The sequence below is a fragment of the Kribbella sp. NPDC051586 genome, assembly GCF_044453965.1.
Taxonomy (GTDB): domain Bacteria; phylum Actinomycetota; class Actinomycetes; order Propionibacteriales; family Kribbellaceae; genus Kribbella.
This window is the reverse complement of the sequence record NZ_JBITDF010000001.1, coordinates 924,574-1,039,916: the sequence shown is the minus strand read 5'-3', so window position 1 is coordinate 1,039,916 and position 115,343 is coordinate 924,574. Positions and strand designations below refer to the sequence as shown.

At 68.6% G+C, this 115,343-nt stretch carries 102 protein-coding genes and 1 tRNA gene (2 of these 103 only partly in view); 57 read left to right on the top strand and 46 right to left on the bottom strand.

All coding sequences use genetic code 11. The features are described 5' to 3' along the window. On the top strand, positions 1-944 hold the 3' portion of the coding sequence (locus ACIA58_RS05090; RefSeq protein WP_396402291.1) for an MFS transporter. 250 nt of this gene lie to the left of the window's left edge; 944 of the gene's 1,194 nt are visible here — the last part of the coding sequence; the start codon falls outside the window, past its left edge; its stop codon occupies positions 942-944. Here the strand turns inward: ACIA58_RS05090 and ACIA58_RS05085 are convergent. After that, entirely contained in the window at positions 911-1,354 is a 444-nt protein-coding gene (locus tag ACIA58_RS05085; RefSeq protein ID WP_396402290.1) for a GNAT family N-acetyltransferase, read from the bottom strand. The genes ACIA58_RS05090 and ACIA58_RS05085 overlap by 34 nt on opposite strands. A gap of 147 nt (positions 1,355-1,501) precedes the next feature. Here ACIA58_RS05085 and ACIA58_RS05080 point away from each other — a divergent pair, with 147 nt between their 5' ends. Together ACIA58_RS05080 and ACIA58_RS05075 are read left to right on the top strand one after the other, a co-directional pair. After that, on the top strand, positions 1,502-2,086 hold the full coding sequence (locus ACIA58_RS05080) for a DJ-1/PfpI family protein (protein WP_396402289.1): 585 nt from the start codon (positions 1,502-1,504) through the stop codon (positions 2,084-2,086). Between the two features lie 90 nt (positions 2,087-2,176). Further along, positions 2,177-2,593, top strand: coding sequence for a MarR family winged helix-turn-helix transcriptional regulator (locus ACIA58_RS05075; protein ID WP_396402288.1), 417 nt, complete (start codon positions 2,177-2,179; stop codon positions 2,591-2,593). Here the strand turns inward: ACIA58_RS05075 and ACIA58_RS05070 are convergent. The 3 genes from ACIA58_RS05070 to ACIA58_RS05060 all read right to left on the bottom strand — a co-directional run bounded on the left by ACIA58_RS05070 (position 2,571) and on the right by ACIA58_RS05060 (position 8,181). Beyond that, complete coding sequence (locus tag ACIA58_RS05070) at positions 2,571-5,072, bottom strand: polysaccharide lyase family 8 super-sandwich domain-containing protein (RefSeq protein WP_396402287.1); 2,502 nt, start codon at positions 5,070-5,072, stop codon at positions 2,571-2,573. The genes ACIA58_RS05075 and ACIA58_RS05070 overlap by 23 nt on opposite strands. Positions 5,073-5,157: 85 nt before the next feature. Then, complete coding sequence (locus ACIA58_RS05065; protein ID WP_396402286.1) at positions 5,158-7,188, bottom strand: hypothetical protein; 2,031 nt, start codon at positions 7,186-7,188, stop codon at positions 5,158-5,160. A 198-nt stretch (positions 7,189-7,386) separates the two neighbouring features. Then, positions 7,387-8,181 (bottom strand): SDR family NAD(P)-dependent oxidoreductase, encoded by a 795-nt coding sequence (locus tag ACIA58_RS05060; RefSeq protein WP_396402285.1) that lies wholly within the window; start codon positions 8,179-8,181, stop codon positions 7,387-7,389. A 123-nt stretch (positions 8,182-8,304) separates the two neighbouring features. Here ACIA58_RS05060 and ACIA58_RS05055 point away from each other — a divergent pair, with 123 nt between their 5' ends. The 4 genes from ACIA58_RS05055 to ACIA58_RS05040 all read left to right on the top strand — a co-directional run bounded on the left by ACIA58_RS05055 (position 8,305) and on the right by ACIA58_RS05040 (position 12,026). Then, a complete protein-coding gene (locus tag ACIA58_RS05055) occupies positions 8,305-9,066 on the top strand; it encodes a hypothetical protein (protein ID WP_396402284.1) in 762 nt (253 codons plus the stop codon). Continuing rightward, complete coding sequence (locus ACIA58_RS05050) at positions 9,063-9,899, top strand: DUF4097 family beta strand repeat-containing protein (protein ID WP_396402283.1); 837 nt, start codon at positions 9,063-9,065, stop codon at positions 9,897-9,899. The genes ACIA58_RS05055 and ACIA58_RS05050 overlap by 4 nt, the downstream gene beginning before the upstream one ends. Before the next feature lie 149 nt (positions 9,900-10,048). Beyond that, positions 10,049-10,288, top strand: a complete 240-nt coding sequence (locus tag ACIA58_RS05045; RefSeq protein ID WP_396402282.1) for a hypothetical protein — start codon at positions 10,049-10,051, stop codon at positions 10,286-10,288. 208 nt (positions 10,289-10,496) lie between these two features. Beyond that, on the top strand, positions 10,497-12,026 hold the full coding sequence (locus ACIA58_RS05040; protein WP_396402281.1) for a hypothetical protein: 1,530 nt from the start codon (positions 10,497-10,499) through the stop codon (positions 12,024-12,026). Positions 12,027-12,076: 50 nt separating this feature from the next. Here ACIA58_RS05040 and dcd read toward each other — a convergent pair whose 3' ends face one another. After that, positions 12,077-12,652, bottom strand: coding sequence for a dCTP deaminase (gene dcd, locus ACIA58_RS05035; RefSeq protein ID WP_396402280.1), 576 nt, complete (start codon positions 12,650-12,652; stop codon positions 12,077-12,079). A 141-nt stretch (positions 12,653-12,793) separates the two neighbouring features. Beyond that, positions 12,794-13,234: a MarR family winged helix-turn-helix transcriptional regulator gene (locus ACIA58_RS05030; protein WP_396402279.1), complete on the bottom strand. Its 441-nt coding sequence runs from the start codon at positions 13,232-13,234 to the stop codon at positions 12,794-12,796. 324 nt (positions 13,235-13,558) lie between these two features. On the opposite strand from ACIA58_RS05030, the gene ACIA58_RS05025 reads away from it, so the two are divergent. Then, positions 13,559-13,632: transfer RNA gene (locus ACIA58_RS05025), tRNA-Gly, on the top strand. 247 nt (positions 13,633-13,879) lie between these two features. Here ACIA58_RS05025 and ACIA58_RS05020 read toward each other — a convergent pair. Then, on the bottom strand, positions 13,880-14,419 hold the full coding sequence (locus ACIA58_RS05020; RefSeq protein ID WP_396402278.1) for an AAA family ATPase: 540 nt from the start codon (positions 14,417-14,419) through the stop codon (positions 13,880-13,882). Between the two features lie 182 nt (positions 14,420-14,601). Between ACIA58_RS05020 and ACIA58_RS05015 the strand changes: the two genes are divergently transcribed. Next, positions 14,602-15,048, top strand: a complete 447-nt coding sequence (locus tag ACIA58_RS05015) for a hypothetical protein (protein WP_396402277.1) — start codon at positions 14,602-14,604, stop codon at positions 15,046-15,048. Positions 15,049-15,061: 13 nt separating this feature from the next. Here ACIA58_RS05015 and ACIA58_RS05010 read toward each other — a convergent pair whose 3' ends face one another. The 7 genes from ACIA58_RS05010 to ACIA58_RS04980 all read right to left on the bottom strand — a co-directional run bounded on the left by ACIA58_RS05010 (position 15,062) and on the right by ACIA58_RS04980 (position 23,124). After that, on the bottom strand, positions 15,062-15,916 hold the full coding sequence (locus ACIA58_RS05010; protein WP_396402276.1) for a hypothetical protein: 855 nt from the start codon (positions 15,914-15,916) through the stop codon (positions 15,062-15,064). Continuing rightward, positions 15,913-17,484: an alkaline phosphatase D family protein gene (locus tag ACIA58_RS05005; protein ID WP_396403311.1), complete on the bottom strand. Its 1,572-nt coding sequence runs from the start codon at positions 17,482-17,484 to the stop codon at positions 15,913-15,915. The genes ACIA58_RS05010 and ACIA58_RS05005 overlap by 4 nt, the downstream gene beginning before the upstream one ends. A 99-nt stretch (positions 17,485-17,583) precedes the next feature. Continuing rightward, complete coding sequence (locus tag ACIA58_RS05000) at positions 17,584-18,363, bottom strand: hypothetical protein (RefSeq protein ID WP_396402275.1); 780 nt, start codon at positions 18,361-18,363, stop codon at positions 17,584-17,586. An 88-nt stretch (positions 18,364-18,451) separates the two neighbouring features. Continuing rightward, entirely contained in the window at positions 18,452-20,617 is a 2,166-nt protein-coding gene (locus ACIA58_RS04995; protein ID WP_396402274.1) for a (Fe-S)-binding protein, read from the bottom strand. Between the two features lie 70 nt (positions 20,618-20,687). Next, positions 20,688-21,056: a DUF6204 family protein gene (locus tag ACIA58_RS04990; protein ID WP_396402273.1), complete on the bottom strand. Its 369-nt coding sequence runs from the start codon at positions 21,054-21,056 to the stop codon at positions 20,688-20,690. Between the two features lie 19 nt (positions 21,057-21,075). After that, positions 21,076-21,657, bottom strand: coding sequence for a TetR/AcrR family transcriptional regulator (locus ACIA58_RS04985; RefSeq protein ID WP_396402272.1), 582 nt, complete (start codon positions 21,655-21,657; stop codon positions 21,076-21,078). 9 nt (positions 21,658-21,666) lie between these two features. Further along, positions 21,667-23,124 (bottom strand): GAF domain-containing protein, encoded by a 1,458-nt coding sequence (locus tag ACIA58_RS04980; protein ID WP_396402271.1) that lies wholly within the window; start codon positions 23,122-23,124, stop codon positions 21,667-21,669. Between the two features lie 82 nt (positions 23,125-23,206). Between ACIA58_RS04980 and adh the strand changes: the two genes are divergently transcribed. The 3 genes from adh (at position 23,207) to ACIA58_RS04965 (ending at position 28,749) form a co-directional block, all read left to right on the top strand. Then, positions 23,207-24,730 (top strand): aldehyde dehydrogenase, encoded by a 1,524-nt coding sequence (adh, locus tag ACIA58_RS04975; RefSeq protein ID WP_396402270.1) that lies wholly within the window; start codon positions 23,207-23,209, stop codon positions 24,728-24,730. Positions 24,731-24,732: 2 nt separating this feature from the next. Beyond that, a complete protein-coding gene (locus ACIA58_RS04970) occupies positions 24,733-25,110 on the top strand; it encodes a DUF779 domain-containing protein (protein WP_396402269.1) in 378 nt (125 codons plus the stop codon). A 150-nt stretch (positions 25,111-25,260) separates the two neighbouring features. Then, on the top strand, positions 25,261-28,749 hold the full coding sequence (locus ACIA58_RS04965) for an alpha-N-acetylglucosaminidase TIM-barrel domain-containing protein (protein ID WP_396402268.1): 3,489 nt from the start codon (positions 25,261-25,263) through the stop codon (positions 28,747-28,749). On the opposite strand, the gene ACIA58_RS04960 is transcribed toward ACIA58_RS04965, so the two are convergent. From ACIA58_RS04960 to ACIA58_RS04940, 5 genes are all read right to left on the bottom strand, one after another. Continuing rightward, positions 28,730-31,207 (bottom strand): GH116 family glycosyl-hydrolase, encoded by a 2,478-nt coding sequence (locus tag ACIA58_RS04960; protein ID WP_396402267.1) that lies wholly within the window; start codon positions 31,205-31,207, stop codon positions 28,730-28,732. The genes ACIA58_RS04965 and ACIA58_RS04960 overlap by 20 nt on opposite strands. Beyond that, the gene (locus ACIA58_RS04955) at positions 31,191-31,820 is read right to left on the bottom strand and encodes a hypothetical protein (protein WP_396402266.1); all 630 of its coding nucleotides are present in this window, start codon (positions 31,818-31,820) and stop codon (positions 31,191-31,193) included. The genes ACIA58_RS04960 and ACIA58_RS04955 overlap by 17 nt, the downstream gene beginning before the upstream one ends. Then, the gene (locus tag ACIA58_RS04950; protein WP_396402265.1) at positions 31,817-32,629 is read right to left on the bottom strand and encodes a carbohydrate ABC transporter permease; all 813 of its coding nucleotides are present in this window, start codon (positions 32,627-32,629) and stop codon (positions 31,817-31,819) included. Before ACIA58_RS04950 ends, ACIA58_RS04955 begins: the two co-directional genes overlap by 4 nt. Further along, positions 32,626-33,318: a carbohydrate ABC transporter permease gene (locus ACIA58_RS04945; RefSeq protein ID WP_396402264.1), complete on the bottom strand. Its 693-nt coding sequence runs from the start codon at positions 33,316-33,318 to the stop codon at positions 32,626-32,628. Before ACIA58_RS04945 ends, ACIA58_RS04950 begins: the two co-directional genes overlap by 4 nt. 170 nt (positions 33,319-33,488) lie before the next feature. Continuing rightward, entirely contained in the window at positions 33,489-34,787 is a 1,299-nt protein-coding gene (locus ACIA58_RS04940) for an ABC transporter substrate-binding protein (protein WP_396402263.1), read from the bottom strand. A 329-nt stretch (positions 34,788-35,116) separates the two neighbouring features. Between ACIA58_RS04940 and ACIA58_RS04935 the strand changes: the two genes are divergently transcribed. Next, on the top strand, positions 35,117-36,325 hold the full coding sequence (locus ACIA58_RS04935) for a hypothetical protein (RefSeq protein ID WP_396402262.1): 1,209 nt from the start codon (positions 35,117-35,119) through the stop codon (positions 36,323-36,325). Between the two features lie 219 nt (positions 36,326-36,544). Continuing rightward, entirely contained in the window at positions 36,545-39,469 is a 2,925-nt protein-coding gene (locus ACIA58_RS04930) for a M36 family metallopeptidase (protein ID WP_396402261.1), read from the top strand. A gap of 55 nt (positions 39,470-39,524) precedes the next feature. On the opposite strand, the gene ACIA58_RS04925 is transcribed toward ACIA58_RS04930, so the two are convergent. Beyond that, positions 39,525-40,247, bottom strand: coding sequence for a TetR/AcrR family transcriptional regulator (locus ACIA58_RS04925; RefSeq protein ID WP_396402260.1), 723 nt, complete (start codon positions 40,245-40,247; stop codon positions 39,525-39,527). Between the two features lie 93 nt (positions 40,248-40,340). Between ACIA58_RS04925 and ACIA58_RS04920 the strand changes: the two genes are divergently transcribed. Then, positions 40,341-41,309: a hypothetical protein gene (locus tag ACIA58_RS04920; protein WP_396402259.1), complete on the top strand. Its 969-nt coding sequence runs from the start codon at positions 40,341-40,343 to the stop codon at positions 41,307-41,309. A 39-nt stretch (positions 41,310-41,348) separates the two neighbouring features. Then, positions 41,349-45,278, top strand: a complete 3,930-nt coding sequence (locus ACIA58_RS04915; RefSeq protein ID WP_396402258.1) for a S8 family serine peptidase — start codon at positions 41,349-41,351, stop codon at positions 45,276-45,278. 39 nt (positions 45,279-45,317) lie between these two features. On the opposite strand, the gene ACIA58_RS04910 is transcribed toward ACIA58_RS04915, so the two are convergent. Beyond that, a complete protein-coding gene (locus tag ACIA58_RS04910; protein ID WP_396402257.1) occupies positions 45,318-45,848 on the bottom strand; it encodes a helix-turn-helix transcriptional regulator in 531 nt (176 codons plus the stop codon). 107 nt (positions 45,849-45,955) lie between these two features. Between ACIA58_RS04910 and ACIA58_RS04905 the strand changes: the two genes are divergently transcribed. After that, entirely contained in the window at positions 45,956-46,786 is an 831-nt protein-coding gene (locus ACIA58_RS04905) for an SDR family NAD(P)-dependent oxidoreductase (protein WP_396402256.1), read from the top strand. Positions 46,787-46,911: 125 nt separating this feature from the next. Here ACIA58_RS04905 and ACIA58_RS04900 read toward each other — a convergent pair whose 3' ends face one another. Then, a complete protein-coding gene (locus ACIA58_RS04900) occupies positions 46,912-47,922 on the bottom strand; it encodes a LacI family DNA-binding transcriptional regulator (RefSeq protein ID WP_396402255.1) in 1,011 nt (336 codons plus the stop codon). A gap of 115 nt (positions 47,923-48,037) precedes the next feature. Between ACIA58_RS04900 and ACIA58_RS04895 the strand changes: the two genes are divergently transcribed. From ACIA58_RS04895 to ACIA58_RS04880, 4 genes are all read left to right on the top strand, one after another. After that, on the top strand, positions 48,038-48,943 hold the full coding sequence (locus ACIA58_RS04895; protein WP_396402254.1) for an amidohydrolase family protein: 906 nt from the start codon (positions 48,038-48,040) through the stop codon (positions 48,941-48,943). Continuing rightward, complete coding sequence (locus ACIA58_RS04890) at positions 48,940-49,500, top strand: cysteine dioxygenase (RefSeq protein ID WP_396402253.1); 561 nt, start codon at positions 48,940-48,942, stop codon at positions 49,498-49,500. Before ACIA58_RS04895 ends, ACIA58_RS04890 begins: the two co-directional genes overlap by 4 nt. Positions 49,501-50,443: 943 nt before the next feature. Then, positions 50,444-51,262, top strand: a complete 819-nt coding sequence (locus tag ACIA58_RS04885) for a class I SAM-dependent methyltransferase (protein ID WP_396402252.1) — start codon at positions 50,444-50,446, stop codon at positions 51,260-51,262. A 13-nt stretch (positions 51,263-51,275) separates the two neighbouring features. Beyond that, positions 51,276-52,148 carry a GNAT family N-acetyltransferase gene (locus tag ACIA58_RS04880; RefSeq protein ID WP_396402251.1) on the top strand — a complete coding sequence of 291 codons (873 nt, stop codon included), beginning with the start codon at positions 51,276-51,278 and terminating at the stop codon, positions 52,146-52,148. Position 52,149: 1 nt separating this feature from the next. On the opposite strand, the gene ACIA58_RS04875 is transcribed toward ACIA58_RS04880, so the two are convergent. Next, positions 52,150-53,244, bottom strand: coding sequence for a TIGR03118 family protein (locus tag ACIA58_RS04875; RefSeq protein WP_396402250.1), 1,095 nt, complete (start codon positions 53,242-53,244; stop codon positions 52,150-52,152). A 136-nt stretch (positions 53,245-53,380) separates the two neighbouring features. Between ACIA58_RS04875 and ACIA58_RS04870 the strand changes: the two genes are divergently transcribed. Both ACIA58_RS04870 and ACIA58_RS04865 read left to right on the top strand, forming a co-directional pair. Beyond that, a complete protein-coding gene (locus ACIA58_RS04870; protein ID WP_396402249.1) occupies positions 53,381-53,773 on the top strand; it encodes a RidA family protein in 393 nt (130 codons plus the stop codon). Between the two features lie 62 nt (positions 53,774-53,835). Then, positions 53,836-54,642 carry a PhzF family phenazine biosynthesis protein gene (locus tag ACIA58_RS04865; protein WP_396402248.1) on the top strand — a complete coding sequence of 269 codons (807 nt, stop codon included), beginning with the start codon at positions 53,836-53,838 and terminating at the stop codon, positions 54,640-54,642. Here ACIA58_RS04865 and ACIA58_RS04860 read toward each other — a convergent pair. Next, positions 54,639-55,262 carry a hypothetical protein gene (locus tag ACIA58_RS04860; protein ID WP_396402247.1) on the bottom strand — a complete coding sequence of 208 codons (624 nt, stop codon included), beginning with the start codon at positions 55,260-55,262 and terminating at the stop codon, positions 54,639-54,641. The genes ACIA58_RS04865 and ACIA58_RS04860 overlap by 4 nt on opposite strands. Positions 55,263-55,510: 248 nt before the next feature. Between ACIA58_RS04860 and kdpF the strand changes: the two genes are divergently transcribed. The 7 genes from kdpF (at position 55,511) to ACIA58_RS04825 (ending at position 64,120) form a co-directional block, all read left to right on the top strand. Further along, on the top strand, positions 55,511-55,600 hold the full coding sequence (gene kdpF / locus ACIA58_RS04855; RefSeq protein ID WP_137256202.1) for a K(+)-transporting ATPase subunit F: 90 nt from the start codon (positions 55,511-55,513) through the stop codon (positions 55,598-55,600). Next, positions 55,600-57,261 (top strand): potassium-transporting ATPase subunit KdpA, encoded by a 1,662-nt coding sequence (kdpA, locus tag ACIA58_RS04850; protein ID WP_396402246.1) that lies wholly within the window; start codon positions 55,600-55,602, stop codon positions 57,259-57,261. The genes kdpF and kdpA overlap by 1 nt, the downstream gene beginning before the upstream one ends. A gap of 71 nt (positions 57,262-57,332) precedes the next feature. Continuing rightward, positions 57,333-59,345 (top strand): potassium-transporting ATPase subunit KdpB, encoded by a 2,013-nt coding sequence (kdpB, locus tag ACIA58_RS04845; protein ID WP_396403310.1) that lies wholly within the window; start codon positions 57,333-57,335, stop codon positions 59,343-59,345. 7 nt (positions 59,346-59,352) lie between these two features. Beyond that, entirely contained in the window at positions 59,353-59,976 is a 624-nt protein-coding gene (kdpC, locus tag ACIA58_RS04840; protein WP_396402245.1) for a K(+)-transporting ATPase subunit C, read from the top strand. Positions 59,977-59,988: 12 nt separating this feature from the next. Then, a complete protein-coding gene (locus tag ACIA58_RS04835) occupies positions 59,989-62,550 on the top strand; it encodes a DUF4118 domain-containing protein (protein ID WP_396402244.1) in 2,562 nt (853 codons plus the stop codon). Next, on the top strand, positions 62,547-63,224 hold the full coding sequence (locus ACIA58_RS04830) for a response regulator (protein WP_329004249.1): 678 nt from the start codon (positions 62,547-62,549) through the stop codon (positions 63,222-63,224). Before ACIA58_RS04835 ends, ACIA58_RS04830 begins: the two co-directional genes overlap by 4 nt. A 53-nt stretch (positions 63,225-63,277) precedes the next feature. Continuing rightward, a complete protein-coding gene (locus ACIA58_RS04825) occupies positions 63,278-64,120 on the top strand; it encodes a hypothetical protein (protein WP_396402243.1) in 843 nt (280 codons plus the stop codon). Between the two features lie 90 nt (positions 64,121-64,210). Here ACIA58_RS04825 and ACIA58_RS04820 read toward each other — a convergent pair whose 3' ends face one another. The 4 genes from ACIA58_RS04820 to ACIA58_RS04805 form a co-directional block, all read right to left on the bottom strand. Next, a complete protein-coding gene (locus ACIA58_RS04820) occupies positions 64,211-65,635 on the bottom strand; it encodes an aromatic amino acid lyase (protein ID WP_396402242.1) in 1,425 nt (474 codons plus the stop codon). Between the two features lie 181 nt (positions 65,636-65,816). Then, positions 65,817-66,065, bottom strand: coding sequence for a hypothetical protein (locus ACIA58_RS04815; protein ID WP_396402241.1), 249 nt, complete (start codon positions 66,063-66,065; stop codon positions 65,817-65,819). Between the two features lie 275 nt (positions 66,066-66,340). Further along, a complete protein-coding gene (locus ACIA58_RS04810) occupies positions 66,341-66,586 on the bottom strand; it encodes a type B 50S ribosomal protein L31 (RefSeq protein WP_396402240.1) in 246 nt (81 codons plus the stop codon). After that, positions 66,583-67,665 (bottom strand): CobW family GTP-binding protein, encoded by a 1,083-nt coding sequence (locus tag ACIA58_RS04805; protein ID WP_396402239.1) that lies wholly within the window; start codon positions 67,663-67,665, stop codon positions 66,583-66,585. The genes ACIA58_RS04810 and ACIA58_RS04805 overlap by 4 nt, the downstream gene beginning before the upstream one ends. A gap of 125 nt (positions 67,666-67,790) precedes the next feature. On the opposite strand from ACIA58_RS04805, the gene rpmG reads away from it, so the two are divergent. Then, a complete protein-coding gene (rpmG, locus tag ACIA58_RS04800) occupies positions 67,791-67,958 on the top strand; it encodes a 50S ribosomal protein L33 (protein WP_130442702.1) in 168 nt (55 codons plus the stop codon). Between the two features lie 125 nt (positions 67,959-68,083). Here rpmG and ACIA58_RS04795 read toward each other — a convergent pair whose 3' ends face one another. Genes ACIA58_RS04795 through ACIA58_RS04785 form a run of 3 tightly spaced genes read right to left on the bottom strand, consistent with a single transcriptional unit; the run spans position 68,084 to position 69,951 of the window. After that, on the bottom strand, positions 68,084-68,842 hold the full coding sequence (locus ACIA58_RS04795; RefSeq protein WP_396402238.1) for an IclR family transcriptional regulator: 759 nt from the start codon (positions 68,840-68,842) through the stop codon (positions 68,084-68,086). Positions 68,843-68,866: 24 nt separating this feature from the next. Continuing rightward, a complete protein-coding gene (locus tag ACIA58_RS04790) occupies positions 68,867-69,058 on the bottom strand; it encodes a hypothetical protein (protein ID WP_396402237.1) in 192 nt (63 codons plus the stop codon). Continuing rightward, positions 69,055-69,951, bottom strand: coding sequence for a GNAT family N-acetyltransferase (locus ACIA58_RS04785; protein ID WP_396402236.1), 897 nt, complete (start codon positions 69,949-69,951; stop codon positions 69,055-69,057). Before ACIA58_RS04785 ends, ACIA58_RS04790 begins: the two co-directional genes overlap by 4 nt. Positions 69,952-70,013: 62 nt before the next feature. Between ACIA58_RS04785 and hutH the strand changes: the two genes are divergently transcribed. From hutH to hutI, 9 genes are all read left to right on the top strand, one after another. Further along, a complete protein-coding gene (hutH, locus tag ACIA58_RS04780) occupies positions 70,014-71,600 on the top strand; it encodes a histidine ammonia-lyase (protein ID WP_396402235.1) in 1,587 nt (528 codons plus the stop codon). Positions 71,601-71,738: 138 nt separating this feature from the next. Beyond that, positions 71,739-73,394 (top strand): urocanate hydratase, encoded by a 1,656-nt coding sequence (gene hutU / locus ACIA58_RS04775; RefSeq protein WP_396402234.1) that lies wholly within the window; start codon positions 71,739-71,741, stop codon positions 73,392-73,394. Positions 73,395-73,529: 135 nt separating this feature from the next. Next, positions 73,530-74,528 (top strand): ABC transporter ATP-binding protein, encoded by a 999-nt coding sequence (locus ACIA58_RS04770; RefSeq protein WP_396402233.1) that lies wholly within the window; start codon positions 73,530-73,532, stop codon positions 74,526-74,528. After that, positions 74,525-75,181 (top strand): ABC transporter permease, encoded by a 657-nt coding sequence (locus ACIA58_RS04765; protein WP_396402232.1) that lies wholly within the window; start codon positions 74,525-74,527, stop codon positions 75,179-75,181. The genes ACIA58_RS04770 and ACIA58_RS04765 overlap by 4 nt, the downstream gene beginning before the upstream one ends. A gap of 1 nt (position 75,182) precedes the next feature. Next, positions 75,183-75,833, top strand: a complete 651-nt coding sequence (locus ACIA58_RS04760) for an ABC transporter permease (protein WP_396402231.1) — start codon at positions 75,183-75,185, stop codon at positions 75,831-75,833. Between the two features lie 79 nt (positions 75,834-75,912). Next, positions 75,913-76,836: an ABC transporter substrate-binding protein gene (locus ACIA58_RS04755; protein WP_396402230.1), complete on the top strand. Its 924-nt coding sequence runs from the start codon at positions 75,913-75,915 to the stop codon at positions 76,834-76,836. Continuing rightward, positions 76,833-78,044, top strand: coding sequence for an allantoate amidohydrolase (locus ACIA58_RS04750; protein WP_396402229.1), 1,212 nt, complete (start codon positions 76,833-76,835; stop codon positions 78,042-78,044). Before ACIA58_RS04755 ends, ACIA58_RS04750 begins: the two co-directional genes overlap by 4 nt. Next, positions 78,041-79,351: a formimidoylglutamate deiminase gene (locus tag ACIA58_RS04745; RefSeq protein ID WP_396402228.1), complete on the top strand. Its 1,311-nt coding sequence runs from the start codon at positions 78,041-78,043 to the stop codon at positions 79,349-79,351. Before ACIA58_RS04750 ends, ACIA58_RS04745 begins: the two co-directional genes overlap by 4 nt. Beyond that, positions 79,348-80,511, top strand: a complete 1,164-nt coding sequence (gene hutI / locus ACIA58_RS04740; protein WP_396402227.1) for an imidazolonepropionase — start codon at positions 79,348-79,350, stop codon at positions 80,509-80,511. The genes ACIA58_RS04745 and hutI overlap by 4 nt, the downstream gene beginning before the upstream one ends. A 16-nt stretch (positions 80,512-80,527) precedes the next feature. Here the strand turns inward: hutI and ACIA58_RS04735 are convergent, their stop codons facing one another. Then, on the bottom strand, positions 80,528-81,442 hold the full coding sequence (locus ACIA58_RS04735) for a type IV toxin-antitoxin system AbiEi family antitoxin domain-containing protein (RefSeq protein WP_396402226.1): 915 nt from the start codon (positions 81,440-81,442) through the stop codon (positions 80,528-80,530). Positions 81,443-81,617: 175 nt separating this feature from the next. After that, positions 81,618-82,088, bottom strand: coding sequence for a GNAT family N-acetyltransferase (locus ACIA58_RS04730; protein WP_396402225.1), 471 nt, complete (start codon positions 82,086-82,088; stop codon positions 81,618-81,620). 230 nt (positions 82,089-82,318) lie between these two features. On the opposite strand from ACIA58_RS04730, the gene dnaK reads away from it, so the two are divergent. From dnaK to ACIA58_RS04705, 5 genes are all read left to right on the top strand, one after another. Next, positions 82,319-84,181 carry a molecular chaperone DnaK gene (dnaK, locus tag ACIA58_RS04725; RefSeq protein WP_396402224.1) on the top strand — a complete coding sequence of 621 codons (1,863 nt, stop codon included), beginning with the start codon at positions 82,319-82,321 and terminating at the stop codon, positions 84,179-84,181. Next, positions 84,178-84,885 carry a nucleotide exchange factor GrpE gene (gene grpE, locus ACIA58_RS04720; protein ID WP_396402223.1) on the top strand — a complete coding sequence of 236 codons (708 nt, stop codon included), beginning with the start codon at positions 84,178-84,180 and terminating at the stop codon, positions 84,883-84,885. The genes dnaK and grpE overlap by 4 nt, the downstream gene beginning before the upstream one ends. Before the next feature lie 27 nt (positions 84,886-84,912). Next, entirely contained in the window at positions 84,913-86,085 is a 1,173-nt protein-coding gene (gene dnaJ / locus ACIA58_RS04715; RefSeq protein ID WP_396402222.1) for a molecular chaperone DnaJ, read from the top strand. Continuing rightward, the gene (locus tag ACIA58_RS04710; RefSeq protein ID WP_396402221.1) at positions 86,085-86,540 is read left to right on the top strand and encodes a heat shock protein transcriptional repressor HspR; all 456 of its coding nucleotides are present in this window, start codon (positions 86,085-86,087) and stop codon (positions 86,538-86,540) included. The genes dnaJ and ACIA58_RS04710 overlap by 1 nt, the downstream gene beginning before the upstream one ends. Before the next feature lie 284 nt (positions 86,541-86,824). Then, positions 86,825-87,361, top strand: a complete 537-nt coding sequence (locus ACIA58_RS04705; protein WP_396402219.1) for a GNAT family N-acetyltransferase — start codon at positions 86,825-86,827, stop codon at positions 87,359-87,361. Here ACIA58_RS04705 and ACIA58_RS04700 read toward each other — a convergent pair. Then, positions 87,328-88,422, bottom strand: coding sequence for a glycosyltransferase 87 family protein (locus ACIA58_RS04700; RefSeq protein ID WP_396402218.1), 1,095 nt, complete (start codon positions 88,420-88,422; stop codon positions 87,328-87,330). The two genes, ACIA58_RS04705 and ACIA58_RS04700, sit on opposite strands and share 34 nt — an antisense overlap. Positions 88,423-88,633: 211 nt before the next feature. Between ACIA58_RS04700 and ACIA58_RS04695 the strand changes: the two genes are divergently transcribed. The 3 genes from ACIA58_RS04695 (at position 88,634) to clpB (ending at position 93,900) form a co-directional block, all read left to right on the top strand. After that, entirely contained in the window at positions 88,634-90,487 is a 1,854-nt protein-coding gene (locus ACIA58_RS04695) for a sensor histidine kinase (protein ID WP_396402217.1), read from the top strand. Between the two features lie 8 nt (positions 90,488-90,495). Beyond that, positions 90,496-91,134, top strand: a complete 639-nt coding sequence (locus ACIA58_RS04690; protein WP_396403309.1) for a response regulator — start codon at positions 90,496-90,498, stop codon at positions 91,132-91,134. A 189-nt stretch (positions 91,135-91,323) separates the two neighbouring features. Then, positions 91,324-93,900 carry an ATP-dependent chaperone ClpB gene (gene clpB, locus ACIA58_RS04685; protein ID WP_396402216.1) on the top strand — a complete coding sequence of 859 codons (2,577 nt, stop codon included), beginning with the start codon at positions 91,324-91,326 and terminating at the stop codon, positions 93,898-93,900. A 40-nt stretch (positions 93,901-93,940) separates the two neighbouring features. On the opposite strand, the gene ACIA58_RS04680 is transcribed toward clpB, so the two are convergent. Continuing rightward, on the bottom strand, positions 93,941-94,498 hold the full coding sequence (locus tag ACIA58_RS04680; RefSeq protein ID WP_396402215.1) for a dihydrofolate reductase family protein: 558 nt from the start codon (positions 94,496-94,498) through the stop codon (positions 93,941-93,943). Between the two features lie 72 nt (positions 94,499-94,570). On the opposite strand from ACIA58_RS04680, the gene ACIA58_RS04675 reads away from it, so the two are divergent. From ACIA58_RS04675 to ACIA58_RS04660, 4 genes are all read left to right on the top strand, one after another. Beyond that, on the top strand, positions 94,571-95,164 hold the full coding sequence (locus tag ACIA58_RS04675; RefSeq protein WP_396402214.1) for a hypothetical protein: 594 nt from the start codon (positions 94,571-94,573) through the stop codon (positions 95,162-95,164). A gap of 46 nt (positions 95,165-95,210) precedes the next feature. Next, positions 95,211-95,672, top strand: coding sequence for a hypothetical protein (locus ACIA58_RS04670; protein WP_396402213.1), 462 nt, complete (start codon positions 95,211-95,213; stop codon positions 95,670-95,672). 17 nt (positions 95,673-95,689) lie between these two features. After that, on the top strand, positions 95,690-96,040 hold the full coding sequence (locus ACIA58_RS04665) for an ArsC/Spx/MgsR family protein (RefSeq protein ID WP_396402212.1): 351 nt from the start codon (positions 95,690-95,692) through the stop codon (positions 96,038-96,040). A gap of 178 nt (positions 96,041-96,218) precedes the next feature. Then, entirely contained in the window at positions 96,219-96,725 is a 507-nt protein-coding gene (locus ACIA58_RS04660; protein WP_396402211.1) for a hypothetical protein, read from the top strand. 132 nt (positions 96,726-96,857) lie between these two features. Here ACIA58_RS04660 and ACIA58_RS04655 read toward each other — a convergent pair whose 3' ends face one another. Both ACIA58_RS04655 and ACIA58_RS04650 read right to left on the bottom strand, forming a co-directional pair. After that, the gene (locus tag ACIA58_RS04655; RefSeq protein ID WP_396402210.1) at positions 96,858-98,009 is read right to left on the bottom strand and encodes a pyridoxal phosphate-dependent aminotransferase; all 1,152 of its coding nucleotides are present in this window, start codon (positions 98,007-98,009) and stop codon (positions 96,858-96,860) included. Between the two features lie 3 nt (positions 98,010-98,012). Beyond that, on the bottom strand, positions 98,013-98,444 hold the full coding sequence (locus tag ACIA58_RS04650) for a MarR family winged helix-turn-helix transcriptional regulator (RefSeq protein ID WP_396402209.1): 432 nt from the start codon (positions 98,442-98,444) through the stop codon (positions 98,013-98,015). A gap of 112 nt (positions 98,445-98,556) precedes the next feature. Here ACIA58_RS04650 and ACIA58_RS04645 point away from each other — a divergent pair, with 112 nt between their 5' ends. Next, a complete protein-coding gene (locus ACIA58_RS04645; RefSeq protein WP_396402208.1) occupies positions 98,557-100,113 on the top strand; it encodes an MFS transporter in 1,557 nt (518 codons plus the stop codon). A gap of 14 nt (positions 100,114-100,127) precedes the next feature. On the opposite strand, the gene ACIA58_RS04640 is transcribed toward ACIA58_RS04645, so the two are convergent. The 4 genes from ACIA58_RS04640 to ACIA58_RS04625 form a co-directional block, all read right to left on the bottom strand. After that, positions 100,128-102,080 (bottom strand): glycosyl hydrolase family 28-related protein, encoded by a 1,953-nt coding sequence (locus ACIA58_RS04640; RefSeq protein WP_396402207.1) that lies wholly within the window; start codon positions 102,078-102,080, stop codon positions 100,128-100,130. A gap of 73 nt (positions 102,081-102,153) precedes the next feature. After that, positions 102,154-102,582 (bottom strand): GNAT family N-acetyltransferase, encoded by a 429-nt coding sequence (locus ACIA58_RS04635; protein WP_396402206.1) that lies wholly within the window; start codon positions 102,580-102,582, stop codon positions 102,154-102,156. Then, the gene (locus ACIA58_RS04630) at positions 102,579-103,277 is read right to left on the bottom strand and encodes a FadR/GntR family transcriptional regulator (protein ID WP_396402205.1); all 699 of its coding nucleotides are present in this window, start codon (positions 103,275-103,277) and stop codon (positions 102,579-102,581) included. Before ACIA58_RS04630 ends, ACIA58_RS04635 begins: the two co-directional genes overlap by 4 nt. Before the next feature lie 101 nt (positions 103,278-103,378). Then, positions 103,379-104,365, bottom strand: coding sequence for a helix-turn-helix domain-containing protein (locus tag ACIA58_RS04625; protein ID WP_396402204.1), 987 nt, complete (start codon positions 104,363-104,365; stop codon positions 103,379-103,381). A 169-nt stretch (positions 104,366-104,534) separates the two neighbouring features. On the opposite strand from ACIA58_RS04625, the gene ACIA58_RS04620 reads away from it, so the two are divergent. After that, complete coding sequence (locus ACIA58_RS04620; RefSeq protein WP_396402203.1) at positions 104,535-108,734, top strand: S8 family serine peptidase; 4,200 nt, start codon at positions 104,535-104,537, stop codon at positions 108,732-108,734. On the opposite strand, the gene ACIA58_RS04615 is transcribed toward ACIA58_RS04620, so the two are convergent. Beyond that, positions 108,718-109,383 carry a pyrimidine 5'-nucleotidase gene (locus ACIA58_RS04615; RefSeq protein WP_396402202.1) on the bottom strand — a complete coding sequence of 222 codons (666 nt, stop codon included), beginning with the start codon at positions 109,381-109,383 and terminating at the stop codon, positions 108,718-108,720. The two genes, ACIA58_RS04620 and ACIA58_RS04615, sit on opposite strands and share 17 nt — an antisense overlap. 53 nt (positions 109,384-109,436) lie before the next feature. On the opposite strand from ACIA58_RS04615, the gene ACIA58_RS04610 reads away from it, so the two are divergent. Beyond that, a complete protein-coding gene (locus tag ACIA58_RS04610) occupies positions 109,437-110,204 on the top strand; it encodes an SDR family NAD(P)-dependent oxidoreductase (RefSeq protein ID WP_396402201.1) in 768 nt (255 codons plus the stop codon). On the opposite strand, the gene ACIA58_RS04605 is transcribed toward ACIA58_RS04610, so the two are convergent. After that, positions 110,155-110,793 carry a TetR/AcrR family transcriptional regulator gene (locus ACIA58_RS04605; RefSeq protein ID WP_396402200.1) on the bottom strand — a complete coding sequence of 213 codons (639 nt, stop codon included), beginning with the start codon at positions 110,791-110,793 and terminating at the stop codon, positions 110,155-110,157. The genes ACIA58_RS04610 and ACIA58_RS04605 overlap by 50 nt on opposite strands. An 81-nt stretch (positions 110,794-110,874) precedes the next feature. Between ACIA58_RS04605 and ACIA58_RS04600 the strand changes: the two genes are divergently transcribed. Then, positions 110,875-111,540 carry an NAD(P)-dependent oxidoreductase gene (locus tag ACIA58_RS04600; RefSeq protein ID WP_396402199.1) on the top strand — a complete coding sequence of 222 codons (666 nt, stop codon included), beginning with the start codon at positions 110,875-110,877 and terminating at the stop codon, positions 111,538-111,540. Here the strand turns inward: ACIA58_RS04600 and ACIA58_RS04595 are convergent, their stop codons facing one another. After that, positions 111,541-112,440, bottom strand: coding sequence for a LysR family transcriptional regulator (locus ACIA58_RS04595; protein WP_396402198.1), 900 nt, complete (start codon positions 112,438-112,440; stop codon positions 111,541-111,543). A 312-nt stretch (positions 112,441-112,752) separates the two neighbouring features. Here ACIA58_RS04595 and ACIA58_RS04590 point away from each other — a divergent pair, with 312 nt between their 5' ends. Further along, positions 112,753-113,655: a LysR substrate-binding domain-containing protein gene (locus ACIA58_RS04590; protein WP_396402197.1), complete on the top strand. Its 903-nt coding sequence runs from the start codon at positions 112,753-112,755 to the stop codon at positions 113,653-113,655. Here the strand turns inward: ACIA58_RS04590 and ACIA58_RS04585 are convergent. Then, entirely contained in the window at positions 113,652-114,476 is an 825-nt protein-coding gene (locus ACIA58_RS04585) for an aldo/keto reductase (protein ID WP_396402196.1), read from the bottom strand. The two genes, ACIA58_RS04590 and ACIA58_RS04585, sit on opposite strands and share 4 nt — an antisense overlap. A gap of 62 nt (positions 114,477-114,538) precedes the next feature. Then, positions 114,539-115,343, bottom strand: the 3' portion of a protein-coding gene (locus ACIA58_RS04580) for a winged helix DNA-binding domain-containing protein (protein ID WP_396402195.1). 281 nt of this gene lie beyond the right edge of the window; only the last 805 of its 1,086 coding nucleotides appear in the window; its start codon lies beyond the right edge, outside the window — the gene reads right to left on this strand; the stop codon is at positions 114,539-114,541.

Sequence of the window (115,343 nt, the reverse complement as noted above, 5' to 3'; positions counted from 1 at the left end):
CGGTCGCGGTCGGGATCCGCGGGAGCTCGGCCGGTCTGCTGCTGACGATCGCGGTGGTGGTCGGGACGGTCGACGCGTTCGCCCTTCCGGCCGCGGGCGTGCTGCCGCGACTGTTCGTGCCCGACGATCAATTGCCCAGGGCAATGGCTCAGCGTACGTCGGCCACCCAGCTCATCACGCTCGCGGGCGGACCGCTCAGCGGGCTGCTCGTCGCGACGATCGGGCTGATCGGGGCACTCGTGCTCGACGGGCTGACGTTCGCGGTGCAGTTCTTCGTACTGCTCGTGCTCAGACCGCCGTACGACGTGAGCCCTACGCAACGTGATCGCCAGTCCGTCGTCCGCGAGGCCCTGGACGGATTGCGGGTCGCCGTCGGAGATCCCGTACTGCGGATGGTGCTGGCCGTTGTCGCGCTGGTCGCGGCGTTCGTCCTACCGGTGACGTCGCTGTGCGTGCCGCTGCTGGCCCGCTCGAACGGTTGGGCGGCCGGCCAAGCGGGATTTGTTGTGGCGGGCAACGTTTGCGGCGGGCTGCTCGTGACGGTCCTCGTCGCCCGCTTCGGGACATTCGACCGCCCCGGCCTGACCGGCGGTATCGGCTGCCTTGTCGCCGCGATCGGCATCGCGGCCCTCACGGTCGCACCGTCGGTCCCGCTGGCCGTCGGCGCCACCCTCACGCAGGGCGTCGGCGTCGGACTCTTCACGTCACACCTCGCGCCGGTGTTCGTCCGCAGTACGCCGCGATCCCACCTGACCCGGCTGCAATCCCTGCTGTCCCTGGTCCAGACCGTCCCGCTGATCGCGTCGACGAACCTCCTCGCCGCCCTTGACATCCACCACGCCCTGCCCCTCGCCGCCGCCGCAACCGCCCTCGCCGGCCTCACCCTCCTCCGCGTCGAACCAGGACGGGACTACTTGCCGAAGTCGATCTCGAAGGTTGGGTAGTCGGGCTGGGGGCACGGTTGGCCGTGGTAGCCGAGGGCCTCGTAGAACGGCGCGGCTCGTTCGTGGTGGCCCTGCCATTCGAGGTGGCGCACGCGGGTGGAGGCCCAGTCCGCGACCGCTTCCATCAGAGCGCGTCCGACTCCGGTCCGCCGGCGCGTCGGCAGGACATACAGATCGTGCAACCGCCCGTGGTGCCGTCGGCCTGCCCGTAAGTGCGTTCCGTAGTTCTGTACCGCGGCGTACCCGATCAACTCACTGCCGTCGTCGTACCCCAACGCCACCCAGAGCGGATCCCCGACCAACTCCTCGAAGTACCCCCGCGACTCCACCTCCGAGAACTCGGTGCCGAAGCCCTTCACCAACGGCCACAACCCGGCCCAGTCGTCCAACGTCAACTCACGCACGCCCATCACCCCACCCTCCCAGGCCCAGCCGTCCGCAGGCCTGTGATTTCTGGGTTCGTAAGACAAACGTCGACTCTCCCGCCTGAGGGGGATCGGCTACTGTTGACAACATGTTGTCTTTATGACAATATGTTGTCTATGAGGACAGCTTATGTGGCGGTTTACGAGACGTTGGCGGACTGGGAGATCGGGCATCTGGCGGTGGAGTTGCGGACCGGGCGGTTCACCGGGGTGCCGTGGACTGTGGTGACGGTGGGGGAGTCGCTGGAGCCGGTGCTGACGATGGGTGGGATGCGGATCGTGCCGGATGTGACGATCGCGGATGTCGAGCCGGATGCGGGTGATCTGCTGGTGCTGGCCGGTTCGGGGCAGTGGGACAACGGCGGCGGGGATTCGTTCGCGAAGCTGGCGGCGCGGTTCCTCGAGGCGTCGGTGCCGGTCGCGGCGATCTGCGGCGCGACGGCGGGGCTGGCTCGGGCGGGGCTGCTGGACGAGCGCAAGCACACGAGCGCAGCGAAGGAGTACCTGCAGGCGACGGGGTACCAGGGCGGCGACAATTACGTCGACGAGCGGGCGGTCGTCGGTGGGGATCTGATCACGGCAGGGCCGGACTCGCCGGTGCAGTTCGCGCGGGCGGTGCTGCAGCGGCTCGAGCTCGCGGACGACTCGAAGCTGGACGCGTACGAAGGCGTGTTCCATCGCGCGGACCAGGCGGCGTACCCGGTGCTGGTGGGATGAAGCAAGACCGGCGTACCCGATGATGGTCGGATGACGGTTCCACCCCGGGAAGAGTGGCCGAGGCCGACGAAGCAGTCGGAAGGTGGTGCGGTGTTGACGGATGTCGTCCTCGCCACCTTCCGGCTGAACGCGCGACTGATGGAGGCCGCTCAAGGTCTTGCCGCGCACGGCGGACTGACTGCGGCGTGGTGGCAGGTGCTCGGCGGCGTGCTGGACGAGCCGCGATCGGTCGCCGATGTCGGGCGGATCATGGGCGTGAGCCGCCAGGGGGTGCAGCGGATCGCGGACCTGCTGGTCGAGCGCGGCCTCGCGGAGTACCGGCCGAACCCGGCCCACCGCCGCGCCAAGCTGCTCGCCTGCACCGAAGCCGGCTACTGGGCGATCCGCCAGATCGCGGTCGCCCAGCACCCGTGGACCTCCGAGCTCGCGAAGACCGTCGACCTCGACGAACTTCGTACGACGCTCGCCACCATGCAGGCGCTGATCACCAAGCTGGAAGAAGCTTGATCGCCAGACTGCTCCCGTAGGTGTGGCGCGTGGTGAAGGTCAGTCGCGTCCCGGTGAGCGTCCGCGTCACCTGCACGCCCGGTACGGCGGATGCGGGGCGGAGGTACTGCGCCCAGAGGTTGACCGTGATGCTCTCGCGCTGCGTCGTCGGATCGGACACGGCAACCTGCACGCTCGACGATTGACGGCGCAGCAGCAGTGAGGCCGGACCGTCGATGGTGAGTCCCGGCAGAGTGTGAGCGCCGGGAGTGAACGTGTTGGCGGCAGTCAGGCGGAGTCCGAGGTGCTGGATCGCCTGCATTTTCACGGTATTGGACAGCGGCAGGACCCGGCCGTGCTGGTAGGACTTCAGCGCGGATTCTGTTGCGTTGGGCACCAATGCGTAGGCCAGGGTCTGTGGGGCGCCGGCGGCGTGGGTCGCGGTCAGGGCGAAGACCTGTTTGGTGATCGGGGTGTCCGCGTTCGACGTACGGACTACTCGGCGGCTCCGGGTGACTGCCTGCAGGTCGACCGACAGCTGAGTCGGCTGGAGGAAGTGGTAGCCGATCGACGCTGTGCTGTTGCTGTAGCGGAGCCATCGCGGGTCGACTGTTCCCGGGCCGGTCCACGCGCGGCCGTCGCGGCGTACACCGGTGATCGTGACGGGATCGGCTGCCCCGGCGATGCGGGTGTCGAGGGTCGTCGTGACGGCGCGGGTCGCGTCGCCGACGCCGGCCGCGAGTACGACGATCTCGTCGTCGAGCAGGAACCACGACTTGGTCGCCGACGCGTTCTTGTAGACCACGAAGTCGTCCGGCAGGGTCGCCCGCGAGGCGTACGCGAAGTCGTCCGACTGCACCCAACCGACAGCGCCGTACGAGTCGAGGGTCGCGCCGCCCGAGTGCACGTTGGTCCCGGTCGGGAAGTAGACATAGGTGTTCTGGTCTTCCGACGACGCGGTGAACCTCGGCGGATTGTCGTAGTACGCCGTCCCGTACAGCTCGGGCACCGACTTCCGCGTCTCGACCGGCGCGGTCACCCCGCCGAGCGCGTACGGCGAGACCGTCGTGACGTAGTCGATGCCGAACGACTGCGTCTGGTCCTCACCGGCCAGGTACAGGTAATGGGCGCCGTCGCCCTGGAACCACGGCAGCAGGTTCTCGCCGCTCATGTACTCGTACTTGCTGATCCGCTCCGAGTTCCGCGCCACCGCGAACGCGTACCCGGGCCGGCGGTGCACGGTCCGGTCCATCGCGTTGAAGGCCGTCGTACTCGCCGCCGGGTTGAGGTCCGCCGGGATGATCGCGGGATCGTTCTTGAGGTCCGCGAACCGGCCGATGCTGACCGGCGAGACGAAGGAATTAACGTTGATCGTCGGCCGCGCGGTGAACTTCGCGAACGCCTTCAACCGGGCCGAGTCCGCCGCGACGGCGTAGTCCGCCAGGTCGACGATCGCCTCCACGACGACCGCCACGTCGTCGTACCCGGTCGCCGTCCGGGACACCGCTCGGCCCTTGACGATCTCCATCATCCAGCCCTCGAAGATCAGCGGCGCGAACCCGTGCTCGACCCAGCCCTGCACCACGCCGACCAGGTCGTCGCCCTGCGCGTACTCCGTGCCGTCGAGCACCTTGATGGTCTGGACGACCCGGCTGAGCAGGCCTTTCCCGTACGAGCCCGTGTACGCGACCGATGCGTGCTGGATGAACGAACCGTCCGCGTAGTACCCGTCGGTGACGTCGTGCTGGAGGTTGTAGGGGTCGATCGTCGCGAAAACGGTGAACTGGTCCTGCAGCGCCTTCCGGATCCGGGCGTCGTCGTTGAGCAGCGCGCCCTGGAGCACGCGGTTCGCGGTGATGTCGACGAGGTTGGCGCCGGTGTGGAAGCGCGAGTCGAGGTCGACGTCGCCGTTCTTCCCGTTCCGCAGGTAGGCGTCCATCGAGGCGACGTACTGCGTGATCAGGCCGGTCGGGGCGTCGATCAGCGCGAGCGTCTTCGACACGAACGTCGAGATGCCGATCTCCCAGGTGAACCAGTTGCCGTAGTACCCCTTCGACTGGTCGCCGTAGTAGTTCTCGTGCAACCAGAGCAGCTTGTCCGCGACGCGTGCGCGGACCTGCTCGTTGCCCTGCAGGTCCGACGCCGGTCCCGGCCGGCGGTAGGCGAGGGCGATCTCGTAGAGGTGCTGGTACGACGAGCTGAGATTCGGATCGCTGGTGCCGAGGGGCAGGCCCGCGAACAACTCGCCGGCGCCGGCGCGGTCGAGCGCCGACAGCCAGGTGCGGGCGGTGTTGTCGATCGCTGCGACCTTCGCGGCGACCTCGGGGCGCACGTTCGACTCCGCCGTACCGGCATAGATCGCGATCGCGTTGGCCAGCAACTGACCGGGGTCGGCGCTCACCGCACCCATGGTGGCGTGCGCAGCCGGCGCGGGATTGACCGCGGTCAGCAGTGCGGTGGCGGGGACGAAGGACAGCAGGCGGCGACGGGTGAGATCCACTGGTGCTCCCGGGCGGATGGGAAAACCTAACCCCGAGAGTCAATCAGCCGGAACTATCTTCCGGCAAGCGCTTGCAGCCTGTGACTTACTCCCCGCCGGCGCCCACGAGCTGCGGGTCGATGGACAGGACCCGGATTGCGTCGCCGCTGGACTTGGTCGGGATGACCAGGGCGACCTGGTGGAGGTAGTCCTGGTGGAGGGTCTGGGTGTACTTGACCATGCTGCTGAAGGCGGTCGCCTCGCCGCTGGTCCAGTACGCGTTCGAGCCCGGCTCGACCCGCTGGAGGTACTGCTCGGTGAGGGAGAGGAACACCAGCGCGTCACCGGACGACGTGATGAACGTCAGCGGCTCGCCGGACGGCAGGAACGCGTCGGTCACGCTCGCGATGTACGGCTCCGCGGTGTCGTTGACCTTCGACGTCGCCCGCAGCTTGACCAGGCTCGACAGCCCGGGGGTCGGCGTGAACAGCTTCGACTGCGGGGCGTTCGGACCGCCGGTCAGGTACGCCGCGAGGTCCTTGGCGACCGTCGCCGGCTGACTCCGGAGCTTGTCCAGGTCGCTGGCGGCCGGCGTGCGCATCCCGTCGACCGACGGCAGCTCGACGCCCTTCGGCGGGTAGACCGAGTGCGTCAACAGCCACGGGCTGCCTGCGTTCTCCCGCTGCCAGACGCCGAGCTGACGGTTGCCCGGCGCGTCGGAGATACCCGAACTGACCACGAACCGCATCGGGTACGACGCGAACTGCGGCGCGCCGATCTCCGGGTCGGTGTAGCTGAACGGCTTCGAGATGTCCTTGCCGGCGGCGTCGAGCTTCCGCCCGATCACGAACCCCGCCTGGGTCTGCGCCAGTGTTGGGTTGCCCTCGATGGTCGCCGAGAGTTTGGCGTCGCGAGTTTGGTTCGCCTGGTTGTTCAGCTGGTTGTAGCGCTGGACGACGGCCTGCGCGTCCGCGAGCGTGACGGCCGGGCGGCTGTCCGGCGCGGTCAGGCTGTTCTTCGGCGGCATCAGACCGCAGCTCGTTGTCGTCAGCAACAGGGCGCCGCTGGCGAGGAGGGCCGCCGTACGGCGGACTGCCTCGTCGCTCTTCTCGAACTCCGGCGAGGCCGCCAGCGGAACGGTCTCCGGCTCGACGGCCTCGGCGGGCTCGGCGGTCTTCGCCGGCTCGTCGTACGGCCGCTGCTCGGGCTCGTCGTACCGCTGGGAGGCCCCGGCGCCGATCAGGGCCGGCGACTTGGCCCGGGCGACCGCGGCGGCCGACATGAACATCGGCGCCGCCGGCACCGGCGCAGGCAAAGGCTTGACCAGGGCAGGCCTGACCGTCGGCAGGGCGGTCCGCGCGGTCCGCGTCGGGGCGAACGGGCTGATGCGCTCAGGTGCGAACGGCGAGACCCGGTTCGCCGGGGCGTTCTCTTCGTCGTCCGACGTACGAGCCGTCACCGGGACCAGGACCGGAATGCGGGCCGCGACCGGCACCGGGATCTCGGTCGTCGCCGCGTCGGCCGCCACGGCCGTGACCTTGCGGCGACGGAACATCAGCGCCAAGCCCAACGCGAGCACCAGCACGCCGGCGCCCAGCACCAGCAGGCAGATCCCGAACAGCCGGTGCACCTGCACCCCGAAGCTGACGTCCGCCCCGACGGCCGGAGTGCCGTCCGCGTTCATCACGACGACGTCGTACCGACCGTCCTGGATCGGCCAGCTCACCGCCTGCGATCCCGGCGCGGACTGCGCGACCCACCAGTCCAGGCTGCCGGGCGGCGTCAGCTTCGCGCTGCGTCCGCGCAGGTCCTGCGTGCCGAACGTGCCCGGCGGTTCGAAGCGGATCAGCCGGGTGTGCGCGGACCCCGCGAGGTAGTTGCGAACGTCGAGGTCCTGCCCGATGCCGACGAACAGCGGCTTGCCGCCGGACGCGGTGACGTGCAGCGTCGGGCCGTGCCGGTCGAGCAGCGTAGGCGCCGAGACGACCGCGAGGCCCGTGCTGGCGAGCTGACGGTCGGGGGTCGAGATCGTGTTGTCCGGACCGACCAGCCAGAAGGCGGCAACGGCTCCGGCTGCGGTGGCCACCAGACCTGCCAGCGACAGCAGCAGGCCCAGGGTGATGCGGGCGAAACGCATGAAGAGGCTCCCGTTGTACGACGAGCCCGGCGACGGACGGGTGCACCGGACGGCGGGGCTGGCTGGTCCGGAGCCCTCTCCAGGTATCCGGAAGCTCACCCGTTGTTACTGAATAACTGAGCCAACAAGGATCTGTTACGGTCCGGGCCCAGACCGGTGACGCCGGCGTCTGTGGCGGTCGGCAACGGGTTCGCCGCCTCAGTGCAGGTACGAGGCGCCGTTGAAGTCGAGGACCGCGCCGCTGGCCCAGTTCGCCTGGGGTGAGGCGAGCCAGACGATCGCGTCGCCGACCTCCTCGACCGTGGCGACCCGGTCGAACGGGCTCTGCGCGCGGATCGCATCGCCGCCGGGACCGTCCAGGAACGTCTTGGTCATGTCGGTGGCGATGAATCCGGGCGCGATTGACGTCACGCTGATGTCATGTGGCGCCAACGATGCCGCCAGCGACTGCCCGAGGGAGTGCAGTCCAGCCTTCGAGGCGCCGTACGCAGGCACGTCCGGCTCGCCGCGGTAGGCCCCACGCGATCCGACGTTGACGACCACGCCCCGCCGTACGCCGTCTGCGGGGTCGGTGCCGAGCATCTGCCGGGCCACGCACCAGGTCACGTGCGCCGCGCCCTCGAGGTTGACGGCCAGCGTACGGCGCCACGTCGAGACCCAGTCGTCGTACGACGTCTCGGCCAACGGGTGGCCGATCCGGCGCGAACCGCCGACCGGCTCGTCGACGAACATCGCGGCGTTGTTGACGAGCACATCGATCCGGCCGAGCGCGGCGGCCGATTCGTCAACCAGGGCAGGGATTGCGGCCGGATCGCCGAGATCCGCGGCGATCACGGCGTGACCATCGCCGGGGAGTCCGGCGCGGATCTCCCCGGCCCGGTCGACCGCGCCGCGGCAGTGCAGCACGACCCGGTCGCCGGCCCGGGCGAACGCCTGCGCGGCGGCCGCGCCGACACCCCTCGACGCGCCGGTGATGAGCACACCTCTGGGCACTGTTCCTCCTTGGGTCTGACTGCACGTTGACTGCACGCCATTGTGCCTGTGCCACCATCCTGACGGCGATGTGACATCAGAGGGGGTTGACAGTGACGTCATGGTGACGTCATGATTACTGCCATGGAACTTGACCACTATCTCGAGTCGGTCCGGCGGAGCGTTGAGAACGCCACCGCCCTGGCCGACGAGCAAACCCGCTCCGTGGCCCAGCGCCTCGGGGCCACGCTGGATGACGCGGGCCGCCTGGCCCTCATCTCAGCCCTGTCCGACGCCGCCGGGGAGATCAGCCGTGAGCTGTCCCCGGGCTCGGTCGAGCTACGGATGGCCGGTGGCCGTCCTGAGTTCGTGGTCACGCCGGCGCCCAGCCAGCTGACCGGTCCGGACGAGACCGACGACGACATCGACGAAGAGGCCGACGCGGAGGCGAGCGAGCAGTTCGTGTTCGACGCCGACGAGGCGACCGCCCGGATCACCCTCCGGCTGCCGATGTCGATCAAGAACAAGGTGGACGAGGCCGCGAATGCCGAGGGCATCTCCTCGAACGCGTGGCTGATGCGCACCGTGATGACCGAGCTCAGCGATCGTGGCCGCCGCGGTGGCCCGCGCCCGCCCCGGCCGCCGCGCCCGCCGCGGGGTCCGGTCTTCGGTCCGGAAGGCCCCCTGGGCCCGAACGGCCCGCTCGGCCCCGACGGCGTCTTCGGTCCGAACGGCGTGTTCGGCCCGAACGGACCCTTCGGCGACGAGGGCGTCTTCGGCCCGGAGCGTGGCGGACGCCGCGACCGCGACCGGCGGCGTGACGACCGCGACCGGCGGCGCGAGGACAAAGAACGACGCAAGGGCGGACACGGCCCGGGACAACGGATGACGGGGTGGGTCGAATGAGCGGGTTCAGCCAGCAGATCAAGGACGACGAGAACGACCGGATCGAGCGGATCCGGATCGAGATCGGCTCCGGTCTGGTCGAGCTCAAGGCCAACCCGGACGGCGACGGGACCGCGGTCGCCATCGACGTCGACGAAGGCCGGGAGGAGGACGTGATCGTGGAGGTCGTCGATGGTGAGCTGATCATCGAGGGCCCGCGCAACGTCCGCCGTGGACCGGAGATCCTGGTCCGGATCGCCACCTCGGCGGTCCTCGAGGCCCGGGTGAAGACCGGCTCCGGAGACATCAGCTCCGAGGTGCCGCTCGGTCCGGCTCGACTGTCCACCGGCTCCGGCGACGTACAGCTGACCCGGGTCGAGGGCGAGCTGGGCGTCAACACCGGTAGCGGTGACGTCAAGGTCGAGTCCGTCACCGGTGCGGTCAAGGGCAGCACCGGCTCCGGTTCGATCGACATCGACGAGGCCGGCGACGCGCTCGGCCTGAGCACCGGCTCCGGAGACGTCACGGTCGGCGAGGCGAACGGTCCAACCTCCGTCAAGGTCGGCTCGGGAGACATCACCATCGAGCGGATCCGCGACCACTCGGTCGCCACCTCCGGTTCCGGCGACGTCAGGGTCGAGATCGCCGACGGACCGAGCGTCCAGGCCGAGACGGCCCGCGGCGATGTCCAGATCGGGGTGCCCGAGGGCCTCCCGACGTACCTCGACCTGAAGACCGTCACCGGGCAGATCAGCTGTGATCTCGAGCCCGGCGAGAAGCCGGCCGAGGGGGAGCGCGCCCTGATGCTGCGGGCCCGCACCGTCTCCGGCGACATCACGGTCTACAAAGTCTGACCCCAGATAACGCCGCACGCGTCGGATCGGCGCGGTCGGGTTCGTTGGGTTGATGTAAGCGATCGAGGTCCCGCCGACCGGGCGGGACCCGGGCGAAGCATTGCCGAAAACCACTACTGCACCGGAATTGTCCGAAGGGGAGCACCATCATGATCACCGAACGCCAGGAAGTTGCCCGCTACCAGGTCGCCGAGCAGTTGCGCGCCGCCGAGGCCCGCGCCCAGCGCCACGACCGCAAGGAGAACCGCACCCCGCGACAGGGGCTGGCCAGCGCCCTGCGCCGGCTGGCGGACCGGCTGGAGCCCCGGCGGCTGGCCGAGCCGGCCACCCGGGTCCTGACCGACCAGCAGCCGAGCCGCCGCGGGACCGGGCTCTCGATCGTCCGATGAACGGCGTACCGATGAACAGCACGGCCGCCGCGCTCTACCACCTGCTGCAGCGTCTGGGGCTCGCCCGGACCAGCTGAGCGATCCCCGGACGCCTGCAGCTTGGTGCAACGCCTGTGGATAACTGCCGGGCCGACCCATGGACACTGCTAGCGTTCAGTCGATCATTCTCGGTCGACCTTGGGGAGAGTAACCAACGATGTTGCGCCCGATGGTGGCAACTACAGCCGTCACCGCCGCTCTGATCCTCGTGGCCGGTTGCGGCGGCAACGACAAGAAATCCGATTCGGGCTCCGACAACGGCGGTCAGTCCACCACCTCCGCCACCCCGTCGACTCCGACGGTCCCGTCCTTCGACCCGCCCAAGGCGCTCAGCGTCGCAGCAGCGTTCCCGTCGGCAGACTACGGAGGCCGCTCGGCATCCGACGAGGCCCAGATGGGTATTGCCGGCCAGGTCGCGCTGATCGGCGGCTTCGCCGGCCTCAGCGGGCATGACGTCGTCAATCCGAGCAATCAGTGGATGATCCCGTCGAAGTCCGCCGACACCACGACGGTCAGCGGCGCGACCAAGCCGATGGCGGCCAAGATCGACGGCAAGGACGTCGCGGTGGTCGCCTACGCCGAAGCCGACAAGGGCAACGGCACCCAGAAGCCGAGCGGACTGATCCTCGTCCAGTGGATCGACGTCATGACCGGCAAGAAGATCGCCGAGGTCTCCACGCCGGTGAGCACTCTGGAGGGCACCGGCAACGACGCCGTCGGTACCCCGAAACTGACGAACACGGCGTACGACCCGGAGACGGGCCAGGTCGCGGTCGGTGCCAGCACCACCGGAAACTCGAGCGTGCCGAGCAAGACCCTGGCGGTGTTCGCGGACCCCAAGACGCAGAAGTCGACGATCATGCCGGCCGTCACCCCGGCCGCTGTCCACGACGGTGTGATCGCCGGCGCCAAGGGCTCGAACGACGCGAAGGCCACCGACGGCACGATCCTGCTCGCCGACGGTGCGAGCGGGAAGGTCACCAAGCAGCTCCCGCTGAAGCTGCCCGTCCCGACGCCCCTCGCCGGCGGTGCCAAGCACGCGTACTTCTACGGCAGCAGGTACACCGACTACGACGCCGGGGTCTCCGTCAGCGCGATCTACGCGCTCGACCTGTCGACCGGCGCCGTGGTGCAGACGGCTCCTGCCGTCCCGCAGAAGGACGTCAGTGGCTACGACTGCATCGCAGACCAGGCGACCTCGATCGTCTGCACCAGCACGGGGAGCTCCGGGGCCCAGGAGATCCTCGGGCTCGACGACACCACCGGCAAGAAGACCTGGGGATATACGAGTCTGTCCGGCGGCCGCGTCGTGCCCCAGCAGGTGACGGCGGCGTACCACGGTGTCGTGTACGCGAAGGCCGAGGCGCAGCCGGTGCTGCTGGACGCGAAGTCCGGCCAGGACCTGCCGAGCGCGGCCCCGTCGGGCGGTCCGAGCTCGAGCGACACGCCCTCCTCGGGTGACACGCCTTCGTCGGGTGACCTGCCGTCGGCCGGCGACACCCCGCCCGAAGGCTGGAACACGTCGCCGTCGACGTCGCCGGGCAACGACAACGCCGACTCGGGTCTCAGCCTCTACAGCGGCAAGCCGATGTCACCCGAGGCCGTCTCCGCGTACGGCGGCGTGTACCGGCAATTGCCGACCGGCAACGACTCGTCGGATCTCGAGTCGGTCTGCATCTACCTGAAGGCGACCGCCTGACCAAGGGAAAAGGCCCCGGGATTTCCTTTCCGGGGCCTTTCCTTATGTCTTCAGACGTCGCTGCGGTGGAAGTTGCGGTAGGACCGGGACGGCGTCGGGCCGCGCTGGCCCTGGTACCGGGAGCCGTACTTCGCCGATCCGTACGGGTGCTCGGCGGGGGAGGACAGGCGGAAGAAGCACAGCTGGCCGATCTTCATGCCCGGCCACAGCTTGATCGGCAGGGTGGCGACGTTCGACAGCTCGAGCGTGACGTGGCCGGAGAAGCCGGGGTCGATGAACCCGGCCGTCGAGTGGGTGAGCAGGCCCAGCCGGCCCAGCGACGACTTGCCCTCGAGGCGCGCGGCGACGTCGTCGGGGAGGGTGATCAGCTCGTACGTCGATCCCAGGACGAACTCACCGGGATGCAGGATGAAGGGCTCCTCGCCCTCCGGCTCGACCAGGCGGGTCAGGTCGGGCTGTTCCTCGGCCGGGTCGATGTGCGGGTATCTGTGGTTCTCGAAGACCCGGAAGAACCGGTCCAGCCGTACGTCGACACTCGACGGCTGCACCATCGCAGCATCGAACGGATCCAGCTGGACCCGTTTCGCGTCGAGCTCGGCCAAGATGTCACGGTCGGAGAGCAGCACGGTCGCACGATAGCAACGTGCTGCTCATCCGCACAGCTTCAGTGCCCTCCAGGCCCGTCCCAGCGGCTGGTGGTGAATCTTCCGGAGCCCTCAGCTCTCCGGCCGGACCGCACCACCAACCTGGGCCTGGGGCAACTAACCTCAGTCGGACAGCTTGTTGAACTTCGACACCTGGGTGGCGAAGGTCTTCACCTGGGCCGGCGACCAGTCCTTGAGCAGATCCTCGATCACCTTGTGCCGCTTCTTCCGGGCCGCCGTCAGCTTGCGCTTGCCGGCCGCGGTCAGTGTCAGCAGAGTCGCCCGCGCGTCCGACTTGTCGGCCGCACGCTTCAGCAGACCCTCGTCCTCGAGTCGCGCGCAGGCCCGGCTGACCGGACCCTTGTCCACCTCGAGCGCTGCCACCAGGTCGGCCATCCGCACCGGCGCCAGCTCTTCGACGTGGTTCAGCAACGCGTACTGCGCCGGCTCCAGGTCCGGGTGCGCCTCGTCGGACAGCGTCCGCTGCAGACCTCGCAGCCGCCGTGCCAACGTGACGAGTTCCTTCTCCAGGTTGTCCACCGCGTCACTTGTGTCTGTTGCCACCGTTCACCCCTTCATCCAGTTGCCCCGCAACCATCTTGTCCGGTCCGGAGGACCGCGTCCTCACGTTGCGTCGAATGTTGCCCCCGGCAACGCGTTCTAATCTGCCAGAAGATGACGAACCTGCCCAGTCCTGAACGCGCCCTTTGTGGAAAACTGCCCAAGAACCCCCGGCGCAAACCGTCCGTACCCGTCTTTTCGATGCATTCGGCACCTTCTGGGGAGCAGGCCCCTGACCGCGCAACAACCGACGCGCGGACCCGGCGTGGTTGGGAGGCCGGTGATCGGCTATCCTCGTCACTGCCCGCCGGGAGACCGGCGCCGCGCGCGGGTGTAGTTCAATGGCAGAACATCAGCTTCCCAAGCTGACAGTGCGGGTTCGATTCCCGTCACCCGCTCCACAGTGCAGCCCCAGGTCAGAAGTAGGTTTCCGACCCGGGGCTGAGTCATGTCAGCGACTCGCAGCCGGCCGCGTGCCCGTTACCTGCCCGATGCGACCGGCAACGCGTCGCTTCCCGGATCCCCGCGCCGCACCGCAGACTGCCCATCGCGGCCAACAAAACAAGCGCTCGATAGTCCGGATCGGGCGGTGCCCGCCGAAGCGAACCGCGTGGGGCCAGAGTCACGGCAACTGCGGCCGCCCGAAGGCTACTGGTGAACCGAGCGCAGGAACTGCTTGATCTGGCGGCGGGTCTTCAGCCTGACGAAGCGCACGTGGGAGAACTGCGGGTCGTCCATCGCTTCGCCGTACTGTCGCTTCGTCGGTGTGTAGGTACGCCACGCCCACAGCGGGATCGACTTGGAGGGATCTCGGCTGAGCTGGTCCCGGAGGGGCCGCTCGTGGTTTCCGTTCCACAGCTCAACCCCGGAGGTCGTGCGACGGATGGTCCGGCGGATCACCTGCCACATGATGAGCCGGCGGGATTGGTCAAGCCACACCACCGTGTCGGCGGCGCCCCAGGTGATCCGCCGGATCCGGTCGGAGTAGTTGCCGTCGGCAATCCAGCCGCCGGACGCGGTGACCGCCGTGACCCGTGCCTCGAACTCGTCGTCGTCGAGCTTCGTCCAGTTGGGCTGCCAGAAGATCGAATCCAGCTCGATATGTGGAACTCCCAGGCGTTCACTCAGTTCGCGCGCCACGGTCGACTTCCCCGACCCGGCGACCCCGATAACTACGATGCGTCGCATTCGGACCAAGATTTCATACCCATCGGTCGGCTGCATCCCATTCAGGCATCGACGCGAGGCACTCAGCGGTCTGCTGACAGCCTGACGGAGGCGGAGGCTCCACAGTTCGGCGTGGCGCAATCAAGCGCTCGATCGTGGGGTGGACCGGCTCGGGTTGTTGCCACGCTCTATCGTTTGGCGGCATGAGCTTCCAGCAGCAGCCGCCGCCCCAGTTCCAGCCGCAGTACCAGGCGCAGCAGCCGTACCAGCCGCAGGGGCCGATGGGGATGCTGCAGCTGACGATCCAGGGCAGCGCGATGACGTCCAACATGATCCCGCCGACCGTGCACCTGAACGGCTACCCGGTGCCGGTCAAGTACGGCCGGAACGACATCCCGGTATTCGCCGGACCGCTGCACGTCGACATCCACGCGCAGTGGATTCGTGTCTACGGCAAGGCCGCGCTGGACTGCACGGTGCAGCCCAACCAGGCCGTGCCGGTGTTCTACGCGTCGCCGTACCACCAGTTCACGTCCGGGAGCATCGGCCACAGCAAGGTGAAGCGAAAGGGCATTGGCGCGCTCTTGGGCATGGTCGGGGCAATCGTCGCCGTCGCCGTGCTGCTGACAGTGCTCGCGGCGCTCGGCTGAGGCACTCCGTGGGTCAGCTCCCGTAGACCTCGAGTTCGACGATGCGGGAGTAGGTGTGGTCGTTTCCGTCGAGGCAGAGGATGCGGACAGCGTCGGCCTGGACGGGGGTGAAGGTCGACGTGACGTGGCCCACGGTGTTGCCGCGGACCTGGGCCACGGTCTGCCAGGTGTCACCTGTCTTGACCTGGACGTCCCAGTCCTTGAGTCCGTTCACGCCGGCCGGGTACTTCGCCGAGTCCAGGGTGTAGAGCTCGACCCGGTTGATGGTCGCCGGCGTGGACAGCGCGACGTCGTACGTGTCGGGGAAGGCGGCGCGCGTGCCGTCGTTCCAGCCGGTCAATGTGTCCCAGTGCTCGGAGTCGCTGTCGCCGTCGACGGCCCCGCAGAGGGTGAAGTTGCCGTGGGTGGACGACGCGGTCGCCTGCTCGCCGAGCGCGAGGTTGTCGCCGGCACTCTTCGGCGGTAGCGGGTTGACCGTCACCGGGACCGTCAGGCGGTTCCGGTCGACCTCGACGCCGATCTGGTACGAGCCGGGCTTGGTGTCACGCGGTACGCGGACCTCCACCGGCGCGGAGACGGGCTGGTCCGGATCCAGGGCTGGCAGCCACGACGAGAAGAGGGTGCGCGACAGTTGCAGCGGGCCGGTCGGGTCGAGCGTGAGGTCGGCGTACCGGTCCTGTGCGCCGGTGTTGGTCATCGTCAGGTTCAGCAGGCTCGGAAAGCACGGCAGGCCGACCACGCTCAGCTGCTCCGGCGCGACACTGACCGCCACGTCCGAAGTCGTTGCCTTGGGCACCGAGCTGGAACCGAGCAGCGCGGCCGCCGCGAGCGTGCCGGCCGCGATCAGGGACTGTCGGGGGATGTTCATTCCTGGACCTCCGAGATGCCGGGGCGGCCGTCCTCGACGAGGAGCTTGGCGCGGGTACTCACGGTGCCGCCCTGGACGGACACCTTGTCGACGACGCGGTAGTCCGAGACCCACTGCTGCGGGGTGACGGTGCAGCTGACGTAGCCGCGCTGGAAGTTGCCGAACTTCAGATGCGGGTTCTCCCGCAGGAGCGTGGCGCCACCCGCATCGAGGTCCTCGCCGTCCATCCCGGACGTGATCGACGTACCGACGAACTCGGCGCCGACCGTGGCCGAGGCCGGATCGGTGAAGTCGAGCTTCAGGTCCGACGCGACGCTGCGGTGCAGGTCGCCGGCGATCGACACCAGGTTGCGGACCTTCCGTTGTGCGGCGCCGCCGAGGATCCGGTTCCGCGACGCCTCGTACCCGTCCCAGGTGTCCATCGGGACCAGCACCTCCGGCCCGTCCTTGGTGTCCAGCCGGGCGATCGCGGTCTGGTGCGCCATCACGTTCCACCGCGCTTGCGACGCCGACCAGCCATCGAGCAGCCACTTCTCCTGCGCGTCCCCGGTGATCGTGCGGGCTGGGTCTGCCGTCTCCGGCCCGGGCGCCTTGGTGCCGTCGCCGTACGCCTGGTCCGATCGGTACTGGCGCGTGTCCAGCACGTTGAACTCCGCCAGCCGTCCGTACTTGATCCGCCGGTACAGCTGCATGTCCGGGCCCTTGGGCAACTGCGCGAGCCGCAGCGGCATGTGTTCCCAGTACGCGCGGAACGCGTTGGCCCGGCGTACCCGGAACTGCGCGGGCGGCGCGCTCGGATGCGCCTCGTCGGCCCAGTTGTCGACCACTTCGTGGTCGTCGAGCGTGACGATCCAGGGCGCGTTCGCGTGCGCGGTCTGCAGATCCGCGTCCAGCTTGTACGCCGCATAGCGCTGCCGGTACTCGTCCAGCGTCACGGTCTGCTGGGTGATGTACGGCTCGTTCGAGTGCGGCCGGATGCCGCGGTCGATGCCGAACTCGTAGATGTAGTCGCCGAGGAAGAACACCACGTCGTGGTCGCGCCGGGCCATGTCGGCGTACGCCGTGTACCAGCCCTCCCACCACGCCTGGCAGGACGCGAACGCCAACGAAAGCTTCGACAGTTGCGTGTCGGCGGTCGGCGCGGTCTTGGTCCGGCCGACCGGGCTGAGGCGGCCGTTCACGCGGAAGCGGTACCAGTAGTGCCGCCACGGACGAAGCCCGCGTACGTCGACGTGCACCGAGTGACTCGCTTCGGGACCGGCTTTGACCGAACCGCGGCGGACGACGCGCCGGAAGTGCTCGTCTTCCGCGACCTGCCACTCCACGTCGACCGGTCGGCGATCCATTCCGCCGAACGGCGCGAGCGGATCCGGCGCGAGCCGCGTCCAGATCACCACCGCGTCCGGCAGCGGGTCGCCGGACGCGACGCCGAGCGTGAACGGGTCCCGCCGGTCCGGGCGGCCGGTCCAGCCGGCCGCGGCGCTCTTGATCTCCGGAAGACTGCCCGACAGCGCGAGCGCCGCCGCCGCTCCGGTCGCGGTGAGAAAGCTTCGTCGACTACTCAGCATCGGCACAGGCCCCACCCGATCATCGAGAGGTGATCACATCCGTAACGGGAGATTACGAGAAGTTCACACAATCGGGTGGGATCTGACCGATTCCGGTCTCTACTTCGCGATCTTGCTCGCCGGCGGCGCGCTGATGTGCACCGGCTTGTTGTAGTCGGTCATGGACAGCTCCATCGAGACGCTGAGCAGATCGAAGGACATCCGACGGACCAGGTGCGACTTGTCCATCCAAAGGCAGTAGGTCAACGTCTTGGGAGCGCCGGCCGGGAGTTTCTTGTGCTGCACGGCCAGGGCGCCGGCGGTGTCGACGGTGACGTCGTAGCGGTCCAACGCCCGGCCACCCACGGTTTCCGTGCCGACGAACTTCACGCTGCCGATGTTCGAGCCGAAGGACTTGAAGATCGCGGTGGGGTCGCTGCTGTCGATGAGTTGGCCGAGGTCAGCGTTCGATGCCTTGATCTTCACGAACTTGCCACCCGGAGTCGTCCCCGGGATCGATACGTAGGCAACGTTCTTGATCTGGATCATCTTCGCGGTCTTGCCGCCGAAGGCCGCGCCGGACATCTCCATCGACATCGCCGAGGGCTGCGCCGTCTGGACGCCGTTCATGGTCATCCCGACGGTGCCGTTGACGGTCATCGTGCCGGTGATGCGCCAGGACTTCTGCTTGGTGAGTGCGGAGTTCATCGCCGGGACGAAGGTGACGCGGTTCAGCCGGGCAGTCTTCGGGGGTGCCGTGGTCTTCGCGGTCACCGCGGCCGGGGTGTCGGTCGGGACCGACGGGCGGTAGCCGGTGGGCTGGTGGTCGTTGTCGCAGGCGGCGAGGCCGAGGGCCAGTGGTACGGCGACCACAGTGACCAGCGCGGCGCGGATCTTCATGTGCTGTTGTCCTCCCCAGATGATGCACAGCCGTCGGATCTTACGGTCTGGACCACCTGGGGAGGAAGGGATTTGCAGCTAGTTGCAGCTACTCGCCACCCGGGCCCTGACCACGCTGCACCGAGGCGAGCAGCAGTTGCGCGACGTCCTGGACCTCGACCGACTCGCGGGCCGAGCCGTCGGACTGCTTGGCGGTGAGGCCGTCGGACAGCATCACGCGGCAGAACGGGCAGCCGGTGGCGATCTTGTCCGCGCCGGTCTCGACCGCCTCGGTGGTGCGGTTCAGGTTGATCCGGGTGCCGAGCTTCTCCTCCATCCACATCCGCGCGCCGCCGGCGCCGCAGCAGAACGACTTCGTCTGGTTGCGGGGCATCTCGGCGTACTGCGCGCCCGGGATGATGTCGAGCAGTTCGCGCGGGGCGTCGTACACCTGGTTGTGGCGGCCGAGGTAGCACGGGTCGTGGTACGTGATGGTCTGGCCGTTGAGCGAGCTGTCCGCCGGTGCGACCGGGGTCAGCTTGCCGTCGCGGACGAGGCGGTTGAGCAGCTGGGTGTGGTGGATGACGTCGAGCTCGACACCGAGCTGGGAGTACTCGTTCTTCAGGGTGTTGAAGCAGTGCGCGCAGGTGGAGACGACCTTGCGGACCTTCGTCTCCTTGAAGACCTCGGCGTTCTGCATCGCCAACTGCTGGAAGACGAACTCGTTGCCGGACCGCCGGGCCGGGTCGCCGGTGCAGGTCTCGCCGTCACCCAGCACGGCGAAGGTCACGCCCGCGATGTTCAGCAGCTCGGCCACGGCCTGCGTGGTCTTCTTGGCGCGGTCCTCGAACGCGCCGGCGCAGCCGACCCAGAACAGGTACTCGACCTCGTCCAGCGACTCGACGTCCGTGCCGACCTGCTTGACCTCGAACGGCAGGTCCTTGGCCCAGTCCATCCGGCCGGACGGGTTCATGTTCCACGGGTTGCCCTTGTTCTCCAGGCCCTTGAACAGCCCGTTGAGCTCGGACGGGAACGACGACTCGATCAGCACCTGGTACCGGCGCATGTCCATGATCGCGTCGACGTGCTCGATGTCGACGGGGCACTGCTGCACGCAGGCGCCGCACGACGTACAGGCCCACAACGCGTCCTCGTCGATGACGGCCACATCCGCGGGACCGACCAACGGCTTGTCCTGCTCGGCGAGCACCAGCTCCGGCAGCGACTTGCGGGTGTCGTCGTCGCTTGCCAGCAGGTACGGCGCTTTGGCGTACGCGTGCTCGCGCAGGCCCATCATGATGAGCTTCGGCGACAACGGCTTGTCGGTGTTCCAGGCCGGGCACTGCGACTGGCATCGCCCGCATTCGGTGCAGGTGGTGAAGTCGAGCAGGCCCTTCCAGGTGAAGTCCTCGACCTTGCCGACGCCCAGCGCAGCGTCCTCGTCGAGCTCCTCGATGTTCTCGAAGTCGATCGGAGCGCCGTTGACCATGATCGGCTGCAGCGCGCCCAGCGCCGTACCGCCATCGGCCTTGCGCTTGAACCAGATGTTCGGCCAGGCGGTGAACCGGTGCCACGCGACGCCCATCGTCGCGTTCAGCGAGATGGTGATCATCCACGCGAACGAGATCAGGATCTTGATCATCGCGACCAGATAGACCGCGTTCTCCAGCCCCTGCTCGCTCAGCCCGCCGAACAGTCCGGTCCCGACGAAGAACGTCATCGGGAAGTGGAACTTGTCACCATCACCGAGCTGGTACTCCAGGCCGCGCAGCAGCGCTATGCAGACCAGTACGCCGAGGATCGTGTACTCGACGTAGTACGCCTGCCACGACGTCGAACCGTAGAACCGGCTGTAGCGACCCTCGGACCCCTTCGGCAGATGACGCAGCCGGATCAGCATCAGCCCGATGATCGACACCAGACCGGTCCACGTGAGCGCCTCGCTGACCCACTCGAACACGAACCAGTGCCCGATGATCGGCAACGCCCAGTGCGGGTCGAACAACTGGCCGAACGCCGTCACCAGGGTCAGGAACAGCCCGATGAACCCGAACGCGACGAACCAGTGCATCACCCCGATGTGGCTCCACTGCAGCATCCGGGTGTGGCCGAGAGTCTCCTTGGCCAGGGTGACGGTCCGCTTGCCCGGGTTGTCGGTCCGGCCGGCCGGCTGCCCGAGCTTGATGACGGACACGATGTGCCCGATCGTCTTGCCGAACAGGGCGACGGCGACCAGTGTCACCGCGAGCGAGACGACGATGGCGAGGATCTGCATACCAGCGATGTTATTGGTTGGTTACTCGTCAGTCATGTGCATGCGGCCCTCATCACGTCCGCGTGTTTCCTCACACTTGGTGGGTACTGCGTTCGCTCGCGGCCGACCGCCTGGGACGTCGCACCTTCACGTCTTCCAGGCAGGTCGCGGTCGCCCGCAGGTGCCGGTACGCCAGCCCTCGGCCCTCGAGCAGCTCGTCGGCGACGAGCAAACCGTGGTCGACGGCGTCCTGATCGGGCCGATCGGCGGGCTGCTCCACCTGGCAGCGCACGGTGAACGGGCGCAGGGACTCGTCGTACGAGAGGTCGCCCGTCGCGCTGTACGTCGCGAGCAGCAGGTCGTGCTCCCCGGCCTCGGCGAGCAGCCGGTCCCGCTGCTCGCCGGTCAGGTCGGCGAACTCGCCACGGACGATGACGCGGAACGTGCGCAGCTCATTCATATACACAACTGTATCTGAGTTACCTCAGCCACGCCTGCGCAATGCGGAGATAGGCGTCGACGACCGCCTCGGCCGGTACGGCGTCGGGGTCGATCGCGCGCTGGATCAGCAGGCCGTCCTCGAGCGCGTGCACGATCAGCGCGAGCTGGTCGAGGTCGTCGCGGGCTCCCTGGCGCCGGAGCCCTTCCGCGTGGGCGCCCCGGGCGAAACGCTCGCGGGCGCGGAGGGCGTCGCGGACCTCGCCCTGCTCGCGGACGGCGTACAGCAGGAGCTCGAGCCTGAGCCTGAGCCAGTCCGACTCGGTCGCAGTGCGGCGCCGGTGCCAGTCGCGCAGCGCGTCCAGCGGGTCGGGGCCTTCGGCGATCGCGCGGATCTCGGCGTACTCCTGGTGCGTCCGTTCGGCGAGCAGCGCCGCGACGAGCTCGGGTTTACCGGCGAAATTGCCGTAGAAGGCGCCGCGCGTGTAGCCGGCGCGTTCCGCGATCTGCTCGACGGAGGCGCCGTTCACGCCGCGCTCGGCGAAGAGCTCGGCCGCGGCAGCGAGCAGGCGCTGCCGGGTTTGCGCCTGGCTGTCGGCCCGGGGAACCCTGTTGGTGGCCACCGGGTGAGCTTAGAAGCGTTCGTCCAGCCGGCGCAGGCGGACCGTGACCGCGGCGCGGCGGTGGTCGGTGCCGGCGAGCTTCGCGTCCAGCGCCTCGAAGATCTCCACGTCCTCGGCGCCGACCGGGGTCTGCGCGTATCGCCAGAGCAGGTCGGGGTCGTCGACGTCGAGCGCGGCGCGACGGATCGTCGCGTCGAGCTCGTCGCGCTCGGCTCGCAGCGCGGGCGCGTCCGAGCGGACGAGCAGCGGACCCGCATAGAGGTCGAGCGCCGCGCGCAGGTCGCCGTCGTTCAGTGCCTTCTGCAGGTCGGTCACATCGCCGGTGACGTCGGCGATGATCCGGTACGGCTTGGTGTCGAGCACTCCGCCGCCGAGCAGGTTCCGCAGGCGGTGCATCTCGGCGCGCACTGTCGTCGGGTTGCCCTCGTCGCCGTACAGCTGGAGCATCAGCTGCTCTGCGGTGAGACCCGACGGGTGCAGTAATAACAGTGCGAGTACTTCGGCCCGCCGCAAGGTCAGCGCGATCTCGCGGCCGCCGACGATCGCGGTCGGCTGGCCGGAGCCGAGCAGCCTCAGCCGGAGCGAGGGCCGCGAACGGCGTACCGGAGTACCGGGCATGCGGAGCAGGTAGCCCTCGTCGAGGCGCTCGACCAGTCCTTCGCGTCCGTCGCCGAGATCGATGCGATCGGCGCCCTCGGGTACGACGAGCCGGTCGGGCAACCACTCGAGCGGCTGTACGGCGAGCACGCGGCCGGACGGGGTCAGCAAGGCGCCGGGTGCGTCGCCGAGCGCCATCAGGTGCCGCATGTTGCGCGCCCGGAGCATCTCGTCGGCCGCGGCCATCCGGACCTTCAGCTGGCCTTCGGCGAGCTGGGCCGCCGCGGTCACCAGCGCGACCATCGCGGGATGGACGGTCCGCAGCGGCCCGGAGACGTCGACCGCGCCGAGCAGCTTGCCGGTGTCGGGGTCGTGGACGGGCGCGGCCGCACAGGTCCACTCGTGGATCCGGCGTACCAGGTGCTCGGCCGAGTGGATCTGGACCGGCTTGCCGACGGCCAGCGCCGTACCCATCCCGTTCGTGCCGATCTGGTCCTCGGACCACACCGCTCCCTCGGACAGCGCGATGCGATCGGCCTGACGCTTCACCTCGGCGGAGCCTTCGCGCCACAGGATCATGCCCTGGGCGTCGGTGATGATCATGATGTGCGACGCCTCGTCGGCGATCGTCGTCAGCGTCTGCCGCAGGACCGGGAGGACCGCGCGGAGCGGATGGTTCTCTCGCAACGTCTCGACCATCTCGTGGTCGACGACGACCGGCGGCTGATCCAGCTCCGGGTCGACCGCGGCGGCGAGTGAGCGCTCCCAGGACGCGGCGACGAGGGCCCGCGGCGCACCCGGTGCCCGCACGCCGCCGAGCACCTCGTCGTACAACTCGCTCAGTCGGCGGGCCTGCTCCCGTTGGTCCATACCGCCTCACTCCACGCTGCAACGTCCGTGCAACGTCCGGCCACCTAGGTTCGGTCCAACGTCGGGTATCCGAGGAGGACCTATGACGATCTTCGCAGCTCCGGGGCAGGATGGCAGCCCGGTCACATACAAAACGCGGTACGAGCACTACATCGGCGGCGAGTGGGTGCCGCCGGCCAAAGGCCGGTACTTCGAGAATCCGTCCCCGGTCACGGGGGAGAACTTCACCGAGATCGCGCGCGGTACGGCGGACGACGTCGAGCGGGCGCTCGACGCCGCCCATGGTGCCGCGCCCGCCTGGGGCCGGACGTCGCCGGCCGAGCGCGCGAACATCCTGAACAAGATCGCCGACCGGGTCGAGGCCAACCTCGAGCTGCTCGCGGTCGCCGAGTCGTGGGACAACGGCAAGGCCGTACGCGAGACGCTCGGTGCGGACATGCCGCTGGTGATCGACCACTTCCGGTACTTCGCCGGCGCGCTGCGGGCCCAGGAGGGCTCGGTGTCGGTGATCGACGACGACACCATCGCCTACCACTTCCACGAGCCGCTCGGCGTGGTCGGGCAGATCATCCCGTGGAACTTCCCGATCCTGATGGCGACCTGGAAGCTGGCGCCCGCGCTGGCCGCCGGCAACACCGTCGTACTGAAGCCGGCCGAGCAGACCCCGGCATCGATCCACGTGTTCATGGAGCTGATCCACGACCTGCTGCCGCCCGGTGTGCTCAACATCGTCAACGGCTTCGGCGTCGAGGCCGGCAAACCGCTTGCCTCTAGCAACAGAGTTGCCAAGGTCGCGTTCACCGGCGAGACCACGACCGGCCGGCTGATCATGCAGTACGCCTCGGAGAACATCATCCCGGTCACGCTGGAGCTGGGCGGCAAGAGCCCGAACGTGTTCTTCGCCGACGTCGCGTCGGCCAAGGACGACTTCTACGACAAGGCGCTCGAGGGCTTCACGATGTTCGCGCTGAACCAGGGCGAGGTCTGCACCTGCCCGTCGCGGGCGCTGATCCAGGCGTCGATCTACGACGACTTCCTCGGCGACGCGACCGCGCGGACCAAGGCGATCAAGCTGGGCAACCCGCTCGACACCGAGACGATGATGGGCGCCCAGGCCAGCAACGACCAGTACGAGAAGATCCTCGCCTACATCGACATCGGTCAGGCCGAGGGCGCGAAGGTGCTCACCGGCGGAGCTCGCGCGGAGCTGGGCGGTGAGCTGGCCGGCGGGTACTACATCCAGCCGACCATCTTCGAGGGCGACAACAAGATGCGGATCTTCCAGGAGGAGATCTTCGGCCCGGTCGTCTCGGTGACCAGGTTCGACGACTACGCCGACGCGATGAAGATCGCCAACGACACGCTCTACGGTCTGGGCGCGGGCGTCTGGTCGCGCGACATGAATACGGCGTACCGGGCCGGGCGGGAGATCCAGGCCGGCCGGGTCTGGACGAACTCGTACCACACCTACCCCGCGCACGCGGCGTTCGGCGGCTACAAGAACTCCGGCATCGGCCGGGAGAACCACAAGATGATGCTCGACCACTACCAGCAGACCAAGAACCTGCTGGTCAGCTACAGCCCTTCGAAGCTCGGGTTCTTCTGATCGTGGTCAAGAAGGTGCTGCTCTCGGACGAGGCGGCGGACTGGCTCCGTCGTCTCACCGAGATGCACGGTCCGCTGATGTTCCACCAGTCCGGTGGCTGTTGCGACGGCAGCTCGCCGATGTGCTACCCGGACGGGGAATTTCGAACGGGGTCGGCGGACGTGCATCTCGGCGATCTTGTCGTCGACGGCCTCGACCGGCCGATCGCGTTCTGGATGTCGGCGAACCAGTACGAGTACTGGAAGCACACCCAGCTCACCGTCGACGTGGTCAAGGGCCGTGGCAGCGGCTTCTCGGTCGAGGCCCCCGAGGGCATCCGCTTCCTGATCCGCTCCCGGCTGTTCACCGACCAGGAGTCCGCAGCGCTCGGACTCCTCTGAAGCGAGTGCCGACCGTCCGGTGGCGTTGCCGGACGGCCGGCACTCTTCTATTGGTTGACAGATCTTGCCCGAGAGGGAAGGCTCATCCGGAAACTTCTTTCGGAATGATCCGTTCTTAAGTGCGTTGGCCTTCGCCCGAGGTGACCCGCCATGAGACCTTCCTTTCGCGCAGCAGTGACTGCTCTTCTTGTGCTCATTCCGCTTGCGATCACGCCCGCCGCGCAAGCCTCTGTACCTGCCGCCGCTCCACCTGCCGCTTCAGCTGCTGCTTCCCCGGCGCGTGATGCCCTGGTCCGGCTCGTCGGCCGGCGCTACGCCGACCAGGTCACGCTGCAGACGCTCGACCGCGGCACCGGCAAGGACTATTTCCGCGTGTTCGCCGCCGGCCGCAAGTTGGTGATCGCCGGCACCACTCCGGCCGTGCAGCTGACCGGCTTCGGCTGGTACCTGCGGCACGTCGTGCATGCCGACATCGAGCTGGAGGGCGAGCAGCTGAACCTGCCCGCTCGGCTCCCACTGCCGGCACAGCCGACCGAGCAGCGTGCATCCGTCGACAACCGGTTCGCTCTCAACGACACCAATGAGGGGTACGCCGGCCCGTACCTCAGCTGGTCGCAGTGGCAGCGCCGCATCGACGTACTCGCGCTGCACGGCATCAACCAGGTGCTGGTGTACGAAGGCCAGGAGGCCGTCTACGAACAGGCCTTCCAGAAGTTCGGGTACTCCGCCGACGAGCTGCGTGCCTGGATCCCGCAGCCTGCGCACCAGGCCTGGTGGCTGTTGCAGAACGAGTGCTGTCTCGGCAGTCCGATCTCTCAGCAGCTCATCGACCGCCGGACTGTGCTCGGCAAGCAGATGGCCGACCACCTCCGTGAGCTGGGCATGGTGCCAGTGCTGCCCGGCTACTTCGGCACTGTGCCGTCCGGCTTCACCACCCGGAACCCTGGTGCAAAGACAGTGCCGCAGGGCAAGTGGGACGGTCTGGCCCGGCCGGATTGGCTCGATCCGACCAATCCGGTGTTCGCACAGGTCGCAGCCGAGTTCTACCGAGTCCAGACCGAGCTGTTCGGTGCCAGCACGATGTACAAGATGGACCTGCTGCACGAGGGCGGCACGGCCGGCGATGTAAGCGTCCCTGATGCCTCGAGGGCTGTGCAGGCCGCGCTGGAGACGGCGCACCCCGGTGCGATCTGGACCATCCTCGGCTGGCAGAAGAACCCGCTGCCGGCCACGCTGCAGTCGATCGACCGCTCCAAGATGCTGGTCGTCGACGGCATCTCCGAGGCGCCGAACATCACCGACCGGGACAAGGACTTCCTCGGTACGCCGTACGCGTTCGGCACGATCTGGAACTTCGGTGGCCACTCGAACCTGGGCGCCAGCCTGGCGCTGTGGAACCAGAAGTTCCATGCCTGGCTGGACAAACCGGGTACTGCGTTGAACGGCATCGCGCTGATGCCGGAGGCGATCGACAACAACCCGGCCGCGGTGGCGTTCTTCACCGACCTGGCCTGGGAGAGCCAGCCGGTGGACCTGCAGCAGTGGTTCGCCGACTACGCCACCAGCCGGTACGGCGCGGCCGACCCGCATGCGATCGCCGCGTGGCGAATCCTGGCCGGCACCGTCTACAGCTGGCCTGCCGAGGCAGACAGCAAGCATCCGACCGGGCTGTACGACTACGAGCCCAGCCTGGGTGTCAGCGGTACGGCGATCCCGTACGACCCGGAGGTCTTCCGCCAGGCGCTCGGTGAGCTGCTGGCGGTACAGCCAGGGCTACGCCGGAGTACGGCGTACCGCTATGACCTCGTGGACGCTGCACGCCAGGTGGCTGCGAACGACAGTCGCACGCTGCTGCCACGGATTGCGTCCGCGTACCACTCCGGTGATCTGACAGCGTTCCGGAAGCTGACGGCGGATTGGTCGCGGCGGATCGACCTGCTCGACGATCTGCTCGGCACCGATGACAACTTCCTGCTCGGCTCGTGGCTGGCGGGTGCGACGGCGCAGGCCGCGTCGCCCGAAGAGGCGGCGGCGTTGCGGTACGACGTACGCACTCTGGTGACCGACTGGACTGGTGCCGCGACCCTGCAGGACTACGCCCGGCGGGAGTGGAACGGTCTGGTCGGCGACTACTACGGCGGTCGCTGGCGCACGTACTTCGCTTCGCTCGACACTGCACTATCTAGTGGTCAGCCGGTCGCCACTATCGACTGGAAGGCCTATGCGGAGCGCTGGGCGCACACGGATACGCCGTACCCGGTCAAGGCGCGGGGCGATGCGTATCAGTTGGCGTCGCAGATCGCGGCGATCCCGACCGGCGCGGTCCGGGTCGAGCCGGCGGCGCGTGGGGTCCGGCCTGGTGCGACGGTGCGCGTCACGGCGACGTACACCAACACGAACACACTCCGGCCGGCTCGTGCGGTGCGAGTGGGGCTGAGTGCTCCGCCGTCGTACAAGGTGAAGCCGGTCGGGCCGACCGTGGCCGCTCAGGTTCCGGCTGGTGGCACGTTCAGCGTTGTCTATTCGGTGACCGTGCCGGCCGGGGCTCATGCGATGGACGTGCCGACGTTGACCGGCACTGTGAGGTGGCAGTCCGGTACCGCGGCCGCGTCCGAGTCGGGGAGCACTCGGCTGCTGGTCAGCGGTGACGTCGGTACGCCGTGGAAGACCATGTCGACCAACGACGCGAGCTTTGCTGTGTCGGGCGACGACGTGGGCATCGCCGGTGGCGGCGATGACATGTGGAAGGACACCGACGAGCACGGCACCGTCTACCGCTCACAGGTGCTCGGCGAAGGACAAGCGGTCACCAGCGAGGTCACCTCGCAGGACGCGACCGCGCCGTACGGCCGGGCTGGGCTGTTGGTCGGCAACGACCTGTCGGCAGCCGCTCCGGTCGGCTACGCGAACATCGCGGTCACTCCGCAGCACGGGTGTCTGTTCAGCTGGGACTCCAACGGTGACGGGAAGCTCGACACCTATACAGCTGCGGACGGTTTCACTGCGCCGGTTTACGTGCGGATCGCCCGGTCTGGTGGGAAGCTCAGCGGCGCCTGCAGTCAGGACGGGGTGAACTGGACGGTTGCCGGGTCGGCTGTGGTGCCGGCTGCGGCGGCGGTCCAGGACGTCGGCGTGTTCATGAGCGCTGTGAATACCCATACAGGGGTCACGGGCGTTGCGACGTTCCACGGCTTCACGGTGTCGCCGTACGAGCCGCGGGACACGTCGAGCGACGCGGTACTCAGCGTCGGCAAGCCGGTCACCGCCCTCGGCTCGGAGGACGGGCACCCCGCGACAGCAGCGAACGACGGCAGCCGCTCCAACAACCCGTACTGGGGCGGCCCGCTTGGCCCGACCTGGTGGCAGGTGGATCTGGGCGCGTCGTCACAGGTGTCCAGCGTCAACGTCCGGAACTACGTGGACGGCACCCGCTACTACAACTACCGGCTACTAGGCAGTCAGGACGGCACGACCTGGTACCTACTAGGCGGTCGCGGCGGCACCACACCGGTGGTAGACGCCGGCGACACCTTCCACACCGAAACCGTGGCCCGCTACGTCCGCGTAGAAGGCATCTCCAACTCGGCCAACAACACCTTCCACCTAACCGAGGTGACCGTCACCGGCGCGGCTGGATGACCAAGGGTTTGCCGGGGTAGACGCGGGCGTCGATCGAGTGTTCGGCGCCCTCTACGAGGACCGATGAGAGGTCCAGGTGGCCTGCCTGGCAGGTGAGGGTGAGGGTGTCTGCGGAGTAGGTGGCGGTGGCCCAGCCGGTGTTGGTGGTGAAGGGGAACTGCCAGGTGTCGGCCGACCGGGCTACGGCGAGTGGGGCGAAGGCGATCGACTTGGTGAGCGCGTTGTAGTGGTAGCCGGTCAGGGCTTCGAGGACGGACCAGCCGGCGGCGTTGCGGATGTAGTGGTCGCCGCATTCGATCGGGTTGAAGGGATTGCGGCGGGTGCCGTCGTACCGGGTCCAGAGGCCGTCCAGGACGGACATGCCTTCGTCGGTGAGGCCCTCGTACAGGCAGTGGGCGGCGACCTGGTACTCCGAGCCGGTCCACACCTCGTCGCAGTACCGGGTCGGTACTTCGGGCCGGCCGCCGTGGGGCCACGTGCACATGAGGAGCCCGGTGTCGTCGCCGTCGGCGAACACGCGGTACGGGTGCTCGAAGTCCTGGAAGCCCGCCCGCAGGTTGTGCCGTACGACGTTGCGCAGCGCGGTCCGCACGTGGTCGGCCGGGAGGATGTAGCCGAGCTCGAGCTGATGCGCCCACCACTGCCCGATCAGCTGGTCAGCGAGACAGCCATCGCCCCACTGGAAGTCCCTGGTCTCGTCGGCGTCCAGGATCTGCCGGTAGTACTCGCCGGTGAACAGCAGCTCGTCGTACGCCGTGCTCCCCGCCTCGAACAGCTTCCGGTACGACGTCCCGTCCTCACCGAGCAGGAGCGCCATCTCCTCGGCCGCACGCAACGCTGCCAACCAGAGCGTGCCCATGAACGAGTTGACGCCACATAGGTCGATGTCGTGCGTGCTGGGCTGGATGCCACGCAGTACGCCGTCACGCAGCCACTTGCCATGGATGTGGTCGAGCAACCGGACGACCTGAGGCCAGCGTCCACCCAGCCAGTCCAGACCGGCGCCCTGGCGTACCTCGCGGTACGTCTTCAGCACGCTGCCGAGCATGCCGTCCAATGCGGGCTCCTCCGGCCCACCGATCACCACGTCCCACAGTTGCTTCATGTAGAGCGGTGCACGCACCCGATGTGGGATGTAGCCCTCCGGCGCCTGCATGACGTCGTACTCCGTGTCCCGCATGTTCCGCTCCAGCGACGGGAACAGCCGGGAGAGTGTCTGCTCGTAGTTCCACACGTGCGTGCAGTTGAGCGGACACGATCCGCCGTACCGGCCGCCCCACATCACTGTGGACGCACCGAGCACACCCTCGAACCCCAGCACGTCGCCGTCGGCGGTCTGGAACACCGTTGGGCTGCGAACGTCGGCCACGAGGGCAGCAAGCCGCGAGCCGGCCTCGCCGGGGAGAGTGCTGTTCTCGAAGGCGTCGGTCCAGGCTGTTGTGAGCGTCTGCAGCTCGGTCCAGTTGGCGATGAAGGACTCGGTGGCAGCGATCGCATCCGGGATGCGGTTGGTGTACGCGTTGCCCAGCCAGAAGCGGCTGTGGCCGTACTCCGGATGCGGGCCGAACTGGTTGAAGTCGACATATCGGTTCGGGAAATGCCATGCGATCAGGAAACGCACCTGCTTGGTCTCGCCGGGCTCGAGGTTGAACGGCACGGCCACGCCGCCGTTCCAGGTGCTGCCTGATGCACTCGCGCCAGCGGCAGGTGTGGTCGGTCCGTTGAGGAAGGCAACGAATTCTTCGGGGCGCGTCCATTGCGGGTGGACGAGCGAATCAGCTGCGTCGGTCGCGAGCACCAGTTGCCCAGCGCCGGGGTGGTCGACGGGCAGGGCGGTGTTCTCGAGGACGAGTTGCGTCCAGCCGGGCGTGCGCCGGATGCGGTTGGTGTTGCCGCCGTAGAGGCTGCAACTGACTCCGTCGATCGGGGTGACGCCGTCCCAGCCGACGGAGTTCTGCAGTGCGCCCGCCAGCTTGCCGTGCAGTGCGATCTCGCCCGGGTTGTGCAACGTGAACGAGAACCCCACCACCGGCTGCGAGCTGACATCAGCATCGGCTGCAACCAGCGGGTTGAACACGTCCAGGCTCAGCTGGAGAGGCAGATCGGTCTCGTAGTCCACATGCGCCTGCGGATACGTCGCAGTGACGTTGGTCGGACCGATCGGCGGGATGACTTCCTGCAGTCGCCTCTCACTGGCCGGCACCACGTCGTCGGTCACCAGCGGAGTGTCCGACTGTTCGAGCGGAGGCCCCTGGAGGAGCCGGATCTCGTCCAGGGGCGGTTCTACTCGCGAGAGACGAAGGGCGAAGAAGCTGTCGGGCACATGCGCTTCGTGATTGCCGATGTTGTGCAGCTGCCATTGGCGGAGGGCGCCGTTGCCCGCCAGCGCGACCGTGCCGGTGCCGAGACCTCCCAGCGGCAGGGCGAAGTGTCGAAGGTTGTCACCGGTGTAGTGCATGTTTCTCCGTCCATGTGCCGGCGGAGGCGAACAACGCCACCGGACCGGGAGCGAGCAGCAGCAAGGAAGCAGTCACGGAGGTGCCCAGCAGTAGGGCGATGAAGGCCAGCGCCAGTACGCCGAGGGGTACCAGTGGTGCGCGTGCAACTAGTTGCAATGCAACAAGCCAGAGCGTCTTGCCGCGCAGACCGGAGGTGACCCGCAGGCTGAACGCGTAGCAGGAGGCGAGCAGCAGCAAGACACTCGCACAACAGCTGACTGCGAGCGGCACGGCGAACAGCGGGCCGGAGTACACCGTCCAGTTGAGCAGCGCGAGCGCAGTGACGACGGCAGGCACGCAGGCAACCTCGAGGCCGGCAGGAGTGTGGCGCTTGAGGTTCCGGAGCAGTAGCAGGACACCGCCGCGATCGTCGCGGACGATGGAGTCGGTCGTGGCAGTCACGGCCGCCCACGTCGGCCCGACCACGACAGCGCCAAGCAGGAGGCTCAGCGGGGACAGGCCGGGGCTGACAAGGACGACGAGACCAGAGGCCGCGCAGACCAGGACACCCGCGGCAGCCAGGACCGGGAGCTCGTGCCACAGCGCCTTGAAGGCCGCGGGTAAGTAGGTCATGCCCGGATGCCTGTCGAGGCTATGGAGGCGATGAACGAGCGCTGGAAGATCAAGAACAACACGAGGATCGGCAGGACCACCAGCGTGATCGCAGCGAACAGCACGACCGCCGGACCGCCGCCCATCGCGCCCTGCAACGACACCAGGCCGACCGGCAGCGTCATCTTCTCCGGGGACGACAGGAAGATGTACGGCCAGAAGAAGTTGTTCCAGGAGGCCTCGAAGACGAAGATCCCCAGCGCGGTCAGGCCGGGCCGCGCGAGCGGCAGGATCACCCGGAACAGGATCCAGAAGTGCCCGGCGCCGTCCATGATCGCGGCTTCGTCGAGCTCCCGCGGGATCGAGGAGATGTACTGCCGCAGGAAGAAGATGCCGAACACGTTCACCAACGCCGGCAGCCAGATCGCCACGGTCGTGTCCACCAGATGCAGCCAGCGCATCATGATGAAGATCGGCACCACCGTCAGCTGCACGGGTACGACGAGCGCCGCGAGCAGCACCGAGAAGATCTGGTCGCGCCCCGGGAACCGCAGCCGGTTGAACGCGTACGCCGCCAACGCGCTGGTGAGCAACGCGCCGGCCGTCGTGAGCACCGCGATCTGCAGGCTGTTCCACGCCATCTGCGCGAACGGGATCAGATCCGGCACCTGCTGGAAGTTCTGCAGCGTCGGCGGCCGCGGGATCCACTGCGGCGGCAGCTGGAACGCGTTGATCGGCTCGGACAACGCGTTCACGATCAACCAGACCAGCGGCGCGATCATCAACAGCCCGCCGAGGACCAGGACGAGGTCGAGCAGCTTGCCTCTCATTGGTGCACCCACCGTCGGCTGAGCCGGAACTGCAGACCGGTCACGATCATGATCACCACGAACAGCACCAGCGACAGCGCGGCGGCGTACCCGACCTCGAAGGACTGGAAGCCCTTCTCGTAGGTGTACTGCACGATGCTGCGGGTCGCGCCGTCCGGACCGCCCTGCGTCATGATCACCATCGGGTCGAAGATCTGGAACGCGCCGATGAACGTGATCACCGTGGCGAAGAAGATCGTCGGCGACATCACCGGCAACGTCACGCTCCAGAACCGCCACCACGCGTTCGCGCCGTCCACCCGCGCCGCCTCGTGCAACTGCGCCGGCACGGTCTGCAGGCCGGCCAGCAGGATGATGAACGTGTACCCGATCGTGTGCCACCAGTCGACCACGATCAGCGTCGGCAACGCCCACGTTGGTGAGGCCAACCAGTTCGTCGTCGACGAGAGGTAGTAGTTCGCCAATCCGAACGCCGGATCCAGGACGTACTTCCAGATCAGCGCGACGGCGGCCCAGGACACCAGGAACGGAAAGAAGTAGGCGGTCCTGACGAAGTACTTCGTGCCGCGCGTCATCGTCCGGTGCACTCCGAGAGCGAGCAGCATCCCGATGCCGATGTGCGTCACCACCGACGCGAGCGCGAACACGAAGGTGTTGACGACCGCGCGGATCGTCGCGCCGTCGTTCACCAGTTGCTTGAAGTTGTCCAGCCCGGCGAATTCCGGCGTACTCAGCAGGTCCCAGTGAAACAGGCTCAGGGCGAACGCCGCGACCAGGGGCAGCGCGACGAAGAGCAGGAAGAGAAGCAGCGCCGGGCTGATGAACAGGTAGCCCGGCAGCCAGTCCCGGCGTTGGGGTTTCAGACCAATCCCTCCAGCGTGGTCTGCGCCTTACCGAGCGCGTCGGCCGGCGCCGCGTTACCCGTGAGCACCTGCTTCCACCCGTCCTCGATCGCCTTCTGTATGGCGGCGCCCTTGTCCGGCGAGGGGATCGGGGTCGCGTACGAGAGCGCCTGGTACAGGTACTCCGTACCCTTCGGCGCGTCCTCGAGGAACGACTGGCTGTTCGCGACCGACTTGCGGGCCGGGACGATCGTGCCGCCGAGCTGGGCGAAGAACGACGAGCCTTCCTTGGAGATCAGGAACTTGATGAAGGTCCAGGCGTCGTCCTTCTTCTTCGACGCCTTCAGGATCGGGTAGCCGTTCCAGCCGACCGGCGAGCCCTGCCCGGCCTTCACCGGCCACGGCACGATCCCCATCTTCGCGGTCGCCTTGAGGTTCCGGATGCTGATGATCGGCCAGCGCCCGCCGCCGAACATCGCCAGCTTGCCCTGGGCCGCTGCGGTCGTCGCGTCGAACGTGCCGCCGGGCGGCGGCGACAGCTTGTCGGCCACCAGCTTGCGGTTGAAGTCGGCCGCCTCGATCACCTTCGGGTCGTCGTACGTCGGCTTCGACCAGTCGTCGCTGAAGCTGCTGGTCCCGTTCGTCAACAGCCACGGCATGATCGCCGCGAAGTACTCCGGGCCCGCGGCGTACCCGAACGCGCCGGTCTTGGCCTTGATCTGCTCGCACGCGTGCCGGAAGTCGTCCCACGTCCACTTCGGCGTCGGCTCCGGTACGCCGGCCTTCGCGAACAGGTCCTTCGAGTACCACATGCACATCGTGTTGAACTCGCCCGGCAGGTAGTACGTCTTGCCGTCGGTGGAGGCGTACTTCTTGTCCCACTCGACCAGGTTCGGATCCATGTCGGCGTAGTACTCGTCGATCGTCGACTTGTCCTTGCTGATGTAGTCGTCGAGCGGTGCGAGCAGGCCCTTGGAGGCGAACAGGCGCTGGCCCTCGGTGGCGATCTGGATGACGTCCGGGACCTGACCGCCGGCGATCCGGGTGGACAGCTTGTTGAAGAAGTCGCCCCAGTTCGACAGCGGGATGCCCTCGGCCTTGAGCTTGATCTCCGGGTGCTGCTCGCTGAACTTCGCGAACAGCTTGTTCCAGGTCGCCTGCTGCTCGGCCGTGCCCATGTAGACGAACGAGAGCTCCTTCGACGACGATCCGCCGCCGCTCCCGCCGCCATCACCACAGGCGGCCAGCGCGGCGGCGAGGGCAGTACCGCCGGTCGCCTGGAGCAGGTGTCGCCGACTGAGCAGGGGCTGATCCATGGCCGGACCTCCAGGCAGGGAAATCGATTTCTCGAAGGTTCCCGGCAGCATAGCCCCGGCTGTCCAAACCGTGTCAAGGGTCGGGCCCGGAGAAACTCAGGGGGAATCCTTCACCGTTATGTATACCCTCCGTAGGCCCGCGATTACGCGGAAATTCGGCTCCGATCGGGTCGGTTGTCATGGGTCCACCCATGACATTTGTCAGCGGTCCGATCGCTGGCATCCCTCTGCCCGGCGGACGGACGATGCGAGCACCCCCCAATAAATGCTGGCCTCCGCCCCGGCCGTAAGGGTTCGTGAGCGGAGGTCTGCCCAACTCGAGGAGTCCGTTGAGGCAACGGATTCTCGTGTCCGCCCTGGGCGTCGGCGCACTGGCCGTCGCGGGACTGACCGTCCAAGCACTGTCCGCATCGGGAGCCGACGCGGCGACCCCCTACACCGCCGGGAAGCACGCCGCCCGCGTGTGCTCGACCGCCAAGGCCAAGCACACCGCAAGTTGCAACGCGGTGAAACTCGTGGACCCCGACGGGTTCGCACCGAAGTCGAGCGCGCCGCCGTCGACCGGCCTGACCCCAACCGGTCTGCGTGACGCGTACAAGCTCAACGGCCTCAGCGCCGGCGGCCGCACGGTCGCCATCGTCGACGCCTACGGCTACCCGAACCTGGAGCGCGACCTCGGTGTGTACCGGTCGCAGTTCGGCCTGTCCGCGTGTACGACGGCCAACGGCTGCCTGAAGGTCATCAACCAGACCGGCGGTACGTCGCTGCCGACGTTCAACGTGGGCTGGGCCGGTGAGCAGGCGCTCGACGTCGACGCGGTCTCCGCAGCGGCGCCGGACGCGAAGATCGTCGTCGTACAGGCCAACTCCGCCAGCTTCGCCGACCTCGGTACCGCGGTCCAGACCGCGGCCAAGCAGGCCGGCGTGGTCGCGATCTCGAACAGCTACGGCGGCGGCGACGCCTCCGACTCGACCTATGGCAAGTACTACAACCACCCGGGTATCGCGGTCACCGCCTCCACCGGTGACGACGGTTACCAGGGCGGCAGCTACCCGGCGTCCTCGTCGTACACGACGGCCGTCGGCGGTACGTCGTTGGTTGCCGCCAGCAACTCTCGGGGCTGGAGCGAGAGTGTGTGGAGCGGTGCGGGCTCGGGCTGCTCGACGTACAACACCGCACTGCCGGGCGCAGCGTCGTTCAGCACCGGCTGCTCGAAGCGGGCGATGGCGGACGTCTCCGCCGCGGCCGATCCGGGCAAGGGCGGGATGGCGATCTACTACCCGACCAGCAAGACGGCGTCGACCTGGGCGCAGTTCGGCGGGACGAGTGAGGCCGCGCCGATCATCGCCGCGGTCTACGCGCTGTCCGGCAACACCAGCGGGTACGCGAACGCGTTCCCGTACGCCCACCCGGGCTCGCTGTTCGACGTGACCAGCGGCAGCAACGGCTCGTGCCCCACGACCCAGTGGTGCAACGCCCGTGCGGGATGGGACGGCCCGACCGGCCTCGGTACTCCGAACGGCGCCGGCGCGTTCTGACGAACGAATGACACCGGTATGACACGGCGCGACCGGACAGTGGCTGCGTGCAACCATTGTCCGGTCGCTCCTAGTACTGTTCCGGGCACGAAGGACAACCCTCGACTCCACGACATTCCGGGGATTTCTCTTCCCCGGAGGGCCCCACAGGCTTAAGGTCAGCCCCCGGGACGGGTCGTTGAGGGCGACCCGCTAATACGAACTTCATGGAGATTTGCTGTGACCACATCACGCAGAGGGCGGGGGCTCCTGGCAGTCTCCGCCGTCTCCGCGGCCGCCGTCGTGCTGGCCATGACCGCCGGTGGCGCGGACGCCGCGCAGAAACCCGGCAGCGAGGGCAAGAAGCCCGCGCAGGCCGACCAGAAGACTTCGAGCAAGGAGCGTAAGGGCAACTACGACGCCCGCACGCCGAACGCGAAGACCACCTACGCCCGCTCCGCCCAGGTCCAGGGCAAGGAGACGGCCGCCGCGAAGAAGTTCCGCGACTCGCTCGGAACCCAGGGCGTCGTCCAGGTCGACCCGAACACCGGAACTCCGGCCCAGGTCACCAAGCTGAACGGCTTCCTGACCGGCAAGAGCGCCAAGTCGGCCACCGACGTCGCGCTCGGCTACGTGAAGGCCCACCCGGAGATCTTCAAGCTCTCCGCCGCGGACCTCGGCACGCTGAAGCTGCGCAAGGACTACGTCGACGACCTCGGTACGCACCACATCTTCTGGACCCAGGTGGTCGACGGCGTCGAGGTCTTCGGCAACGGCCTGAAGGCCAACGTCACCAAGCACGGAGAGCTGATCTCCCTGATGGGCTCGCCCGTCTCCGGTCTCACCACGGCCGCGCAGACGCGGTCGGCCGAGGCCGACCCGAAGGTCTCCGCGGCCGGCGCCCGCAGCGCCGCCATCAAGGACGTCGGCGGTACGCCGAAGTCCGCGACCGCGACCACGTCCGGTGTGAACACCAAGTGGAGCAACGGCGACACCGCCCAGCAGGTGTGGTTCCACACCGCCGACGGGCTGCAGAAGGGCTGGCTGACCTACACCAACTCCGGTGGCCAGAACATCTACAGCCACGTCGTCGACGCCCAGACCGGCGCCACCCTCTACCGCAAGGACCTCGTCAGCGAGGGCAACGGCGACGCGCTGGTGCAGGACTACTACCCGGGTGCGGCCAAGGGCGGCACGCAGCGCACCGAGAACCTGATCTACAACAAGTGGCTGCCGAAGAACGCGAAGACCCTCCTCGACGGTACGTCGGTGTCTGCCTTCGCCGACGTCAACGACGACAACGCGCCGAACCCGGGCGAGACCGTCAAGGTGCCGGGCACCCAGACCGGCTCGCAGTACAAGCTGACGACGTTCCAGAACGCCTCGTCGTTCTGCTCGGCCGCGTTCATCTGCACCTGGGACCCGGCCAAGCCGGACTCCTGGAAGACCAACATGAACCAGGACGTCACCAACGCGTTCTACCTGGCCAGCAACTACCACGACTGGCTGGCCAAGCCGCCGATCAGCTTCACCCCGGCGGCCGGCTCGTTCGACGCGGCGGGCGGCGACCCGGTGATGCTGAACGCGCTGGACGGCGCGGCCACCGCCGCGAACGGCGGCCCCGACGCCAACCACATCGACAACGCGAACATGTCGACCCCGCCGGACGGCCAGTCGCCGACCATGCAGATGTACCTGTGGCACTTCCCGGGCACGACCGACGAGCAGGAGGGCTACGTTCCGTCCAGCGGCGCGAACGACGCCAGCATCCTGTACCACGAGTACACCCACGGTCTGTCCAACCGCCTGGTCGTCGACGCCACCGGCAACTCGACGCTGAACAGCATCCAGGCCGGCTCGATGGGTGAGGCGTGGAGCGACTTCTACGCGATGGACTACCTGGTTTCGCACGGTCTGGAGAAGGACACCACCGCTGCGGGCGAGGTTCTCGAGGGCCGGTACGTCTCGCACGGCGAGCTGTTCCGGACCCAGGCGATCGACTGCCGCGTGAAGGCCGTCAGCCCGAACTGCATCCAGCCCGACGGTTCGAAGGGCGGCTACACCTACGCCGACTTCCCGACCATCGGCGGCGCGCCCGAGGTCCACGCCTCCGGCGAGGTCTGGGCGCAGACGCTGTGGGACCTGCGCGAGCGCTTCGGCCGTAGCTACGCGATGAGCATCATCACCCGCGCGATGGAGCTGTCGCCGGCCGACCCGACGATGCTCGACATGCGCAACGCGATCGTCCAGGCCGACCTGGTCGCCAGCGGCGGCAAGAACGCCGACATCATCTGGACCGTCTTCGCCAACCGCGGCATGGGCTGGTACGCCGGTGTCCTGGACGGCGGCGACGCCTTCCCGGTCGAGGACTTCCACAAGCCGCCGACAGGCGCCACCACCTCCATCACCGGCACGGTGAAGGACAAGGACACCGGCGCTCCGGTGAAGGGCGCGCTGGTCTTCGTCGGCGGTCACTCCTCCGGCTACGCCGGCGACTACTCCGCCACGACCGACGCCACCGGCAAGTACACGATCACCGGCGTCGCGCCGGGCACCTACGGCAAGTTCGTGGTCTCCGGTGCCGGGTACGAGGTGCTCAGCAACCCGCTGACGGTCAAGGCCGGCGGTACGTCCGCCAACTTCATGCCGCGGCGCAACTGGGCGGCCTCGTCCGGCGGCGGCACGGTGGTCGGCTTCAACGGTCCGGACTTCAGCCCGCAGTGTGGGCCGGCGTACGCGATCAACAGCAGCCAGGGCACTGGCTGGGGCAGCACCACCGGTGACGACGCCGGTACGCCGACCAACAAGATGATCGACAAGCACATCGACATCAAGCTGTCGAACCCGGTCACCGTGGCGAAGTTCTCGGTCGACCCGTCGAACACCTGTGGCGACCCGGGCAGCGCCTCGACCGGCAAGTACCGGATCGAGACGTCGGCCGACGGCAAGACCTGGGCCACCGCCCAGGAGGGCGAGTTCACCGCCGCCAACCGCGGCAAGTACAACGAGCTCACCCCGACCGGCAACGCCACGAACATCCAGTACGTCCGCTTCTGGATGCTCAGCCCGCAGGTTCCGGACTTCGAGACGAACTGCCCGGACGGCGCCTTCGGCGGCTGCCAGTTCACCGACATGACCGAACTGCAGGTCTTCGGCACCAAGTAACAAACCCCTCCCGCGAAGGCCGGCCGAGCACCCGCTCGGCCGGCCTTCCGGCGTTCTAGGACTGGGAGCCGGCGAGACGTTCGGCGATACCGTTGAGCAGGAACTCCAGGCCGAGCTCGAACCGCTGGTCGCCGGTCGGTCCGCTCGGCGCGGCCAGCCAGCTGGTCAGATGCGGCAGCTCGCCGTCCTTCGCCGCCAGGTCGTGCAGGGCCATGACCGCAGCGACGAAGCTGTGCCCGTCCTCGAGTTCGTGCCGGCGGAGCATCCGTTCGTCCTCCGCGTCCTGCAGTCCGGCGCCGATCAGATGCCGGTCGAGCAGAGCGGCGTACGTCATCGCGTCCGCGACGTCGGCGCCTTGCCCGACCAGCGTGGCGAGCATGAATTCGAGCCTGCGCATCTGGTGCGGTCCCGCCGGCGGGCGGGTGTTCACCAACGTGGCGAACCAGGGATGCCGGGCCACCATCTGCCGGGAGCTTGCCGCGACGGCGCGCAGATCGTCGCGCCAGTCGCCGGTCGGGGCGGGCGGGAGCGTGACCTCCGCGGATGCGGCGTCGAGGACCAGGTCGACCAGGCCCTCCTTGCTGTACACGTACCGGTACAGCGCCATCGGGCTGTAGCTCCCGAGGCGCCCCGCGACCGCCTTCATGGTCAGCGCCTCGGCGCCCTCGGCGTCCAGCAGCGCGATCGCGGCGGCCACGATCTCGTCGCGGCCGAGGGCCCGGCGGCGCTCGGGCGGCGGTGGCTGGGTCCAGATCGTCGGGACCGGTTCGGTCGGCACGAACGCGAGTGTACGGGTCTCGGAAAGACGATCGTCATGGGCTGAAGTTTATGTTATAAACTTTTCGTGTATCAGATAAACTTTACTCCGGACGTGACCGCGCGGAAGCGTCGCGCGCTGCCGGTCGTGTTCCTTCTTCTGGCCGCGCCGCTCGTCGCCGAGGTGCTGTGGGGGACGACCCGGCTCAGCGCCATCGGCGGACTGCTGATCCAGATCGGTCTGTACGGCTGCGGTGCGCTGCTGATCCGCGAGGTCACCGTTCGCTGGGGCGGTGGTCTGCCGACCGTGCTGCTGCTCGGCGCCGCTTACGCGATCGTCGAAGAAGCGCTGGTGGAGCCGTTCTGGTTCACCCCGAACATCCTCGATCATCCGTACGGCGTCGCGTTCGGGGTCTTCTGGACCTATGCGCTCTGGAACATCGGCTATCACGCCCTCTTCAGCATCGCGATCCCGATCGTCCTGACCGGTCTGGTCTTTCCGGCCTGGCGTGACCACCGTCTTCTGCACCGCCCGGGCACGATCGTCACCGCCGCGGTGTACGTCCTGAACGCGGCCGTTCTCGGCATGCTCTGGTACTCGACCATCCAGGAGCAGATGTTCCACGTCCCGGCCCGAGTCCAGCCAGGGCGGCAACTGCCGGCGGTCGTGGTGATCGTTGCCCTCGTCTGGCTCGCCCGCCGGGCTGCGCCGCGCCGCTTCTGCAGTACTGCGGGCCGTCGGCTCCACGCGCTCGGCCTGTGGTCCGTACTGGCCACCTGTGCATTGTTCGGACTGCTCTGGATGGCGGCGTCTGGTGACCGGATGGCGCAGCTGCCTTTCGTGGTCCCGGTCGCGGTGGCCCTCGTTGCGACGGGAGTGGTCATCCGGACGCTCGGAGGCTGGGCGGCGCCGACCGATCGTCAGATGCTCGCCGCCTGCACCGGCGCACTGGTCGTGCAGATGGCGGCCGGATTCCGCTTCACGGGTCTCACCACCACGGCCGACATCGTCGGCAAGGCCGTTCTCGACGTCGTCGCCCTCGGCCTCCTCGTAGTTCTGGCTCGGCGGTCACCTGCCCGCTGACCCGGACCCCCGCAGTACCCGCCCTACCGTGGAGGTTTCGTGAAAATCGCCATCCGAGTACGACGCCGGCCGATCGTCGGCCTCGTACTCACCGCCCTCGCTGCCGCAGCGTTGACGACCGGACCGGTCCGACCGTCCAGCGCGGCTGCCCCAGCCACCCACCCGACTGTCCAGTTGAACCGCCCGCAGGAGGTCACCCTGCTGACCGGCGACCGGATCCGCCTCTCGGGCGGCGGCGCCGGTCCCTACAGCTTCGACGTCACCCCCGCGCCCCGGGACGGCGGCTCACCGCCCTCGTTCGTGGGGAACGCCGGGCCCGACGGCTTCTACGTCTACCCGGTGGACGCGTTGCCGGCCGTGCAGTCGGGCTTGCTCGACCGGGAGCTGTTCGACGTGAAGTACCTTGTGGAGAACGGCTATGCCGACAGCAGCACCGACCAGTTGCCGCTGATCGTCCAGTACCCCGAGACGCGTACGGCGGAATCCGTCGGAGCGCTCGCGGACGCCTTGCCGGCCAGCAATGTCAGTGTCGCCCTTCCCAGCATCCACAGCAGCGGCGTCCATGTGACCAAGAAGGACGCTGCCGCGTTCTGGTCGACCATCCGTACGACGACCGCGTCGAAGATTCTTGGCGGCGGGATCGCGAAGATCTGGCTGGACCGGAAGGTCAAGGCGTCGCTCGACAAGAGCGTGCCGCTGATCGGCGCACCGGCTGCGTGGGCGAAGGGACTCGACGGCTCCGGCGTGACGGTCGCTGTCCTCGACACCGGCGTCGACACCGGCCATCCCGACCTGGCGGGACGTATCGCGCAGACGAAGTCGTTCGTCCCGGACGTCACCTCGGTCCAGGACGGCAACGGCCACGGCACCCATGTGGCTTCGACCGTCGCCGGTGACGGCGCCGCCTCAGGCGGCCGGTACCGCGGGGTCGCACCCGGCGCGAAACTTGCCGTGGGCAAGGTTCTGACCGATGACGGCATCGGCGACGACTCCTGGATCATCGCCGGCATGCAGTGGGCCGCGCAGTCCGGCGCCAAGGTGATCAGTATGAGCCTCGGCGGCGAGCCCACCGACGGCTCCGATCCACTCAGCCAGGCGGTGGACGACCTGACCGCCTCGACCGGCGCCCTCTTTGTCGTTGCTGCCGGCAACAGTGGTCCGACCGGCGGGACGATCGCGACGCCCGGCGCCGCCAGCGCCGCGCTGACGGTGTCCGCCACGGACAAGACCGACAAGCTGCCCGGGTTCTCGAGCCGGGGGCCACGGCTCGGTGACGACGCGCTCAAACCGGATCTGGCTGCCCCGGGCGTGGACATCGTGGCCGCACGCGCCGCGGGGACCAGTGAGGGCGTCCCCGTCGACGACAACTACACCAGCCTGTCGGGTACCTCGATGGCCACGCCGCACGTCGCCGGCGCGGTCGCGATCCTGGCCCAGCAGCACCCCGACTGGTCGCCGGCCAGGCTCAAGGCCGCGCTGATGAGCACGTCCAAGGACGACGGCTTCACGGTGTACGAGCAGGGCGCCGGCCGGGTCGACGTCGCCCGCGCGGTGTCGCAGCAGGTCGGCTCGCTGACTCCGAACCTCGACTTCGGTCTGGTCCCGGACGGAGCGGGTGCAATGTCCCGGCAGCTCAGCTACGTCAACGACGGCGACCAGGACGTCGTGCTGCGGTTGCAGCTCGCTGCGCACGCCACGATCGGCCGGCACTCCGCCACCAGCGCCTTCCAACTCGCGCGGACGGTGACCGTTCCGGCGCACTCCCACGTCCGTACGGCGGTGTCGTTCGACCCACGCCGCCTGACCCCCGCGACCTACACCGGAGCCGTCGTCGCGACGAACGTGGCGTCCGGCACCCGGCTGACCACCCCGATCGGACTCGTCCGCCAAGCTCCGTTGGTCACTCTGTCCATCCGCACCCTCGACCGTGACGGGAAGCAGTCGGACGGAATCACCAGCGAGAACCACGGCTACGAGGTGCTGGATGTCGGCGGCGACACCGGGGCTCTCTCTCCCAGCCAGATCCAGCTCATCGAGCCCGGTCTGGCGCAGGCCCAGGTGCCGGCCGGGACCTACGAAGTCGCGACGGAGTTCTACTGGTCCGGGGCGTCCTACCGCGCGAACTTCGCCGACCTGCTTCAGCCGGAGGTGGTCGTGTCCGGCGACACCACCGTGACCTTGGATGCCCGGCAGGCCCAGCTGGAGAGTGTCAGTACACCGATCCCTTCCGAGGAATCTCCGACCGCCTGGCTGCTGGACTTCAACCAGCGAACGACGGCCGACGGGACGATCTACGCCACGTTCAGCAATCGCCGGCCCGGGACCCGGGTTTATGAGAGTCCTACGCACCGCGTGCGGACGGGCGGGCTGTTGTCGTCGTTCGCGCGGGTTCTCGGAGCGCCGGAGGCGACGATGACGGTGAACGGACAGCGCCCGGTGGCGCTGCATCCGGGCATCATGCCGCACGACCGAGACGTGCCGGACGGGTCGACGCCGGGTCAAGGTCCGAGTGACTACGTCTCGTTCGAAGGCACCCGGACCCTGCCCGTGGTCGACGTGGGCAGCGGGAGCGCCGAGGAGATCGAGGGTCGTGATCTACACGGGAAACTCGTGCTCGTCGACGACGGCGGTCGGTATCTCATGACCATCCTGACCGTCATCAGGCTGCGGGAGGCAGGCGTGGCCGGGATCCTTGCCTGGGCGGCCGGCCCGCCAGGAGCAGGGATGCCGCTGCCGATCTCCATGGTCGACTCCGACCTGCAGACGGCCGAGATCGGCGTGCCGTACGTGTCGCTGCACCCGACGGAGGGACGGGCGCTGCGTGCGGAGCTGCAGCATGAGGCGGCGACTATTACCGTGCACGGCACTCCGCAGAGCCCGTATCTCTACCAGGTCGCGCCATTGTTCAGGGATCGGATCACGGCGCCGTCGACGACGGTGAAGACCGATCAACTGGTGCGGATCGACACGGAGTACCACGCGACCGGCGGGACCGACGGCCTGTGGAAGGCGAACGCCGGAACCGTGACCAGCAAGCAACTCGTCGAGCTCAATCCCAGTGCCCCCGTTCGGCCCGGGCCCGGGACCAGGACGGAGTACGTCGGACCGGTGCAGGCCGGTGCCGTCACGATCCGTTCGGTGAGCGATGCCGTCAGCGGGGCGAACGAAGCTCGGATCGAGGTCGTCGACCGGGCGACTCGACGGACGGAGCGGTGGAACGCACAACCTCTGACAGCAGGTGCTGTTGTCGCGCCGGCAGCCGCGTACGGCCTGTTCGACCCGCTGGCGCCGGCGGGGACCGAGTCGGCGTTCGCGTACTGCATGATGTGTCGCCAGGGTGACACCTTGTGGCCGATCGTCACGCACTCCAGTGCGGACGGGCGGTTCTCCGGGAACTGGGCCCCCGCCCCGAGGCTCTACCGGAACGGGCAGGAGATCGAGTACCACCCCGGATTCGTCCCGTCGTTCCACTTGGATTCCGGGCCGGCCGATTACAGATTGGTGGCCGAGGACAGCGTCACGCGGACGACGACCGAGTGGAACTATCGTTCGTCGCCGGTGACTCGACCCGGAGCCGCCGGAGGCACGCTCTGTCCGGGTCTCATCTTCGGCTGGACGGCGCCCTGCCGGCCGGAGCCGTTGGTGTATGTGGGGTTTGACCTTGGGGCGAGTATCGGGTTGGACAACACGGTGCGGTCCGGTCGGCCGCACAGCTTCACGGCAACGGCGTACCACGCGCCCTCCGTTGCGCGGATGCCCGCGATCTCGGGTCTGCGAGTGTGGACGAGCACCGACGACGGTGGGCACTGGATCCCGGCGAAGGTCGGTCGGGGTCGACAGGGGACCTATACCGTCACCGCGCAGTACGCCGCAGGTGCCGGTGCGGTCAGCCTGAAGGTGCAGGCATCGGACGCGGCGGGGAGCACGGTCGAGCAGACGACGCTCCGCGCGTTCGACCTGCGCGGCTGAGTCGAAGAGGCCGGCCGAGCGGATGGCTCGGCCGGCCTTTCAGCGCTTGGCCGGCGGAACTGTCTGGGCCCACTCGGCCCAGTCGGCGAGGGCTGTGTAGAGGCGGATGGCGGCTTCGATGGTCACTCGCATGGACTGGGTCTGCGGGCTGTAGCCGAACTCGCCGCGGTCCTTTCGGGCGGCGTAGTCGCGGTACTGCTCGGCCAGTCGGCCGTAGTACTGCGCCTCGGCTTCGAGGTGGCGTTGCAGGTCGTCGGTGTCCATCAGCCAGAAGAAGAGCGAGCGCAGCATCGGCTGGAGACGCATGGTGTGGTCGACGTCCACCTCGGTCAGCCAGCGCTTCACCTCTGTCACGCCGGCGTCGGTGATCCGGTACGCCTTCCGGCGTCGCGGTCCCTCGCTCTCGACCTCGACCAGGCCTTCGGTGGCGAGCTTGTTCAGCTCCGCGTAGATCTTCGGGTGCTGGGCCGGCCAGATCGAACCGAGGACCTCGGTGAACCGCCGGGCCAGGTCGTACCCGCTGGCCGGTCCCTCCGCTAGCAGTCCGAGCAGCCCGTGCCGCAACGACATGTCCGCCTCCTTCGCTGGACCGCCATCTTGACATGTCCCTGCGGACATGTGCATGCTCAGGTATGTCCCTAGGGACATGTCCATGAGAACATTTGCGAGGGGTTCAAATGACTGAGGGACGGGCGGTTCTCGTCACCGGAGCGACCGGCGGCATCGGTACGGCGACGGCCCGGCTGCTACAGCGCCGGGGTTTCACCGTGTACGCCGGGGCGCGCGGACGGGCCGATTTCGGGCCGGGGGTGCGGGTGCTGCCGCTGGATGTGGCAGATCCGGAGAGCGTCGCGATGGCGGCCAAGCGGGTCGCCGGAGAGGTCGACGGGCTGTGGGCAGTGATCAACAACGCCGGCGTGATCGTGCAGGGCCCGCTGGAACTGGTCCCGGCCGACGAGTGGCGCCGCCAACTCGAGGTGAACACTCTCGGCCCGGCGGCCGTCGTACGGGAGTTTCTGCCCCTGGTGCGTGCCGGCCACGGCAGGATCGTCAATGTGAGTGCCGCGACGGGGCGGGTTGCGATGCCGTTGCTGGGTGCGCTGTCGGCGAGCAAGGCCGGGTTGGAGGCGCTGTCGAATGCGCTCCGGCTCGAGCTGGCCGCGTGGAAGATCCCGGTCGTGGTGATCGAGCCGGGGACGACCGAGACGGAGATCTTCGCTCGGGCGGGTGCGGCCGCGGACGCCGCCATGCAGCGCGCCGATCGTGAGCGGGTGGGCTTGTACGCGGCCCATCTGGCGGCGTACGAGAAGGCGATGGGCCGCTTCAAGCCGGGCCCGGTGGAGAAGGTCGCCGAGGTCATCGCCCGCGCGGTCGAGGCGCGTCGCCCGCGTCGCCGGTACGCCGTCGCCGAAGCCCGCGCGCTTGGCGCAATCCTGCCGAAACTCCCGGCGGGGTTGAGGGATCGCATAGTCAGCAGCGCCGTCGGTCTGAACGGCCTCAAGCTGTGAGTGCGGGCGCTGCGTCGTGTCCACCGCGCCGCGGTTGTCCGGATTGTGGGCAACGGGTAGTAAGTGTAGTGAGTTAGTTTAGTTTCACGGGTGTGGGATTCGTTGGGGATCGGTGGCCGGACCGCCTAGTTGGTGGGCGGGGCGGCTACCGAGCCGCGTTCGATGAGGGTTGGTGTGAGGGTGGTGCGGCGGACGCGGCGGTTGGTGTCCACGGCGGAGGTGACGCGCGAGACGACGTGGCTGACCAGGTCGTCGAGTGGCCAGTGGAACGTCGACAACGGCGGAGTGAGCAGCTGGGACATCGGCTGGTCGTCGTAGCCGAGGAGGGACAGGTCGTCGGGGATTCGCAGGCCGAGCTCGCGGCTGGCGGCGTACACCCCGAAGGCCATCGAGTCGGCGAGCGCGAGGATGCCGGTCGGGCGCCGGGCGCTGGTCAGCAGCGTCCGGGCGACGTCGGTCGCGCCGGCCAGATCGTGCGGGCATTGCAGCAGGCTGATCTCCAGCCCCAGGTCGGCGGCCACTCGCTGGGCGATTCCCTCGGCCGGACGCTCCACCGCGAAGCGCCGCGTCGGGCTCAGCACGGCGACGGTGCGATGCCCGGCGTCGGCCAGCCTTCGCAGCGCCGTACTCACGCCGGTCTCGTTGTCGAGGATCACCTCGGACTTCGCCTTCGCGCCGGGCAGGGCGTCGCCGATCGCGATCACCGGCGCCTGCTTCGCGATCTCGGCCCACTCCTTCTCCGCGGGGTCGATCGGGATCACCACGATCGCGTCGGCGCGGTGGTCGACCAGGTGCTGGGCGAGCTCGAGCTGCCGGTCCGCGTCGCCGGCCGAGTCGATGATCCAGGCGTTCCGGTCCGGCGCGAGGAGCTCGCGGCCGAGCGCGGCGGCGACCCGCTGCTGCCAGAGGTCCTCGAGGGACGCGCAGAGCACGCCGATCGAGCCGCTGCGGCCCGAGGCGAGCGCGCGGGCGACCGGGTCGGCCTGGTAGCCGAGGCGGTCCGCCGCGTCCTGGACCCGCTGCCGGGTCTCGGGCGTGCCGTGCAGACCGCGCAGCGCATACGACACGGCGGCCATCGAGAGCCCGGTCTCGGCGGCGATGTCCTTGAGGGTTGGCCTCCGGCTCGTTCCGGACATGCCCACGACCCTAGCCGTCGGCGTGGACAAAAACTTGACAAGAGCCGCTTTGAAGCGCTTCACTCTAGTCATCCTGAAGCGCTTCAATCTGATCAAACCGCGGGAAGGGGAGCCGATGATCGACGTCCACCAGCACCTGTGGCCGGAAGCGTTCGTCGACCGGCTCCGGGCGCGCTGCGAGCCGCCGTACCTCGACGGCTGGACGCTGCACACCGCGTTCGAAGCGCCGTACGACGTGGATCCCGCGGCGCACGAGATCGGCAAGCGGGTCGCCCTGGAGCAGGACGCGGGTACGACGCTCGCCGTCGTGTCGCTGTCGAGCCCGCTGGGGATCGAGGAGCTGGGGGATGCTCAGCTGCTGGCGGCGTGGCACGAGGGTGCGGCGCTGTTCCCGGAGCCGTTCAAGGCGTGGGCCTCCGTCGACCTGCTCAAGCCTGATGCCGATACGCTGGAATCCCTGCTGGGCAAGGGTTTTCTCGGACTGCAGTTGCCGGCGCACGTGCTCGGTACGCCAGCGTCATGGGAGGCGCTGGGCGAGTTGCTGCAGACCGCCGAGCGGCTGGGCAAGCCGATCCTCGTGCACCCCGGCACTGCGCGTTCGACGGATGCGCCGGGGTGGTGGGCGCCGGTCGTCGACTACACCACTCAGCTGCAGGCGGCGTGGTGGGCGTGGCATGCGTTCGGCGGACGGCGCGCGTACCCGAGCCTGCGCCTGTGCTTCGCCGCCGCGGCCGGTCTCGCGCCGGTGCACCACGAGCGGCTGGCCGCGCGCGGCGGGCGGCTCGGCACCATCGACCCCAATCTGTACGTCGACACCTCGAGCTACGGCCCGCAAGGAATCGACGCGGTCGCGCGGATCCTCGGCATCGACCAGGTCGTGCACGGCACCGACCGGCCGTACGCCGCGACCACCGACCTCCGCCAGGGCGACGCCGCAACCGCGGTCATCCGCCACGACAATCCACACCGGCTCATGTTCGGGGCCGGTTCAACTACTACTCCTGAGAGGGGAGTGCAGTGACTGCCCAGCCAATCGACGTACCGAACGTCCCGGCTCGCCAGGCCGGCCGGCTCGTGGAGCTCAACAACTGTCTGTCGCTGGATGACCTTCCGGGCCGGGACCTGACCCCCGGCGAGCTGTCCGAGCTGGCCGCGTCGATCGCCGCGCAGCCGCATCTGTGGGAGGAGCAGGTCGCGTACTCCGACGAGGAGCGCGTGTTCGCCTCCCTCCACCGGGACGCGAACGTCGACGTCTGGCTGATCTGCTGGACCCCGGTGAACGACACCGGCTGGCACGACCACGACGTCTCGTCCGGCGCGGTCGCGGTCGCCCGCGGCAAGCTCGTCGAGCACAACCTCGCCATCGGCGTCGAGTCGATCGAGACCGAGGTCGAGGCCGGCGACGTCTACGGCTTCGGCCCCGACCACATCCACCGCCTCACCGGTCTGGACAAGGGCAGCGTCACCGTCCACGCCTACAGCCCACCCCTGTGGCGCATGGGCCAGTACTCGGTAAAAGAAGGCGTCCTCCGCCGAGTCTCCGTCTCCTACGCCGACGAACTCCGCCCCATCGACTGAGCACAACCGGACCGTCGAGTCGTGGGATTCGGCTCCGACTTCGAACCGATTTCCACGGCTCGGCGGCGGGGGTGGCGACCAAACGCCACGACTCGGCGAGAAGGCCAGGCGGCGAGGCGAGGGTGGTGGCGGCGGGAGGTCAGGCGGCGAGGCGGGGGTGGTGGCGGCGGGGAGGTCAGGCGGTGAGGCGAGGGTGGTGGCGGCGAGAAGGCCAGGCGGCGAGGCGGGGGTGGTGGCGGGTGTGGAGGTCCTGGGACATGCGGGCGACTACGGTGCCGGGGATGTAGAAGGGCTCGCTCGTACGTCGTGACGACGCGGACCAGCCATCCCGCGCGCTCGAGGTTCTCGCGGCGGCGGATGTCCTGACGCCATCGCCGGGCATCGACGAGATGATGCCGGCCGTCGTACTCGATCGCGAATCTCAGCACCGGGTAGCTCAGGTCCCACGTCGCCGGCCAGCCGCTCTCGGAGTCGCAGCCGCCTCCCGCTCGAGTCGGATGCCGCGAGCACCGCTCGTCGCCTTCGCCCGCTCGACGACGTGCTCGGGATCCACGTCGGTACGCCGTACCAGGGCATCTGCGCCAGGCGTCAACAACAACGCAGCTCGGCCCGCACCGGGGGCGTCACCGCAACCTGCGTCGCGACGTACACCGGCCCGAGCACGCGCCGGCCGCGCAACAGCCCCTCGGGACATCCCCCGCGGCCCGCACCTCCGTGAACAACACCATTGTCCCGATTTTCCTCCACCCCGCGACATCAGTTCTCCACAGCCCCGCCGAGTCGTGGCGAACGGTTCCTGCCTCACAACTCGAGTCGTGGATCGAGGCTGTTTTTCTCAGCCAATATCCACGACCCGGCGAACGCCGGGGCAGATTGATCTGCCCCGGGTTGCCCCTCGATCTGGCCTGCCTGGGAGGGGGTTTTGTGCTCAGACTCGGGTGTCATGACGATGGACATGGAGCTCGAGGAGCACTACAGCGAGCGGTACGACGAAGCGAGCCGGCTGGGGTCGACGGTCAAAGGGCGACTGGAGCTGGCTCGGGTACAGGATCTGCTCAACCAGTACCTGCCACCGCCTCCCGCGGCGGTCGCCGATATCGGCGGCGGGCCCGGGGTGCACGCGGGCTGGCTGCAACATCGCGGGTACGACGTCGAGCTGATCGACCCGGTCGAGCGGCACGTCCGGCAGGCGACCGCTGCCGGGGTCAGCGCGGTGCAAGGCGATGCGCGGAAGCTGCCGTGGGAGGACGAGGAGTTCGACGCGGCGTTCGTGGCGGGGCCGATGTACCACCTGCGGGAAGCGGACGAACGGCAGCTCGCGTTGCGCGAGGCGATGCGGGTGACGAAGCTCGGCGGGTTCGTCGCGGTGGTCGCGATCAACCGGGCGGCCAATCTGATCGGCTCCGCCCTGGCCAACACGCTGATCGGACGGCGGGCGGTCGTCACGGACATCCTCCGCGACGGGTTCAGCTCACGGAACGATCGGATGGCGCACACGACGTACCACACCGTCGCGCAGCTGCGGGCCGAGCTCAACCACGCCGGCCTGCGCGGGGTGATGATCCATGGGCTGACCGGTCCGGGTGGCTGGCTGACCGTGATGATCGACGCGCACTACGGCGACCGGCCGCTCCCCGACAGCCTCCAGGAGCCGGATCCGCTGCGTACGGCGCTGGAGTGCGCCCGCCTCGCGGACAGATTCCCGGAGATGGTCCAGTCGAGTTCTCTGCTCTTCGGGGTAGGCCAGAAGGCAGATCTCTGACTAAAGTCAGAGGATGGGTGTTGTGGAGGTGCGGCGGTTCAATCGGATGGTGACGCAGCGGGTCGGGGCGTTGCAGGAGGACTACCTGGCGCGCGGTCGTCCACTGGGGGAGGACCGCGTGCTGTGGGAGATCGGCGCGGACGGGTGTGACGTGCGCACGCTGCGCGCCCGGCTGGATCTGGACTCCGGGTACCTGAGCCGGTTGTTGCGATCGCTGACGAGCGCTGGGTTGGTCCAGGTCGAGCCGAGTGCGGTGGACGCGCGGGTGCGGATGGCCACGCTGACGCGGAAGGGGCTGGCCGAGCGCCGGGTGCTGGATGCGCGCTCGGACGAGCTGGCGGCTTCCATCCTCGAACCGCTCGACGAGCGGCAGCGGGATCGGCTGGTCAAGGCGATGGACGAGGTGACCCGGTTGCTGACGGCGTCGATGGTCCAGGTCGAGATCGTCGATCCGCGCCTGCCGATTGCGCAGTACTGCCTGGACGCGTACTTCGCTGAGCTCGGGCGGAGGTTCGAGGCCGGGTTCGACCCGGCGCGGAGCATCTCGGCGGACAACGCCGAGCTGACGCTCCCCGCCGGGTTGTTGCTCGTGGCAACGTTGCGGTCGGAGCCGGTCGGCTGCGGTGCGCTCAAGCTGCACGGCTCCGAGCCGGCCGAGCTCAAACGGATGTGGGTCTCACCGGATGCGCGCGGGCTCGGGCTGGGCCGCCGGCTGCTCGCCGAGCTCGAGCGCACGGCGGCCGCTCACGGCGCGACCGCCGCCCGGCTCGAGACCAACCGCAACCTGACCGAGGCGATAGCCCTCTACCGCTCCGCCGGCTACGAGGAGGTCGCGGCGTTCAACACCGAGCCCTACGCGCATCACTGGTTCGAGAAACCTCTTTGAGTTACGGCTTGCGCAGTACGCCGAGCAGGCCGTGGCTCTCGTCGTCGGGGCCGGCGGAGAACCACAGGGAATCGGTTCCGCCGGTCGTGGCGGTGCCCTGGAGCAGTGCCCAGAGGCCGTCGATCACCAGGGTCCTGCCGTGGGCGTTGCGGACCTGACCGGCGAACTCGTACCGGCCGTGGGACTTCGGGTGCAGGACGTTGATCCGGCCGTCGCCGAAGTTGCCGACCAGGAGCGTGCCGGCGGGCTCACCCCACGCGGTCGGCGCGAGGGCCATGCCCCACGGCGCATTCAGCGTGCCGCGCGAGGCGACCCTGGTGACGAACCTGCCGTCGACGGTGTACTCGTCGACGAAACCGAGTCCCCGGCCGGCGATCTCGTCGCCGGTCTTCGGGTCTACCTTCGCGTAGGCGACGAAGATCCGGCCGTTGAGCGTCTGCACATTGAACGGCCCGTACCCCTTCGGCAGGTGGAAGTCCCGGAACGCCCACCACGGCTGCTTCACCGGAGCGAACGTGCTGTCGAAGACGTCGATCCGGTGCTGGGTGAAGTTCGCGGCGTACAACCGGTCGGCGGCCGGCGAGATCGCCAGTCCCTTGTAGTCGGCGCCCGGAGTCGTGGCCTTGATCTGGGCGGCGCCGATCGCCGGCGTGACCGGCGGGCCCCAGGCGGCGATCTGCCCGGTCTCGGTGGCGAAGATGAACCGGGCCGGCGCGCTGACGGTCCCGTTGCTGAGCACGAACCCGGTGCCCGCGTTGTTGACCTGCCCGGTCGGCACCGGGACGTCCACCCGGACCGTGGGCACCTTGGTCGCGGTGGTCGCGCCCGGCGCGGACGAATAGAGCGTGGACGTCGACGTACCGTTGTTGGACGACCACACCGGGGTCGTCGCACCGAGCGAGAGACCCCACGGGTTGACCAGGTCGGCGTCCTGGAGCGCGGCCTTGCCTGCCTGGTCCGAGACCAGGTTGACCTGCTGTACGGCGAGAGCGTGGTGCGACCCGTGTGCGCTGGCGGTCGCGGGGGTGACCAGTGCGAGGCCACTGACGAGCGCGGTGGCTACCGCGAGTGGACGGCCCTTCGAGCGGAGTGACATGTCACTTTCCTGTCGGTAGGGATGCGGAACACCATCGATACGACCGGGTGGGCTAGGCGGTTCAATCGCCGCAAGGTAGACATGGCGGAGAACTCAGGTGGGGAAGCAATCGGTGCGTACGTAGGAGGGGGAGTCCATGTCAGGTCTCGCGATCGAGCCGCTGAATCCGTCGATCCTGCCGGCGGCGGGCAAGTACAGCCACGGCATCCAGGTCGACGGCGCCCAGCGGATGGTGTTCGTCAGCGGGCAGGTGCCGTGGGGCAACGAGCACGGCCGGGTGCCGGAGACGTTCGAGGCGCAGTGCCGGATGGTCTGGCGGAACGTGCTGGCCGTGCTGTCCGAGGCGGGGATGGGGATCCGGAACCTGGTCAAGGTGACGACGTACCTGTCCGACCGGCAGTACCGCGCGCTGAACGCGAAGATCCGCGAGGAGGTCCTCGGCGCGCACGCCCCGGCGCTGACGGTCGTCATCGCCGACATCTACGCGGAGAACTGGCTCCTCGAGATCGAGGCTGTCGCGATGGCCTGAGGGGTCCACCTGGTCCCGAAGTGGCTATAGAAACCGCGTGCTGTGCTGTTTAGCGTCGAAGCATGAGGATCAGGGTTGTCGATGCGTTCGCCGATCGTCCGTTCGGCGGGAACCCGGCCGGAGTGTGTCTGCTCGAAGCCGGCGAGTGGCCGGACGAGGCGTGGATGCGATCGGTCGCGGCCGAGATGAAGCACGCCGAGACCGCGTTCGCCCGGCCGGCGGAGTTGGCCGACGCGGACTGGGATCTGCGCTGGTTCACGCCGACGAAGGAAGTGGTGCTCTGCGGCCACGCGACGCTGGCGACCGCGCACGCGCTGGCCGCGGACGGCAAGGTGTCCGGGAGGGTTGCGTTCGCGACGCTGAGCGGGATCCTCGTCGCGGCGGTCGAGGACGACGGGATCACGCTGGACTTCCCGGTCAACCGGCCGTTCGAGGTGCCGGTCCCGGACGGGCTGGCCGCGGCCGTGGCGGTCGAGCCGGCCGAGGTCTACGTCACCGGCGAGCTCCGCGATCTGCTGGTCGTCGTACCTGACGAGGCGACCGTGCACGCGGCGGTGCCGAACTTCGACGCGATCACCGCGATCACGCAGCGGGAGAAGCTGCGTGGGGTGATCGTGACGGCGCCGGGTTCGGAGTACGACTTCGTCTCGCGGTTCTTCGCGCCGGGCAGCGGGATCCCGGAGGACCCGGTGACAGGGAGCGCGCACACCAGTCTGGCGCCGTACTGGGGCGAACGCCTCGGGCGGAACGAACTGGTCGGGTACCAGGCGTCCGCCCGAGGCGGGGTCGTCCAGGTCAGCTCATCCGGCGACCGCGTCTACCTGAAAGGCCAGGCGATCACGGTCCTGGACGGGGAGCTACTCGTCTAGGCCCAGGTCTCGGCGTGGGTGGCGGTGCCGTTCGGGGCGATCAGTTCGGTGACGACGTCCTCGGCGTCGGCGTCGAGCGGCTCGAAGGGCGGCTCGGGTACGACGTACGCCCGGGCGCCGGCGACCATCTCGATGCCGGGCAGCTCGAACCACGCCTCGCCGACCTCGCGGCTGATCTCGTAGATGGCCTGCTCGGCGGAGTCGACCGGCTCCCGCTCGCCGGACTCGTCCAGCTCGGCCGGGTGCCGCTCCTGCGCGGCCCGGCCGGCTTCGAGCAGCGCGTCCAGGTCGACCACGCGCAGGTCGAAGCGCGACACGACGCTGATCACCTGGTCCGGCTCGACGTCCTCCTCGTCCTCGTCGTCGGCCACGTCGTCCAGCAGCAGCGGCGTCGTGCCGGTGTGCTCGAAGACGGCGTCGTTCCAGTCCTCGACCACGCCCTCGAGCGCGGCGTTGTGCTCGAAGAGCTGGGAGTTGTCCTCGTCGCCGGTCATCGCGAGCAGCGCATCGGTGTGGGCCTGCAGGCGCTCGGCGAGCTTCCGGCTCGCCTCGGCCAGCGCGGTCCGGGTGTCCGCGGAGAAGAACTGCTCTGCGGGGGCGGGGGTGTCCAGTTCAGTCACGTGCGGGATCTTCCCTTGTCTGTCGGTGGGGATGCCAGCCGTAAGTATGTGAGAAGCCTGTGAGAGCTGCGTCAGCGGGTGTGAGAGGCCTGCGAGAACCCTCCTGACCGGGCAGCCAACGGTGTGCAGTTGAACCCATGAACACTTTTGTCGCGAGGTGGCGCCGTCATGGGTGACGTCGTCTACCTCGCACTCACCGTCGTCGTGTTCGCGGCCGTCTGGCTCGCGCTGCGCGGAGTGGAGAAATTGTGAGCGCCGAGAACATCGCCGGTCTGGTGGTGGCCGCCGCTCTGGTCCTCTACCTGATCGCCGCCCTGATCTTCCCCGAGAGGTTCTGATGTCCGACACCGCGGCCGGCCTGTTGCAGGTCGGCTTCCTGATCGTGTGCCTGGCGGCGGTCTACCGGCCGCTCGGTGGCTACATGGCCCGCGTCTACACCTCCGACAAGGACCTGCGGATCGAGCGGGTGACCTACAGGCTGTTCGGCGTCGACTCGAAGACCGAGCAGACCTGGGCCGTCTACGCCCGGTCGGTGCTCGCGTTCTCCGCGGTCAGCGTCGTAATGCTGTACCTGCTCCAGCGACTGCAGCACTGGCTGCCGCTGTCGCTGGGGCTGCCGAACGTACCGTCCGGCCTGGCGTTCAACACCGCCGCATCGTTCGTCTCGAACACCAACTGGCAGAACTACTCGCCCGAGGTGACGCTGGGCCACCTGGTCCAGTTCGCCGGCCTCGCGGTACAGAACTTCCTGTCCGCCGCCGTCGGCATGGTCGTCGCGGTCGCCGTGATCCGCGGCTTCGCCCGGTCGAAGACCGACCGGCTCGGCAACTTCTGGGTCGACCTGACCCGGACCGCGCTGCGGATCCTGTTGCCGATCGCCGTGATCGGCACGCTGGTACTCGTTGCCACCGGCGTCGTACAGAACCTGTCCGGCGGTCACGAGGTCGCCTCGGTGGTCGGCCAGACCCAGACCGTCCCCGGCGGCCCGGTGGCCAGCCAGGAGGTCATCAAGGAGCTCGGCACCAACGGCGGCGGCTTCTACAACGCCAACTCCGCGCACCCGTTCGAGAACCCGAACGGCCTGTCGAACCTGTTCGAGATCTTCCTCCTGCTGCTGATCCCGGTCTGCATCACCCGCACCTTCGGCCTGATGGTGAAGGACAAGCGACAGGGCTACGCGATCCTGGGCGTGATGGGTGTGCTCTGGGCCGCCTTCACCTTCTCCGCCACACTCTTCGAGAACCTCGGCGCCGGTACGGCGACGCAGGCCGCCGGCGCCGCGATGGAAGGCAAGGAAACCCGCTTCGGCGAATGGGCCTCGGCGCTGTTCGCCACCTCCACGACGGGTACGTCGACCGGCGCGGTGAACTCGGCGCACGACTCGTTCACCCCGCTCGGCGGTGGTACGGCGCTGTTCCACATGATGCTTGGCGAGGTGTCGCCGGGCGGTACCGGAACGGGTCTGTACGGGATGCTGATCCTTGCCATCCTGGCGGTGTTCGTCGCGGGCCTGATGGTCGGCCGGACACCGGAGTACCTGAAGAAGAAGATCACCGCGCGCGAGATGAAGCTGGTCTCGCTGTACATCCTGACGACGCCGACCGTCGTACTGGCCGGGGCGTCGATCGCGATGGGGCTGGCGGCGGCCCGGGCCTCGATCTTCAACACCGGCAGCCCGCACGGGTTCTCGGAGGTGCTCTACGCGTTCACCTCGGCCGGCAACAACAACGGCAGCGCGTTCGGCGGAGTGAGCGGCAACATCCCGTTCTACAACACCGCTCTCGGGCTGGTGATGCTGCTCGGGCGCTTCGTCCCGATCGTGTTCGCGCTGGCACTGGCCGGCTCGCTCGCGAAGCAGCAGCCCGTCCCGGTGACCCAGGGCACGCTGCCCACCCACAAGGCCCTGTTCGTGACATTGCTGGTCGGCACCGTGCTGATCGTCACCGGCCTGACGTACTTCCCCGCACTGACTCTCGGACCCCTCGCGGAGGGACTGTGACCACGCTGACCAAGCTGACCGAGCCGCCCGCATCGAAGCCGGCGGCTACCCCCAAGAAGGCGCCGTCGGGCCTGTTCGACCCGAAGATGCTGCTGACCTCCCTGCCCGACGCGCTGAAGAAGCTCGACCCGCGCGTGATGGCGAAGAACCCGGTCATGTTCGTGGTCGAGGTGGGCGCGGTCGCATCGACGGTCTTCGCCTTCACCGACTCCAGCGTGTTCGTCTGGTGGATCGTGGTCTGGCTCTGGCTGACCGTGATCTTCGCCAACCTGGCCGAAGCGGTCGCCGAGGGCCGGGGCAAGGCCCAGGCCGAGACGCTGCGCCGGGCCAAGACCGAGACCACCGCGCGCCGGCTCGTCGGCGACCAGGAGGAAGCCGTCCCCGCGACCCAGTTGCGGCTCGGCGACCTGGTGGTCGTCGAGGCGGGCCAGGTCATCCCCGGCGACGGTGACGTCGTCGAGGGCGTCGCGAGTGTCGACGAGTCGGCGATCACCGGCGAGTCGGCCCCGGTCATCCGCGAGTCCGGCGGCGACCGGAGCGCGGTCACCGGCGGCACCAAGGTGCTGTCGGACCGGATCGTCGTGAAGATCACCACCAAACCCGGTGAGAGCTTCATCGACCGGATGATCGCGCTGGTCGAGGGCGCCTCGCGGCAGAAGACGCCGAACGAGATCGCGCTGAACATCCTGCTGGCCAGTCTCACGATCGTCTTCCTGGTCGCGACCATCACGCTGCCCACGTTCGCGGCGTACGCGAAGGTGGACCTGAACATCGTGATCCTGGTGGCCCTGCTGGTCTGCCTGATCCCCACCACGATCGGCGCGTTGCTGTCCGCGATCGGCATCGCCGGTATGGACCGGCTGGTCCAGCGGAACGTGCTGGCGATGTCCGGCCGCGCGGTCGAGGCCGCCGGCGACGTGAACACCCTGCTGCTGGACAAGACCGGCACCATCACCCTGGGCAACCGGCAGGCGGCGGAGTTCATCCCGGTCCAGGGCGTGACCGACACCGAGCTGGCCGACGCGGCGCAGCTGTCCAGCCTGGCCGACGAGACGCCGGAGGGCCGCTCGATCGTCGTCCTGGCGAAGACCGGGTACGGCCTGCGCGAGCGGCACACCGGTGAGTTGCCGCACGCAACGTTCGTGGAGTTCACCGCGCAGACGCGGATGAGTGGTGTGGACGTCGACGACCGGCAGATCCGCAAGGGCGCAGCCGGTGCGGTGAACGCCTGGATCGGCGAGCACGGCGGTACGACGGACGCGCAGCTCGGCGAGATCGTCGACGGCATCTCGGCCTCCGGCGGTACGCCGCTGGTCGTTGCCGAGAGCATCGACGGTGCGGCGCGCCCGCTCGGGGTCATCCACCTCAAGGACGTGGTCAAGGAGGGCATGCGGGAGCGGTTCGACCAGATGCGCGCGATGGGCATCCGGACCGTGATGATCACCGGTGACAACGCGCTGACCGCGAAGGCGATCGCCGACGAGGCCGGGGTGGACGACTTCCTGGCCGAGGCGACGCCCGAGGACAAGATGGCGCTGATCAAGCAGGAGCAGGAGGGCGGTCGCCTGGTCGCGATGACCGGTGACGGCACCAACGACGCGCCCGCGCTGGCCCAGGCTGATGTCGGGGTGGCGATGAACTCCGGTACGTCGGCCGCCAAGGAGGCCGGCAACATGGTCGACCTCGACTCGAACCCGACCAAGCTGATCGAGATCGTTGAGATCGGCAAGCAGTTGCTGATCACCCGCGGTTCGCTGACCACGTTCTCGATCGCGAACGACGTGGCGAAGTACTTCGCGATCCTGCCGGCGCTGTTCGCCTCGGCGTACCCGGGGCTGGACAAGCTGAACGTGATGGGCCTGCACTCGCCGGAGTCGGCGATCGTGTCCGCGATCGTCTTCAACGCGCTCATCATCGTGGGCCTGGTGCCGCTGGCCCTGCGTGGCGTCCGGTACAAGCCGTCCTCGGCCTCGGCGATGCTGCGCCGCAACCTGCTGGTGTACGGCGTCGGCGGTCTGATCTCGCCGTTCGTCGGCATCAAGCTCCTCGACCTGGTTGTCTCGCTGATCCCCGGTCTGCACTGAAAGGTAGTTGCTCATGACAAGCAGTTTTCGCCAGTTCGGGGTGGCGATCCGGGTGCTCCTGGTCTTCACCGTCGTCCTGGGTGCCGTCTATCCGCTGGTGATGACCGGCGTCGCCCAGGCGCTGTTCCACGGCAATGCGAACGGGTCGATCGTCAAGGTGGACGGCAAGCCGGTCGCCTCGGACCTGATCGGCCAGGCCTACACGATGGACAGCGGCAAGAAGGATGCCGACGGCAAGGCGATCATGGTCGCCGACCCGAAGTGGTTCCAGACCAGGCCGTCCGCGGTCGACTACGACGGGATGGGCAGCGCGGCCTCGCAGTACGGGCCGAACAACCCGGACCTGGTCAAGCTGATCGACGAGCGCCGGCAGGAGGTCGCCGAGCTCGAGGGCGTCGACCCCTCGCAGGTGCCGCCGGACGCGGTCACCGCGAGCGGTAGCGGCCTCGACCCGGACATCAGCCCGGCGTACGCCGCTCTGCAGGTCGATCGGGTCGCCCGCGAACGTGGTCTGTCGGTGGACCAGGTCAAGCAGTTGGTCAAGGAGAACACGAAGGGCCGCACGCTCGGGTTCCTGGGGGAGCCGACGGTGAACGTGGTGACGTTGAACGCCGCCCTGGCTGCCGGCTGAGAGTATGAAGGTATGAAGCGCGGGCATCTGCGGGTGTATCTCGGTGCCGCGCCCGGTGTCGGGAAGACGTACAAGATGCTGGGCGAGGGGCAGCGGCGCCTCGCCCGGGGGACCGATGTGGTCGTGGGGTTCGTCGAGACCCACGGCCGGCAGCACACCGCCGAGATGCTCGGCGGGCTGGAGATCGTGCCGCGGCGGATCATCGACTACCGCGGCGCGAGCTTCACCGAGCTGGACCTCGACGCGGTGCTGGCCCGGCGGCCGGAGGTCGCGCTGGTCGACGAGCTGGCGCACACCAACGTCCCGGGCAGCCGGAACGAGAAGCGCTGGCAGGACATCGAGGAGTTGCTGGCTGCCGGGATCGACGTGATCTCGGCGGTCAACATCCAGCACCTCGAGTCGATCAACGACGTGGTCGAGAAGATCACCGGAGTACCGCAGCAGGAGACGGTCCCGGACCGGGTGGTCCGGGCCGCGGACCAGATCGAGCTGGTCGACATGACACCGGAGGCGCTGCGCCGCCGGATGGCGCACGGCAACGTGTACGCCGCGGACAAGATCGACGCTGCCCTGGGCAACTACTTCCGGGTCGGGAACCTGTCCGCCCTTCGTGAGCTGGCGTTGCTCTGGCTGGCCGACCGGGTGGATGCGGGCCTGCAGCAGTACCGCCAGGAGCACGACATCGACTCGACCTGGGAGGCCAGGGAACGGGTCGTCGTCGCGCTGACCGGCGGCCCCGAAGGCGAAACGCTGATCCGGCGCGCCGCTCGGATCGCCGCCCGGTCCTCCGGCGGCGACCTGCTCGCCGTCCATGTGGCGCGCTCCGACGGCCTGACCGGGGCGAACCCGAGCAAGCTCGCGGAGCAACGCAACCTGGTCGAGAAGCTCGGTGGGACCTATCACCAGGTCGTCGGTGACGACATCCCGGCCGCTCTGCTGACCTTCGCGAAGGCCGAGAACGCCACCCAGTTGGTGCTCGGCGGCAGTCGCCGGTCGCGGATCGGCTCGCTGTTCACCGGCCCCGGGATCGGGGCCACCACGATCCGCGATTCCGGCGACATCGACGTACACCTCGTCACGCATTCGCTGATGGGGCGTGGCCGGTTGCCGCGGCAGCGTGGTGCGTTGTCCCGGCGCCGGAGGATCCAGGGCTTCGTGCTGGCGGTGGTGCTGCCGCCGGTGCTGGCGCTGGTCCTCGGACTGGGCGGTGACACGCTCAACCTTACGAGCAACGTGCTGGCGTTCCTGTTCGCGGTCGTGGTGGTCGCGCTGGTCGGCGGCATGTGGCCGGCGATGGTCACCGCGGTCGGCGGCTCGCTGGTGCTCAACTGGTTCTTCACACCGCCGAGGCGGACGTTCACGATCGCCGAGCTGAACAACGCGCTGGCGCTGGTGATCTTCATCCTGGTCGCGGCGATGGTGAGTTCGGTCGTCGACCGGGCGGCGCGCCGTACCAGACAGGCGGCCCGGGCGGCCGCCGAGTCGGAGACGTTGGCGACCTTGGCCGGATCGGTACTGCGGGGCGAGACCGCGCTGCCCGCGCTGCTCGAGCGGGTGCGCGAGGCGTTCGGGATGACCGGCGCGTGCCTGATGGAGCGCGTGGACGACGACGAGCTGACCGAGGTCTGGCGACCGCTCGCCTCGGCCGGTTCGCCGACCTGCACGCGTCCGGAGGAGGCCGACGCCGAGATCCCGGCGCGCGACGACCTGGTCCTCGTACTGCAGGGACATCAACTGGAGGCGGACGAGCGTCGGCTGGTCGGGGCGTTCGCGGCCCACGCCGCCGCGCTGGTCGACCGGGCCCGGCTGAGCGAGGCGGCCGCCGAGGCGAAGCCGCTCGCGGAGGCCGACAAGCTGCGTACGGCGTTGTTGCGGGCGGTCGGACATGATCTGCGGTCGCCGCTGGCATCGGCGAAGGCATCCGTGACTTCGCTGCGTAGCGACGACGTGGAGTGGAGTGAGTCGGAGCGGGAGGAGCTGTTGGAGACGGCGGACGAGTCTCTGGATCGGTTGTCGCGGTTGGTGGACAACCTGCTGGACCTCAGTCGGCTACAGGCCGGAGTACTGCCGGTATTCACGCGGCCGATGGCGCTGGACGAGATCCTGCCCGGTGTCCTCGCCGAGTTGGGTGGCGAAGCCGACCGGGTGACGGTCGACATCCCGCACACATTGCCGCTGGTGGAGGCTGACCCGGCGCTGCTGGAGCGCGTCGTGGCGAACCTGCTGGCGAACGCGATCCGCTACTCGCCGCCCGGCCGTCCGCCGCTGATCACCGGAAGCGCGCTCGGCGACATCGTCGAGGTCCGCGTGATCGACCGGGGGCCGGGCATCCCGCGACAGGACCGCGATCGGGTCTTCGCGCCGTTCCAGCGCCTGGGCGACACCGACAACACGGTCGGCGTCGGACTCGGACTCGCGCTCGCCCGCGGCCTCGCCGAGGCGATGCACGGCACCCTCCAGCCCGAGGACACTCCCGGCGGTGGCCTCACCATGGTGGTCTCCGTCCCCACCGCCACCCTCCGCCCGACCGACGCCCCGGTCCCCGGTGCCCGCGAACGATCGGAGCAAGAGTGACCAGGGTCTTGGTTGTGGATGACGAGCCGCAGATTGTGCGGGCGTTGCAGATCAATCTGAAGGCGCGGGGGTATGAGGTGCATCTGGCCGGCACGGGTACGTCGGCGTTGAAGGTGGCCGCGCAGCATCCGCCGGAGTTGGTGATCCTCGACCTCGGGTTGCCGGACTTCGACGGTGTGGATGTGATCCGGGGGCTGCGCGGCTGGACCGATGCGCCGATCCTGGTGCTGTCCGGGCGGACCGATCAGACCGACAAGGTCGAGGCGCTGGACGCCGGTGCGGACGACTACGTGACCAAGCCGTTCGGGATCGACGAGCTACTGGCCCGCATGCGCGCCGTACTCCGCCGGAGCAACATCGCCCAGGACCAACCGGTGGTGACCGTCGGCGGCGCCGTCGTTGACCTCGCCGCGAAGCGGGTGACGCTCGAGAACGGCGAGGACATCCGTCTCACCCCGACCGAGTGGCACCTGCTGGAGGTCCTGGTGCGCAACCCGGGCAAGCTGATGTCCCAACGCCAACTCCTGACCGAGGTCTGGGGGCCCGGCTACGAAACCGCCAGCGGCAACCTCCGCTTCTACATGGGCCAACTCCGCCGCAAACTCGAGCCCGACCCCGCCCGCCCCAAACACCTCCTCACCGAACCCGGCATGGGCTACCGCTTCGAACCCTGACCGTGTCCGTTTCGTTCAAGACGTGTCGGCCCGATCTGCGGGAGGCTCAAGGCATGGACATCTTCACGGCAGGTCGGGATTTTGTACGGCGGGACGCTCGGCTGCTCGAGCGTCGGCTGTTCGCCACGGTTTTCGAGGGCGCTGATCCGCAGGGTGTGGTGGACGCGCTGCGCGGGTTCCAGAACGCCGACGGGGGCTTCGGGTGGGGGCTGGAGCCGGACAAGCGGTGTCCGGACAGCTTGCCGCTCGACGTGGAGGTCGCGTTCGACACACTGCTCGCGGCCGGAGCCCGGGACGAGGAGATGGTCCGACGGGCGGTCGACTGGCTCGAGCAGACCGCCACGACTGACGGAGCGGTCCCGCTCTGCGGCCCGGCGATCGAGGACTACCCACGTGCGGCGCACATGACCGAGTGGACCTACAAGCCCGACATCAACCCGACGGCGGGTCTGGTCGGCCGGCTGCACCAGCTGGGCGTCGAGCACCCGTGGCGCGACAAGGCCGGTGCCTGGTCCGCGGCCGAGCTGGCAAAGGGGTTCCCCGAGGACGCGCACGGGATGCACGAGGCCTTGGAGTTCCTGGAGCACAGCGGTGACGTCGACCTCGATCGCATCCGCGACTGGGTGCCCAAGCTCGCGAACTACCGGGCCGACGCCGCCGATCCGTCGTACGGCGTGACGCCGCTGAACTTCGCACCGACGCCGGACAGCTTCTGGAAGCAGCTCTTCACCGAGGCCCAGCTCGAGGCCCACCTCGACCGCCTGATCGCAGACCAGCAGGACGACGGCGGCTGGGCGATCACCTGGGAGCCGCCCGGCCCCGCGGCCACCCTGGAGTACCGCGGCATCGTCACCGTCGGCGCGCTCCGGACGTTGAAGGCCTACAACCGCCTCTAGCTACTGACGGCTCTAACGACAGGAGGTAGTGCCCCGAAGTGTGCGTCGGCGGAGTGACTTGAGCGTGGCAGAGGCAGATATCTCCTGTCCTTAACTCCCGGACTCGGCAGGGTGTTCGACCTGGCGGTCGCCCCATTGGGTGAGGAGACCGCGGGCGATCTCGAGGTCCTCCCGTAGCGAGCGGTCGGCCAGGTCGTCCGGCAGGGCGGCGAGCGCGTCGGCCAGCCACGGCGCGACCGCCGCGGGTGCGAGATCGACGGGCGTCAGGCCGGCCAGGCGGATCGCGCGGACGGCGGTGACCAGTTCGCTGGCGAGTACTTCGCGGAGCGCGTCCAGAAGCTGCTTCGTCAGCGCGGCGGCCTGTGGTGCAAAGCTCGCGTGCAGTTCGGCGCCGCGCGACAATGTCGCCGTACCGAGGGTGGCGGGCTGTGCGGACGAGCGGACCGCGGCGAGCGCATCGTGGGCGACGTACTCGATCATCATCACGCCCGAGCTCGTCTCGGCCCCGCTGGCCAGGAAGCGGCTGAGACCGGTGTAGTCCGGGTCGACCAGGTTCGCGACGCGGGTGGTGGACAGCGTCGCGACGCTGTGCAGGCTGAGGCGGAGCGAGTCCAGAGCCAGGGCGATCGGCATCGCGTGCCAGTTGCCGTTGTGCAGCACGGTGTCACCAGCCACCAGCGGGTTCTCCGCGGCGGCGTTGATGTCGATCCGAATACTGTTGCCTAGGGCATCTGAATGGTCGACGGCGGGGCCGAGGACCTGCGCGAAGGCCCTGAGCCCGAAGGGGTCCTGAACGCGGGCTGGTTTGAGTGGCAGATCGTCGAGCAGCTCCCGCATCCGTCGGGCGACGCGGAGCTGTCCAGGCTGCGGACGGGCCTCGTGGACGCGTACGTCGTACACCTCGGCGTTGCCGCGCAGCGCGACGTGCGTGAGGGCGCCGACCAGCGGTACGACGTTGATCAGCGTGGACGCGTCGACGTACGCCAGGCAGCACTCGGCGAGCGTGAGCGCGTTGCTGGACAGCAGCGGAAGTGCGCTGGTGCCTTCGATGACGTCACCGAGCGCGAGCCCGAGTTCGGCGAGCGGACCGAGGTCTCCGGTCCCGATCGCACCGCCGCGGTGCAGGTCCGGCAGGTTGTCGTCGTTGAGCAGGCCGATGATCGCGTCGGCCACGGCCGGTTCGAGTCCCGACCCGCCGGCGGCGAGCTGGTTGACGCGAATCAGCAGCCCGAGCCGGACGACATCCTGCGGGTACGACGTCGTACCGGTCGTCGAGTGCGACGCGAGCAACCGGGTGCCGTGCTCCGGGTCGGACGTGAGCATGTCGCGGTTGGCCCCGACGCCGGTGGTCCGCCCGTACACCGGCCGGCGCGCCGCCACCTCGGCCACCACCTGCGCCGACTCTTGCATCCGCTTCCGCGTCTCGTCGGAGAGCCGCACCGGCGTCCGCCGTTGCCCGAGTGAGACCGCGTCCAGCGGCGTCAGTCCCGTCCCGGAAATTTCGATCGGCTCCACCAGCACAGTGTGCGACCTGTGACCGGCGCCACAAAGTACCTCGAACCCGTCGGCGTCTGAGATCCGAGACGCTTTGTCCCGGCCTGCTCAGCCGTACTGCGGGGTCACCGGGGCCAGGGGATCGGGAGTGCGATGACCTGGAAGGGCGGTGCGGCGGCAGCACCCTTGGCCGACTGGCCGTTCACGACCAGCAGGCGGTCGCCGTCGGAGGCCAGGGTGGTCGGGGTGTCGAGGCGTGGATCGACGTGTTCGCCGAGCCGGACGGCGGCGGTGGCGTCGGCGTTGAGCCGGTGCCGTTCGGGTAGACCTTCGGTCCGGTGTCCTTCAGGTGGATCGGCTCCGGCGCCGCCTCGGTGTCGAGCAGATCGAACCGCCAGACCACCGGCTGCGACGAGTCCGTCGCGTAGGCATGATCGCCGATCCCCCACACGTCGTTGAGATAGCCCTCGATGCCGCGCCCGGCAGCCAGATCTCTGCGACCTCGTCATCCAGGTCGCACCGGTAGATGGTTCCGTCGGTCCGGCTGGCCGAGAAGAGGTCGCGGTCCGAGCCCATCGTGATGCCCTCCGGCATCACGAAATCGCCGGGCAGTTCGTAGGCGCCGATCGTCATGGCGCCGAGCCTAGATCGCGGCAGGGTCCGCGTACGGGCGCAGGCAGGCAAAGGCCCGCCGCTCCCGAAGAGCGGCGGGCCTTGCGGCGGGGACTACGCCTTGCCGTAGCGCTTCTTGAACTTCTCCACGCGGCCCTGGGTGTCCATCACGCGCTGCTGGCCCGTGTAGAACGGGTGACTCGCGGACGAGATCTCGACGTCGACGACCGGGTAGGTGTTCCCGTCGTGCCAGACCACGGTCTCGTTGCTCTCGCGGGTCGAACCGGTGAGGAAGCTGAAGTTGCCGGACTTGTCCCTGAAGACGACCCGGCGGTAGTCGGGGTGAATGCCGTTCTTCATGCTGCAGTACTTCCTTCCAAGTAAGGGGCGAACGGATCGGTCAGGGGGTGAACCGCTTCGTCCGCACGCAGGACACAACCGTCCAGGCGGGCGGTTAATTCCCGCGGATCCAGACCCGGTCCGGTGAGCGACAGGTACGACGCGCGGTCGCCGTACTCCGGATGCCACTCGAGCGCGGACCGCGCCTGGTGCTGCTGTCCGACCGCCGGCCAGCGGTCCGCGGGGAGGTCGGCGAGCCACGGGCCGAGGATGCCGATGGAGATGTTCGTGCCGAAGCTGTCCCAGCTCAGCCGGTTGCGGTGCTGCGTCGCTATCCAGATCGTCCCGCGGCCGCGCGCGGATCCGGCGACCAGGTCCTCGAGGGCGTCGTACAACCGCTCGGGGTGGAACGGCCGGTTCGACTGCCAGACCAGCGTCGGCACCTCGCCCGCCGCGGCCGCGGCGATCGAGCCGGGCTCCACCGCGCTTCCGGGGGTGTGGAGGCGTACGCCGAGGAGGTCAGCCGGCGTGGTCCTGATCAGCAGCCGTGGATTGATCGCCTGGATCAGCTGGGTTGGTTCGTCGCCGTTGAGCACCGCCGCGTCCGCCGCCTCCAGCTGCCGGACGACGACCTCGGCGATCGCGCGACCGTCCTCCACCGCCGTCGGGATGGCGCGGTCCCGGATCAGCTCGTCGCCGGTGAGGTCCGCGACCACGGTGGCGGCGTCGACGGTGGTGACGACGGCGTCGATGCGGAGATCGTCGGCTGCCCCCAGCTGGGTCGCGATCGCCTGCGTGTCACCAGCGGCCGGGACGTTGACGATCGCCACTTGGTACCGATCGACGGATCCGATGCTCGACAGGAGTTGGACGAGTGAACCGCGCATCGCGCAGGACACGCACGGGTGCTCCATGGTGATCACCTCGCGGTCGATCACGCCGGTCGAGGTACGGGCGATCCGTACGACGGAGCCGGCGCTCAGGCCGCTCGCGTCGTACTCCACCAGGACGCCGGTCGGGCCGGCGGCAGCCAGCAGCTTCCCCGCGACGGCGCCGCGGAGCCCCTCGTCGAGCCCCGTCAGCAAGGTCACCGGCAGCATCGACTCTCCTGTCGCTATCGAAAACGATAATCGCTACGAAGTATCCTGTCGGCCGGAATAGCCGCCACCCGGCCGGCGTTGCCGGGAGTGAGGGTCACCCGCCAGGTGATCCGGGAAAGGACAGCATGGCCAAACGCAACGACCTCCGCCCCATCATCAAGCTCCGCAGCACCGCAGGCACCGGCTTCACCTATGTAACGCGCAAGAACCGCCGGAACAATCCCGACCGGCTGATCATCCGCAAGTACGACCCGAAGACCCGGGCCCACGTCGACTTCCGCGAAGAGCGCTGAGCGGCCGCACCCCGCACCTCAACTTCGACCAGGTCGCGGCGGGTGGGGACCTTGAACAAGCAATGCCATGTTCGAGGTCCCTGTCTGGTGTCCACGGTTGCCCTCGAGCGCCAGCCGGCGGGAGATTAGCCGTGGAGGCGGCGGCTTAGGGCGGTGGCTGCCTGGCGGATTCTGTGGGCCAGGTGGGGGCGGTCCGGGGGTGGTACGGCGTCTGTGCGGAAGGTGACACTGATGGCTGCGGCTGGATGGCCGGCGTGGTCTACGGCGGCGCTCGCTACGGATGCCATGCCGGGGGTGATGAAGGAGTCCTCGACGGCGAAGCCCTGGCGTTTCTCATCGGCGAGCAGGCGACGGAGCTGGGTCAGGGTTTGCGGGCCGTGGTCGGTCCGGCGGACGAAGGACTCCGGCGTGGGAAAGAGAGCACGGACCTGAGCGGGCGGCAGCTCGGCGAGGAGTGCGCGTCCGGACGCGGTCAGCGTCGCCGGGAGACGTACGCCGACATCCGTCACCAGCGTGACGGGCCGCGGCGGCTGCTCCTTGAGCAGATAGACCAGCTCGCGCCCATGCAGTACGCCGAGGTGCGCCGTCTGCCCGACCTCGTGCACCAGCTGCACCAGCAACGGCCGCGCCAATCGCTCCAGCGGATCGTGCCGCAGGTACGCCGATCCGATCTCGAAGGCGGCCACCCCGAGCCCGTACCGCTTCTCCTCGGGCAGATGGGCGACGAACCCCTCGTCGATCATTGCCCGCAGCAAGTGGTACGTCGACGAGCGCGGCAGGCCGACCGCGGAGGCGATGCGCTCCATCGGTACCGGACCGGGCTGGGTGGCCAGGAACGTCAGCACCCGCAGCGTGCGGGTCGAGGCGGGAACGTTGCCGCTCACAACGGCAGGGTAACCCGCGCGGTCTTAGATCCCTGACGATTCGCGTTTCTTCGCGCGGCTGCGCCGCAACCAGAACCGGAACCCCTCGCCCGCGACCGCGATCGCGAACAGCCCGCCGGCGAGGCCCCAGTCGAGGAACTCCGAGCCCGAGAGCAGGAATCCGACCGCGAGCGACACCACCAGAAAGAACAGCAAAGAGATAGCGAGTCGCTTCACAGGGCCTTCTCCGCGGTCCACGCGCCGGATGTCGTCCGGTAGCCGAGCCATTGGTTGACCGCCAGCATCGGGGCGTTGCCGGCGTCGTTCCCGGTCGATGCCGTCACGAACCCGGCGTCCCGGGCCGCGGCCAGCGCGTGTGACTTCACCACCTTCGCCAGTCCGCGCCCGCGGGCCGACGGGATCGTGCCGGTCAGGTTCGACCAGATCACCCCGCGGTCCGGATCGGCGGTCGTGGTGACGAACGACAGCACCCGGTCACCGTCGACCACCGCGAAGCTCAGGTCCCGCCGGAGGTCCGGGTTGTTCCACGACACCTTCACCCATTCGTCGTACGCCGGTCCGCCGGAGAACCCGCTCGGGTCGTCGTCCCGCACCTGGATCTCGGCGTCGAACACCTGCCGCGGCCCGAGGTCGTCGAAGGTGGTCAGACGTAGCCCGGCCGGCGGCGCGACCGGCTCGCGCGCCTCGCGCAGATCGGCGGCGGCATGGCTCATCCGCCGCCCCAGCACGAACCCGCGCTTGTCCGCGAACGTCTTCGAGTCGTCGTCGTCGGTCACGGCGACCAGCAACCGGCCGGCCCCGGCGGTGACAGCCTCCGCGGAGATCCCGGTCAGCAAGGCACTGCCGATCCCGCGCTTGCGCTGCGACGGTGGCACCTGGATCGTGATCCGCACCCGCGCCCCCGTCACGCCTGCGTCGGGTAGGTAGAGGTTGGAGTACCCGACCACGTCCGGGCCGTCCACGGCGAGCAGGATCACCCGGCTCTGGCCACCTCGCAGTTCGGTCTCGATGGCCCGCGCCGACTTCACCAGATGCGGCATCACGGCAGCCCAGACCTGGGCGACGCCGGCCGCGTCCGCCGGCCGCGCCGGCCGGATCTCGAACACCATGGCTTGACCCTATGTGTTCGCGGGTCCACACCTGACGTCTCAGATTCGAGACAGAAACTGGTATGCCGCTCCTGTCGAGGAGCATCCCGGCGCGGTCCAATGATCGGGTGGAAGACACGGTGATTGTCGGCATTGGACCGCTGACCCCGGCCGAGGTGGTCGCGGTCGCGCGGTACGGCGCGCAGGTACGGATCGACGACCAGGCCCTGGAAGAGATCGCGAAGTCACGCGCCGCGATCGAGGCGCTGGCCCATGCGGACACCCCGCATTACGGCGTCTCGACCGGGTTCGGCGCACTCGCGACCCGGCATATCGCGCCGGAGTTGCGGGCCCAGTTGCAGCGCAGTCTGATCCGATCGCACGCGGCCGGCTCCGGTCCCGAGGTGGAGACCGAAGTGGTCCGCGCGCTCGCCCTGCTGAGGCTGTCGACCCTCGCCACCGGCCGCACGGGTGTGAAGGTCGAGACCGCCCAGGCGTACGCCGGTCTGCTGAACGCACACCTGACTCCGGTGGTGCACGAGTACGGCAGCCTCGGCTGCTCCGGCGACCTCGCACCGCTGTCCCACGTCGCGCTCGCGATCCTCGGCGAAGGCAAGGTCCGCGATGCCGACGGCAACCTCCGCGACGCCGGCGAAGCCCTGCAGAGCAAGGGCCTCACTCCGATCGTGCTCGCGGAGAAGGAAGGTCTGGCGCTGATCAACGGGACCGACGGCATGCTCGGCATGCTGGTCCTGGCGCTCGCCGATCTCGACCGGCTCTTCAAGACAGCCGACCTTGCCGCCGCGATGAGCGTCGAGGCCCAGCTCGGTACGGACCGCGTGTTCGCCGAGGACCTGCAGGCCCTCCGCCCGCATCCAGGTCAGGCCGCGGCCGCCGCCAACCTCCGCGCGATCCTCAAGGACAGCGCGATCGTCGCGAGCCACCGAGGTCCGGACTGTAACCGCGTCCAGGACGCCTATTCGCTCAGGTGCTCACCGCAGGTCCACGGCGCCGCCCGCGACACAGCAGCCCACGCCGCATCAGTCGCCGACCGCGAGCTCGCCGCTGCGATCGACAACCCCGTAGTGCTGAAAGACGGCCGTGTCGAGTCCAACGGCAACTTCCACGGCGCCCCGGTCGGGTACGTGCTCGACTTCCTCGCCATCGCGGTGGCCGACCTCGCCAGCATCAGCGAACGCCGTACCGACCGCTTCCTCGACGTCGCGCGCAACCACGGCCTGAACGCTTTCCTGGCCGACGATCCCGGCGTGGACAGCGGGCACATGATCGCGCAGTACACCCAGGCCGCGATCGTCTCCGAGCTCAAACGGCTCGCCGTACCCGCCAGCGTCGACTCGATCCCGAGCAGCGCGATGCAGGAGGACCACGTCTCGATGGGCTGGTCCGCCGCACGCAAGCTGCGCAAGGCGGTCGACGGCCTGCAGCGCGTGCTGGCGATCGAGATCCTCACCGCCGCCCGCGCGCTGGACCTGCGCGCCCCGCTCGACCCGGCCCCGGCCACCGCGGCCGCACGCAACGCGTTGCGTCGGTACGTCGAGGGCCCCGGCACGGACCGCCACCTGGCGCCCGAGCTCGAGCACTCCGTCCAACTCGTTGCCAACGGCACCTACATCGAAGCCACCGAGACCGTCACCGGTCCGCTGAACTGAAGGAGGTGTCTGGTGGTCCCACGCCTACTGCGCGGCACTCGTCACGACACCTCGCTCCAGCACGCTGATGCACGCGCCGAGCACCTGCTCGCTACGGCGTGGAACCACCAGACACCTCCTAGAAAGGCTGGATCACCCATGTCCGGACCCCGTCCTGTGCGCGCACCCCGCGGTACGACTCTGACCGCCCGCGGCTGGCAGCAGGAGGCCGCGCTGCGGATGCTGCAGAACAACCTCGACCCCGAGGTCGCCGAGCACCCCGACGAACTCGTCGTGTACGGCGGCTCCGGCAAGGCCGCCCGCGACTGGAACTCGTTCGACGCGATGGTCCGCACGCTGACCACCCTCAAGGACGACGAGACCATGCTGGTGCAGTCCGGCCGCCCGGTCGGCGTGATGCAGACGCACGAGTGGGCGCCGCGGGTGCTGATCGCGAATTCCAACCTGGTCGGCGACTGGGCCACCTGGGAGGAGTTCCGCAAGCTCGAGGCGATGGGGCTCACGATGTACGGCCAGATGACGGCCGGGTCGTGGATCTACATCGGCACGCAGGGGATCCTGCAGGGCACCTACGAGACGTTCGCCGCCGTTGCCGAGAAGCGCTTCGGCGGCACGCTGGCCGGCACCATCACGCTGACCGCCGGGCTCGGCGGCATGGGTGGCGCCCAGCCGCTGGCGGTGACGATGAACGACGGCGTCGCGATCTGCATCGACGTCGACTCGTCCCGGATCGACCGCCGGATCGAGCACCGCTACCTCGACGTACGGGCGAAGGACCTGGACGACGCGCTCCGGTTGGCCGAGGAGGCCAAGAAGGCCCGCCGGCCGCTGTCGATCGGTGTCCTGGGCAACGCCGCGGTGATGGTGCCGGAGCTGCTGGAGCTGGGTGCGCCGATCGACATCGTCACCGACCAGACCTCGGCGCACGACCCGCTGATGTACCTGCCGGTGGGCATCGACTTCGACGACTGGACGACCGCCCGCGAGAAGGACCCGGCCGGGTTCACCGAGCGCGCGCAGGCCTCGATGGCGCGGCACGTGGCCGCGATGGTCGGGTTCCAGGACGCGGGCGCCGAGGTGTTCGACTACGGCAACTCGATCCGCGACGAGGCCCGGAAGGCGGGCTTCAACCGCGCGTTCGACTTCCCCGGTTTCGTACCGGCGTACATCCGGCCGTTGTTCTGTGAGGGAAAGGGCCCGTTCCGGTGGGCCGCGCTGTCCGGCAACCCGGCCGACATCGCGAGGACGGACCAGGCGGTTCTGGATCTGTTCCCGGACAACGAGCACCTGACCCGGTGGATCAAGATGGCCGGCGAGCGGGTCGCGTTCCAGGGCCTGCCGGCCCGGATCTGCTGGCTCGGCCAGGGCGAGCGGGACAAGGCCGGGGTGCGGTTCAACGACATGGTTGCCTCCGGCGAGCTCGAGGCGCCGATCGTGATCGGTCGCGATCACCTGGACACCGGCAGCGTGGCTTCGCCGTACCGGGAGACCGAAGGAATGCTCGACGGCTCGGACGCGATCGCGGACTGGCCGTTGCTGAACGCGATGGTGAACGTGGCCAGCGGCGCGTCCTGGGTGTCGATCCACCACGGCGGCGGCGTCGGCATCGGCCGGTCCATCCACGCCGGCCAGGTGTCCGTTGCCGACGGCACCGACCTGGCCCGGCAGAAGCTGGAGCGGGTGCTCACCAACGACCCGGCGATGGGTGTGATCCGTCACGTCGACGCCGGCTACGACACGGCAGTAGAGGTTGCGGACCAGCGGGACGTCCGGATCCCGATGCGGGAGAGCTAACTGTGTGCGACCGTGGCAATCTGTAGTGCTACGGTGCACATTTCCGAGGAGCGAGAAACCGCGCGACCGCGTGGTTTCGGTCTGTCGTTCCGCTAGGGTCTTTCGGGCGACCGACGACGAGCGCGAAGGGGCGCCATGATCGAGTTCGAGGACGTCACCAAGCAGTACCCGGACGGCACCGTCGCCGTCGACAAGTTGTCCCTGCGGATCCCGAGCAACCAGATCACCGTGTTCGTCGGGCCCTCCGGGTGCGGCAAGACCACGTCGCTGCGGATGATCAACCGCACCATCGAGCGGACCAGCGGGACGATCTCGATCGACGGCGACGACATCAACGGCAAGGATGCGGTCACCCTGCGCCGGGGCATCGGGTACGTGATCCAGAACGCCGGCCTGTTCCCGCACAAGACCGTTGTCGACAACGTCGCGACCGTCCCGAAGCTGCTCGGCTGGGACAAGCGCAAGGCGCACGGTACGGCGATGGAGCTGCTCGAGCGCGTCGGCCTGGACATCAAGCTGGCCGAGCGGTACCCGGCCCAGCTGTCCGGTGGCCAGCAGCAACGAGTCGGCGTCGCGCGGGCGCTGGCGGCCGATCCGGCGGTCATGCTGATGGACGAGCCGTTCAGCGCGGTCGACCCGATCGTGCGCCACCAGTTGCAGGAGGAGTTGCTCCGGCTGCAGCGCGACATCGGCAAGACGATCGTGTTCGTCACCCACGACATCGACGAGGCGATCAAGCTCGGCGACAACGTCGCAGTACTGCAGGTCGGCGGGAAGCTGGCCCAGTTCGCGCCGCCGGCCGAGCTGCTCGGCGAGCCCGCCGACGACTTCGTCCGCGGGTTCGTCGGACAGGATCGCGGTTACCGGGCCCTTACGTTCGTGCATCCCGAAGAGCTGCCGGTGCAGCCGGTGCCGGACGAGCTCGCGTTGAAGGACGGCGTACCCGTCGGCTGGAAGAACGGGACCGGCGAGCTGCTGCCGCTCGGCGCGGTGTTCAAGCGCGGCGATTCGTTGCGCGCGGCGCTGGACGCAGTACTGACATCACCCACCGGATGTGGCATCTGCGTGGACGACGAGGGCCGCGCCGTCGGCGTCATCGACCAGGCCACGGTTGCAGAGGCGCTCAGGTCATGACGTGGATCGGTGACAACCTCGGGCTGATCTGGGAACAGCTGCGCGAGCACATCTACCTGGCGATCATTCCCGTGATCCTCGGGCTGATCATCTCGGTCCCGTTGGGGTACGTCGCCACGCGGTACTCCTGGCTGGCGAACCCGCTGATCGCGTTCGGCGGCCTGCTGTACTCGCTGCCGTCGATCGCGCTGTTCATCGTGATCCCGGCGGTCCTCGGCACCAAGGTGCTGTCGACGATCAACATCATCGTCGCGCTGACCATCTATACGGTCTCGCTGCTGATCCGGAACGTGATCGACGGACTGCGCTCCGTGCCGCCCGACGTACGGCAGTCCGCGATCGCGGTCGGGTACGGGTCGATGCACCGGCTGATCGCGGTCGACCTGCCCATCGCCGTACCGGTGATCTTCACCGGGCTGCGGGTGGTCACGGTCGCGAACATCTCGATGGTGAGCGTCGGCGCCGTCATCGGGATCGGCGGTCTGGGCGAGCTGTTCACCCTCGGCTTCCAGAAGGACTTCCTGACGCCGGTCGTCGTCGGGGTCGTGCTGTCGCTGGCGCTGGCTCTGGTCGCGGACCTGATCCTGGTGTCGTTGCAGCGGGTACTGACTCCTTGGGCTCGGGTTGCGACGCCCGTAGGGGAGGTGGCCTGACATGTGGCAGTACCTGACCGACTCGTTCAACTGGTCCGGCAACGAGGGGATCTGGGCGCGGATCCTGCAGCACCTCTGGTACACGTTCGCCGCCCTCGGACTCTCCGTGGTCATCGCGCTACCGATCGGATTGCGGATCGGGCACACCCGGCGCGGAGCCTTCCTGGCGATCAACCTCGGCAACGCGGCCCGGGCCCTGCCGAGCCTGGGCCTGCTGATGATCGCGGTCCTGCTGACCAACCAGATCGGCTTCCTGCCGGTGCTGATCGCGCTGGTCGCGCTGGGTATCCCGCCGATCCTGGCCTCGACGTACGCCGGTCTGTCCGGTGTCGATCCGGCCACGATCGACGCCGCGCGGGGGATGGGGATGACCGGACGCGAGATCCTGACCAAGGTGGAGATCCCGATCGGGCTGCCGCTCATCATCTCCGGCATCCGGAGCGCCACCCTGCAGATCGTCTCGACCGCGACGATCGCCGCACTGGTGTCGCTCGGCGGCCTCGGCCGTTATGTGGTCGACGGGCTGAAGCTCCGCGACTTCCCGCAGATGTTCACCGGCGCGCTGCTGGTGGCGCTGCTCGCGATCGTCCTGGACGCGGTCTTCGCGCTGATCGGGAGGATCACCGTGTCCGAAGGGCTGAAAATCGGCTGAATTGTCCGTCGTACCTGCTGAACTTGAGATGCATCCATCGGCACCGGCCGGTGGCTGAACGAGAACACTGGAGGCTCTCGTGTTGAGATCCACACTCATCCGTACTGCGATCGCCGGGGTGGCGGTGCTCGGCCTGGCTGGTTGTGGGGGTGGGGGCGACCAGCTCGGCAGTGACAACGCCGGCAGCTCGCCGGCGCCCTCGAAGGTGAGCAGCATCACCGTCGGGTCCGCCGACTTCTCCGAGAGCCAGTTGATCGCGGAGATCTACGGCCAGGCGCTGGCCGCCAAGGGCGTCGAGGTGAAGAAGAAGCCGAACATCGGCAACCGCGAGACCTACATGGCCGCGATCAAGGACGGGTCGGTCGACCTGGTTCCGGAGTACACCGGCGCCTCGCTGGCGTACTTCGACAAGAACTCGACCGAGACCGACCCGCAGAAGGCGTACGACGCGCTGAAGAAGGCGCTGACGCCGGGCCTGGAGATCCTGGAGATGTCGCCGGCCACCGACGAGGACACCATCGTGGTGACCAAGGCGACGGCGGACAAGTACAGCCTGAAGTCGATCGGCGACCTGAAGGGCAAGAACCTGGTCGCCGGTGGCAGCTCCGAGTTCAAGGTCCGGACCGCCGGGCTGAAGGGCATGAAGGAGAAGTACGACGTCGAGTTCAAGGAGTACAAGACGCTCGACGCCGGTGGTCCGCTGAGCATCAAGGCGCTCGAGGACAACACCATCCAGGTCACCGACCTGTTCACCACTCAGGCGGTCATCAAGGACAAGGGCTGGGTCCAGCTGGATGACCCGGAGCACATCCTGCCGCCGAACAACATCGTTCCGCTGATCCGGACCGACCACAAGTCCGACGACGTCGTCGCCACGCTGAACGCGGTCGACGCCAAGCTGACCACGGATGCGCTGACCGACCTGGTCAAGCGGATCGACGTCGGCAAGGAGAGCGCGGACGCGGTCGCCAAGGACTGGCTGTCGAAGAACCCGCTGTCTTGAGCTTCGAATCCCTCTGGGCCGACCAGTCCGCCATCGGCCGCAACCCCGAAACCGGCGGTTACACCCGAGGCGGCTGGACTCCCACCGAACGCGAGGCGACGCACTGGTTCCTGGACCAGTGCGCCGCCCGCGGCCTAACCGTCGAATCCGACGGCATAGGAAACCTGGTCGCCTGGTGGGAACCACGCGGAGAGCCGGCCGGAGGGCCGGCTGCCCGCCCGGGGGTGGTGACCGGTAGCCATCTGGACTCGGTTATTGATGGTGGGGCTTTTGATGGGCCTCTGGGGGTGGTGTCTGCGCTGGCGGCTGTTGATCGGTTGCGGGCGGAGGGGTTCGAGCCGAGCGTGCCTATCGGGGTGGGTGCGTTTGTGGAAGAAGAAGGCTCGCGGTTCGGGATGCCGTGTTTGGGTTCTCGGGTGGCGGCTGGCGTGCTGTCGGCCGAGAAGGCGCTGGCTCTGACGGACCGGACCGGTGTACCGCTGGCAGTTGCGCTGGAGCAGGCGGGGATCGATCCGTCCGGAGTAGGGCCTTCGCCGCTGGTCCGGCGGATGGGGACGTTTGTCGAGTTGCATGTGGAGCAGGGCCGAGGGCTGACGGCGCCTGTGGGTGTGGCCAGTTCGATCTGGCCGCATGGGCGGTATCGGTTCACGTTCGGTGGTGAGGCCAACCATGCCGGCACCACGCTGATGGAGGACCGCCACGACCCAATGCTCACCTACGCGATGACCGCCCTCGCCGCCAACAAACAAGCCCGCCTGGCCGGCGCCCGCGCGACCTTCGGCCGGTTGTCGGTCGAGCCGAACGGGACCAACGCCGTACCGTCCCAGGTCACCGCCTGGCTCGACGCGCGAGCCGCCGACACACAGACGCTCGAACTGTTGCTCGCGGCAATCACCAAGCAGGCCACCGAACGCGCCGAACGCGACGGCACAACCCTCCAGGTGACCCCGGAATCGGTCTCGCCGATCGTCAACTTCCCGACCGGCCTGCGCGATCGGCTGGTCGGCGTACTGGACGGCGCTCCGGTCCTGCCGACCGGCGCCGGTCACGACGCCGGGGTGTTCTCCGACGCCGGCATCCCGACCGCGATGCTGTTCGTCCGCAACCCGACCGGCATCTCCCACTCTCCCGCCGAGTACGCCGAGCAGGACGACTGTCTCGCGGGCGTCGACGCGCTGGCCGCCGTACTCAAGGACCTCGCGAAGTGACGTCGTACTGGTGTGAGACCGCGCTCCTCCCGACCGGCCTCGCGCGAGGCGTCCTGGTGTCGACGGCCGACGGTCGCTTCACCTCGATCGAGCCGGACGCGCCCCCCGGCGATGCGACAGTGCTCAACGGCCTCGTCGTCCCGGGCCTGGCGAACTGTCACAGCCACGCGTTCCATCGCGCGCTCCGCGGCCGGACGCAGACCGAGCGCGGGACCTTCTGGACCTGGCGCGACCGGATGTACGCCGTCGCCGCCGCCCTCACCCCCGACACGTACTACGACCTCGCTCGCGCGGTGTACGGCGAGATGCTGCTCGCCGGGATCACCTCGGTCGGCGAGTTCCACTATCTCCACCACGCGCCGGGCGGCCGCAGGTACGACGACCCGAACGCGATGGGCTCGGCGCTGATCGCAGCCGCTCGCGACGTCGGCCTCCGGATCACACTGCTCGACACGTGCTATGTCGCCGGCGGCATCGACCAGCCGCTGAGCGAGGTGCAGCAACGGTTCAGCGACGGCGACGCGACCGCGTGGGCTTCCCGCGTTGCGCAGTTGTCCGGTGGCGATGACGTGGTGATCGGTGCGGCCGCCCACTCAGTGCGGGGCGTGCCGCAGGATCAGCTCGGCGCGGTCGCGTCGGCGTTCCCCGACGTACCGCTCCATATTCACCTGTCCGAGCAGGTCGCGGAGAACGCAGCCTGCCTCGAGGCGTACGGACGGACGCCGGCTCAGATGCTCGACGAGACCGGGTTCCTCAGCGGGCGGACGAGCGCGGTCCACGCGACACATCTGACCTCGGTCGATGTCGGTCTGCTGGGGAGCTCCGCGACGTACTCCTGCTTCTGCCCAACCACCGAGCGCGACCTTGCCGACGGCATCGGCCCGTCGGTGCAGCTGCGCGACGCGGGTTCGCCGCTGACGCTCGGGTCCGACAGCCACGCGGTCATCGACCTGTTCGAGGAGATGCGAGCGGTCGAGCTGGACGAGCGGCTCGCGTCCCAGGAGCGCGGCCACTGGTCGGCTCCCGAGCTCCTCAAGGCCGCGACCGTCGACGGCCACCGGTCGATCGGCTTCGAGGACGCGGGGGTGATCGAGGTAGGCGCTCGCGCGGATCTCGTGGCCATCCGCCTCGACACAGTCCGCACCGCAGGCACCGGCGGCGCCCTGGAGACCGCAGTCTTCGCGGCGTCTGCTGCCGACGTCTCCGATGTGGTCGCCTCAGGCAATCATGTGGTTGCTAACGGCAAGCACATGCGGTTGGATGTCCCAACGCAGCTGATCAAATCGATCGAGGCAGTGACCCGATGACCTCACTCCTCCTCACGAACATCAGCTCGCTGGTGACCAACGACCCAGCTCACGGCGGTGTCCTCGGTGAGCTCCACGACGCAGCGCTGGTGATCGACGGCGCCAAGATCGGTTGGGTCGGCCAACGACGCGACGCGCCGGCGGCCGACGGGGCGCTCGATCTCGGCGGGCGAGCGGTCATCCCCGGGTTCGTCGACTCGCATTCGCACCTGGTGTTCGCGGGCGACCGGGCCGACGAGTTCGCGGCCCGGATGACAGGTACGCCGTACTCCGCCGGCGGCATCCGCACCACGGTCGCAGCCACGCGCGAGGCCACCGACGAGCAGCTGACGGCGAACGTGTCCCGCCTCGTGACCGAGATGCGACGCCAGGGGACCACGACGGTCGAGATCAAGTCCGGGTACGGGCTCACGGCGGCGGACGAGGCTCGGGCGCTGGAGATCGCGGGGCAGTTCACCGACGAGACGACGTACCTCGGGGCGCATGTGGTGCCCGCGGAGTACGCCGACGATCCAGCCGGTTACGTGGCACTGGTGACCGGCCCGATGCTCGACGCGGCCGCCAAGCACTCGAAGTGGATCGACGTCTTCGTCGAGCGCGGCGCCTTCGACGCCGACCAGGGCCGCGCGATCCTGCAAGCCGGAATCGCCCGCGGCCTCCAGCCCCGCGTCCACGCGAACCAGCTCGGCGAGGGCCCCGGCGTACAACTCGCCTGCGAGGTAGGCGCCGCCGCGGCGGACCACTGCACCTATCTGACCGACGCCGACATCGACGCCCTGGCCTCCTCGGGTGTCGTCGCCGGCCTCCTGCCCGCGATCGAGTTCTCCACCCGCTCGCCGTACCCCAACGCCCGCCGCCTCCTGGACGCCGGCGTCACCGTAGCCCTCGCCACCGACTGCAACCCCGGCTCCGGCTACTCCTCCTCCATGCCCTTCTGCATAGCCCTGGCCGTCCGCGAGATGCAGATGACCCCCGCCGAGGCCCTCTGGTCCGCCACCGCCGGCGGCGCCGCCTCCCTCCGCCTCCCCGACCGAGGCCACCTGACCCCCGGCACTCGCGCCGACCTGGCCATCCTCAACGCCCCCACCCACCTACACCTCTCCTACCGCCCCGGCGTCCCCTTAGTTGGTCAGACCTTCATCGCCGGCCGGCCGGTCTGAGCGGATCCCCAGCCCATCACAATCGCCCCGCTGCCCGCCTCGTCCCGCGCGCGACCCCGATGTCATGCGGATTGTGATGGCCTGCAGATCCGGCCGTCGCCTGGCAGACGGCATCCAGGACCCACTCGGGGTCGAACATCACGTCCTCCCAGGAGAAGCGGAGCAGGCGCCAGCCGCGGATGGTGAGGTTGGTGTGCCGGCGGCAGTCTCTCGTGAGCGCGTTCCGGGTGCCGTGGTGGGCAAAGCTGTCAGCCTCCAATGCGAGCAGGAGTTCGCGATGGCCCAGATCGACACGGGCGGAGAAGGCGCCGTCCCGGATCACGACCTGCGGTTCGAAGCCGTCGATACCGGCCTCGATCAGCAGGGAGCGCAGGACGGACTCCAGCGGTGACTCGGACCGGCCGTCCGCGGCCGCGGCGACGCGGCGCGCACGTCGGCTGCCCGGGCCGGCCAGTTCGCCGGCGGCAACCGCCAGTTGGGAGCGGTCGATTACACCGAGCCGAAGTGCGGAGTCGGCCACGGACAACCCGGCCGCGAACGGGAAAGTTCGTGCGCAGTCCAGTACCGTCCGCAGCTTGCCTGTGCAGCCGCCGTCGGACGGCACGTGGTCGGCCCAGAAGAGTTGACAGTCCAGCGGGCTCAGTCGCCGGTGCTGACCGCGCGGCACAGTGACCTGCGGCTTGTCCGGCAAGTCGAGCACGGCAAATCCGTGCAATACCGCTGCACTCAGGTGTGACACGACCCCGCCCTGCGCTCGCGCGGTGGCAAGCGGATCCGTCGCGGGTGGCAGTGCGTAGACCCCTTTCGCGATCCGCGTGATGACCCCGCGGTCCAGCGCCGTACGAATGGCGCGCAGCGACACGATGGCGCGAAGCTGCCCGAACGTCGCAGTCCCGCCTCGTCGCCGGACAACCTCCGCTACTTCGGACACGTCTCGATCGTGACGGAAACCGGCCGACGCTGCGCTCCGCTATCCACAGGCGGATCCCCAGGCCATCACAATTCACGCTGCCGCGCCTGGCTCCGCTCAACACCCGCCGCCGACGCCGATTGTGATGGCCTGGGGATCCGGGGCGGGATGGCGGCTGGGCTGGTGGACAGGGGCTCTAGTCGGCCAGCTCTTTGGAGAGGAGGACGGCGGTGGTGCCTTCGGGGAGGCGTTGTTTGGCTATCTCGGTGTAGCCGCGGGCGGTGTGGAAGGACAGGCCGGAGGCGTCGAGAGGGTGGGAGCGGACCCGGGCGACGGCGCGGTCGAAGGGCTTCGCGGCCCGCTCGATGGCTCGGTAGACCTGGCTCCCGATGCCCTCCCGGCGGTGTTCGGGCGCGACCACGATGCGCTCGATCAGGAGGAAGCGGTCCGCGTAGGTCTGGGTGAACCAGTCGAACTCCAGGCCGTCGTACGCCGAGCCGGGGGTGAAGGTGAGCAGGAAGCCCGCGGGCTCGTCGTCGACGTCGATGACGGCGGCGTGGGCGGCGATCAGGCGGAGCCAGTCGAGGCGGTCAGGGCCGAGCGGATCGACCAGGCCTATGGCGGCCGAGTTCAGCGCGAGGACCGCGCCGTAGTCGGCGGGGGTCATCGGGCGGAGTTTCACAGGGACAGGGTCGCACGGTAAACCTTTCCCCGGGAGGGGTCTCCCTGGCCGCACCCTGGCCCGGACCCCGAAATTCGGGGCCGGCCTTGGGAATGACCTGGGCGATGTGCAATGTTGAGTCCAGTGAACTCAAGTTTGTTGCGTCACGGATTTGAACCGAGGCGGACGAACGGGCAACATTGAGTCTGCATCACTCAACTTCGTGGAGGTAAAGCATGGCCCGCGCGGTCGGAATCGATCTCGGTACGACGAACTCCGTCATCGCCGTACTGGAAGGTGGCGAGCCCACCGTCATCCCCAACGCCGAGGGAGCGCGCACGACGCCCTCGGTGGTGGCATTCGCCAAGAACGGCGAGGTCCTGGTCGGCGAGGTGGCGAAGCGCCAGGCCACCACGAACGTCGACCGCACCATCCGCTCGGTGAAGCGTCACATGGGCGAGAGCTGGAACGTCGACATCGACGGCAAGAAGTTCACCCCGCAGCAGATCAGCGCGTTCGTGCTGCAGAAGCTGAAGCGGGACGCCGAGGCGTACCTCGGGGAGCAGGTCACCGACGCGGTCATCACCGTGCCGGCGTACTTCTCCGACGCGCAGCGCCAGGCGACCAAGGAGGCCGGCGAGATCGCGGGCCTGAAGGTGCACCGGATCGTCAACGAGCCGACCGCGGCCGCGCTCGCGTACGGCCTGGACAAGGGCACCGAGCAGACCATCCTGGTCTTCGACCTCGGTGGCGGCACGTTCGACGTGTCGCTGCTGGAGATCGGCGACGGCGTCTTCGAGGTGAAGGCGACCAGCGGTGACAACCACCTCGGTGGTGACGACTGGGACAACCGGATCGTCCAGTGGCTGGTGACCCAGTTCAAGAACAAGAACGGCACCGACCTGTCCGGCGACAAGATGGCCATGCAGCGCCTCACCGAGGCCGCTGAGAAGGCCAAGATCGAGCTGTCCGCCGCGGCCGAGACGACGATCCACCTGCCGTACCTGAGCCTGACCGAGTCGGGCCCGCTGCACCTGGAGGAGAAGCTCTCCCGGGCCGAGTTCCAGAAGATGACCAACGACCTGCTCGAGCGCGCCCGCGCGCCGTTCAAGGCCGTCATCAAGGACGCCGGCATCGACGTGGCGAAGATCGACCACGTGATCCTGGTCGGCGGTTCGACCCGGATGCCCGCGGTGGCCGACCTGGTCAAGGAGCTGACCGGTGGCAAGGACCCGAACAAGGGCGTGAACCCGGACGAGGTCGTCGCGGTCGGCGCCTCCCTGCAGGCCGGTGTGCTGAAGGGTGAGGTCAAGGACGTCCTGCTGCTCGACGTGACCCCGCTGAGCCTGGGTATCGAGACCAAGGGCGGCGTGTTCACCAAGATCATCGAGCGCAACACCACGATCCCGACCAAGGGCTCGGAGATCTTCACCACGGCCGAGGACAACCAGCCGTCGGTGATGATCCAGGTCTACCAGGGCGAGCGCGAGATGGCCCGCGACAACAAGTCGCTCGGCAACTTCGAGCTGACCGGCCTGCCGCCGGCGCCGCGGAACGTGCCGCAGATCGAGGTCACCTTCGACATCGACGCGAACGGCATCGTGCACGTGAACGCCAAGGACCTGGCCACCGGCAAGGAGCAGCGGATGACGGTCACGGGCGGCTCCGCGCTGCCGAAGACCGACATCGACCAGATGGTCCGCGACGCCGAGCAGTACGCCGAGGAGGACCGCCAGCGCCGCGAGGCGGTGGAGAACCGGAACCAGGCCGAGAGTCTGGTCTACCAGACCGAGAAGTTCCTGCAGGAGAACGAGGACAAGGTCCCCGACGACGTCAAGACCGAGGTCAAGGACGGCGTCGCGGAGCTGAAGAAGGCCCTCGAGGGTGAGGACGCCGAGGCGATCAAGACCGCGTCGGAGAAGCTCGCCCAGTCCAGCCAGAAGATGGGCGCCGCGATGTACGCGAACGCCCAGGCCGCCGGCGGGTCCTCGGAGGAGAGCACCTCCGACGAGAGCTCGACCAGCACCAACGACGACGACGTCGTCGACGCCGAGATCGTGGACGAGGACCGGCCGCAGGACAAGACGGAGGACAAGTGACGGATCGACCCACTGGCAGCGAGTTCGGCGACGGCGAGCCCGTCGTCCGGGACAAGCGCCGGATCGACCCGGACACCGGCGCGGCGCGGGAGCCTGCTGACTCAGCGGCCCCCGCGCCCGGCGCCCAGCCGGGTACGCCGGGCACCCCGGGCGCACAGCCGCCCAGGGACCCGTCCGACCTGGTCGGCCCGTCCGCCCAGGAGGCCCTGTTGACCGAAGCGCTCAAGGAGCGTACGGCGGACCTGCAGCGACTGCAGGCCGAGTACGTCAACTACAAGCGCCGCGTCGACCGGGACCGGGAGGCGTCGCGTGAGCTCGTCATCGGCTCCGTGCTGACCGAGCTGCTCGGGACGCTCGACGACGTCGGCCGGGCCCGCGAGGCGGGTGAGCTCGAGGGTGCGTTCAAGGCGGTCGCGGAATCGCTGGAGCGCGTCACCGAGAAGCTCGGCCTGGTGAAGTTCGGCGAGAAGGGCGACACCTTCGACCCGCGGATCCACGAGGCCCTGCTGCACAACTACTCCGACGAGGTCGACGGCCCGACCGCGACGATGATCATGCAGCCGGGCTACCGGCTGGGTGAGCGGGTTCTGCGGGCGGCCCGGGTGGCCGTGTCGGAGCCGACCGAACAACTGCCGGCCGACGCCGCCAAGGCCGACGTACCGGTGGAGAGCACAGATGATGACGCGGACAGGTCCGCGGAGTAACGACCACGACGGGAGGGGAGGCGTCAGATGAGCACGAAGGACTGGCTCGAGAAGGACTTCTACAAGGTTCTCGGCGTCTCCAAGACCGCCGAGGCCGACGAGATCAAGAAGTCCTACCGCAAGCTGGCGCGCAAGTACCACCCCGACTCCAACGCCGGTGACGCGTCCGCGGAGGCCAAGTTCAAGGAGGTCTCCGAGGCGTACGACGTCGTCGGCGACCCGAAGAAGCGCAAGGAGTACGACGAGGCGCGCCGGCTGTTCGGCAGCGGCGGCTTCCGGATGCCGACCGGCAGCGGTCAGGGCGGCGGCGGGTTCAACTTCGACGTCGGCGACCTGTTCAACCGCGGCGGCTCCGGCGGCAGCGGCGGCGGGCTCGGCGACATCCTGGGCGGGATGTTCGGCGGTGGTGGTCAGCGCACGACCACCTCGACGACGGCCCGTCCGCGGCGCGGCCAGGACATCGAGACCGAGGCGACGATCGAGTTCGCCGAGGCCGTGAACGGAGTCACGGTCGGGCTCCGGATGACGAGCGACGCGCCGTGCCCGACCTGTCACGGCACGGGCGCGAAGTACGGCACGGTGCCGAAGGTCTGCCTGAAGTGCGAAGGCACGGGAATGCAGACCTCGGTGCAGGGCGGCGTGTTCGCCATGACCGAGCCGTGCACCGAGTGCAAGGGTCGCGGCCTGGTCGTCGACCAGCCGTGCGAGACCTGCCACGGCTCCGGCCGCGGCCAGTCGAGCAAGACCATGCAGGTCCGCATCCCCGCGGGCGTGCAGGACAACCAGCGGATCCGGCTCAAGGGCAAGGGCGCGGCCGGCGAACGAGGTGGCCCGGCGGGCGACCTCTACGTCACCGTGCACGTCAAGCCGCACCGGATCTTCGGCCGCCAGGGCGAGCACCTGACGCTGAACGTCCCGGTGAGTTTCACCGAGGCGGCGCTGGGCGCCGAGATCAAGGTTCCGACCCTGGACGGCCTGCCCGTCACGGTCCGGATCCCGGCCGGTACGGCGAACGGCAGCAAGCTGCGCGTCCGTGGCAAGGGATCGGTCCGGCGGGACGGGACCAAGGGAGACCTGCTCCTCACCCTCGAGGTGCAGGTGCCGCACGAGTTGACCGACGAGCAGAAGGAAAAGCTGCAGGAGTTCAACTCCGCGTCGGATCATCCTGATCTGCGGGCCGGGTTGTTCGGGACATCGTGATGGGTATCCCGTTCAGCCAGGTGCCGACCTGGGACGACCGCACCCCGATCTATGTGATCTCGGTCGCGGCCCAGCTGGCCGGCATGCACCCGCAGACGTTGCGCCAGTACGACCGGCTCGGCCTTGTGGTGCCGAGCCGGGCGTCCGGCCGCGGCCGGCGGTACTCGGCGTACGACGTGGCGAAGCTGCGCTATGTGCAGCACCTGTCCCAGGAAGAGGGCATCAACCTCGCGGGAATTCGCCACATCCTCGCGCTACAGTCGGAGGTGGAGGACCTGCGTCAGCGGGTCAACCAGCTTCTGGCCGAGGTTCAACGCGGTGTCGGCGCCTCCCGGCGCACCGCCACCAGCCGGGTCTTCTCGGCCGGTCCAGCCGGCGACGTGATCGCCATGGGCCGGCAGCAGACCACGACGCGCTGGATCCGCACCCAGCCTCTGGAGCTCGGCCCGCGCTGATCCTTCACCCGGGGGGTTCCCAAGACCACCGGAGATACTCCGAAACCCACCCTCGGAGCCTCCGGTTCCGGTGGAGGTCGTCGTTCCCCCGCGACGCCTCCACAGTCGAAGGCGCGTCATTCCCCCCGGCGCCCTTCGACCCCGCGGGGTGGTCCGTTCCCGGACCGCCCTGCGGCCTCTTCGCCAGCGCCTCCGGCCGATCCGGCCGGGGGCGCTGTGTGCGTTCAGCTGCCGGACACCGCCGAACCTGTTGTCTACGGCCACCGACCGCATACTCTGGCGGGGTGACGCTGAAGCTGGAGACGGACCGGCTGCTGATCCGGGACTGGGAGGAAGACGACGCCGACGCCGCGCTGGAGATCTTTGGCTCCGCCGACGTGGCGCCCTGGCTGTCACCGGCCATCGACAAGGTGCCGGACGCCGCCACCATGCGGTTGATCCTGCAGGCCTGGATCGAGGCCCAGCCGAACTTCGTCGTCCCGGCCGGACGCTGGGCGGTCGCCCGCCGCGACGACGGTGAAGTGGTCGGCGCGATGCTGATCCGCCTGCTCCCGCCGTACGAGGAGGATCTCGAGATCGGCTGGCAGTTGCGGCCGAGCGCCTGGGGCAACGGGTACGCGACCGAGGCCAGTAGCGCGCTGATGCGCTGGGCGTTCAAGGAAGGCGATGTCGACGAACTGTTCGCCGTCGCCCGCCCGAACAACAAGCGCGCGATCGCGACCGCGAAACGCCTCGGCCTGCAGTGGGTCGGCGAGACCGACAAGTACTACGACCTGAATCTGCAGGTCTACCGGATCCGCGCCTCCGAGTTCAGCACGTAGAGCAGCAGCAACGCGCCGATCAAGTAGGAGTCGCCCGCCACCGACTGGACCAGAGTCCAGTCGTACTCACGGTCGCCCGCGAACGGCATCCGCCACGGCAACCCCAGCACGAAGGTCGCCGTCCAGACAGCGGCCGACACGGTACGCCGTCGCGCCCAGAGCATTGCGGCGGCGGGTACGGCCCCGACCCAGTGGTTGGACCACGAGATCGGCGAGACGATCAATCCGGTGAACGCCGTTGCGATCAGTGCCTCGAAGGTGAGGCCCCGATCGTGCAGTCGTCGTGCCGTGAGTAGCCCGGCCACTCCGATGGCCGTTGCTGCTAGCAACCATATTGGCGAAGCGGGGTTGTGCGTGATCCTGGCGATCGCTCCACGCACGGACTGATTGCCGACGTACTGCGCCGGTCCGGGCCGGCCTGGGTCGAAGATGTACCGCGTCCAGAAGGCTGTCGCCGGGCCGGGCATCACCAGCCAGCCGATCACGATCGTGCCGAGCGTCGTACCGGCCGCCACTGCCGCTTCCCGGAACCGCCTGGTGATCAGCAGGAAGACGATGAAGATGCCCGGGGTCAGTTTGATGCCGGTGGCAACACCGACGAGGACTCCGCGGTACCGCCGGGGGAGGTGGCCGAGCAGGTCGAGCATCAGCAGGGCCAGGAGGATCAGGTTGATCTGACCCAGCCCGAACGTCGACCATACCGGCTCGAACGCCAACGCGGCGAAGGCAATCACCAGACCGGCCGTGCGTCCCCAGCCCAGTGCCTTGGCGGTCGTCCAGCCGATCACCAGCAGCGAGACGCCCGACAGCAACGTCATCAGCAGCCGCCCGAACTCCTGCCCGATCGCCAGCGGCGACAGAACGATCGCGGCGAACGGTGGATAGGTGAAACCCAGACCCATCCCGGGGTACTGGTGGTGGACGGTGTAGATGTCCTGTCCGTGCAACAGTCCGCGGGCCGCCGCGTAGTACACCCGCAGGTCGGACATCATGAACGACGGCCGCCAGATCAGCACGCAGAGCAGCGGCAAGATCGTTGCCGCCAGCACCAACACCGGCACCGGAACACCTCGCCGGACCCGTGGTGGAACAAGGTCGATGGTCATGCCATCGACCCTCCCGGCGCGCCCCGGTCCGCCACATCGCCAGTGGGAGCCAACCCGGGTCACTGCCGCGAGGGACGCCGTACCGCGACTCGGCACACTTTCGAATGACCGCCGTGTCACTCCAAAGAGTGACGGCCCGCGGCCCTATGGCACGCAGAATGGTGGCGTGAGTACACGTGCGGCGCTGGACTGGTTGTCCGTTGGAAAGCGGGCGGTCTGGCTCGACGCTGCGATCGCGGTGGCCGGACTGGTCAGCCTGCAGTTCGGGGCTGCCAACAGCCACACCGACGGCTGGCCGCATGTCTGGCTCGGGCTCCGCATGGTCGTCGTGCTGTTCCCGGCGCTGATCGTGATCCGGCGGTTCGAGCCCGCGGTCGCGCTGCTCGGCCTGGTCGGTGGCGCCTATCTGGCCGGTCTGGTCGGTCAGCTCGACTGGTTCCTGCTCCTGGGCTGCGTGCTGGCCCTGTGGTCGCTGGCCGGTCGTTGCCGGGTGCCCACAGTTCTGGCCGTCGCCGCGGCAGCCGCCGCGCTGCCGCTGTTGCTGGGGCTGGTGCGCCTGCCACTGATGAAGGTTCTCTACCGCAGTTCCGGACCTGGCATCACCACGACCGACTACGAGAAGATCGCCGCGAACGGCTGGCCGCGCTGGCAGGCGCTGCTCATCGTCGTACTGGCGCTGCTGTTCCTGGCACTGCGTCATCAGAGCTGGGCTCAGGCGTTGACCGCGCGGGAGCGGATGGCCGACCTCCGCGGGTTCCTGCGCGACCCGCAGCTCGAGCTGCCGCGCAACGTGATCCTGGCCGTCGCGGTCTCGGGGCTGGTCCTGACCGAGATCGGCAAGGACCTGTTCTACGGCAACTGGTGGAGCGCTCCGGGCTGGATGCCGTACGTCGTCGCGTACGCCGCGCTGACCCTGGTACTCCGGCGCTGGTACGTCGTCCCGGTCGTGGTGCTCGCGGTGGCGTCGCTGATTGCGAACTGGCAGGCGTCGACCGACATCGTCTCCCTGTACTGCGCTTTCGGGCTCGCGCTGTACTGGCTGATCGTGACGCCGCAGCACGGCCGGAGTCTGCGCTGGACCTTCCCTACGGCCGTCGCCGTCCTGGCCGCGCTTCCGCTGATCAGCTACTGGACGCCGTATTCGGTGATGGTGATCGTCTTCCCGGCCATCCGCAAGGTGGGATTCGACTGGGACGTCGACGGCGTACTTCGGAACGGCTGGTTCGACGCGATCATGAGTCACCAGTGGCCGATCAGTCTGTCGCTGATCCTCCTGCTGCCGGTCTGCGGAGGTATCGCGGTCCGGCTGTACTGGCGCAACCGCGAGGCGGCGCGCCGGGAGGTAGAGCTCGAAGAGCAGGCCGTCGAGCGCGAGGCCGAGCAGGTCGTGCTCACCGAGCGGTCCAACATCGCGCGGGACCTGCACGACGTCGTGGCGCATGCGGTCAACCTGATGGTGATCCAGGCGGAGACAGGGCCGGATCTCGTACGGCGCGGCGATGCCGACGTACTGGCCGGGTTCCAGCGCATCGGGGATGCGGGGCGGCGGGCGCTCGGCGAGCTGGACCGGTTGCTGTCGGCGCTGCGCGACGCTGATGGCGTACCGGATCCGCAGTTGGCTCCGCAGCCCGGTCTGAAGGATGTGCGCCAGTTGGTGACCGATGTGTCGTCCCAGCAGCTTCCGGTGGAGCTGGATCTGACCGGAGATCCGGCGTTGCCGCCGGCCGGTCACCAGCTCACAGCGTACCGGTTGGTGCAGGAAGGGCTGACCAACGCAGTACGGCATGCGAAGGCGACGAAGGTGAACGTGACGGTCGCGATCGGCGCCGACGGGATCGAGGTCGAGGTCGTGGACGACGGCGCCGGGTTCGATCCGGCCGCAGCACGGCGCAGCGGCCGGCACGGTCTGGCCGGGATGCGCGAGCGGGTGCGGGTTCACCACGGCACGCTCGACATCGGTACGGGACCAGACGCCGGCACCACGATCAGGGCCTGGATCCCGGTCGGGGCCGCCCGGTGATCAAGGTGATGGTGGTGGACGACCAGGACCTGGTCCGGGACGGGATCGCGATGATCCTCGACGGGCAGGCGGACATCGAGGTGGTCGCGCAAGCGGTCGACGGCGCGGACGCGATCCAGAAGGCGGCCGCGATCCTCGATCTGGCCGTCGTCCTGATGGACGTGCGGATGCCGGTGATGGACGGGATCGAGGCGACCCGGCGGCTGGCCGGCGGGCCGAAGGTGCTGATCCTGACCACGTTCGACCTGGACGAGTACGTGTACGACGCGTTGCGCGCCGGGGCGAGCGGATTCCTGCTGAAGCGGTCGTCGCGGGACGAGCTGATCAACGCGGTCCGGGTGATCGCGGCCGGCGACGCCCTGCTGGCACCGCCGGTGACGCGGCGGTTGATCGACCGGTTCGCCGACACGGGGCTTGATCCGGCGGTGGCGGCGCGGCTCGACGTACTCACGGCCCGGGAGCGGGAGGTCCTGGTTCTGGTCGCGAGGGGCAACTCGAATGCGGAGATCGCGGCCGAGCTGCACCTGACCGAGCACACGGTGAAGACCCACGTCAGCCGGATGCTCACCAAGACCGGACTGCGGGACCGGGTCCAGGCGGTGATCCTCGCGTACGACGCCGGGGTGGTCTCGGCCGGCCAGCACTAGTTGTGGGTTGTCCACAGGCGCGGATCTCGTCGGCGGCAGAGCGTGCGGAAACGGATACAACTTGTAGTGAGAGGAGAGCGGAACCCTGAGTTCTCCCTGGGATTCCTCAGAGTTGAGTGGAATGGACTCAAGTTTCGATAAGTTGTGTCTTGTGAGACCTGTTAGTTGAGCTGGAAAGGCTGGAAATAGATGGACGTTCAGCGGTTGACGACGCTGGCCCGGGAAACCCTGTCGGTCGCGATCCGTCAGACGTCCGCGGCGGGCAACCCGACCGTGGAACCGATTCACCTGCTCTCCGCGCTGCTCGCGCAGCCCGAAGGGACGACGATCGGTCTGCTCGAGGCAGCCGGCGGCGACCTCGACGCCGTCCGCCAGAAGACCGCCGCGCAGCTGAGCCGGCTGCCGAAGGCGAGCGGTGGCAGCGTGCAGGCGCCGAGCCTGTCGCCGAAGACCGGCGACGTGCTGAACCAGGCAGAGCAGCGGGCCCTCGGGCTCGGGGACGAGTATGTCTCCACGGAGCATTTGCTGATCGCGCTCGCAACCGTCGAGGGTGTGGCCAAGACCGCGCTCGGCGTGACGGCGGACGCGCTGCTGCAAGCCTTCGACCAGATGCGAGGCAACCGCCGGATCACCTCGCCGGAGGCCGAAGGAACCACCAAGACATTGGAGAAGTACGGCGTCGACCTGACCGAGCGCGCCAAGGAGGGCAAGCTCGACCCGGTGATCGGCCGTGACTCCGAGATCCGGCGCGTGGTCCAGGTGCTGTCGCGTCGTACCAAGAACAACCCCGTCCTGATCGGTGAGCCCGGCGTCGGCAAGACCGCCGTCGTCGAGGGGCTGGCCCAGCGGATCGTGGCCGGTGACGTGCCCGAGTCGCTGCGAGGCCGCCGGCTGATCAGCCTGGACCTCGGTGCGATGGTCGCGGGCGCGAAGTACCGCGGTGAGTTCGAGGAGCGGCTGAAGGCGGTGCTGACCGAGATCAAGGAGTCCGACGGTCAGATCATCACGTTCATCGACGAGCTGCACACCGTCGTCGGCGCCGGTGCGTCCGGCGAGGGCGCGATGGACGCCGGCAACATGCTGAAGCCGATGCTGGCGCGTGGTGAGCTCCGGATGATCGGCGCCACCACCCTCGACGAGTACCGGACCCGGATCGAGAAGGACCCGGCGCTGGAGCGGCGTTTCCAGCAGGTGTTCGTCGGCGAGCCCTCGGTCGAGGACTCGATCGCGATCCTGCGCGGTCTGAAGGAGCGGTACGAGGCGCACCACAAGGTCGCCATCTCCGACTCTGCCCTGGTCGCCGCGGCGACGCTGTCGCACCGGTACATCTCCGGCCGCCAGCTGCCCGACAAGGCGATCGATCTGGTCGACGAGGCCGCGTCCCGGCTGCGGATGGAGATCGACTCGTCCCCGGTCGAGATCGACTCGCTCCGCCGGACCGTCGACCGGCTGAAGATGGAGGAGCTCGCGCTGTCCCGCGAGGACGACCCGTCGTCGCAGGAGCGGCTGGAGCGGCTGCGTGCCGACCTCGCCGACCGCGAGGAGGAGCTGCGCGCGCTCGAGGCCCGCTGGGACCGGGAGAAGTCCGGCCTGAATCGGGTCGGTGAGGTCAAGGAGCGCATCGACGAGCTGCGCGGCCAGGCCGAGCGCGCCCAGCGCGACGGCGACCTGGAGACCGCGGCCCGGATCCTGTACGGCGAGATTCCCGAGCTGACCAAGGAGCTGGAGAAGGCGTCCGAGGAGGACGACGTCGTCGAGGGCCCCGAGGCGATGGTCAACGAGGAGGTCGGTCCGACCGAGATCGCCGAGGTGATCGCGATGTGGACCGGGATCCCGACCGGGCGGCTGCTCGAGGGCGAGACCGGCAAGTTGCTCCGGATGGAGGACGAGCTGGGTCATCGGCTGATCGGTCAGCGCGAGGCGGTCAAGGCCGTGAGCGACGCCGTACGGCGGGCGCGGGCCGGCATCTCCGACCCGGACCGGCCGACCGGTTCGTTCCTGTTCCTCGGTCCGACCGGCGTCGGTAAGACCGAGCTCGCGAAGGCGCTCGCGGACTTCCTGTTCGACGACGAGCGGGCGATGGTCCGGATCGACATGTCGGAGTACGGCGAGAAGCACAGCGTCGCGCGGCTGGTCGGCGCCCCGCCCGGCTACGTCGGGTACGAAGAGGGCGGCCAGCTCACCGAGGCAGTGCGGCGCCGTCCGTACTCGGTGATCCTGCTGGACGAGGTGGAGAAGGCGCACCCCGAGGTCTTCGACATCCTGCTGCAGGTGCTGGACGACGGCCGGCTGACCGACGGCCAGGGTCGTACGGTCGACTTCCGCAACGTGATCCTGATCCTGACCAGCAACCTGGGTTCGGCGTACCTGGCCGACATGTCGCTGGACGACAAGGCCAAGCGCGACCAGGTGATGGCGGTCGTGCGGCAGTCGTTCAAGCCGGAGTTCATCAACCGGCTGGACGAGATCGTGCTGTTCGACGCGCTCGGCAGCGAGGAGCTGACGCAGATCGTCGCGCTGCAGATCGCGGCGCTGCAGCGGCGACTGCTCGACCGGCGGATCACGCTGAATGTCGACGAGGGCGCGATGGAGTGGCTGGCGATGACCGGGTACGACCCGGTGTACGGCGCCCGCCCGCTGCGCCGGCTGGTGCAGTCCGCGATCGGCGATGAGCTGGCTCGTGGGTTGCTGGACGGCTCGGTGCGCGACGGCGAGACCGTCACGGTGACTCTCAACGAGTCCAAGGACGCCCTCGAGGTGTCCTGACAAGTGCGGGGCCCGGTCGATCCGACCGGGCCCCGACTTGTCAGATCCGGTAGGTCAGGATGCTGACGCCGTTGTCCAACACGGTGTGGCCGTCCAGGGTGAGCTTCGGGCTCGGAGTGCCCTCCACGAACAACTTGGCGCCCGTCCCCAGCAGCACCGGGTGCAGCATGAGGTCCAGCTCGTCGACCAGGTCGTTCTCGAGCAGGCTGCGGAGCAGGGTCGGGTTGCCGTACATGATGATGTCGCCGCCGTCCTGCTGCTTGAGCTGCTTCAGGGCGGAGATCGCGTCGCCCTCGAGGAGCGTCGCGTTCCAGGTCAGGGCGCCCTTGAGCGTGCTGGAGGCAACCAGCTTCGGCAGCTCGCGCAGGCGGTCGGCGTACGGCCCTTCGGCGTTGCCCCACGCGGCCGCGAACATCTCATAGGTACGCCGCCCGCACAGGAAGTAGTCGCATCCGGCCAGCTTCTCGATGGACAGGCGGACCGACTCCTCCCCGAAGTACGGCAGCGCCCACCCGCCGTACGACGTACCGCCGTAGCCGCCTGGATCCTCAGCGACACCGTCGAGCGTCACCAGCGCCGAGGCAATGATCTTGCGCATATCTGTCTCCCTCTGGGTTCTTTGGTATGTAGACCGGTCCCGGGACCGAAAGGAATCGGGGAGAATGGGGAAGTGACGCACTGGGTCAACACCACACACGACTGGGCAGCCTCGGTCGACAGGGAACATCTGGACGCGATCCGCGCTGACGGCGATCGGTATGCGCCTGGCGGCGTACTCCACCTGGTGCTGGAGGTGCTCGCCTACCCCGATGACGAGGCCGAGTCCGTCGGGCGTCGCGGACAGTGCTCGGTCAGGTTCCACGAGGACGGCTCGATCTCGATCGCCGACGACGGTCGCGGGACGGACACCCGCGTCGACGAGCACGGGAACGTGGTGAAGAAGCCGATCATGGCGACGCAGGATCTCCGCTTCTTCTCCGATCCCGCCTCGCCGCTGCTCCCCGACGGTCATCCGCGCCGCGGCATGTCGGTCGTCGCCGCGCTCAGTGACTGGCTCATCCATACCAACCGGCGTGCTAACGGCTCGTGGACCCAGCGGTACGAGGGCGGCATTCCGGTGACGGACCTCGAGCCGTTGGTCGGCGACGGCACCACTGGTACGACGGTCCGCTTCCGGCCGGACCCGTCGTGCGCCGGCCTCACCGACCTCACGCCGTACCTGCGGTTCCCCCACCTCGACGTTGCCGTGGTGCGGCTTGGGTGATCTGGCAGGATCGGGGCGGGGGCAGTTGGAAGGAATATCGGACCGAATGAGTGAGCAGCGCGGCGACGTGCCGGGCGAAGAGCGACCAGGGCCGTACAGCGGTCTGTTCGGTGCGGCTCCGGACACGTACGGCTATCAGCTGACTCCGCCCAAGCAGGTGACGATCGCATCCGTGATCGCGCTCGGGCTGGGCGCGATGTGCCTGCTGCTGGCGATTCTCACGCTCACTTCGGCCGGCGACCAGATCTCCGAGGTACTGACCGGGTCGCGCAACAACGCACCGGTCGCGGTGGCGGCGGCGATGATCTGTGCGTTCGTCTACCTGGTCCCCGCGCTGTACCTGCGCAAGCGGCGCCGCTGGTCGCGCTACCTGCTGATCGCCGTCGCCGCGATGGGCATCGCCGGCGGCCTGATGTCCCTGCCGGCCGGCATCCTCGGCCTCGCGATCCACGCGACCCTCCTGATCCTGATGCTGCAGCGCCCCACCAAACTCTGGTTCCACCACTGACCCTCGGGAGCCCTTTCGTGGAGATCTGGATCAACCCCGCCTGCTCCAAATGCCAGGCAGCCACCAAGTCCTTCGACGAAGCCGGCATCCGCTACACAGTCCGCCGCTACCTGGACGACCCACCCACCGCTGAAGAACTCGAGGCCGTCCTGACCCGCCTCAACCTGGACCCCTGGGACCTCATCCGCCCCAACGAACCCGAAGCCCAACCCCTCCGCGACGTCCCCAAAGACAACTCCCACCGCACCACCTGGATCCAGGCCATGGTCGACTCACCCATCCTCATCCAACGCCCCATAATCACCGCCGCCGACCAAACCACCGCCATAGCCCGAGACCCCCAAACCCTCGCAAAGTTCCTCCCCTGAAATCTGCCCCGGAATGCCCCACAATGCCCCACGACCTGTGGATAACGGCGGCTCCCGACTGCACGTTTCCTGGAGAATCCCGTGAATGCCCAGTCCGTCCGAGCCCGCTTTCAGCCTCTCCGCGTGGGTCGACGAGTCCGTCGTCGTTGGTCCCGTCGGTGGGTCCGGGACGTACACGATGGCCGCCGTCGTCACCGATAACGCACGGTGCGACGACCTGCGGCGGGAACTCGCCGGCTTGACTATCAAGCCTGGTGTTCGGCTGCACTGGGTGGGTGAGTCGGTGAAGCGGCGCGACCTGATCGCTGAAGCGATCGCACAGATGGACATCGCCGCGATTGTCACCGTCGGTACGCCGATGGAGCGGTCCCGGCAGGAACGTGCTCGCCGGTGCTGCCTCGAGCAGTTGCTGTATGAACTGGACCGGTTCGGCGTCGCGCAGGCCTGGCTGGAATCGCGTACGGCGGTGCAGGATCGGCGCGACCTTCGTCTGGTTGACAGCGCGCGACGTAAGCGGCTGATCTCGCACGAACTTCAAGTGCAATTCGCGCGACCGGCCGGCGAGCCCATGCTCTGGCTGCCCGACGCGGTTGCCGGGGCGATGTCGGCGTCCGTGCTAGGTGAGGAACGCTGGCTGGCGGCGATGGATGCTGTCGTGACGGTCCACCGCGTAGTCATCCGTTGAGACACCTCGAACAGGCCAGACAGCGCGAAAGCTGGGGCCCGTCGTTCCGGCGGGAATCCCAGCTTCACTTCTCACCAAGCAGCGCGAGGCGAGCTAGAACCATCGTCTCATAACCAGCGAGCCGATGTCTCGTCAGAGTTTCTGGAGGCGGGTTAGGGCTTCTTGGAGGACTTCGGGTTGTTTGCAGAAGGCCCAGCGGACCAGGGGGCGGCCGGGGGTGGGGTTGTCGTAGAAGACTTGGTGGGGGATGGCTACTACGCCGGCGCGTTCGGGGAGTTGGCGGCAGAAGGTGATGCCGTCGGTGTGGCCGAGGGGGCGGATGTCGGTGGTGATGAAGTAGGTGCCGGCGGGGCGGTGGACTTCGAAGCCGAGGGCGGCGAGGCCGTCGGCGAGGAGGTCGCGGCGGGACTGGAGGTCGGCGCGCAGGGCGTCGAAGTAGTCGTTGCCTAGGGCAAGCGCGTTGGCGACGGCGGGCTGGAACGGGGCGCCGGACGTGAAGGTCAGGAACTGCTTGGCCGTGGTGACCGCCGTGACGACATCAGCGGAGCCCGTCACCCAGCCGATCTTCCAGCCGGTGACCGCGAAGGTCTTGCCGGCGCTGCTGATCGAGACCGTGCGATCCGCCATCCCGTCGTACGACGCCAGCGGTCGGTGCCGGACGCCGTCGTACACGAGGTGTTCGTAGACCTCGTCGGTGATGACCACGAGATCGTGCTCGAGAGCGACGTCGCAGATGCCTTGCAGTTCGGCATCGGTGAGGACGGTGCCGGTCGGGTTGTGCGGTGAGTTGATCAGCAGGACCTTGGTCCTCGGCGTGACCGCGGCTCGCAGCTCGTCCAGATCCAGCCGGTACGACGGCGCGCGCAGCGTCACCGGGACGCGACGCCCGCCGGCGAAGGCGATGCCGGCCGCGTACGAGTCGTAGTACGGCTCGAGGGCGATCACCTCGTCACCAGGCTCGACGAACGCGAGCAGTGCGGCCGCGACCGCCTCGGTGGCGCCGGTGGTGACGAGGACCTGCGTGTCCGGGTCGTACGCGAGGTCGTAGAACCGCTTCTGGTGGTCGGCGATCGCCTGCCGGAGTGCGGGTACGCCGCGAGCCGGCGGGTACTGGTTCGCGCCCGCGCGGATCGCCGCGATCGCGTCCTCGAGCAGCGAGTCCGGCCCGTCGCGGTCCGGGAACCCCTGGCCGAGGTTGACCGATCCGGTCGCCATCGCGAGCGCGGACATCTCGGCGAAGATCGTCGTACCCAGCCCGTCCAACCGCTCAGCGTGTGCGCGCATCCCTCAACCCTCGACGGCCGTGACCATATGTGCAAGCCAGGCCCGCGCCGTGCTGCGGTCGCCGCCGCTGAACGACGCCTCGAGCTCGTCCTCGACCTTGCGGATCGCCGGGGTCGCCTCGGCCAGCCGCTGGGCCCCGGCCTCGGTGAGGTGGATCTGCTGGGTACGCCGGTCCTTCGGGTTCGGCCGGCGCTCGATCAGGCCGGCGCGCTCCATCCCGGTGATCAGCTCGTTGGCCGACTGCCGCGTCGTACCGACGACCCGGCCGACGTCGGCGATGGTCAGTCCGGGTTCCTTCCGCACACAGAGCAGCGTCCCGTACTGCTGCACCGAGAGCCCGTGCTCGTCGAGCGTCTCGGCGAGCACCGAGCGCATGCTCAGCCAGGCGTGCCGGACGAGAAACGTCACGCAGCCGTCGTCGGCGTAGGTGTCCATGCTCCCCATTCTGCCCAGGTCCGGGCGTGGACACGAAAAAGAGATTGACAGGTTCCTGTCAATCGAGGATGATCGAGATCTCGTCAGGGTCCTGACAATTATAGGAGACTTCGTGTCCTCGATCGACCTCATTCCCGAGCGGCGGCAACGCCGCATCCTCGCCATCCTGGTTGTCTCGGCCGTCCTGATCTGGATCGACTCGACCGTCCTCGGTATCGCGCTCGAACGCCTCGCCGACCCGGTCCACGGCCTCGGCGCCACGCCCGGCCAGCTGCAGTGGGCCGTCGGCATCTATTCGTTGCTCTTCGCCACCGCTCTGTTCCTGGCCGGTGCCCTCGGTGACCGGTACGGCCATCGGACCATCCTCATGCTCGGTCTGCTGATCTTCGGCGGCGCCTCCGCCTGGGCCGCCTGGGCGACCGGACCGGTCGCGCTGATCCTGGCCCGCGCGGCGATGGGCCTCGGCGGCGCGCTGATCATGCCGCCGTCGATGGCGATCATCGGCTGGACCTTCCCGCCGGAACGCCGGGCCGGTGCCATCGCCGTCTGGGGCTCGTCGGCGGGCGTAGGCGTAGCCGTCGGACCGGTGCTCGGCGGCCTGCTGATCGACCATTTCTGGTGGGGCTCGGTCTTCACTATCAACCTGCCGATCGTCGCGTTCGGCCTGATCGGCGCCGCACTCGTCCTGCCGAACCCGCGGAGCCCACGGCGCCGCCGGCTCGACCCGCTCGGCCTCGGCCTGTCCACCCTCGGCCTGCTCGGCCTGTCGTACGGCCTGATCGAAGGCGGTCACCAAGGCGGCTGGAACCGCTGGCAGGTCTGGGCGAGTATCGCGGCCGGACTCGTCCTGCTCGCCGGGTTCGTCTTGTCCGAATGGCGGGAACACGAGCCGAGCTTCGACCCGCGCCTGTTCCGCAACCGCCGGTTCGCGGCCGGCAACTTCACCCTGGCGGTCGTCTTCCTGCTGCTGACCGGCCAGAGCTTCTACCTCGCCTTCTACCTGCAGGGCGCCCGCGGCATGAGCGCGCTGTCGGCCGGCCTGATGTCGTTGCCCGCGGCAAGCGGTGTCATCGTCGGCTCACAGCTGGGTGCCCGGCTGGCCGCCCGGTTCGGGGTCGCCAAGGTCTCCGGTACGGCGGTCTTCGTACTCGCGGCCTGCTCCTGCCTGAACCTGCTGTACGACGTAGACACCTCGCTGGTGTGGATCGGTGTGATCGGCGGGCTCGTCGGCCTGTCCATCGGCATGACGACGGCCCCCACCACGACCGCCGTACTGGCGACGCTTCCGCTGGATCGGATGGGCGCCGGGTCGGCCGTCAACAACGTCCTCCGCCAGGTCGGCAGCGTCCTCGGGGTCGCCATTCTCGGCACGATCGTCTCGTCGACCTACCAGCACCGGATCGCGCCGTCGCTCGTCGGCCTGCCGGACGCGGCCGGTACGTCGGCCGAGGCGACCCGGCACGTGGCTGCCACGCTCGGCCGCCCGGAGCTGGTGAAGACCGCGAACGACGCGTTCATCCATGCCATGCACATCGCTGCGCTGGTCGGCGGGGGCATCGTGCTGGTCGGCGCGATCGTCCTGGTGCTCGCGTTCCGGATTCCCAAGCCATCACAATCGCCGGATCCGCAGGTCGGCGAGCGTCAGCCTGCCGAGGCCGGGCGATTGTGATGGGCTGAAGATCCTCAGTTCCAAGGTGACGGCGGCGGTGGCGGTACGACGGCGGGGCGGTCCTCGCACCAGGTCGCACCGGTCCAGCCGCCGTCGTTGCCGCCCAGGTCGCGGACCTCGAACTCCGGCGGCCCGTTGAAGTGGAAGGTCCCGCAGTTGTTGACGAACGGCGCACCGACGTTCCGCGCGTCGACGTTCTCGAACGTGGCCCAGCCGCCCACTCGAGCGTTCACCACGTTGGTCCCGGTGCCGTCGACCTTGATGTTGCGCACGGCAACGTTCGTGATCGCGTAGTCGTCCTTCACCGGCCAGTCGACGACGAACATCATCGCGTTGTACGTCGAGTCCAGGAACGAGCTGTCCCGGATCTCGATCGTCCCGGACATCGTGGACTGCAACGCGTACAGCCAGATCGCACCGAGTCCGATGTCCCAGTTCAGATCCCGCGGACCGCCGCGGACCGTGGTGTTGCGTGCGAAGGTGAGCGTGCCCTCGAACGGCGTGGCGTCGAACCGCGAGCCCGCGTGCAGCGTGCTGCCCTCACGGATCGGGTCCGCGACCAGATTGTCGGTGACTGCGTTGTCGCGCCCGCCGTAGATCGCGATGTTGTTCGCGAGGACGGGCGTCTGAACGGTGTTGTGGTCGTAGACGTTGTTGTGGTTGACCAGGCCGCCGGTGTTCGACTCCGACCACATCGCCAGCCCGTCGTCGCCGCTGTTGCGGACGAAGTTGTTGGTGGCCCGGACGTTCGACACACCGAGGTGCAGGTTGATGCCGTCGGCAACCGCATCGGTGATGACGTTGTTGCGGATCAGCAGGCCGTCCATTGGGCCGTCCAACCAAATGCCGACCTTGGTGTGATGCAGGTACAGGTTCTCGATCGTCGAGCCGCCGCCGATCGCGCCGCCGATTCCGTTCACCTGATCGGTGTCGATGCGTTCCCGGACATCGCTCTCGACGGCGAAGTCGGACAGATGTACGCCGGTGCTCCCGCCGTCGGCGGCGTACTTGCCGTAGAACCCGGGCGCGCTGTGCACGGACTTGTCCGGAGCAGGCTCAGCCAGCGGCACCACGCTGCCCTTGATGATCGTCCACCAGTTGCCGGCGCCCCGGATCGTCACCTTGTCGACGACGATGTGCCGGTTGACCTGGAACGTCCCGGCCGGGATGAACACCGACCAACCGATCCGTTGAGCTGCCGCAATCGTCCGCTCGATCGCCGGTGCCGCGTCACGCCGGCCGGTCGGATCGGCGCCGAACAGGCGCACGTCCAAGGACCGACCGGGTTGCCGGAGAGCTGCTCCGACCAGTTCGAAGTCCGCGACGTCGAGCACGGTCCACGCCGCGGCGGTCGCACGAGGTACGGCGAACCGGACGCGCGAGCCGGCCTGATAAGTCCGATCGAGCATCACGCGCTGCTCGTCGTAGAAGTGGTTCGGGCGGAACGGCTTGCTGACCGGGTCGGGCTCGGGTTTCCACCAGCCCGGGATCGGGTCGACGTTCGGGTCGTTCGAGAACGGATACATGCCGTAGAGCCAGGCGTACTGCGACGTCAGCGTCATCGTCCGCTTGTGCTTCCCGTTCACCGACACGTCCAGCGGTGCGGTGATCCCGCCACCGCCCGGCGCGTCCGGGATGCTGTACCGCAACGTCAGCGCGTTGGCCGGTCGCGTCAGCGTGAATTCGACGTACTGCTTGGGCTGCAGGCGTACGGCAGTCCGCCCGGAGGCCTCGGCCGGGAGGGTGTACGCGTCGCGCCCCGGACCGATCTTCTCGCCGGTGAAGGCTGCGTTCTCCGCCTCCTGCTCGATGAACGGTACGTCGGCACCGCGGCCGGCGACCAACGCGGGATCGAGCCCGGCGCGGGTGATGTGCGCAGTCGGATGGGCGACAGCTGGTTGGGACGTGAGCAGGGCACCGAGAAGTGCGGTGGTCAGCGCCACCGCGATCAGGCGTGAACGGGACATTGGCGGATCCCCTCCCGGACGAATGTGTCTGGAGGTTATGCACCCGACGATGAGTGCGCAAGATCTCGACAGGTCAGAGAAATTTCCGGACCATAAAGACGTCGACCGGGTCCTCGCTGTCCAGGATGAAGCCGTGGCGCTCGTACAGCTTGCGGGCCGGGCTGCCCTGCAAAACGTTCAGCCAGATGTCGGTGTCCGCTTGGTCCAGGACGGACCGCAGTACCGCGGTGCCGAGGCCGTGGCCCTGGTGGTGTGGAGCCAGGTAGAAGTGCTCCAGCCACCGGCGATTCTCGGCAGGCCGGACCGCGATGGAGCCGGCCAGCTCGCCCCCGATCTCGATGATCTGGGTGTTCTCCGGTGAGAACGAGTCCCGCAGCCTTTGCCGGACCCGGTGTGCGTCGTACCGCCCGAGTCGCTCCAGGTCGCGGCGCATGACGACAGCCCGGATCTCGACGAGGTCCTCGAGGTCATCCAGCCGGGCAGGGCGCAGAGTCCACGTCACGGCAGGGCCGGTTGGGGTTCGGGGCGGAGGGCGCGGAGCCAGAGCTCGGTTTGGGCGATGTGCGCCGACGCTGCGGTCGCGGCTGCCGCGGGGTTGCGGTCCGCGATCGCGGAGAGGATAGCGCGGTGGCCGCGGTCGCTGGTCTGCTTGATCGCGTTGAAGTCGGCGCCGGGCTCGAAGATCCGGTAGTGCCCGCCGCGCCCGCGGATCACGCCGGTCAGCGCGGTGACGGTCGGGTTGCCACCGGCGGAGCAGATCGCGCCATGGAACTCGGCGTCGAGGAACTGGATCTCGGTCGCGTCGGTGGTGGATTCGAGCCGATCGAGGATCGAGCTCAGCCGGGCGGCGAGGTCCGGGTCCTGGCGAGCGGCCGCGGCAGCGGTGGCGTGCGACTCGAGCACCCGGCGTACCTCCAGGAGTTCGAGCACGCCCTCGAGCGGGATCAGCTCGACCGACAGCGAGAACCGGCTGATGATCGCGGCCGGGTCCAGCGCCGAGACGTACGTCCCCGAGCCGTGCCGGGACTCGATCACGCCGAGCGCGCCCAGCGACCGCACCGCCTCGCGCAACGAACTGCGGGACACCCCCAGGTGGTCGCACAGCTCAGGCTCGGGCGGAAACTTCGCCCCCGGCCCGAGCTCGCCGGACGCGATCATCTGACGCAGACCGGCCAGCGCCTTGTCCGTGGCAGCCATTCGTCACCTCCTCCCCGAAGCGTAAGTCCTCAGACCAATCCCAGTCACATTCGCCGCGCTCAGGCGCGACCTCTCGACCGTAGGGGCCGATTCATCAGACGTCAGGAGGTCAATTCGCGGGCTACAACCAGGCCGAGCTGGAAGCGGGTGGTGACGCCGCGGTCGGCCATCAGGTGCGCGATCCAGCGCCGCGTGGTCCGGAGACTGATGCCGAGCTGACGGGCGATCGCCTCGTCCTTCAGCCCCGCCGAGAGCAGTTGTAGCACCCGCTGCTCGGACTTGGCCGGAGGCTGGCCGCCGCTCAGGTGCTGGTCGAACGGGATGCTTCGCTCCCACATGCCGTCGAAATGCGTGACGAGCAACGAGAGCAGGGAGCTGGGGTGAACGAGCACCGCGGTCTCGGCCACGTCCGCGCCGTCGACCCCCAACGGCAGCAGCGCGAGGCGGCTGTCGACGATGACCAGCTTGGTCGGGACTACCGCCGAGAGCCGGGCTTGCTCGCCCGCGTCCCGGAAGGCCGTCATCCTGGCGAGCTGGCCGGGCTCGGTCAGTGACTCGGTCGAGTAGATCGCCCGCCACCGCACGCCGCGGGCAAGCGCGTCCATCTCGTCGGGGTTGTCCTGCGCGCCGACGTACGGCGGCTTGTCGAACAGCACCACCTCGTGCTCGGCGCCACTCATCAGCTGGGCCGCGCGCTGGCTGATCGTGGACTGGCCGCTGATCAGCTCGACGACCTGCGAGGTGTGCTCGTAGCGCGTGCCCTGGTGGAAGTCCGCGAGCAGACTCTCCGCCGCCAACCTGGCCCGCTCGAGCTCGTCCTGGCGATGGGCGATCAGCGAGCCGACGGCGACATCGGGCGGCGCCGGGAGGAATCTCGCCGGCACTCCGGGCCGCCGGCTCACCAGTCCGGATCGCTCGAGCCGCGCTATCGCCTGCCGGGCGCGGGCCGCGCCGATCCCGGTCCCGGTGGTCAGGTCGGCCATCGTCGAGCCCGGGGCCGTCAGCAACCACCGGTACAGCTGCTCGTCCAGAGCCGTGACGCCGACGGCGGAGAGCTTGCCCTCGTCGACGCGCTCCCTGGTGGACATCGTCGCGAGAGTACTCCGCGGAACCGGTCCCGGCGCAGCGATTTTCTCGATGGCCGGTCAAGGACATTGGCTTCATCGTGCCGCTCGATCCTCTGGCCGCGCGCTGCGTCCCGCGAGCACACTGCATCCGCCATAGATCGATTTCCGTCCTGCCATCGGGAGTGCCGCCATGCATCCTGTACCGAGACGTGTCGTCCGAGGAGCGCTGGCGTTGGCGACGCCGCTGACCCTCGTCCTCGCGGCCACACCGGCCGTCGCCACATCCCCTTCCTCTACTCCTTCGACGCCGAGCACGCGGGTCATCGTCCAGTTCGCCGGTGCGCCGGCCCTGTCCGCGGGAGCGCTGGTCCAGCAGCGGGCGACGGCCGTGCAGGCCGCGCACACGAGCTTCCGGCAGGCAGTCGCCGCCGCGGGCATAAAAGCCACCGTCACCCACGAGTACAGCCAACTCCTCAACGCCGTGGCGGTCACCACTGACACCGCCGGCGAGGCCCGGCTGCGCGCCCTTCCCGGCGTGACCGCCGTGTATCCGGACCAGCAACTGCATTCCAGTGGTGACGCCGCGCTGTCACAGATCAAGGCGCCCGAGGTCTGGAAGACCAAAGATCCCAAAGGTACGGCGGTCACCGGCGCCGGGCAGACGATCGCGATCGTTGACACAGGCATCGATTACACCCATCCCGATCTCGGCGGCGGATTCGGCCGCGGCCACAAGGTTGCTGCCGGCTACGACTTCGTCAACAACGACGCCGACCCGATGGACGACAACGGCCACGGCACCCACGTCGCCGGGATCGTTGCCGGCCGCAGCACGCAGCCTGACGGCCGGACCGGCGTCGCGCCGGCAGCGAACCTGACCGCGTACAAGGTGCTGAACGCGGATGGCAACGGTTACGAGTCGGACGTTGTCGCCGGGTTCGAGGCCGCGATCGCCGCCGACAACCCGTACCGCGCGGACGTGGTGAATCTGAGCCTGTCCGGCGATCCGGCGCACGGCGATCCGCTCGAGCAGGCCGCTGAGAACGCCGTCCACGACGGAGTCGTCGTGGTCGCCGCCGCGGGCAACGTAGGCCCCGGCGAAAGCACGGTCGGTTCGCCGGCCGAGGCTCCCGGCATCCTCGCGGTCGGCGCCAGCATCACCGGTGTCGACATGCCGTCCGTCACGGTCACCACCCCGGTCCGGCATCCGCTCGACATACAGCGGGTCGGACTGTCGGCGAACCCACCGGCCGGTGGTGAGGACCTGGAGGTCGTCGACGCGGTCAACGGCGCTCCGAGCGACTACGACTCCATCGACGCCACCGGCAAGGCTGTCCTGGTCGCGTACAACAGCGATACGCTCGGCGAAATCCTGGCGACCGCCGAACAGCACGGCGCGAAGGCAGTGCTGCTGCGGACGCCGAACTACTACAGGGGTGGCGGGGGTCATACGCTCCGTCCGGCCTTCGCCACCGGTACGTCGGACGACACGGGCAAGGCCTCGGTGGTCGCGACCGTGATGAACGGGACCGATGGGTCGGACCTGGCGCAGTGGCTCACCCAAGGCCCGGTCCGCGTGCACATCGGTGGCACCGACGCGACCGATCAGATCCCCGGGTTCAGCTCGCGCGGCCCGGTGCCGGGTAGCTTCGCGATCAAGCCGGATCTGGTCGCACCGGGCGTCGAGATCCGCTCCACCTGGCCGGGTGGTCAGTACGCCGACGACAGCGGAACAAGCATGGCCGCGCCACACGTCGCCGGTGCCGCTGCGCTGATCCTGCAGGCTCACCCCGACTGGACCGCCGACCAGGTCGCCGCAGCGCTGACCGGCGGTGCCGACCCGCTCTCCGGGTACGACGCCGTCACGCAGGGATCGGGTCGTCTCGATGTGGCTAGCGCTGACCAGCTGACGGTCCTGCCGAGCAGGCGATCCCTGAGCCTGGGCGCCGCGGACCTCAGCAGCCGCATGCTGCGCTCCACGACCACGGTCACGCTGACCAACGTGTCGTCCGCGACCAGGACGCTGCACTTCGACGGCAAGTCGGCCACCGGCACGCCTGCGAAGGTCTCGGTGTCTCCGAGCTCCGCCCGACTCGGCCCGGGGAAGAAGGTGACGGTCCGCGTCACGGTGACCGGCGCGCGCCCGACCGGCGGCGCGGACTGGAGCGGGTGGCTGCGTGCGTCGGTCAGTGGGTCACCGGACCTGTCCGTCCCCTGGCTGCTGGCCGTGCGGCCGCTCGACCTGCACGCCAACCCGGACCCGACCGCCTCGGGTGCGTCGGTCTACATCCACTCCGAGGCCGATCTGAAGGCGGCGCCGCGGGTGTCCGTGACCGCGCCGGGGTCGCACCACGCGACCATCGGCACGGCGACGTTCGACCACACAGGATGGTGGAAGTACTCCGTGCCCGCCGGACCGGCCGGCGCGTACCAGGTGTCGGCGGCCGCGCGTACCCCGTCGGGCGCATGGCTCGACGGACAGACGTCGTACGAAGAGCTGGGCACCGCGCACGGGTCCGGTCCGAACGGGTGGCAGTCCGTCGGTCCGACCAGTCAGGGTGCGGACAAGATCGGGTACACCTCGAAGGCCGGGCGGATGTTCGCCCTGCCGTACCTGTCGCCGCGGCCTGGGGTGTTCCGGACCGACGACGACGGCAGCACCTGGCGTGAGCTGCGCAACGTCCCGGTCGGAGGCGGCGTGAACCTGGGGATGGCGACCGATCCGACCCGGCCGGACACGGTGTACCTCGCCGTCGCGGGCGGAGCGGATCCGACGTACCAGGGCAAGGTCCTGGTGAGTCATGACGCCGGCGAGACCTGGACGACGCTGCCGTTCCCGGACGTCAGCCCGAGCGACCTGTCCATCGACCCGACCGGCCGGATCCTCGTCGTGCCCGCGTTCAACAACAGCATTTACGTCAGCACCGATCGCGGTCTGACCTGGACGAACTACCCGAGTCCGGGCGAAGACCTGCAACGGGTCAGCCTGATCGGCCACGACCTGTACTTCGGCGACGGTCTGAAGCTCTACGTGATCCGGAACGTCGACAGTGCGCCCGAGCCGAGGCAGGAGCTGTTCACCTCGCCCGAGGAGGACCAGTTCGTGGAGCAGGTCGCAGGTGACGCGAACCTCCTCGTGGCCCGGACCCCGCGGCAGCTCTACCTGTCGCGTGACCACGGCGCTAGTTGGCAACCCGGGCCGGCCGCACCCGAGTCCGAGACCCTGTCCTCGGTGCAGTTCGTCAACGGCGACGTGTACGCCGCGACGTCGAACGAGATCCTCGTCGACCGGAGCGGCGGAACGCGGTGGAGCACGATGCCGATCCCGGTCGGCGGCGACATCCTCCGGATCTCCTCGCCGCCGAACAGCAAGCGGCTGGTGGTCTCCGCCGTGGGCAGCGGGGTGTACCTGACCGACGATTCCGGTGCGACGTACCGCCGCGTCGGTCTGACGAGCGCCGACGTACACGCGCTGGCAGTCGGCCAGGACACGTCCGGCAAGTCCACCCTCGTCGCCGGTACGACGTTCTCGACCTTCACGACCGCATTGCCGGTGCAGCGGGTTCCGAGCCCCGCTGACCACGACTGGGGGCTCAACGGAAGCGACATCCTGCTGGGGAACCGGATCACGGCACTGACCACCGATCCGGCCGATTCCCACCGCCTGTTCCGCGCCGTCTCGAAGTCGCAAGGACGTCCGACGATCGAGGAGTCGACCGACGGCGGCAGGAACTGGACGGTCAAGCTGACCGTGCTGACCGATGCGAAGGTCTACCAGATCGTCGTCGACCCGGCGAACCGCGACTACATCTATGCGGCGGTCAGCGACCTCCTCAGCCCAGGTGTCGTCGTCAGCCGTGACGGCGGTAAGACCTGGCGGAAGAACAACCTGGCCGTCCGCATCACCGCGATCGCCGCCGATCCGCGCAACCCCGACCACCTGTGGCTCGGCGGACCGGACGGGTTGTATCGCTCCGACGACCAAGGGCAGTCGGTTCAGCGGCTGTCCGCCGTACCGGTGTCGGCCCTGGCGCTCGACCCGCGCAACGTCAACCACCTGGTCATCGGCGGAAACGGTCTGTACAACAGCTGGGACGGAGGCCGGACCGTGAAGGCTGCCTCGACGTCCGGGTTCCGGCTGAACATCACTGCGCTGACGTACGGCGCCGACGGCGAGCTCTTCGCGGCCGACGGTGACAGCGCCGATGCGGGACTTCCGGTAGGTGGCCGGGGTGTGCTGAACAGCCGCGACGGGGGTCGCAGCTGGCAGAACATCTCCGACGGACTGCCCAACCTCGACGTGGCCAGCCTGGTCAGGTCACCGGACGGACAGTGGCTGTACGCCGGAACGGCCGGAGGCGGCGTCTACCGCATCACGACCCACCACTGACCAAGTAGCCGAGGAACGCTGGCAGGTCCTGGACCTGCCAGCGTTTCGGCCCGAGCTGCTGGTACGGCGTCCCGTCCGCGGACGGCTCGTGCGTCATCCACGCCGTCGTCATACCCAGTTCGTAAGGAACGGAGAGGTTGACGTCGAGGTCGTCGGAAAACACAGTCCGCTCCGGCGTGATGCCGAACTGATCCACGAACCGGTGGTAGCTGTCCGGATACGGCTTGGGGATCAGGCCGCCGGCCAGAATGTCGAACACTCCGTCGAACAGCGCCGACAGTCCAAGCCTGCTCAGTACCTCGTTCGCGTGGTAGGCCGAGCCGTTGGTGAAGACATACTTGCGGCCGGGAAGCTCCCGGATCGCGGCGGCCAGGACGGAGCCGGCGCGCAGCACCGAGTAGTCGATCGTGTGTTCCCACGAGAGGTAGTCGTGCGGGTCGATGCCCCGGGTGTTCATCAGGCCGCGCAATGTCGTGCCGTGCTCCGCGACCAGCTCGGACTGCATCCGCAGTGCCTCAGCTTCGTCGGCACCGAAGAGGTTCGCGAGGTATGCACGGATCCGGACATTCATCTGATCGGCGAGGCCGACACTCGGTGGATACAGAGTGTTGTCGAGATCGAGAACCCAGGTGTTGATGTCCGCCAGCACCCGACCAGCGTAGGTGACAGACTGAGGGCGGTACCTACGGGAGGACGGAGATCATGCCGACTGCGCTTGTCACCGGGCCGGCGACCGGGATCGGCCGTGCGTTCGCGGACAAGCTGGCGCTGGAGGGGTACGACCTGGTGCTGGTGTCGCGGGACGAGGCGATGCTCAAGGAGGTCGCCACCGACCTGACCCGGCTGCACGGTGTCGAGTGCGAAGTGCTTGCCGCCGACCTGACCGACCCCGACGATCTGGCCCGGGTGGAGGAGCGGTTCCGTACCGGTCCGATCGAGGTACTGGTGAACAACGCCGGCTTCGGGCAGAAGAAGCCCTTCTGGGCCAACCCGGTCGAGGTCGAGGAGAAGCAGCTGGATCTCCTCGTTCGCGTCGTACTGCGACTGACGCATGCCGCGGTGCTTCCGATGATCGAGCGGGGCTCGGGTGCGGTGATCAACGTGTCGTCGGTGGCCGGGTTCCTGCAGCGCAACGTCTACAGCGCGCACAAGGCGTGGGTGACGAACTTCTCGGCCGGCCTCGCGCTCGAGCTGCACGCCAAGGGGGTCGCCGTGATGGCGTTGTGCCCAGGCTTCGTGCACACCGAGTTCCACGAGCGGATGGGGATGGACAAGTCGCTGATCCCGTCGTTCATGTGGCTGGACGCGACCGATCTGGTCGACTCAGCCTGGAAGGACCTGATGCGCGGCAAGCCGATCTCGATCCCCAGCCGCCGCTACCAGCTGATCGTCGCCGCGACCCGCTTCATCCCGCGGGCGCTCATCGCGCGGGTGTCGACCGTGGGCCTGGACGGCCGGCGTCGGCCTTGATCGGCTGCAGGGACTCGTAGAGCGTCTTGGCGAGCGCCCCGGCGTACCTGTTGTGCTCCTCGTCGGAGGGGGTCAGGCCGGCGAAGTTGACCTCGAAGCCGCGCTGGAAACACGCTCCGAAGAGCAGTGCGGCAGCAGCGCCGACGTCGGCGGTACGACGGATGCGGCCGAGCTTCTGCTCTTCACGCAGGTAGCGGACCAGGCCCTCCTGCGCCTTGTGCGGCCCCGCGTTCAGCTGGTGGAGGCGGTTGCGGTGCGCGGTGAGCAATTCCTGCGACGAGAACAACGACACCAGGATCGGGAAGCCCTCGACGTAGAAGTCGATCGCCGTGCGGGCCAGTCGGGTCAGGTTGGCGCGGACCGTCCCGGCGCCGGGGTTGCTGATCAGCTCCATCAGTGAGCCGGGGAGCTGGGGCATCCGCTCGTGCATGACGGCGAGCAGGATCGCGGCCTTGTCCGCGAAGTGCTTGTAGAGCGCGGCCTCGGAGTACCCGGCGACCTGGGCGATCGACCTGGTCGTCGCCCGCGCGAACCCCTGCGTCCGCAGCACTTCCGCGGCCGCGTCCAGGATGTCGTCTCTGGTCCCCATGGACGGCAGCCTATCTTGACAGGTTGGTGAGTGTTCACTAACCATGGTGAGTGAGTGTTTACTAACCTGGAGGGGTTGACGATGAAGCTGGTGGTCTTCGGGGCGTCGGGCCGGATCGGGACCGAGCTGGTGCGCCAGGGAGTGGCGGCCGGGCATGCGGTGACGGCGGTCGTGCGTGAGGGGTCGAGTCTCCAGGTAGCCCTGCCCGAGCTCCGGCTGGTCGCGGCGCGGGCCGGGGTCGCCGGCGGGCTGACCAATGTGGTGACGGCCGACGTGATGGACCCGCTGGCGATCGCGCCGATCCTGGAGGGAAGCGACGCGGTGTTGTCCACGCTCGGGCCGCGACCGTCCGGGTCGAGCAGCGTTCTGACGGACGGCGCTCGAAGCATCCTGCAAGCAATGGACGGCGCCGGGCGGTTCCTTGTGGTGAGTGTGGCCGGCATTCACAGCACGGGTGACGACCCGTTCACGAAGTACGTCGTGAAGCCGATCCTGCAGCGGATCCTGCGGGAATCGTTCGCGGATGCTCGCCGGATGGAGGAGTTGGTGCGGGCCGGCGACGTGGATTGGACCATCGTGTGTCCGCCGCGGCTGACCAACGGGGCGGCGAAGGGGAAGTTCCGCAGCAACACCGCGGGGACGGTGCGGGGCGGATTCTCGATGACCCGAGCCGACGTCGCGGCGTACCTGCTCAGGGCCGTCGACGACGCCGAGCTCATCCGGAAGACCGTGGTGATCTCCAACTGACTACAGTTTCTCGGCGACCTCGGTCAGGACGTCGAGGGTCGCGGTGATGAGCGGGTGATCGGCCCGGCTCGCGCGGACGGCGGCGTACACCCGCCGGGTCGGCGCCGGATCGCGGAGCGGTCGGATCACGGCGAGCGTCGGCTCCGGTACGGCGAGGCGCGGGACGAGCGAGACCCCGCCGCCGGCCGCGACCAGGGCGGCGACGGCGCGGAAGTCGTCGGACTGGTGGACGATCCGCGGCTGGAATCCAGCTTGCTCGCACGCCAGGACGACCACGTCGCGGATCGGGTTGCCGGGCGCGGTCATCACCCAGCCGTCGTCCGCGAGCATGGCGAGCTCGATCGTGTCGTGGTCCGCGGCCGGGTGGGTCGGCGGCAGTACGGCGACGAAAGGCTCGGCGTACAAGGGGATCCGGACCAGGCGCCGGTCGTCCGGGCGAGGTGAGCCGCGGTGCTCGACCGCGATCGCGAGGTCGGCGTCGCCGTCGAGCAGGTAGGTGATGCCCTGGTGGCCCTCGGCATCCCGGACGACGAGGTCCAGGCCGGGGGTCGTCTCGCGCAGCCGGGGCAGCGCGGGGGCGACCAGCAGGGTGATCGCGGTGGCGAAGGCGACGACGCGGACCTCGCCGTTGGCGCCGTTCGCGTGCAGGCGCATCGCGTCCTCGGCGCGCTCGACCTCGGTGAGGATCGTGTCGGTGTGCTCGAGGAGCAGACGGCCGGCGGAGGTGATCGCGACCCGGCGGCCGCGGCGTTCGAGCAGCTCCTGGCCGACCTCCGACTCCAGCGCGGCCAGTTGCTGCGAGACGGCCGAGGGCGTCAGATGAAGCACCTCGGCCGCCGCGGTCACGGTCCCGTGGTCAGCAAGCGCGCGCAACACCCTCAGGCGTCGTACCTCGATCACGAACCTCAGCTTCGCACAGCCCGCCGATCGGTTCGGCCGGAGATGCGATCAGGGTCAGTTCGACGGGGCGCGGGGTCCGGCGTTCCCGCCAGCGCCGTACAGCGTCGCGGGCGGGGTGGCGCTTCGGGACATATGGCCGGATCGGGGCGTCCGGCATGGCGGAGTGAGTCTCTTCGTGGATCGACTTGATCACGGAGAACGGTACGTAAAGCATGGTGTTCCTTTCGACCCTTCGACACTAAGAACCGTGGCCTTGATACGTCCAATGAAAGTTCTGCGCGGAGTTGATGTGTCTGGTGCATGATTGAGGTCATGGAACTACGCCAGCTCAGGTCGTTCGTGGTCGTGGCCGAGGAGATGAACGTCGGGCGCGCTGCGACGCGACTGCACCTGACGCAGCCGTCGCTCAGCCGGCAGATCGCCGCGCTCGAGCACGACCTCGGGGTCGAGTTGTTCGCCCGGGTGAAGCGGCGGTTCGTCCTGACGGCTGCCGGGGCGACGTTCCTGGCCGAGGCTCAGGACCTGCTGCGCCGGTCGGACGAGGCAGTCCGCGCGGCGCAGCGGACGCAACGCGGTGAGCTCGGGACACTGCGGCTGCGATTCGTGCAGTCGGCAACCTTCGAGCCGCTGCCTCAGATTCTCGGCGCGTTCCGGCGGACGTATCCCGAGATCGTTCTCGATCTCGAGTCGTGGACGACGCTTCGGCAGACCGAGGCGCTGCGGGACGGGCGCATCGACGTGGGCCTGCTGCGCCCGACGGCGCCGGCCGGCGCGACGACGGTGGTGCGGCTGACGCCGGGGTTGGTGTCCCGGGTGGTCGCCGAGGATTCGCTGATGGCGGTGCTGCCGGCGCGGCATCGGTTGGCCCGGCGCAAGCGGCTCCGGCTGATGGACCTTGCGGACGAGCCGTTCGTGTTCTACTCGCGGCCGAGCGGGCCCGTCGTACACGACACGATCATCGGGTTCTGCCGGGCGGCCGGATTCACCCCGCGGATCGAGCAGGAAGCCGCCGACGTGCAGACCATCGTGTCGCTGGTCGCGGCCGGGCTCGGCGTCTCATTGCTGATCAGCCCGACCCCACCGACCAACCCGGACGCCGTGGTCTACCGCGAGTTGTCCGACGACCTACCACCGTGGCCACTCTCCGTAGCCTGGTCGCCGGACAACCGCTCGCCAGTCCTGGGACGCTTCCTCGAACTGGTTCAGGGCCTCTAGCCGAAGACGTCCGGGTCGCCGCCGGTGCGGACGCCGGTCTCGAGGTCGGCGATCGTCGCCATGTCGTCGTTGTCCAGGCGGAAGTCGAAGACCTCGAAGTTCTCCTTGATCCGGCTCGCGGTCCGGGTCTTCGGGATCACCACGTTGCCGAGCTGCAGATGCCAGCGGATCATCACCTGAGCGGCGGACTTGCCGTACTTCGCGCCGATCGTCTTCAGCGCCGCGTTGTCCACCAGTTCGCCGGAGGCCAGCGGGCTCCACGACTCGGTGACGATGTCGTTCTCGGCGTTGAACGCGCGCAGCTCGTCCTGCGGCAGCGCCGGGTGCAGCTCGATCTGGTTCACCGCCGGGCGGATCGTGGTCTCCTCGAAGATCCGCCGCAGCGCGGGCTCGTGGAAGTTCGAGACGCCGATCGCGCGCACCCGCTTGTCGGCGTACAGCTGCTCGAACGCCTTCCAGGTGTCGACGTACTTGTCCTTCTTCAGGCACTGCCAGTGGATCAGGTACAGGTCGACGTACTCGACGCCGAGCTGCTCGATGCTCTTGTCGAACGCCGCCAGCGTCGAGTCGTAGCCCTGATCACCGTTCTGCAGCTTGGTCGTGATGAACAGCTCGTCACGGGGTAGGCCGGACGCGGCGATCGCCCGCCCGACGCCGGCTTCGTTGCGGTACGCCGCGGCGGTGTCGATGTGCCGGTAGCCGGTCTCGAACGCCGTGGTCACCACATCGGTGACGATGTCGTCCTCGACCTGCCAGACCCCCAGGCCCAGCTGCGGGATCTCGACGCCGTTGTCCAGAGTGATGGAGGGGACTGTGCTCATCTGCCCATTCCACCCGGCAAAGGCTTTCTGGCACAGTCATCCGACGTGTGACAACAACCTCATTAACCGGACGTAACCACTGCGTGGGTCTTCGCATCCGGCTCCAGGAACCGGATCAACGCGCTGCCTTCCCGCTCCAGCTCGGTCTGCGTCTTCTTCAGCGTCTTGCCGAACGGCGTGAGCGTGAGAGTCGCCACACCACGCTTCTTCTCGCTCGTCCACAGCCCTGCGACCAGGCCGTCGACGGTGTACGTCGCCTTGACGCGGAGGTTCTTGGTGAAGACGGCCGGTTTGTATTCGTCGGCGATGATCCGCTCTCGTTTCGCGTGCGAGAGCAGCACGTTGTCGAACTCGGGCAGGAATCGCACCGGCGCCGGGGTGTCGGGATCCGGCCGCGGCCCATCCGGTACGTCGTACAACGTCTTGCCGGCCTCGTCGGTGAACGTCTCCAGCTCGAGCTCGTCGAACAGCGGCTTCGCCTTCTGCAGGCCGGACCAGGTCTGGAAGTCCGCGGGCGTGGCCGGTCCGAAGGCCTGCAGGTAGCGCGTCACCAGGTCCTTCGGCTCGGCGCGCTTGTGCAGCTTCTTCCCGATCCATTCCTCGGCCGGCGTGAACCGCGAGTTGGCCGTCCAGGACCAGCGCACGTCCGCCGGATACATCACCAGCGGCACCAGCATCCGCGTGCAGAATCCGAGCGCCCGCTCGTTCACCTCGGGGAACTGCTGCAGCAACGCATCCCGCACCTCGGTGAATGTCAGCGGTTCCTTCGCGAGCAACTTCTCCGCCGCCGCCACGACTTTGTCCGGCTCGAGGCCCGCACCCCGATCGCCGAGCACCTTCAACCCCGCCTCGAGCACCGGACTCACG

Excerpts from the sequence above, each read along its gene's own strand:
- ACIA58_RS05045 (WP_396402282.1), top strand. The coding sequence starts at position 10,049 with ATGATCACCGAACGCCAGGAAGTTGCCCGCTACCAGGTCGCCGAGCAG.
- ACIA58_RS04670 (WP_396402213.1), top strand. The coding sequence starts at position 95,211 with ATGAGTGAGCAGCGCGGCGACGTGCCGGGCGAAGAGCGACCAGGGCCG.
- ACIA58_RS04785 (WP_396402236.1), bottom strand. The coding sequence starts at position 69,951 with ATGGTGTTCGAGATCCGGCCGGCGCGGCCGGCGGACGCGGCCGGCGTC.
- hutH (WP_396402235.1), top strand. The coding sequence starts at position 70,014 with ATGCCGCTCCTGTCGAGGAGCATCCCGGCGCGGTCCAATGATCGGGTG.
- ACIA58_RS04630 (WP_396402205.1), bottom strand. The coding sequence starts at position 103,277 with ATGGCTGCCACGGACAAGGCGCTGGCCGGTCTGCGTCAGATGATCGCG.
- ACIA58_RS05000 (WP_396402275.1), bottom strand. The coding sequence starts at position 18,363 with ATGAAGATCCGCGCCGCGCTGGTCACTGTGGTCGCCGTACCACTGGCC.
- ACIA58_RS05015 (WP_396402277.1), top strand. The coding sequence starts at position 14,602 with ATGAGCTTCCAGCAGCAGCCGCCGCCCCAGTTCCAGCCGCAGTACCAG.
- ACIA58_RS04765 (WP_396402232.1), top strand. The coding sequence starts at position 74,525 with ATGACGTGGATCGGTGACAACCTCGGGCTGATCTGGGAACAGCTGCGC.
- ACIA58_RS04660 (WP_396402211.1), top strand. The coding sequence starts at position 96,219 with ATGGCCGCCGTCGTCACCGATAACGCACGGTGCGACGACCTGCGGCGG.
- ACIA58_RS04905 (WP_396402256.1), top strand. The coding sequence starts at position 45,956 with ATGACTGAGGGACGGGCGGTTCTCGTCACCGGAGCGACCGGCGGCATC.
- ACIA58_RS04680 (WP_396402215.1), bottom strand. The coding sequence starts at position 94,498 with ATGCGCAAGATCATTGCCTCGGCGCTGGTGACGCTCGACGGTGTCGCT.
- ACIA58_RS04980 (WP_396402271.1), bottom strand. The coding sequence starts at position 23,124 with ATGGACCAACGGGAGCAGGCCCGCCGACTGAGCGAGTTGTACGACGAG.
- ACIA58_RS05040 (WP_396402281.1), top strand. The coding sequence starts at position 10,497 with ATGGTGGCAACTACAGCCGTCACCGCCGCTCTGATCCTCGTGGCCGGT.
- ACIA58_RS04895 (WP_396402254.1), top strand. The coding sequence starts at position 48,038 with ATGATCGACGTCCACCAGCACCTGTGGCCGGAAGCGTTCGTCGACCGG.
- ACIA58_RS05065 (WP_396402286.1), bottom strand. The coding sequence starts at position 7,188 with ATGCGTTTCGCCCGCATCACCCTGGGCCTGCTGCTGTCGCTGGCAGGT.
- ACIA58_RS04640 (WP_396402207.1), bottom strand. The coding sequence starts at position 102,080 with ATGTCCCGTTCACGCCTGATCGCGGTGGCGCTGACCACCGCACTTCTC.
- ACIA58_RS04995 (WP_396402274.1), bottom strand. The coding sequence starts at position 20,617 with ATGCAGATCCTCGCCATCGTCGTCTCGCTCGCGGTGACACTGGTCGCC.
- ACIA58_RS04940 (WP_396402263.1), bottom strand. The coding sequence starts at position 34,787 with ATGGATCAGCCCCTGCTCAGTCGGCGACACCTGCTCCAGGCGACCGGC.
- ACIA58_RS04805 (WP_396402239.1), bottom strand. The coding sequence starts at position 67,665 with ATGCTGCCGGTGACCTTGCTGACGGGGCTCGACGAGGGGCTCCGCGGC.
- ACIA58_RS04875 (WP_396402250.1), bottom strand. The coding sequence starts at position 53,244 with ATGTCACTCCGCTCGAAGGGCCGTCCACTCGCGGTAGCCACCGCGCTC.
- ACIA58_RS04730 (WP_396402225.1), bottom strand. The coding sequence starts at position 82,088 with ATGACCCCCGCCGACTACGGCGCGGTCCTCGCGCTGAACTCGGCCGCC.
- ACIA58_RS04605 (WP_396402200.1), bottom strand. The coding sequence starts at position 110,793 with ATGGGGACCAGAGACGACATCCTGGACGCGGCCGCGGAAGTGCTGCGG.
- ACIA58_RS04710 (WP_396402221.1), top strand. The coding sequence starts at position 86,085 with ATGGGTATCCCGTTCAGCCAGGTGCCGACCTGGGACGACCGCACCCCG.
- ACIA58_RS05085 (WP_396402290.1), bottom strand. The coding sequence starts at position 1,354 with ATGGGCGTGCGTGAGTTGACGTTGGACGACTGGGCCGGGTTGTGGCCG.
- dnaJ (WP_396402222.1), top strand. The coding sequence starts at position 84,913 with ATGAGCACGAAGGACTGGCTCGAGAAGGACTTCTACAAGGTTCTCGGC.
- ACIA58_RS04835 (WP_396402244.1), top strand. The coding sequence starts at position 59,989 with ATGAAGCGCGGGCATCTGCGGGTGTATCTCGGTGCCGCGCCCGGTGTC.
- ACIA58_RS04610 (WP_396402201.1), top strand. The coding sequence starts at position 109,437 with ATGCCGACTGCGCTTGTCACCGGGCCGGCGACCGGGATCGGCCGTGCG.
- ACIA58_RS04900 (WP_396402255.1), bottom strand. The coding sequence starts at position 47,922 with ATGTCCGGAACGAGCCGGAGGCCAACCCTCAAGGACATCGCCGCCGAG.
- hutI (WP_396402227.1), top strand. The coding sequence starts at position 79,348 with ATGACCTCACTCCTCCTCACGAACATCAGCTCGCTGGTGACCAACGAC.
- ACIA58_RS05010 (WP_396402276.1), bottom strand. The coding sequence starts at position 15,916 with ATGAACATCCCCCGACAGTCCCTGATCGCGGCCGGCACGCTCGCGGCG.
- ACIA58_RS04880 (WP_396402251.1), top strand. The coding sequence starts at position 51,276 with ATGGGTGTTGTGGAGGTGCGGCGGTTCAATCGGATGGTGACGCAGCGG.
- ACIA58_RS04590 (WP_396402197.1), top strand. The coding sequence starts at position 112,753 with ATGGAACTACGCCAGCTCAGGTCGTTCGTGGTCGTGGCCGAGGAGATG.
- dnaK (WP_396402224.1), top strand. The coding sequence starts at position 82,319 with ATGGCCCGCGCGGTCGGAATCGATCTCGGTACGACGAACTCCGTCATC.
- ACIA58_RS05005 (WP_396403311.1), bottom strand. The coding sequence starts at position 17,484 with ATGCTGAGTAGTCGACGAAGCTTTCTCACCGCGACCGGAGCGGCGGCG.
- ACIA58_RS04810 (WP_396402240.1), bottom strand. The coding sequence starts at position 66,586 with ATGAAGAACGGCATTCACCCCGACTACCGCCGGGTCGTCTTCAGGGAC.
- ACIA58_RS04600 (WP_396402199.1), top strand. The coding sequence starts at position 110,875 with ATGAAGCTGGTGGTCTTCGGGGCGTCGGGCCGGATCGGGACCGAGCTG.
- ACIA58_RS05055 (WP_396402284.1), top strand. The coding sequence starts at position 8,305 with ATGGAACTTGACCACTATCTCGAGTCGGTCCGGCGGAGCGTTGAGAAC.
- ACIA58_RS04620 (WP_396402203.1), top strand. The coding sequence starts at position 104,535 with ATGCATCCTGTACCGAGACGTGTCGTCCGAGGAGCGCTGGCGTTGGCG.
- ACIA58_RS04990 (WP_396402273.1), bottom strand. The coding sequence starts at position 21,056 with ATGAATGAGCTGCGCACGTTCCGCGTCATCGTCCGTGGCGAGTTCGCC.
- ACIA58_RS04865 (WP_396402248.1), top strand. The coding sequence starts at position 53,836 with ATGAGGATCAGGGTTGTCGATGCGTTCGCCGATCGTCCGTTCGGCGGG.
- ACIA58_RS04625 (WP_396402204.1), bottom strand. The coding sequence starts at position 104,365 with ATGTCCACCAGGGAGCGCGTCGACGAGGGCAAGCTCTCCGCCGTCGGC.
- ACIA58_RS04960 (WP_396402267.1), bottom strand. The coding sequence starts at position 31,207 with ATGCACTACACCGGTGACAACCTTCGACACTTCGCCCTGCCGCTGGGA.
- clpB (WP_396402216.1), top strand. The coding sequence starts at position 91,324 with ATGGACGTTCAGCGGTTGACGACGCTGGCCCGGGAAACCCTGTCGGTC.
- ACIA58_RS04950 (WP_396402265.1), bottom strand. The coding sequence starts at position 32,629 with ATGAGAGGCAAGCTGCTCGACCTCGTCCTGGTCCTCGGCGGGCTGTTG.
- ACIA58_RS04690 (WP_396403309.1), top strand. The coding sequence starts at position 90,496 with ATGGTGGTGGACGACCAGGACCTGGTCCGGGACGGGATCGCGATGATC.
- rpmG (WP_130442702.1), top strand. The coding sequence starts at position 67,791 with ATGGCCAAACGCAACGACCTCCGCCCCATCATCAAGCTCCGCAGCACC.
- ACIA58_RS04955 (WP_396402266.1), bottom strand. The coding sequence starts at position 31,820 with ATGACCTACTTACCCGCGGCCTTCAAGGCGCTGTGGCACGAGCTCCCG.
- ACIA58_RS04585 (WP_396402196.1), bottom strand. The coding sequence starts at position 114,476 with ATGAGCACAGTCCCCTCCATCACTCTGGACAACGGCGTCGAGATCCCG.
- ACIA58_RS04770 (WP_396402233.1), top strand. The coding sequence starts at position 73,530 with ATGATCGAGTTCGAGGACGTCACCAAGCAGTACCCGGACGGCACCGTC.
- ACIA58_RS04655 (WP_396402210.1), bottom strand. The coding sequence starts at position 98,009 with ATGCGCGCACACGCTGAGCGGTTGGACGGGCTGGGTACGACGATCTTC.
- ACIA58_RS04885 (WP_396402252.1), top strand. The coding sequence starts at position 50,444 with ATGACGATGGACATGGAGCTCGAGGAGCACTACAGCGAGCGGTACGAC.
- ACIA58_RS04650 (WP_396402209.1), bottom strand. The coding sequence starts at position 98,444 with ATGGACACCTACGCCGACGACGGCTGCGTGACGTTTCTCGTCCGGCAC.
- ACIA58_RS04760 (WP_396402231.1), top strand. The coding sequence starts at position 75,183 with ATGTGGCAGTACCTGACCGACTCGTTCAACTGGTCCGGCAACGAGGGG.
- kdpA (WP_396402246.1), top strand. The coding sequence starts at position 55,600 with ATGTCCGACACCGCGGCCGGCCTGTTGCAGGTCGGCTTCCTGATCGTG.
- ACIA58_RS04825 (WP_396402243.1), top strand. The coding sequence starts at position 63,278 with ATGGACATCTTCACGGCAGGTCGGGATTTTGTACGGCGGGACGCTCGG.
- ACIA58_RS04910 (WP_396402257.1), bottom strand. The coding sequence starts at position 45,848 with ATGTCGTTGCGGCACGGGCTGCTCGGACTGCTAGCGGAGGGACCGGCC.
- ACIA58_RS05050 (WP_396402283.1), top strand. The coding sequence starts at position 9,063 with ATGAGCGGGTTCAGCCAGCAGATCAAGGACGACGAGAACGACCGGATC.
- ACIA58_RS05020 (WP_396402278.1), bottom strand. The coding sequence starts at position 14,419 with ATGCGACGCATCGTAGTTATCGGGGTCGCCGGGTCGGGGAAGTCGACC.
- ACIA58_RS04870 (WP_396402249.1), top strand. The coding sequence starts at position 53,381 with ATGTCAGGTCTCGCGATCGAGCCGCTGAATCCGTCGATCCTGCCGGCG.
- adh (WP_396402270.1), top strand. The coding sequence starts at position 23,207 with ATGACGATCTTCGCAGCTCCGGGGCAGGATGGCAGCCCGGTCACATAC.
- ACIA58_RS04965 (WP_396402268.1), top strand. The coding sequence starts at position 25,261 with ATGAGACCTTCCTTTCGCGCAGCAGTGACTGCTCTTCTTGTGCTCATT.
- hutU (WP_396402234.1), top strand. The coding sequence starts at position 71,739 with ATGTCCGGACCCCGTCCTGTGCGCGCACCCCGCGGTACGACTCTGACC.